Source organism: Janthinobacterium sp. SUN211, assembly GCF_030587315.1.
In the GTDB taxonomy this organism is placed as follows: Bacteria; Pseudomonadota; Gammaproteobacteria; order Burkholderiales; family Burkholderiaceae_D; genus Janthinobacterium; species Janthinobacterium kumbetense.
Window position 1 is genome coordinate 801,637 of record NZ_JAPWIC010000001.1, and the last position, 110,775, is coordinate 912,411.

At 63.0% G+C, this 110,775-nt stretch carries 116 protein-coding genes (2 of these 116 cut by a window edge); 62 read left to right on the forward strand and 54 right to left on the reverse strand.

What is annotated here, in order from left to right:
• The 6 genes from O3301_RS03425 to O3301_RS03450 form a co-directional block, all read left to right on the forward strand.
• Positions 1 to 389 carry the final stretch of a LacI family DNA-binding transcriptional regulator gene (locus tag O3301_RS03425; RefSeq protein ID WP_305055548.1) on the forward strand. Its footprint begins 619 nt before the window's first position, so only the last 389 of its 1,008 coding nucleotides appear in the window; its start codon lies beyond the left edge, outside the window; it ends in the stop codon at positions 387 to 389.
• 32 nt (positions 390 to 421) lie between these two features.
• On the forward strand, positions 422 to 1,906 hold the full coding sequence (gene xylB, locus O3301_RS03430; protein ID WP_369812171.1) for a xylulokinase: 1,485 nt from the start codon (positions 422 to 424) through the stop codon (positions 1,904 to 1,906).
• 2 nt (positions 1,907 to 1,908) lie between these two features.
• Positions 1,909 to 2,859 carry a transaldolase gene (gene tal / locus O3301_RS03435; RefSeq protein WP_099667896.1) on the forward strand — a complete coding sequence of 317 codons (951 nt, stop codon included), beginning with the start codon at positions 1,909 to 1,911 and terminating at the stop codon, positions 2,857 to 2,859.
• 63 nt (positions 2,860 to 2,922) lie between these two features.
• Positions 2,923 to 3,858: an ABC transporter substrate-binding protein gene (locus tag O3301_RS03440; RefSeq protein WP_077404737.1), complete on the forward strand. Its 936-nt coding sequence runs from the start codon at positions 2,923 to 2,925 to the stop codon at positions 3,856 to 3,858.
• A 77-nt stretch (positions 3,859 to 3,935) separates the two neighbouring features.
• Positions 3,936 to 5,435, forward strand: a complete 1,500-nt coding sequence (locus O3301_RS03445) for a sugar ABC transporter ATP-binding protein (RefSeq protein WP_305052049.1) — start codon at positions 3,936 to 3,938, stop codon at positions 5,433 to 5,435.
• 160 nt (positions 5,436 to 5,595) lie between these two features.
• A complete protein-coding gene (locus O3301_RS03450) occupies positions 5,596 to 6,606 on the forward strand; it encodes a ribose ABC transporter permease (RefSeq protein WP_305055837.1) in 1,011 nt (336 codons plus the stop codon).
• A gap of 59 nt (positions 6,607 to 6,665) precedes the next feature.
• Here O3301_RS03450 and O3301_RS03455 read toward each other — a convergent pair whose 3' ends face one another.
• The 4 genes from O3301_RS03455 to O3301_RS03470 all read right to left on the reverse strand — a co-directional run bounded on the left by O3301_RS03455 (position 6,666) and on the right by O3301_RS03470 (position 9,827).
• On the reverse strand, positions 6,666 to 7,094 hold the full coding sequence (locus O3301_RS03455; RefSeq protein WP_305055550.1) for a GNAT family N-acetyltransferase: 429 nt from the start codon (positions 7,092 to 7,094) through the stop codon (positions 6,666 to 6,668).
• A 60-nt stretch (positions 7,095 to 7,154) separates the two neighbouring features.
• On the reverse strand, positions 7,155 to 8,156 hold the full coding sequence (locus O3301_RS03460; protein ID WP_369812166.1) for an NADP-dependent oxidoreductase: 1,002 nt from the start codon (positions 8,154 to 8,156) through the stop codon (positions 7,155 to 7,157).
• Positions 8,157 to 8,220: 64 nt separating this feature from the next.
• Positions 8,221 to 8,523, reverse strand: a complete 303-nt coding sequence (locus O3301_RS03465; protein WP_289897829.1) for a Dabb family protein — start codon at positions 8,521 to 8,523, stop codon at positions 8,221 to 8,223.
• 125 nt (positions 8,524 to 8,648) lie between these two features.
• Entirely contained in the window at positions 8,649 to 9,827 is a 1,179-nt protein-coding gene (locus O3301_RS03470) for an acetyl-CoA C-acyltransferase (RefSeq protein ID WP_289914701.1), read from the reverse strand.
• Positions 9,828 to 10,060: 233 nt separating this feature from the next.
• Here O3301_RS03470 and O3301_RS03475 point away from each other — a divergent pair, with 233 nt between their 5' ends.
• Positions 10,061 to 11,761 carry an MFS transporter gene (locus tag O3301_RS03475; protein WP_289904891.1) on the forward strand — a complete coding sequence of 567 codons (1,701 nt, stop codon included), beginning with the start codon at positions 10,061 to 10,063 and terminating at the stop codon, positions 11,759 to 11,761.
• A 96-nt stretch (positions 11,762 to 11,857) separates the two neighbouring features.
• Here O3301_RS03475 and O3301_RS03480 read toward each other — a convergent pair whose 3' ends face one another.
• Complete coding sequence (locus tag O3301_RS03480) at positions 11,858 to 12,058, reverse strand: hypothetical protein (protein WP_077404762.1); 201 nt, start codon at positions 12,056 to 12,058, stop codon at positions 11,858 to 11,860.
• A 193-nt stretch (positions 12,059 to 12,251) separates the two neighbouring features.
• Here O3301_RS03480 and O3301_RS03485 point away from each other — a divergent pair, with 193 nt between their 5' ends.
• A complete protein-coding gene (locus O3301_RS03485) occupies positions 12,252 to 13,001 on the forward strand; it encodes a nucleotidyltransferase domain-containing protein (protein WP_305055551.1) in 750 nt (249 codons plus the stop codon).
• Here O3301_RS03485 and O3301_RS03490 read toward each other — a convergent pair.
• A complete protein-coding gene (locus O3301_RS03490) occupies positions 12,998 to 13,903 on the reverse strand; it encodes a LysR family transcriptional regulator (RefSeq protein ID WP_305055552.1) in 906 nt (301 codons plus the stop codon). The genes O3301_RS03485 and O3301_RS03490 overlap by 4 nt on opposite strands.
• A 97-nt stretch (positions 13,904 to 14,000) precedes the next feature.
• On the opposite strand from O3301_RS03490, the gene O3301_RS03495 reads away from it, so the two are divergent.
• From O3301_RS03495 to O3301_RS03505, 3 genes are all read left to right on the forward strand, one after another.
• The gene (locus O3301_RS03495; RefSeq protein ID WP_305055553.1) at positions 14,001 to 14,294 is read left to right on the forward strand and encodes a DUF2798 domain-containing protein; all 294 of its coding nucleotides are present in this window, start codon (positions 14,001 to 14,003) and stop codon (positions 14,292 to 14,294) included.
• A 101-nt stretch (positions 14,295 to 14,395) separates the two neighbouring features.
• Complete coding sequence (locus O3301_RS03500) at positions 14,396 to 14,794, forward strand: VOC family protein (protein WP_099667886.1); 399 nt, start codon at positions 14,396 to 14,398, stop codon at positions 14,792 to 14,794.
• 107 nt (positions 14,795 to 14,901) lie between these two features.
• On the forward strand, positions 14,902 to 15,750 hold the full coding sequence (locus O3301_RS03505; protein ID WP_305055554.1) for an alpha/beta fold hydrolase: 849 nt from the start codon (positions 14,902 to 14,904) through the stop codon (positions 15,748 to 15,750).
• Between the two features lie 45 nt (positions 15,751 to 15,795).
• On the opposite strand, the gene O3301_RS03510 is transcribed toward O3301_RS03505, so the two are convergent.
• Positions 15,796 to 17,883 (reverse strand): 3-hydroxyacyl-CoA dehydrogenase NAD-binding domain-containing protein, encoded by a 2,088-nt coding sequence (locus O3301_RS03510; protein WP_305055555.1) that lies wholly within the window; start codon positions 17,881 to 17,883, stop codon positions 15,796 to 15,798.
• A gap of 627 nt (positions 17,884 to 18,510) precedes the next feature.
• Between O3301_RS03510 and O3301_RS03515 the strand changes: the two genes are divergently transcribed.
• Genes O3301_RS03515 through O3301_RS03530 form a run of 4 tightly spaced genes read left to right on the forward strand, consistent with a single transcriptional unit; the run spans position 18,511 to position 23,373 of the window.
• Positions 18,511 to 20,511 carry a PAS domain-containing methyl-accepting chemotaxis protein gene (locus O3301_RS03515; protein ID WP_251348618.1) on the forward strand — a complete coding sequence of 667 codons (2,001 nt, stop codon included), beginning with the start codon at positions 18,511 to 18,513 and terminating at the stop codon, positions 20,509 to 20,511.
• 3 nt (positions 20,512 to 20,514) lie between these two features.
• Positions 20,515 to 21,339, forward strand: coding sequence for a protein-glutamate O-methyltransferase CheR (locus tag O3301_RS03520; RefSeq protein WP_305055556.1), 825 nt, complete (start codon positions 20,515 to 20,517; stop codon positions 21,337 to 21,339).
• A complete protein-coding gene (locus O3301_RS03525) occupies positions 21,336 to 21,860 on the forward strand; it encodes a chemotaxis protein CheD (protein WP_305055557.1) in 525 nt (174 codons plus the stop codon). Before O3301_RS03520 ends, O3301_RS03525 begins: the two co-directional genes overlap by 4 nt.
• On the forward strand, positions 21,847 to 23,373 hold the full coding sequence (locus O3301_RS03530; RefSeq protein ID WP_305055558.1) for a chemotaxis protein CheW: 1,527 nt from the start codon (positions 21,847 to 21,849) through the stop codon (positions 23,371 to 23,373). The genes O3301_RS03525 and O3301_RS03530 overlap by 14 nt, the downstream gene beginning before the upstream one ends.
• 6 nt (positions 23,374 to 23,379) lie before the next feature.
• Here O3301_RS03530 and O3301_RS03535 read toward each other — a convergent pair whose 3' ends face one another.
• Positions 23,380 to 25,032 (reverse strand): 3-(methylthio)propionyl-CoA ligase, encoded by a 1,653-nt coding sequence (locus tag O3301_RS03535; RefSeq protein WP_285817010.1) that lies wholly within the window; start codon positions 25,030 to 25,032, stop codon positions 23,380 to 23,382.
• Between the two features lie 225 nt (positions 25,033 to 25,257).
• On the opposite strand from O3301_RS03535, the gene O3301_RS03540 reads away from it, so the two are divergent.
• From O3301_RS03540 to O3301_RS03570, 7 genes are all read left to right on the forward strand, one after another.
• Positions 25,258 to 26,736 carry a YdiU family protein gene (locus tag O3301_RS03540; protein WP_369812172.1) on the forward strand — a complete coding sequence of 493 codons (1,479 nt, stop codon included), beginning with the start codon at positions 25,258 to 25,260 and terminating at the stop codon, positions 26,734 to 26,736.
• 9 nt (positions 26,737 to 26,745) lie between these two features.
• Positions 26,746 to 27,147: a peptide-methionine (R)-S-oxide reductase MsrB gene (gene msrB, locus O3301_RS03545; RefSeq protein ID WP_034756083.1), complete on the forward strand. Its 402-nt coding sequence runs from the start codon at positions 26,746 to 26,748 to the stop codon at positions 27,145 to 27,147.
• Positions 27,148 to 27,222: 75 nt separating this feature from the next.
• A complete protein-coding gene (locus tag O3301_RS03550; RefSeq protein WP_099411909.1) occupies positions 27,223 to 27,852 on the forward strand; it encodes a septation protein A in 630 nt (209 codons plus the stop codon).
• Positions 27,849 to 28,151 (forward strand): BolA family transcriptional regulator, encoded by a 303-nt coding sequence (locus O3301_RS03555; protein ID WP_251348613.1) that lies wholly within the window; start codon positions 27,849 to 27,851, stop codon positions 28,149 to 28,151. Before O3301_RS03550 ends, O3301_RS03555 begins: the two co-directional genes overlap by 4 nt.
• A 112-nt stretch (positions 28,152 to 28,263) precedes the next feature.
• Positions 28,264 to 29,043, forward strand: a complete 780-nt coding sequence (locus O3301_RS03560) for a peptidyl-prolyl cis-trans isomerase (protein ID WP_077404793.1) — start codon at positions 28,264 to 28,266, stop codon at positions 29,041 to 29,043.
• A gap of 116 nt (positions 29,044 to 29,159) precedes the next feature.
• The gene (locus O3301_RS03565) at positions 29,160 to 29,936 is read left to right on the forward strand and encodes a peptidylprolyl isomerase (protein WP_070218375.1); all 777 of its coding nucleotides are present in this window, start codon (positions 29,160 to 29,162) and stop codon (positions 29,934 to 29,936) included.
• A gap of 184 nt (positions 29,937 to 30,120) precedes the next feature.
• On the forward strand, positions 30,121 to 30,801 hold the full coding sequence (locus tag O3301_RS03570) for a DNA alkylation repair protein (protein WP_305055559.1): 681 nt from the start codon (positions 30,121 to 30,123) through the stop codon (positions 30,799 to 30,801).
• Here the strand turns inward: O3301_RS03570 and O3301_RS03575 are convergent.
• Positions 30,764 to 31,438 (reverse strand): TetR/AcrR family transcriptional regulator, encoded by a 675-nt coding sequence (locus O3301_RS03575; protein ID WP_289914685.1) that lies wholly within the window; start codon positions 31,436 to 31,438, stop codon positions 30,764 to 30,766. The genes O3301_RS03570 and O3301_RS03575 overlap by 38 nt on opposite strands.
• Positions 31,439 to 31,545: 107 nt before the next feature.
• Between O3301_RS03575 and O3301_RS03580 the strand changes: the two genes are divergently transcribed.
• Positions 31,546 to 32,244, forward strand: a complete 699-nt coding sequence (locus O3301_RS03580; protein WP_180278785.1) for a DAPG hydrolase family protein — start codon at positions 31,546 to 31,548, stop codon at positions 32,242 to 32,244.
• A 4-nt stretch (positions 32,245 to 32,248) separates the two neighbouring features.
• On the opposite strand, the gene O3301_RS03585 is transcribed toward O3301_RS03580, so the two are convergent.
• On the reverse strand, positions 32,249 to 33,142 hold the full coding sequence (locus O3301_RS03585; RefSeq protein WP_305055560.1) for a GNAT family N-acetyltransferase: 894 nt from the start codon (positions 33,140 to 33,142) through the stop codon (positions 32,249 to 32,251).
• Positions 33,143 to 33,307: 165 nt separating this feature from the next.
• On the opposite strand from O3301_RS03585, the gene O3301_RS03590 reads away from it, so the two are divergent.
• The gene (locus tag O3301_RS03590) at positions 33,308 to 34,201 is read left to right on the forward strand and encodes a neutral zinc metallopeptidase (protein ID WP_099667876.1); all 894 of its coding nucleotides are present in this window, start codon (positions 33,308 to 33,310) and stop codon (positions 34,199 to 34,201) included.
• A gap of 55 nt (positions 34,202 to 34,256) precedes the next feature.
• Here O3301_RS03590 and O3301_RS03595 read toward each other — a convergent pair whose 3' ends face one another.
• The 5 genes from O3301_RS03595 to O3301_RS03615 all read right to left on the reverse strand — a co-directional run bounded on the left by O3301_RS03595 (position 34,257) and on the right by O3301_RS03615 (position 39,942).
• On the reverse strand, positions 34,257 to 35,336 hold the full coding sequence (locus O3301_RS03595; protein ID WP_305055561.1) for a TIGR03118 family protein: 1,080 nt from the start codon (positions 35,334 to 35,336) through the stop codon (positions 34,257 to 34,259).
• 115 nt (positions 35,337 to 35,451) lie between these two features.
• Entirely contained in the window at positions 35,452 to 36,210 is a 759-nt protein-coding gene (locus O3301_RS03600) for an ABC transporter substrate-binding protein (RefSeq protein ID WP_289897814.1), read from the reverse strand.
• Positions 36,210 to 37,076 carry a carboxylating nicotinate-nucleotide diphosphorylase gene (gene nadC, locus O3301_RS03605; protein WP_289910075.1) on the reverse strand — a complete coding sequence of 289 codons (867 nt, stop codon included), beginning with the start codon at positions 37,074 to 37,076 and terminating at the stop codon, positions 36,210 to 36,212. Before nadC ends, O3301_RS03600 begins: the two co-directional genes overlap by 1 nt.
• Positions 37,073 to 38,206, reverse strand: a complete 1,134-nt coding sequence (gene nadA, locus O3301_RS03610; RefSeq protein WP_289904874.1) for a quinolinate synthase NadA — start codon at positions 38,204 to 38,206, stop codon at positions 37,073 to 37,075. Before nadA ends, nadC begins: the two co-directional genes overlap by 4 nt.
• A gap of 137 nt (positions 38,207 to 38,343) precedes the next feature.
• On the reverse strand, positions 38,344 to 39,942 hold the full coding sequence (locus O3301_RS03615; RefSeq protein WP_034756044.1) for an ABC-F family ATPase: 1,599 nt from the start codon (positions 39,940 to 39,942) through the stop codon (positions 38,344 to 38,346).
• A gap of 223 nt (positions 39,943 to 40,165) precedes the next feature.
• Here O3301_RS03615 and O3301_RS03620 point away from each other — a divergent pair, with 223 nt between their 5' ends.
• The 3 genes from O3301_RS03620 to O3301_RS03630 all read left to right on the forward strand — a co-directional run bounded on the left by O3301_RS03620 (position 40,166) and on the right by O3301_RS03630 (position 41,950).
• The gene (locus O3301_RS03620; RefSeq protein WP_305055562.1) at positions 40,166 to 40,708 is read left to right on the forward strand and encodes a DUF2939 domain-containing protein; all 543 of its coding nucleotides are present in this window, start codon (positions 40,166 to 40,168) and stop codon (positions 40,706 to 40,708) included.
• Positions 40,709 to 40,777: 69 nt separating this feature from the next.
• Positions 40,778 to 41,440, forward strand: coding sequence for a hypothetical protein (locus tag O3301_RS03625; RefSeq protein WP_305055563.1), 663 nt, complete (start codon positions 40,778 to 40,780; stop codon positions 41,438 to 41,440).
• Between the two features lie 63 nt (positions 41,441 to 41,503).
• Positions 41,504 to 41,950, forward strand: coding sequence for a GNAT family N-acetyltransferase (locus O3301_RS03630; RefSeq protein ID WP_305055564.1), 447 nt, complete (start codon positions 41,504 to 41,506; stop codon positions 41,948 to 41,950).
• Between the two features lie 59 nt (positions 41,951 to 42,009).
• Here O3301_RS03630 and O3301_RS03635 read toward each other — a convergent pair whose 3' ends face one another.
• Positions 42,010 to 42,702, reverse strand: a complete 693-nt coding sequence (locus tag O3301_RS03635) for a DUF3334 family protein (protein WP_305055565.1) — start codon at positions 42,700 to 42,702, stop codon at positions 42,010 to 42,012.
• A gap of 397 nt (positions 42,703 to 43,099) precedes the next feature.
• On the opposite strand from O3301_RS03635, the gene O3301_RS03640 reads away from it, so the two are divergent.
• The 3 genes from O3301_RS03640 to O3301_RS03650 all read left to right on the forward strand — a co-directional run bounded on the left by O3301_RS03640 (position 43,100) and on the right by O3301_RS03650 (position 45,914).
• Entirely contained in the window at positions 43,100 to 44,770 is a 1,671-nt protein-coding gene (locus O3301_RS03640) for a DUF6138 family protein (RefSeq protein WP_305055566.1), read from the forward strand.
• 98 nt (positions 44,771 to 44,868) lie between these two features.
• A complete protein-coding gene (locus O3301_RS03645; RefSeq protein ID WP_305055567.1) occupies positions 44,869 to 45,555 on the forward strand; it encodes a hypothetical protein in 687 nt (228 codons plus the stop codon).
• A gap of 26 nt (positions 45,556 to 45,581) precedes the next feature.
• The gene (locus O3301_RS03650) at positions 45,582 to 45,914 is read left to right on the forward strand and encodes a hypothetical protein (RefSeq protein ID WP_305055568.1); all 333 of its coding nucleotides are present in this window, start codon (positions 45,582 to 45,584) and stop codon (positions 45,912 to 45,914) included.
• Here O3301_RS03650 and O3301_RS03655 read toward each other — a convergent pair.
• Positions 45,911 to 46,339: an SMI1/KNR4 family protein gene (locus tag O3301_RS03655; RefSeq protein WP_289914669.1), complete on the reverse strand. Its 429-nt coding sequence runs from the start codon at positions 46,337 to 46,339 to the stop codon at positions 45,911 to 45,913. The genes O3301_RS03650 and O3301_RS03655 overlap by 4 nt on opposite strands.
• 162 nt (positions 46,340 to 46,501) lie before the next feature.
• On the opposite strand from O3301_RS03655, the gene O3301_RS03660 reads away from it, so the two are divergent.
• Positions 46,502 to 47,143: a hypothetical protein gene (locus tag O3301_RS03660; protein WP_251348597.1), complete on the forward strand. Its 642-nt coding sequence runs from the start codon at positions 46,502 to 46,504 to the stop codon at positions 47,141 to 47,143.
• 97 nt (positions 47,144 to 47,240) lie between these two features.
• Positions 47,241 to 48,104, forward strand: a complete 864-nt coding sequence (locus O3301_RS03665) for an alpha/beta hydrolase (protein WP_305055569.1) — start codon at positions 47,241 to 47,243, stop codon at positions 48,102 to 48,104.
• A gap of 9 nt (positions 48,105 to 48,113) precedes the next feature.
• Here the strand turns inward: O3301_RS03665 and O3301_RS03670 are convergent, their stop codons facing one another.
• Positions 48,114 to 49,001 carry a LysR substrate-binding domain-containing protein gene (locus tag O3301_RS03670; protein WP_305055570.1) on the reverse strand — a complete coding sequence of 296 codons (888 nt, stop codon included), beginning with the start codon at positions 48,999 to 49,001 and terminating at the stop codon, positions 48,114 to 48,116.
• Positions 49,002 to 49,173: 172 nt separating this feature from the next.
• Here O3301_RS03670 and O3301_RS03675 point away from each other — a divergent pair, with 172 nt between their 5' ends.
• From O3301_RS03675 to O3301_RS03700, 6 genes are all read left to right on the forward strand, one after another.
• Entirely contained in the window at positions 49,174 to 49,794 is a 621-nt protein-coding gene (locus O3301_RS03675; protein ID WP_305055571.1) for a LysE family translocator, read from the forward strand.
• Positions 49,795 to 49,872: 78 nt separating this feature from the next.
• Positions 49,873 to 50,727: an undecaprenyl-diphosphate phosphatase gene (locus tag O3301_RS03680; RefSeq protein WP_099667861.1), complete on the forward strand. Its 855-nt coding sequence runs from the start codon at positions 49,873 to 49,875 to the stop codon at positions 50,725 to 50,727.
• Positions 50,728 to 50,906: 179 nt separating this feature from the next.
• Positions 50,907 to 51,476, forward strand: a complete 570-nt coding sequence (gene mntP / locus O3301_RS03685) for a manganese efflux pump MntP (protein WP_070218395.1) — start codon at positions 50,907 to 50,909, stop codon at positions 51,474 to 51,476.
• 101 nt (positions 51,477 to 51,577) lie between these two features.
• Complete coding sequence (locus O3301_RS03690) at positions 51,578 to 51,784, forward strand: hypothetical protein (RefSeq protein WP_251348592.1); 207 nt, start codon at positions 51,578 to 51,580, stop codon at positions 51,782 to 51,784.
• A 236-nt stretch (positions 51,785 to 52,020) separates the two neighbouring features.
• Positions 52,021 to 52,350, forward strand: coding sequence for a hypothetical protein (locus O3301_RS03695; RefSeq protein ID WP_251348591.1), 330 nt, complete (start codon positions 52,021 to 52,023; stop codon positions 52,348 to 52,350).
• Between the two features lie 72 nt (positions 52,351 to 52,422).
• Positions 52,423 to 52,668 (forward strand): hypothetical protein, encoded by a 246-nt coding sequence (locus O3301_RS03700; protein WP_099667858.1) that lies wholly within the window; start codon positions 52,423 to 52,425, stop codon positions 52,666 to 52,668.
• A 13-nt stretch (positions 52,669 to 52,681) separates the two neighbouring features.
• Here O3301_RS03700 and O3301_RS03705 read toward each other — a convergent pair whose 3' ends face one another.
• On the reverse strand, positions 52,682 to 52,903 hold the full coding sequence (locus tag O3301_RS03705; protein ID WP_099667857.1) for a hypothetical protein: 222 nt from the start codon (positions 52,901 to 52,903) through the stop codon (positions 52,682 to 52,684).
• Between the two features lie 144 nt (positions 52,904 to 53,047).
• Between O3301_RS03705 and O3301_RS03710 the strand changes: the two genes are divergently transcribed.
• Positions 53,048 to 53,761: an SOS response-associated peptidase gene (locus tag O3301_RS03710; protein WP_305055572.1), complete on the forward strand. Its 714-nt coding sequence runs from the start codon at positions 53,048 to 53,050 to the stop codon at positions 53,759 to 53,761.
• Here O3301_RS03710 and O3301_RS03715 read toward each other — a convergent pair.
• The 8 genes from O3301_RS03715 to queE form a co-directional block, all read right to left on the reverse strand.
• Entirely contained in the window at positions 53,758 to 54,936 is a 1,179-nt protein-coding gene (locus O3301_RS03715) for a DUF418 domain-containing protein (RefSeq protein WP_305055573.1), read from the reverse strand. The two genes, O3301_RS03710 and O3301_RS03715, sit on opposite strands and share 4 nt — an antisense overlap.
• Positions 54,937 to 54,950: 14 nt before the next feature.
• Complete coding sequence (gene ldcA, locus O3301_RS03720; RefSeq protein WP_305055574.1) at positions 54,951 to 55,868, reverse strand: muramoyltetrapeptide carboxypeptidase; 918 nt, start codon at positions 55,866 to 55,868, stop codon at positions 54,951 to 54,953.
• A gap of 37 nt (positions 55,869 to 55,905) precedes the next feature.
• Positions 55,906 to 56,823, reverse strand: coding sequence for an alpha/beta fold hydrolase (locus O3301_RS03725; RefSeq protein WP_251348585.1), 918 nt, complete (start codon positions 56,821 to 56,823; stop codon positions 55,906 to 55,908).
• A 163-nt stretch (positions 56,824 to 56,986) separates the two neighbouring features.
• Positions 56,987 to 58,141, reverse strand: a complete 1,155-nt coding sequence (locus tag O3301_RS03730; protein ID WP_289914645.1) for a hemin-degrading factor — start codon at positions 58,139 to 58,141, stop codon at positions 56,987 to 56,989.
• Positions 58,142 to 58,202: 61 nt separating this feature from the next.
• Positions 58,203 to 60,566, reverse strand: a complete 2,364-nt coding sequence (locus tag O3301_RS03735) for a TonB-dependent hemoglobin/transferrin/lactoferrin family receptor (protein ID WP_305055575.1) — start codon at positions 60,564 to 60,566, stop codon at positions 58,203 to 58,205.
• Between the two features lie 245 nt (positions 60,567 to 60,811).
• Positions 60,812 to 61,321 carry a tRNA adenosine(34) deaminase TadA gene (gene tadA / locus O3301_RS03740; protein WP_251348582.1) on the reverse strand — a complete coding sequence of 170 codons (510 nt, stop codon included), beginning with the start codon at positions 61,319 to 61,321 and terminating at the stop codon, positions 60,812 to 60,814.
• Positions 61,314 to 61,760 carry a 6-carboxytetrahydropterin synthase QueD gene (gene queD / locus O3301_RS03745; protein ID WP_034755997.1) on the reverse strand — a complete coding sequence of 149 codons (447 nt, stop codon included), beginning with the start codon at positions 61,758 to 61,760 and terminating at the stop codon, positions 61,314 to 61,316. Before queD ends, tadA begins: the two co-directional genes overlap by 8 nt.
• A 10-nt stretch (positions 61,761 to 61,770) precedes the next feature.
• Complete coding sequence (gene queE, locus O3301_RS03750) at positions 61,771 to 62,406, reverse strand: 7-carboxy-7-deazaguanine synthase (protein ID WP_099667849.1); 636 nt, start codon at positions 62,404 to 62,406, stop codon at positions 61,771 to 61,773.
• A gap of 283 nt (positions 62,407 to 62,689) precedes the next feature.
• Here queE and O3301_RS03755 point away from each other — a divergent pair, with 283 nt between their 5' ends.
• The 6 genes from O3301_RS03755 (at position 62,690) to O3301_RS03780 (ending at position 71,867) form a co-directional block, all read left to right on the forward strand.
• Positions 62,690 to 63,595 (forward strand): sensor histidine kinase, encoded by a 906-nt coding sequence (locus tag O3301_RS03755; protein WP_305055576.1) that lies wholly within the window; start codon positions 62,690 to 62,692, stop codon positions 63,593 to 63,595.
• A 101-nt stretch (positions 63,596 to 63,696) separates the two neighbouring features.
• Positions 63,697 to 64,683, forward strand: a complete 987-nt coding sequence (locus O3301_RS03760; RefSeq protein WP_099667847.1) for a diguanylate cyclase — start codon at positions 63,697 to 63,699, stop codon at positions 64,681 to 64,683.
• 70 nt (positions 64,684 to 64,753) lie between these two features.
• Positions 64,754 to 65,041, forward strand: coding sequence for a type II toxin-antitoxin system Phd/YefM family antitoxin (locus tag O3301_RS03765; RefSeq protein ID WP_289904851.1), 288 nt, complete (start codon positions 64,754 to 64,756; stop codon positions 65,039 to 65,041).
• Position 65,042: 1 nt separating this feature from the next.
• Positions 65,043 to 65,375, forward strand: coding sequence for a type II toxin-antitoxin system RelE/ParE family toxin (locus tag O3301_RS03770; RefSeq protein WP_305055577.1), 333 nt, complete (start codon positions 65,043 to 65,045; stop codon positions 65,373 to 65,375).
• A gap of 110 nt (positions 65,376 to 65,485) precedes the next feature.
• Positions 65,486 to 68,362: a pitrilysin family protein gene (locus tag O3301_RS03775; RefSeq protein ID WP_305055578.1), complete on the forward strand. Its 2,877-nt coding sequence runs from the start codon at positions 65,486 to 65,488 to the stop codon at positions 68,360 to 68,362.
• A gap of 670 nt (positions 68,363 to 69,032) precedes the next feature.
• Positions 69,033 to 71,867, forward strand: a complete 2,835-nt coding sequence (locus tag O3301_RS03780; protein ID WP_305055579.1) for a TonB-dependent receptor — start codon at positions 69,033 to 69,035, stop codon at positions 71,865 to 71,867.
• A gap of 98 nt (positions 71,868 to 71,965) precedes the next feature.
• Here O3301_RS03780 and O3301_RS03785 read toward each other — a convergent pair whose 3' ends face one another.
• Together O3301_RS03785 and O3301_RS03790 are read right to left on the reverse strand one after the other, a co-directional pair.
• The gene (locus O3301_RS03785; RefSeq protein WP_289914631.1) at positions 71,966 to 72,220 is read right to left on the reverse strand and encodes a hypothetical protein; all 255 of its coding nucleotides are present in this window, start codon (positions 72,218 to 72,220) and stop codon (positions 71,966 to 71,968) included.
• A 20-nt stretch (positions 72,221 to 72,240) separates the two neighbouring features.
• Entirely contained in the window at positions 72,241 to 73,026 is a 786-nt protein-coding gene (locus O3301_RS03790; protein ID WP_305055580.1) for a DNA/RNA non-specific endonuclease, read from the reverse strand.
• A 227-nt stretch (positions 73,027 to 73,253) separates the two neighbouring features.
• On the opposite strand from O3301_RS03790, the gene O3301_RS03795 reads away from it, so the two are divergent.
• Complete coding sequence (locus tag O3301_RS03795; protein WP_305055581.1) at positions 73,254 to 73,781, forward strand: SRPBCC family protein; 528 nt, start codon at positions 73,254 to 73,256, stop codon at positions 73,779 to 73,781.
• A 76-nt stretch (positions 73,782 to 73,857) separates the two neighbouring features.
• On the opposite strand, the gene O3301_RS03800 is transcribed toward O3301_RS03795, so the two are convergent.
• The 6 genes from O3301_RS03800 to O3301_RS03825 form a co-directional block, all read right to left on the reverse strand.
• Positions 73,858 to 74,871: a response regulator gene (locus O3301_RS03800; RefSeq protein ID WP_251348576.1), complete on the reverse strand. Its 1,014-nt coding sequence runs from the start codon at positions 74,869 to 74,871 to the stop codon at positions 73,858 to 73,860.
• Positions 74,864 to 75,961, reverse strand: a complete 1,098-nt coding sequence (locus O3301_RS03805; protein ID WP_305055582.1) for a hybrid sensor histidine kinase/response regulator — start codon at positions 75,959 to 75,961, stop codon at positions 74,864 to 74,866. The genes O3301_RS03800 and O3301_RS03805 overlap by 8 nt, the downstream gene beginning before the upstream one ends.
• Position 75,962: 1 nt before the next feature.
• On the reverse strand, positions 75,963 to 77,306 hold the full coding sequence (locus O3301_RS03810; protein ID WP_289904845.1) for a sensor histidine kinase: 1,344 nt from the start codon (positions 77,304 to 77,306) through the stop codon (positions 75,963 to 75,965).
• Entirely contained in the window at positions 77,306 to 78,700 is a 1,395-nt protein-coding gene (locus O3301_RS03815; protein ID WP_099667840.1) for a class I SAM-dependent methyltransferase, read from the reverse strand. Before O3301_RS03815 ends, O3301_RS03810 begins: the two co-directional genes overlap by 1 nt.
• Before the next feature lie 264 nt (positions 78,701 to 78,964).
• Positions 78,965 to 79,990 (reverse strand): AraC family transcriptional regulator, encoded by a 1,026-nt coding sequence (locus O3301_RS03820; RefSeq protein WP_289897776.1) that lies wholly within the window; start codon positions 79,988 to 79,990, stop codon positions 78,965 to 78,967.
• Positions 79,990 to 80,898: a GGDEF domain-containing protein gene (locus O3301_RS03825; protein WP_099667838.1), complete on the reverse strand. Its 909-nt coding sequence runs from the start codon at positions 80,896 to 80,898 to the stop codon at positions 79,990 to 79,992. Before O3301_RS03825 ends, O3301_RS03820 begins: the two co-directional genes overlap by 1 nt.
• A 305-nt stretch (positions 80,899 to 81,203) precedes the next feature.
• On the opposite strand from O3301_RS03825, the gene O3301_RS03830 reads away from it, so the two are divergent.
• Together O3301_RS03830 and O3301_RS03835 are read left to right on the forward strand one after the other, a co-directional pair.
• Positions 81,204 to 83,741, forward strand: coding sequence for a TonB-dependent receptor (locus tag O3301_RS03830; RefSeq protein ID WP_305055583.1), 2,538 nt, complete (start codon positions 81,204 to 81,206; stop codon positions 83,739 to 83,741).
• A 17-nt stretch (positions 83,742 to 83,758) separates the two neighbouring features.
• Positions 83,759 to 85,618, forward strand: a complete 1,860-nt coding sequence (locus tag O3301_RS03835; RefSeq protein ID WP_305055584.1) for a phytase — start codon at positions 83,759 to 83,761, stop codon at positions 85,616 to 85,618.
• A 54-nt stretch (positions 85,619 to 85,672) separates the two neighbouring features.
• Here the strand turns inward: O3301_RS03835 and O3301_RS03840 are convergent, their stop codons facing one another.
• The 4 genes from O3301_RS03840 to O3301_RS03855 form a co-directional block, all read right to left on the reverse strand.
• Positions 85,673 to 86,089 carry a hypothetical protein gene (locus O3301_RS03840; protein ID WP_305055585.1) on the reverse strand — a complete coding sequence of 139 codons (417 nt, stop codon included), beginning with the start codon at positions 86,087 to 86,089 and terminating at the stop codon, positions 85,673 to 85,675.
• A 24-nt stretch (positions 86,090 to 86,113) separates the two neighbouring features.
• Positions 86,114 to 86,674: a hypothetical protein gene (locus tag O3301_RS03845; protein ID WP_289910124.1), complete on the reverse strand. Its 561-nt coding sequence runs from the start codon at positions 86,672 to 86,674 to the stop codon at positions 86,114 to 86,116.
• 20 nt (positions 86,675 to 86,694) lie between these two features.
• Positions 86,695 to 87,177, reverse strand: a complete 483-nt coding sequence (locus tag O3301_RS03850; protein WP_289910125.1) for a hypothetical protein — start codon at positions 87,175 to 87,177, stop codon at positions 86,695 to 86,697.
• Positions 87,178 to 87,257: 80 nt separating this feature from the next.
• A complete protein-coding gene (locus O3301_RS03855; RefSeq protein ID WP_305055586.1) occupies positions 87,258 to 87,743 on the reverse strand; it encodes a hypothetical protein in 486 nt (161 codons plus the stop codon).
• Positions 87,744 to 87,957: 214 nt separating this feature from the next.
• Here O3301_RS03855 and O3301_RS03860 point away from each other — a divergent pair, with 214 nt between their 5' ends.
• Both O3301_RS03860 and O3301_RS03865 read left to right on the forward strand, forming a co-directional pair.
• The gene (locus O3301_RS03860) at positions 87,958 to 88,836 is read left to right on the forward strand and encodes an EamA family transporter (RefSeq protein ID WP_289897765.1); all 879 of its coding nucleotides are present in this window, start codon (positions 87,958 to 87,960) and stop codon (positions 88,834 to 88,836) included.
• Positions 88,837 to 89,002: 166 nt separating this feature from the next.
• Entirely contained in the window at positions 89,003 to 89,410 is a 408-nt protein-coding gene (locus tag O3301_RS03865; RefSeq protein ID WP_305055587.1) for a cytochrome c family protein, read from the forward strand.
• 175 nt (positions 89,411 to 89,585) lie between these two features.
• Here O3301_RS03865 and O3301_RS03870 read toward each other — a convergent pair whose 3' ends face one another.
• Positions 89,586 to 89,849, reverse strand: a complete 264-nt coding sequence (locus tag O3301_RS03870) for a DUF378 domain-containing protein (RefSeq protein ID WP_218965320.1) — start codon at positions 89,847 to 89,849, stop codon at positions 89,586 to 89,588.
• 321 nt (positions 89,850 to 90,170) lie between these two features.
• On the opposite strand from O3301_RS03870, the gene O3301_RS03875 reads away from it, so the two are divergent.
• Positions 90,171 to 91,559, forward strand: coding sequence for a methyl-accepting chemotaxis protein (locus O3301_RS03875; protein WP_305055588.1), 1,389 nt, complete (start codon positions 90,171 to 90,173; stop codon positions 91,557 to 91,559).
• A 35-nt stretch (positions 91,560 to 91,594) separates the two neighbouring features.
• On the opposite strand, the gene O3301_RS03880 is transcribed toward O3301_RS03875, so the two are convergent.
• Genes O3301_RS03880 through O3301_RS03890 form a run of 3 tightly spaced genes read right to left on the reverse strand, consistent with a single transcriptional unit; the run spans position 91,595 to position 93,652 of the window.
• Positions 91,595 to 92,119 (reverse strand): GNAT family N-acetyltransferase, encoded by a 525-nt coding sequence (locus O3301_RS03880; protein WP_289907216.1) that lies wholly within the window; start codon positions 92,117 to 92,119, stop codon positions 91,595 to 91,597.
• Positions 92,120 to 92,126: 7 nt separating this feature from the next.
• Entirely contained in the window at positions 92,127 to 92,699 is a 573-nt protein-coding gene (locus tag O3301_RS03885) for a helix-turn-helix domain-containing protein (protein WP_305055589.1), read from the reverse strand.
• Positions 92,700 to 92,749: 50 nt separating this feature from the next.
• Positions 92,750 to 93,652 carry a LysR family transcriptional regulator gene (locus O3301_RS03890; RefSeq protein ID WP_305055590.1) on the reverse strand — a complete coding sequence of 301 codons (903 nt, stop codon included), beginning with the start codon at positions 93,650 to 93,652 and terminating at the stop codon, positions 92,750 to 92,752.
• Between the two features lie 105 nt (positions 93,653 to 93,757).
• Between O3301_RS03890 and O3301_RS03895 the strand changes: the two genes are divergently transcribed.
• Together O3301_RS03895 and O3301_RS03900 are read left to right on the forward strand one after the other, a co-directional pair.
• Positions 93,758 to 94,840: a YeiH family protein gene (locus O3301_RS03895; RefSeq protein ID WP_305055591.1), complete on the forward strand. Its 1,083-nt coding sequence runs from the start codon at positions 93,758 to 93,760 to the stop codon at positions 94,838 to 94,840.
• 105 nt (positions 94,841 to 94,945) lie between these two features.
• Positions 94,946 to 95,587 carry a LysE family translocator gene (locus O3301_RS03900; RefSeq protein WP_099667826.1) on the forward strand — a complete coding sequence of 214 codons (642 nt, stop codon included), beginning with the start codon at positions 94,946 to 94,948 and terminating at the stop codon, positions 95,585 to 95,587.
• Here the strand turns inward: O3301_RS03900 and O3301_RS03905 are convergent, their stop codons facing one another.
• A complete protein-coding gene (locus tag O3301_RS03905) occupies positions 95,588 to 96,355 on the reverse strand; it encodes an alpha/beta fold hydrolase (protein WP_305055592.1) in 768 nt (255 codons plus the stop codon).
• Positions 96,356 to 96,440: 85 nt separating this feature from the next.
• On the opposite strand from O3301_RS03905, the gene O3301_RS03910 reads away from it, so the two are divergent.
• Positions 96,441 to 97,199 carry a helix-turn-helix domain-containing protein gene (locus O3301_RS03910; RefSeq protein ID WP_305055593.1) on the forward strand — a complete coding sequence of 253 codons (759 nt, stop codon included), beginning with the start codon at positions 96,441 to 96,443 and terminating at the stop codon, positions 97,197 to 97,199.
• Here the strand turns inward: O3301_RS03910 and O3301_RS03915 are convergent.
• The 10 genes from O3301_RS03915 to O3301_RS03960 all read right to left on the reverse strand — a co-directional run bounded on the left by O3301_RS03915 (position 97,196) and on the right by O3301_RS03960 (position 104,356).
• Positions 97,196 to 97,837: a CatA-like O-acetyltransferase gene (locus tag O3301_RS03915; RefSeq protein ID WP_289897755.1), complete on the reverse strand. Its 642-nt coding sequence runs from the start codon at positions 97,835 to 97,837 to the stop codon at positions 97,196 to 97,198. The two genes, O3301_RS03910 and O3301_RS03915, sit on opposite strands and share 4 nt — an antisense overlap.
• 98 nt (positions 97,838 to 97,935) lie before the next feature.
• Positions 97,936 to 98,262, reverse strand: coding sequence for a hypothetical protein (locus O3301_RS03920; RefSeq protein WP_305055594.1), 327 nt, complete (start codon positions 98,260 to 98,262; stop codon positions 97,936 to 97,938).
• Positions 98,263 to 98,341: 79 nt separating this feature from the next.
• Positions 98,342 to 99,214, reverse strand: a complete 873-nt coding sequence (locus tag O3301_RS03925; RefSeq protein ID WP_305055595.1) for a hypothetical protein — start codon at positions 99,212 to 99,214, stop codon at positions 98,342 to 98,344.
• Between the two features lie 143 nt (positions 99,215 to 99,357).
• Entirely contained in the window at positions 99,358 to 99,750 is a 393-nt protein-coding gene (locus O3301_RS03930) for a DUF5071 domain-containing protein (protein ID WP_305055596.1), read from the reverse strand.
• A gap of 13 nt (positions 99,751 to 99,763) precedes the next feature.
• Positions 99,764 to 100,978, reverse strand: coding sequence for an MFS transporter (locus tag O3301_RS03935; RefSeq protein WP_305055597.1), 1,215 nt, complete (start codon positions 100,976 to 100,978; stop codon positions 99,764 to 99,766).
• A 38-nt stretch (positions 100,979 to 101,016) separates the two neighbouring features.
• The gene (locus tag O3301_RS03940; protein ID WP_305055598.1) at positions 101,017 to 101,643 is read right to left on the reverse strand and encodes an energy transducer TonB; all 627 of its coding nucleotides are present in this window, start codon (positions 101,641 to 101,643) and stop codon (positions 101,017 to 101,019) included.
• A gap of 142 nt (positions 101,644 to 101,785) precedes the next feature.
• Positions 101,786 to 102,088: a pentapeptide MXKDX repeat protein gene (locus tag O3301_RS03945; protein WP_305055599.1), complete on the reverse strand. Its 303-nt coding sequence runs from the start codon at positions 102,086 to 102,088 to the stop codon at positions 101,786 to 101,788.
• An 83-nt stretch (positions 102,089 to 102,171) separates the two neighbouring features.
• Positions 102,172 to 102,903 (reverse strand): molybdopterin-dependent oxidoreductase, encoded by a 732-nt coding sequence (locus tag O3301_RS03950; protein WP_369812173.1) that lies wholly within the window; start codon positions 102,901 to 102,903, stop codon positions 102,172 to 102,174.
• 50 nt (positions 102,904 to 102,953) lie between these two features.
• Complete coding sequence (locus O3301_RS03955) at positions 102,954 to 103,550, reverse strand: cytochrome b/b6 domain-containing protein (RefSeq protein WP_305055601.1); 597 nt, start codon at positions 103,548 to 103,550, stop codon at positions 102,954 to 102,956.
• Positions 103,550 to 104,356 (reverse strand): DUF1223 domain-containing protein, encoded by an 807-nt coding sequence (locus O3301_RS03960; RefSeq protein WP_305055602.1) that lies wholly within the window; start codon positions 104,354 to 104,356, stop codon positions 103,550 to 103,552. The genes O3301_RS03955 and O3301_RS03960 overlap by 1 nt, the downstream gene beginning before the upstream one ends.
• A 130-nt stretch (positions 104,357 to 104,486) precedes the next feature.
• Between O3301_RS03960 and O3301_RS03965 the strand changes: the two genes are divergently transcribed.
• The 8 genes from O3301_RS03965 to O3301_RS04000 all read left to right on the forward strand — a co-directional run.
• The gene (locus tag O3301_RS03965; protein ID WP_251348553.1) at positions 104,487 to 105,071 is read left to right on the forward strand and encodes a sigma-70 family RNA polymerase sigma factor; all 585 of its coding nucleotides are present in this window, start codon (positions 104,487 to 104,489) and stop codon (positions 105,069 to 105,071) included.
• Positions 105,068 to 105,715, forward strand: coding sequence for a DUF1109 domain-containing protein (locus O3301_RS03970; protein ID WP_305055603.1), 648 nt, complete (start codon positions 105,068 to 105,070; stop codon positions 105,713 to 105,715). Before O3301_RS03965 ends, O3301_RS03970 begins: the two co-directional genes overlap by 4 nt.
• Before the next feature lie 118 nt (positions 105,716 to 105,833).
• The gene (locus O3301_RS03975; protein ID WP_305055604.1) at positions 105,834 to 107,345 is read left to right on the forward strand and encodes a DUF4331 domain-containing protein; all 1,512 of its coding nucleotides are present in this window, start codon (positions 105,834 to 105,836) and stop codon (positions 107,343 to 107,345) included.
• A gap of 18 nt (positions 107,346 to 107,363) precedes the next feature.
• A complete protein-coding gene (locus O3301_RS03980; protein ID WP_099667811.1) occupies positions 107,364 to 107,612 on the forward strand; it encodes a hypothetical protein in 249 nt (82 codons plus the stop codon).
• 86 nt (positions 107,613 to 107,698) lie between these two features.
• A complete protein-coding gene (locus O3301_RS03985) occupies positions 107,699 to 108,910 on the forward strand; it encodes a hypothetical protein (protein ID WP_305055605.1) in 1,212 nt (403 codons plus the stop codon).
• 8 nt (positions 108,911 to 108,918) lie between these two features.
• Positions 108,919 to 110,034, forward strand: coding sequence for a HupE/UreJ family protein (locus tag O3301_RS03990; RefSeq protein ID WP_305055840.1), 1,116 nt, complete (start codon positions 108,919 to 108,921; stop codon positions 110,032 to 110,034).
• A gap of 129 nt (positions 110,035 to 110,163) precedes the next feature.
• On the forward strand, positions 110,164 to 110,673 hold the full coding sequence (locus tag O3301_RS03995; RefSeq protein ID WP_305055606.1) for a sigma-70 family RNA polymerase sigma factor: 510 nt from the start codon (positions 110,164 to 110,166) through the stop codon (positions 110,671 to 110,673).
• On the forward strand, positions 110,670 to 110,775 hold the start of the coding sequence (locus O3301_RS04000; protein WP_305055607.1) for a FecR domain-containing protein. Its footprint extends 890 nt past the window's final position; the window shows 106 of its 996 coding nt (coding positions 1-106); it begins with the start codon at positions 110,670 to 110,672; its stop codon lies beyond the right edge, outside the window. Before O3301_RS03995 ends, O3301_RS04000 begins: the two co-directional genes overlap by 4 nt.

Here is a 110,775-nt window from a genome sequence, read left to right on the forward strand (position 1 = left end):
ATATCGCCTTTGATCCCGAGCTGCTGCGCTCGGGCGACTCCAACCTGGAGCGCAGCGGCGCGGCCACGCGCGAATTGCTGGCCCTGCCCGCCGCACAGCGTCCCACGGCCATCGTCGCCGGCAATAACCTGATGACCATCGGCACCATGCATGCCTTGCGCGACGCGCACATTGCGGTACCTCAAGACGTCGCGCTGGCCGGCTTCGATGATTTCGACTGGGCCGATTATTTCAGCCCCCGCCTGACCGTGATGGCGCAGCCGCTCGAAGAGCTGGGCGCCATGGCCGTCGACCTGTTGATCGACCGCATCGCCAATCCGGGCCGCGCCCAGCACGTGCAGCGCCTGTCGCCAACCTTGCGCGTACGCAACTCCTGCGGCTGCCCCTGACCTTTACATATAGACACACCATGCATCCAGCGATTTCCCTCGGTATCGACCTCGGTACCTCCGAACTGAAAACCGTGCTGATGGACAGCGCAGGCAGCGTGCGCGGCCAGGCGTCCGTGCGCATCGATACCAGCCGCCCGCAAGCAGGCTGGTCCGAACAAGCGCCGCAGGACTGGTGGGCCGCCTGCGTTCAGGCGCTGGCCCAGCTGCGCGCCGGCTGGCCGCAGGACTATGCCCGCATCGCCTGCATCGGCCTGTCGGGCCAGATGCACGGTGCCGTGCTGCTCGATGCCAACGATACCGTGATCCGTCCCGCCATCCTGTGGAACGATGCGCGCGCCGAGGCCGAAGCGGCTAGCCTAGCGCGCGACTATCCCGCGTATGCGGATGTGACGGGCAGCCTGCCCATGGCCGGCCTGACGGCACCGAAACTGCTGTGGCTGCAAACGCACGAGCCTGACGCCTTTGCCGCCATCGCCTGCCTGCTGTCGCCAAAGGACTATCTGCGCCTGCAATTGACGGGAATCAAACTCACGGACATGTCCGACGCGGCCGGCACCCTGTGGCTGGACGAGGCCCAACGCGCCTGGTTCGCGCCCATGGTCACGGCCTGCGGTTTGCGCCTGGATCAAATGCCGGCCCTGGCGGAAGGCGACGCCGCCACCGGTACCGTGCCGGACGCCGTCGCCGACCAGCTGGGCTTGCCCGCCAACGTGGTGGTGGCGGGCGGCGGCGGCGACAATCCTGTCTCGGCCGTGGGCATCGGCGCCGTCAACGGCGGCGACAGTTTTATCTCGCTGGGCACCAGCGCCGCCATCGTGTCCGTGACCGAAACGCCCCTGGGCAACCCGGCCGGCGGCGTGCACAGCTTTTGCCACGCCTTGCCCGGCCGCTGGTATGCGATGGGCGCGATCTTGTCCGGCGCCAGCTGTTTGCGCTGGGCCACCGGCGTGCTGGGCCAGCCGGACGAAGCGGCCCTGCTGGCGCTGGTGGAAGCGGGTTTGCCGCTCGACGCCACCATCGCCCCGTCCGCGCCCCTGTTCCTGCCGTATCTGTCGGGCGAGCGCACGCCGCATAACGACCCGCAAGTGCGCGGCGCCTTTTTGCAACTGGGCCACGACAGCACGCCGGCGCAGCTCGGCTATGCCGTGCTCGAAGGCGTGGCCTTTGCCTTGCGCGACGCCATGGCGGCCGTCACGTCGACGGGCGCCGTCATGCCCCACTGCATGCTGGTGGGCGGCGGCGCGCGCAGCCAGTACTGGGCGCAATTGCTGGCCAATGTGCTGGGACGCGAAATGCGCACCCTGCACAACAGCGAACTGTCGGCCAGCCTGGGCGCGGCCAAGCTGGGCTTTGCCGCCATCGGCCAGCGCCAGCTGCTGTCCACCGGCTTGCCCATCAAAAACACTTTCCTGCCCGATGCCGCGCACAGCGCAGCCTTGAGCATCCGCTACGGCCGCTACCGTAGCCTGTTTCCCGCCGTGCAAGCCTTGCACCAACTCAGTGATAAGGAATAGTAATGAATCAGCTGCAACAATTGAAGCAACACAGCACCGTCGTCGCCGACACGGGCGACTTCCTGCAACTGGCGCGCTTCGCGCCGCAGGACGCGACCACCAACCCGTCGCTGATCTTGAAGGCCGTGCTGCAGCCCGATTACGCGCCCTTGCTGGAAAGCACGGTCGCCGCGCATCAATCCGCCAGCCTGGACGATATCGTCGACCAGGTGCTGGTGCGCTTCGGCCTGGAAATTTTGAAGGTCGTGCCGGGCCGCGTGTCGACGGAAGTCGATGCCCGTTTGAGCTTTGACCGCGACGCCACCGTCGCCCGCGGTCGCCGCCTGATCGCCCTGTACGAGCAAGCCGGCGTGGCCCGCGAACGCGTGCTGATCAAGGTCGCCGCCACCTGGGAAGGCATCCAGGCCGCGCGCGAGCTGGAAAAAGACGGCATCTTTTGCAACCTGACCTTGCTGTTCGCATTTTGCCAGGCCGTCGCCTGCGCCGATGCGAACGTGCGCCTGATTTCGCCGTTCGTGGGCCGCATCTACGACTGGCACAAGAAGTCGCAAGGTGCGGCATGGGACGAAGCGGCGCGCAGCCTGTCCAACGATCCGGGCGTGCAATCGGTCACGCGCATCTTCAATTACTACAAGCAACACGGCATCGCCACCCAGGTGATGGGCGCCAGCTTCCGCAACGTGGGCCAGATCACGGCCCTGTCCGGCTGCGACTTGCTGACCATCAGCCCGGATTTGCTGGCCAAGCTCGAAGCGGCGGATGCGCCATTCGAGCGCGCGCTGGGCGGCGACCTGGGCGCGCCGCAGCCGGCCGTCACCTACGACGAAGCGGCTTTCCGCTATGCCTTGAACGACGACGCGATGGCGACCGAAAAACTGGCCGAAGGCATCCGCGGCTTCGCCGTCGATGCGGGCAAGCTGGACGCCATGATCGAGAAATTGCGCACTCGCTAAGTTTTTACCCAGTTTTTACCGTAGCACCGTTTGTTTTTACAATAAAAACCCTTGGAGATCCTCATGAAAAAAGTCATTACCGCCTCCCTGCTGCTGTCCGCCGCCTGCGGCGCCTTCGCCGCCGACAAACCGCTGAAATCCATCGGCGTGAGCGTGGGCGACCTGGCCAACCCGTTTTTTGTCGCCATCGGCCGCGGCGCGGAAGAAAGCGCGAAAAAACTGGGCGGCCCTGGCGTGAAAGTCACGACTGTTTCCAGCAAGTATGACCTGAACACCCAGGTGGACCAGATCGAGAACTTCATCGCCAACAAGACCGACATCATCATCCTGAACGCCGTCGATTCCAAGGGCATCGCGCCAGCCATCAAGAAAGCGCGCAATGCGGGCGTGGTCGTGATCGCCGTCGACGTGGGCGCCGTGGGCGCTTCGGCCACCGTGATGTCCGACAACACCATGGCGGGCGACGTGTCGTGCGCCTACCTGGCCAAGCAGATCGGCGGCAAGGGCAATGTGGTGATCCTGAACGGCCCGCCCGTGACGTCCGTGATCGACCGCGTGAATGGCTGCAAGAAGACCCTGGCCGCGTTCAAGGATATCAAGATCCTGTCCGACAACCAGAATGCGGGCGGCAGCCGCGACGGCGGCATGACCGTGATGTCGAACCTGCTGACGGCCCATCCGAAGATCGACGGCGTGTTCGCCATCAACGACCCGACGGGCATCGGCGCGGAACTGGCGATCAAGCAATCGAAGCGCACGGACGTGAAACTGATCACGGCCGTCGACGGCGCGCCCGATGGCCAGAACGCCCTGAAAAACAAGGCCGGCCTGTTTGCCGCCACCTCGGCGCAAAACCCGTACCGCATGGCCACGGACGCCGTGCAGATGGGCTACGACATCATGAACGGCCGCACGCCGAAACAGACCATGGTGCTGTTGCCGACCCCGGCCATCACCAAGGAAAACGTCGCCACCTACACGGGCTGGGTAAAGAACTGATCTGCCTGACCTGAACCACGCGGCGCCGCCGGCCAGTTACCAGGCGGCGCCAGTTTCACCAGCAAGGAAGGACAGTCATGAGCGACGATATTATTTTTGAAATGCGCGGCATCGAGAAGCGCTTTGGCGCCACGCGCGCGCTGCGCGGCGTGCACCTGACGGTGCGCAGCGGCGAAATCCATGCCGTGATGGGCGAAAACGGCGCCGGCAAGAGCACCCTGATGAAGATTCTGTCGGGCGTGTACACGCCGGACGCGGGCGAAATCATTCTCGACGGCAAGCCGATCCGCATCCGCAACCCCGGCGAGGCCCGCGCGCTGGGCATCAACCTGATCTACCAGGAATTGAGCGTGGCCAAGAACATGACGGTGGCGCAGAACGTCTTCATGGGCAGCGAACCGCAAGGACCGTTCTGGACCGTCAAGGGCGGCGAAATGCGCGCGCGCACGAACGCCATCCTGGCCGACCTCGGCTCCCGCTTCGACGCGGACACCATGGTGTCCACCCTGTCGATCGCCGAGCAGCAGCAGGTGGAAATCGCCCGCGCCCTCGTGCACGAAAGCCGCATCCTGATCATGGACGAGCCCACTGCCGCCCTGTCCGACCGGGAAACAGAACAATTGTTCCGCATCATCGAAGAACAGCGCGACAAGGGCCTGGCCGTGCTGTACATCAGCCACCGCATGGCCGAGGTGGAACGCCTGGCGCGCCGCATCACCGTGCTGCGCGACGGCGCCTATGTGGGCGAGCTGGGCAAGGATGAGCTGGATCAAAAGAAAGTCGTGCAAATGATGGTGGGCCGCCCCGCCGACGACTTTTATGCGCACCAGCGGCGCACCACGCGGGGCGCCGAGCGCTTGCGCGTGGAAAACGTGGGCGGCGGCAAGGTCAAGCCCGCCTCGTTCGCCCTGCATGCGGGCGAAGTCACGGGCCTGGCAGGCCTCGTCGGCGCGGGACGCACGGAACTGGCGCGCCTGATCTTTGGCGCCGACAAGAAACAAACGGGGCAAGTGTGGCTCGACGGCCAGGAAGTGCATATCCAGCGCCCGCTGGCGGCCATCCGCCACGGCATCGGCTACCTGCCCGAGGACCGCAAGAGCCTGGGGCTGTTCATGCAATTGTCGGCCATGGAAAACATGTCGATGAATATCCTGTCCAAGCATGCGACGGCGGGCGTCGTCAACCGTGGCGCCCTGACGCAGCTCACGCGCGAGGCGATCAGCAACCTGAACGTCAAGGTGTCGGGGCCGGACGGCATCGTCGGCGGATTGTCTGGCGGCAACCAGCAGAAAGTCTTGCTGGCGCGCTGGCTGGCCATCGCGCCGAAAGTGCTGATCCTCGACGAACCGACGCGGGGCGTGGACGTGGGCGCGAAGAGCGAAATCTACAAGATCATCCACCAGCTGGCCGATGCGGGCACGGCCGTGCTGTGCATTTCCAGCGAACTGGCCGAGCTGGTCGGCATCTGCGACCGCGTGATGGTGATGTGCGAAGGACGCCTGACGGGCGAAGTGACGGGCGACGACATTACGCAGGAAAACATCCTCGCCTATGCCACCCAGCTGGAAGCGGCATAAAAACACCTGTCAAAACCTACTGCGCGTCGCGGGTTGCGGTTTCCGATGCTCACTGTGCATTCGCACAGTTCCGCGTCTCAACCACACCCCACATCCGCTCGCTACGGTTTTGTCAGGCGTTTTAAGAATACGTCTTAAATAATCATTCAGGAGACTCATGATGACAACTAGCACCACCCGCGGCGCCGCGCGCGCCGGCGAACCCTTCAATGCCTCGAACCTGATGCGCCGCCTGGGCATGCTGCCCGTGCTGGTGGTGCTCTACCTGGCCATGTATGGCTTGACCGTGTATTTCTCGGCCGACGGCACGTCCACGTTCATGACCAGCAATAACACCATGAACATCTTCCGCCAGGTGTCGATCAACATCGTGCTGGCGTCCGGCATGACCTTCGTCATTTTGACCAGCGGCATCGACCTGTCCGTCGGCTCCGTGCTGGCCGTCTCGGCCGTGGCAGGCATGCTGATGTCGCTGTCGGCCCAGTTCGCCGGCTTCTCGATTCCCGCCTTCCTCATCGTCGGCCTGCTGCTGGGCGCACTCAATGGTGTGCTGGTGGCCCTCGTCGGCCTGAACCCCTTCGTCGTGACCCTCGGCACCATGACGGCCCTGCGCGGCGCCGCCTACCTGCTGGCGGACGGCACCAGCGTGCTGAACACGGAAATCCCCAGCTTCGAATGGATGGGCAACGGCAGCTTCCTGGCCGTGCCCTGGCTGATCTGGCTGGCGGCGGCCGTTGTCGTACTGACGTGGTTCATCTTGCGCAAGACCACCCTGGGCCTGCATATCTATGCCGTCGGCGGCAATATCCAAGCAGCCCGTTTGACGGGGATCAAGGTCGGTCTCGTCTTGATGTTTGTCTACACGATCAGCGGCCTGTTCTCGGGCCTGGGCGGCGCCATGTCGGCCAGCCGCCTGTATGCGGCCAACGGCAACTGGGGTACCGGTTATGAACTCGATGCCATCGCGGCCGTCGTGCTGGGCGGCACCAGCCTGATGGGCGGCGTGGGTTCCGTCTGGGGCACAGTCATCGGCGCGCTGATCATCGGCGTGATGAACAATGGCTTGACGATCCTGGGCCTGTCGTCGTTCTGGCAGTATGTGGCGAAAGGTGTCGTGATCGTGCTGGCCGTGATTCTGGACAAATGGCGCCAGAGCCACGCGCAAAATTAAGCGTAGCCGCGCGGCGTCCGTATTCGCGGACGTCGTGCGAACCACGCCTGCTTGATTAATCAGGCAAACTGCAGGCGCATTTCCACATGCGCAATCCCCGCCTCTTCAAATTGTTCCCCCTGCTGCACGAAACCGTGGCGCGCATAGAATGGCGCGGCCACGGTTTGCGCGTTCAGCACCACGGCGGCATCGCCCCGTTCGCGGGCTTTCTCCATCAGCAAGGTCAGAATGGCGCCGCCCACGCCCGTGCCGCGGCCCGGCTGGCGCACGGCCATGCGGCCGATGTGGCCGTCAGGCAATAAGCGGCCCGTGCCGATGGCATTGCCGGCATCGTCGTAGGCCACGGCGTGCAGGCAGACGGCGTCCATGTCGTCGAGTTCGATCTCGGCCGGCACTTTTTGTTCATCGACGAAAACTTCAAAACGGATGGCGGTGGCGTCAGGGCCCAGGGTGGCCCAGTCGCCGAGGCGGATGGTGTGCTTGGTCATGGTGTAATGTAGAAAGAGACAGGCCGCAATTGTCGCACGACCTGCCTTTTCAAAGACAGATCAGCTGAGCTTGACCAGCTGCTTGCCGAAGTTGCGCCCTTTTAAGAGGCCGATGAACGCTTCCGGCGCGCTGGCCAGGCCGTCAGCCACGGATTCGCGGAATTTCAGCTTGCCCGTCGCCACCAGCGTGCCCAGTTCACTCAAGCCTTGCGGCCAGAATTCCGGCTGCTCGGAAACGATGAAGCCGCGCACGGTGAGGCGGTTGGTGAGGATCAGGCGCGCATTGTCGAGCGGCGTCGGTTCGCCGTTGTAGCCGGCGATCCAGCCGCACACGGCGATCCGGCCAAACGCGTTGGTGCGCGCCAGGGCCGCATCGAAGATGGCGCCGCCGACGTTTTCAAAGATGGCGTCGATGCCGTCCGGCGTGGCCGCAGCCAGGTCGGCCTCCAAGTTGCCCGCCTTGTAGTCGACGCAGGCGTCGAAACCCAGCTCATTCACCACATACGCGCACTTGTCCGCGCCGCCGGCGATGCCGACCACGCGGCAGCCTTTCAGTTTCGCCAACTGACCCACGACGCTGCCCACGGCGCCGCTGGCCGCCGACACGACCACCGTTTCGCCCGCTTTCGGCGCCATGATCTGGTTCAAGCCATACCACGCCGTCATGCCCGGCATGCCGACGGAACCCAGGTAGGCGGAAGCGGGAATGTGCGTCGTGTCGACCTTGCGCAGCATGGTGCCGTCCGATACGGCCACTTCCGTCCAGCCCAGAGTGCCCACGACGGTGTCGCCTGCGGCAAACTTCGGATGCTTCGATTCCAGCACCACGCCCACCGTGCCGCCTATCATGGTTTCATCGAGCGCCTGCGGCGCCGCATAGCTTTTATTGCCGCTCATGCGTCCGCGCATATAGGGGTCGAGCGACAGGTACTGGTTGCGCACCAGCAATTGACCATCCTGGATGGCGGGAATGTCTTTAGTTTCCAGGCGGAAATGTGCCGTCTGCACTTCCTCATTGGAGGCGGGGCGCGAGGCGAGGACGATGCGTTGGTAGGTGGTCATGATGCTCCTGTCAATAAAGTGAGAGAGTTACATGCTGATGAACAAGGTGTCTGCTGCGTAAAGACTAGATCTCATAATCCATACATTGTCTGGCTTCCCGCACGGCGCCAAAGAATGGCTTGATTTTCACGTGCTCGGGGTGGTTCTGGTAAGCGTCGAGCGCCTCGCGGCTGGCAAATTCGCTGTACAGCACGATGTCGTAGGTCGCTTCCAGGCCAGGCTGGGCCACGGCTGCCTCGAATTTCAAGATGCCCGGCACCAGGTCCGAGCAGGAATCGAGCAGGGCTTTCAGTTTCAATGCATTGGTGGCGCGGTCGGCGCCTTCGGCGTGGTCTTTGAGTTTCCAGAAAACGATGTGCTTGATCATGGCGGCAGGCTGCTTGTTTATTAATGAAGCATTACTGTAACCGCTATCGGCGCGTCTTGCAGGAACAGGGCGCGAAATGCAAACGGGCGGCCCTGGAAGCCGCCCGCAGACTAGGTTTACCTATATCACAGCACTTCGAACAGCCCGGCCGCGCCCTGCCCGCCGCCGATGCACATGGTCACCACCACGTATTTGACGCCACGGCGCTTGCCTTCGATCAAGGCGTGGCCCGTCAGGCGGGCGCCCGACACGCCGTACGGGTGGCCGACGGCAATCGCGCCGCCGTTCACGTTCAGGCGGTCCATGGGAATGCCCAGGGTGTCGGCGCAGTACAGCACTTGCACGGCGAACGCTTCATTAAGTTCCCACAAGCCGATGTCAGCTACAGTCAAGCCCGCCTTTTTCAGCAGTTTCGGGATGGCAAACACGGGGCCGATGCCCATTTCATCGGGTTCGCAGCCGGCCACGGCAAAGCCGCGGAAGATGCCCAGCGGCTGCAAGCCTTTCGCTTCGGCCACTTTCGCATTCATGACGATGGCCATCGAGGCGCCATCGGAAAACTGGCTGGCGTTGCCGGCGCTGATGACGCCGCCCGGAATGGCCGGGCGGATCTTCGCCACGCCATCGTACGTCGTGTCCGCGCGGATGCCTTCGTCTGCCGAGATCGTCACTTCGCGCGACACCAGCATGCCGCTGGCCTTGTCGGCCACGCCCATGATGGTGGTCATCGGCACGATTTCCGCATCGAACAGGCCGGCAGCCAGGGCCGCGGCGGCGCGCTGCTGGCTTTGCGCGCCGTAGGCATCCTGGCGTTCGCGCGAAATCTGGTAGCGCTTGGCCACGGTCTCGGCCGTCTGCAGCATGGGCCAATACACTTCCGGCTTGTGCTGCTGCAGCCAGACGTCGCGGTACATATGCGTATTCATCTCGTTTTGCACACAGGAAATCGATTCCACGCCGCCCGCCGCATAGATATCGCCTTCGCCGGCGATGATGCGCTGCGCCGCCAGGGCGATGGCCTGCAAGCCCGAGGAACAAAAACGGTTGACGGTCATGCCGGCCGTCGTGACGGGGCAGCCGCCGCGCAAGGCCACCTGGCGCGCGATGTTGCCGCCCGTGGCGCCTTCGGGAAAGGCGCAGCCGACCAGCACGTCTTCCACTTCCTCCGCCTCGATGCGCGCGCGCTCGACGGCGGCCGCCAGCACATGGCCGCCCAGGGTGGCGCCATGCGTCATGTTGAACGCGCCCTTCCAGGACTTGGCCAGGCCCGTGCGGGCGGTCGATACGATGACGGCTTCATTCATGCTGTGTCTCCTTGTGGGAATGTTATATGGTCGGGTGGTATATCTGCGGAATCAGAATAGCACATTTAAGTACGGTCGTTCGCAAAGTTGAAAGGAATGGCAATTTGTAAGCTTGCTGTAAGTTTCAAGCAAGCATGACGTAAGGTTCGGAGAACACACTCGCCTCCAGCTGTTGCAAGAATGGTCAAAAAGACCGCGGCAATGGTTCACTATAAAACATAGGGAGACAAACCATGGCATCACCATCCGGCTCTGCCGACGTACGGAAAATTTCCACCAAAGGAACGCCGATTACGCCAGAGGAACGCAAGGTCATCTTTGCATCCTCCTTGGGCACCGTCTTTGAATGGTACGATTTTTACCTGTACGGTTCGCTGGCATCGATCATCGCCAAGCAATTCTTCATCGGCGACCCCACCACCACCTTCATCTTCGCGCTGCTGGCCTTTGCCGCCGGCTTCATCGTGCGTCCGTTCGGCGCGCTGGTCTTCGGCCGCCTGGGCGACATGATCGGCCGCAAGTACACTTTCCTGATCACCATTCTGATCATGGGCGGCTCCACCTTCATCGTCGGCTTGCTGCCGGGCCATGCGTCCATCGGCATCGCCGCACCGATCATCCTCGTCATCCTGCGCATCCTGCAAGGCCTGGCGCTGGGCGGCGAATACGGCGGCGCAGCCACCTACGTGGCCGAGCATGCGCCTGAAGGCAAGCGCGGCGCGTTCACGGCGTGGATACAGACGACGGCAACCCTGGGCTTCTTCCTGTCGCTGATGGTCATCCTGGGCACCCGCCTGGCCACCGGCGAGAAGGATTTCGAGGCGTGGGGCTGGCGCATTCCCTTCCTCGTCTCCGTCATCCTGCTGGGTATTTCCGTATGGATCCGCCTGGCCATGAATGAATCGCCGGCGTTTGCCAAGATGAAGGCCGAGGGCAAGACCTCGAAAGCCCCGCTGACGGAAGCGTTCGGCAAGTGGAAGAACCTGAAGATCGTCATCCTGGCCCTGATCGGCTTGACCGCCGGCCAGGCAGTCGTGTGGTACACGGGCCAGTTCTACGCCCTGTTCTTCATGATCCAGACCCTGAAGGTGGACCTGGCAACGGCCAACGTGCTCGTCGCCGTCGCCCTGCTGCTGGCCACGCCGTTCTTCCTGTTCTTCGGCAGCCTGTCCGACCGCATCGGCCGCAAGTACATCATCCTCGGCGGCTGCCTGATCGCCGCGGCCACCTACTTCCCGATCTTCAACGGCCTGACCCACTTCGCCAACCCGCAGCTGGAAGCGGCACTGAAGAACTCGCCAGTGGTGGTGGTCGCCGATCCGGCTTCCTGCCACTTCCAGTTCAACATGACGGGTACCAAGAAGTTCCCATCGTCGTGCGACATCGCCACGGGCTTCCTGTCGAACAGCTCGGTGAATTACACGAAGGAAGACGCGCCGGCCGGCAGCATCGCCAAGGTGCGCATCGGTACGAAGGAATTTAGCTCGTTCAACGCCGTCATGACGGCCGACGGCCTGAACTTCGATGCGGACAGCAAGGCCCACGAAGCGGCGCTGAAGAAAGAACTGGGCGCCGGCATCAAGGAAGCGGGCTACCCTGCGAAAGCGGATCCGGACCAGATCAACAAGCCGATGGTCGTCTTGCTGCTGTTCATCCTGGTGCTGTACGTGACCATGGTGTATGGCCCGATCGCCGCCATGCTGGTGGAAATGTTCCCGACGCGTATACGTTACACCTCGATGTCCCTGCCCTACCATATCGGTAACGGCTGGTTCGGCGGCTTGCTGCCGACCACGGCCTTCGCGCTGGTGGCCTTCAAGGGCGACATTTATTATGGCCTGTGGTATCCGATCGTCGTCGCCCTGGCGACTGTCGTGATCGGCACCCTGTTCGTCAAGGAAACCAAGGACAACAATATCTACGCCGACGATTAAATGGATGCCAGCCCCGGCCGCAAGACCGGGGTCTGCAAAGCAAAACGCCGCTGACTGGTCAGCGGCGTTTTTTATGTGGCGTATATGGCGGCAGGCTTACTTGTCGTTTTTCTTTTTCAGCTGGTCGCGCTGCTGCACGTATTCTTGGTAGCTGGTCTGGTTGCGCTTGCGGCAGGCGTTGCGGTCGTCAAAATTATTGAGGCTGTTGCAATACTCGCCGATCTTGTCCCGGTTTGCGTCATACAGTACTTCACAGCCAGTAATGGCCAGCAAGAAGGGAATGATCAGATATTTCATTGCTACTCTCATGGATAGGGACGGGATTGCGCGAAAAACACCAGATTGCCCACTGGATAAGCGGGCAGCTTTATCTTAACGCGATCCTGGCGAAAAGTACAAGCGCTCGGTATTACTTATTAGAAAGGATTACCTGTCCGCGCGCCACTGCATGCTATGGTGGAAGTTTCTCCCACCGGACTCGTCCCCAGGCATGCCGACCATCGCCCCCGCCCCCTGCGGCCCGCTGCAGCAGCATTTCGACGCCTTGCTGCAAGACGTCTGCGCCAGCCTGGCTGCGCACGCCGGTTACTTGCTGGACGGCATATACCTGTACGGCAGCATCGCCCGCGGCGATGCCACGCCAAGCGTGTCCGACCTCGACCTGACCCTGGTGCTGCGCCAGCCGCCCACGCCGCCGCAAGCCGACGGGCTGGAAGCGCTGCGCCTGGCCCTGCAGGCACGCCACCGGGAAGTACTGAAAATCGATTTCGATATCGGCCACCGGGCCCAGGTGCTGGCGCCGGAGCACCTGTACAGCTGGGGCTACTGGCTCAAGCACCAGTGCCGCTGCCTGTGGGGCGAGGACCTGGCGCCGCACTTTGCGCCGTTCGCACCCTCGCGCGCCATCGCCCTGGCCGTGAATGGCGACTTTGCCCGCGTGCTGGACGATTATGCGCGGCGCCTCGATGACGAGCGCGACCCTGCCGCCATCGCCCGCCTGCAGCGCGAAGCGTCGCGCAAGCTGATCCGTTCCTGCAACCTGCTGCGCCAGGATGGCGATCCCGGCTGGCCCGCCAGCCTGGACGAGCATGTCGCGCTGTTGCTGCGCCGCTATCCCGCCATGCAGGCGCAAACGGCCTATTTTCTTGCCCAGGCGAGGCCCGGCGCCGCGCCGGCCAGCGGCTTTGCGTCGGCGCTGCGCCAGTTCACGCAGTGGCTGGCGCAGCAACAGGCGGACTAGACGCCGGCCTCGTCGTTCAACAGCGGATTGCCGGCCGCAAACGACGCCAGGTGTTCGAGCAACACGCGCACGCGGGCCGGCAGGTAGCGCCGCTGCGTCCACACGGCGTACACGTGGCGCGGCTGCGGCATCCAGTCGGGCAGCACGCGCACCAGGCTGCCACTGGCCACTTCATCGCGGCATTGCAGAAGCGGACACAGCAGGATGCCGATGCCCGCGTCGGCCATTTCCACGGCCAGGCGCATCTCGTTCACGCGCAGGCGCGCCTGCGGTTCGATCACCATTTCGGCGCCGTTGCCGGGCCGCCGCAAGCGCCAGGTGCGCAGCGGTTCGGCCACGATCAGCTCATGCTTTTCCAGTTCCTGCAAATCGCGCGGCACGCCGGCGCGCGCCAGGTAGCCGGGCGCGGCCACCATCACCAGCGCGGCGCTGCCCAGGCGGCGCTGCATCAGCGAGGAATCGTCGAGCGAGCCCACGCGGATGGCCAGGTCGGCGCCGCTGCCCACCAGGTCTTGCAGCAGGTTCGACAGTTCCAGCTCCAGGCGGATGTCCGGGTACTTCTGCATGAAGCTGACCCAGGCCGGCGTCAGCAAACCGCTGGCGAAGTTGACGGGCGCCAGCACGCGGATGCTGCCCGAGACGGCCGACAGGCTGGCGTCGAGCTGCTGCGTGGCTTGCCTCAGGGCATGGACCAGGGGACGGCACTGCTCGTAGTATTGCCAGCCTTCCGCCGTCGGCTGCAGGCGGCGCGCGCTGCGGTTGAGCAAGCGGTAACCGAGCTGGCTTTCCAGCTTTTGCAGCCGGCGCGTGACGGTGGCGGCGGGCAAGTCTTCCTTGACGGCCGCCGCATGCAGGCTGCCCGCCTCGACAATGGAAACAAACAGGGCTAAATCATCGAGCATGATTGCATTTTCGGAATTTGAAATTAAAAATATGGCTCTAGTATAGATTGCTGCAAGTTGTTACGCTGCCCTTTCCTTACCATTTTGAAAGTGTCCCATGTCCGAAGCCCTGCGTTTGCGTTGCGTATTTGCCTTCCTGATGTCGCTGGTCATGACCCTGCTGATGAGCGCCTGGGTCACCTGGCTCAATATCGGCCTGCAGGCGGACTTCCTACCCCGCTGGCGCCACGCGTTCTTTGCCGCCTGGCCCGTGGCCTTCTGCGCCGTGATGCTGTTCGCGCCCCGCGTGCAAGTCATCAGCCGCAATATCGTCACCCGGCTGGCGCGCCCGGCGCCGACCTGCCCCGCCTGCGCGGCCGATGGGCCATGTGCGTGCGCCCGCCGCCCTTAACCGGCAGTCGGCCACCGGCAGTATCACTCGGTCACTCCCGCCCACGGCCGCCCTGATCCGGGCTATGCTATGGCCGTCCTTGTTTTTACTGCGGAGTGACCATGCTCGACCACGTTTCCCTCACCGTCAGCGACCTGGAACGCGCCGAGCGCTTCTACGACGCCATCTTCGCCGCGCTCGGCGTGCCCAAGGTGGGCAGCGACCATGCCAATGCGTGGATAGGCTATGGCGAGCGCAGCGATGCCGAACACCCCGAACGCAGCTATTTTTCCGTGCGGCTGGGCCCCGCGCCCGGCGACGCGCCGCGCCGCCATTGCTGCTTCAAGGCCCCCTCGCGCGCGGCCGTGGAAGCGTTCTGGCACGCGGGGCTGGCGCAGGGCGGCATCGACCTGGGCGCGCCCGGCTTGCGCCACTATCACGCCAGCTATTACGCGGCCTTTTTGTTCGATCCTGACGGCAACCGCATCGAAGCCGTCTGCCACCGCGCCGACGCCGGCTGACAGGACGGGAAATCCACCTCTGTTCGGCATTTCCACTTCGTGACGATTTGCCTATAATGGCTGGCACGCCATACCGGTCCCCGGTCCCTGCACCAAGAAGGAGATTCATGCATCATCTATTCGTCGGCCGCCCCGCGCGCACCATGCTCCTCTCCAGCGCCGGCTTGCTGCTGGCAGGCTGTTTTTCCGGCTGCTCTCTGTTGCCATCGACCCCGGTCATGCCCGGCGTGCCGGCTACCGCCGCCCTGCCCGACGCCAGCATCGCCTACACCGTGAGCGGCCAGGGCGGCGTGCCCGTCGTGTTCCAGTCGGCCATGGGCGACGGCAAGGATGTGTGGGCCAAGGTGGCGCCCGAAGTGGCCAGACAGCACCGCGTGCTCGTGTACGACCGTCCCGGCTACGGCGACAGCAAGAAAACCACCACGCCGCGCGACCCGTGCACCATCGCTGCCCAGCAGCGCGCCCTGCTGGCGCAAGCTGGCCTGAAACCGCCGTATGTGCTGGTCGGCCATGGCTTGGGCGGGCTGTACCAGTATGTGTATGCGAAGCTGTACCCGCAGGACGTGGCCGGCCTGGTCTTGCTCGATCCCACGCACCCGCAGCAATGGAACCGCCTGCAGACGGACGCATCCACCTACGCCATGCTCGTCAAGACGCGGCGCAAGCTGATGTTCAACAGTACGGAATCGGCCGAATTTGATGCCCAGACGCAATGTCTGCAGCACGTCGACATGGGCAGCCCGCTGCGCGTGCCCGCCATGCTGCTGGTGCGCGACAAGTTCGGCATCGAGGAAATGGGCTCGTTTGAAAACGTGGTGCGGGCCCAGGAAAAGGATTGGCAGCGCCTGTCCGGCGCGCCGGCCATCGAGCGCATCACGGGCGCCGGCTACTACATCCAGAAGGACAACCCCGTCATCGTCAACGAGGCGGTCAAGATGGTGGCGAAGAAGAAATAAAAAAAGGGCAGAGAAATCTGCCCTTTGTCATTCAACAACCCAACATCAACTATTGAAGCCCTTGCCTTCGCCCGCCAGCTTCACCAGCAGGGGCGCCGGCGTCCACGCTTCGCCGTGGCGGCCTTTCGCATAGCCGGCGATCGTGTCGAGCACGTTCGGCAAGCCGACCGTGTCCGCGTAGAACATCGGGCCGCCGCGGAACAGCGGGAAGCCGTAGCCCGTCAGATACACCATGTCGATGTCCGAGGCGCGCAGGGCGATGCCCTCTTCCAGGATGCGCGCGCCTTCGTTGACGAGCGCATACACGAGGCGCTCGACGATTTCCTGGTCGCTGATCTTGCGCCGCGCCACGCCGATGTCGGCGGAATGCTGGACTATCATGGCGTTGACCTGTTCCGAGGCGTAAGCCTTGCGGTCGCCCGGCTTGTAGTCGTACCAGCCGGCGCCCGTCTTCTGACCATAGCGCCCCAGTTCGCACAGCAGATCGGCCGTCTTCGAATACGTCACTTCCGGTTTTTCCACATAGCGGCGCTTGCGGATGGCCCAGCCGATGTCGTTGCCGGCCAGGTCGCCCATGCGGAACGGACCCATGGCAAAGCCGAATTTCTCGACGGCCTTGTCGACCTGCTCCGGCAGGCAGCCTTCTTCCAGCAGGAAACCGGCTTGGCGGCTGTATTGCTCGATCATGCGGTTGCCGATGAAACCGTCGCACACGCCGGAAACGACGCCCGTCTTTTTCAGCTTTTTCGACAGCGCCAGCGCCGTGGCCAGCACATCCTTGCCCGTTTCCTTGCCGCGGACGATTTCCAGCAGCTTCATGACGTTCGCCGGGCTGAAGAAATGCGTGCCGACCACGTCTTGCGGGCGTTGGGTGAACGCGGCGATCTTGTCCAGGTCCAGGGTCGAGGTGTTCGAGGCGAGGATGGCGCCCGGCTTCATGACGGCGTCGAGCTGCCTGAACACGGTTTCCTTGACGCCCAGTTCCTCGAAGACGGCTTCGATGACGATGTCCGCCTGCGCGATATCGGCATACGCCAACGTACCGCTGACCAAGGCGATGCGCTGCTCGGCCTTGTCCTGCGTCAATTTGCCCTTCTTGACCGTGTTTTCATAATTCTTGCGGATGGTGGCCAGGCCCTTGTCCAGCGCTTCCTGCTTCGTTTCCAGCAAGGTCACGGGGATGCCCGCGTTGGCGAAATTCATGGCGATGCCGCCGCCCATGGTGCCGGCGCCGACAATCGCCGCGCTGGCGATGGCGCGCACGGGCGTGTCGGCCGGCACGTCGGGCACCTTACTGGCGACCCGCTCGGCAAAGAAGGCGTGGCGCAGGGCTTTCGACTCGGGCGACTGCACCAGCTGCATGAACAGTTCGCGCTCGTACTTCAAGCCCTCGTCGAATTTCATCGTCACGGCGGCCGCCACGGCATCGACGCATTTCAGCGGTGCGGGGAACGGGCCGGACATGGCTTTCACGGTATTGCGCGAAAATTGCAGGAACGCTTCGTGGTTCGGGTAGTCAACCTTGCGCTCGCGCACTTTCGGCAGCGGGCGCACGTCACCCACTTTCGTGGCAAAGGCCACGGCGGCGGCCAGCAAGTCCGCGCCGGGCGCGATGACTTCGTCGAACAGGGCCGTGCCGGCCAGTTTTTCGGACGCTACGGGCGTGCCCGAGACGATCATGTTCAAGGCCATTTCCAGGCCCAGCACGCGCGGCAGGCGCTGCGTGCCGCCCGCGCCCGGCAAGATGCCGAGTTTGACTTCCGGCAAGGCCATCTGCGCGCCAGGCGCGGCCACGCGGTAGTTGCAGCCCAGCGCCAGCTCCAGGCCGCCGCCCATGCAGACGCTGTGGATGGCTGCCACCACGGGCTTGGTCGATTGCTCGACGACGTTGATCAGGGTGTGCAGCGTTGGTTCCGTGAGCGCCTTGGGCGAATTGAATTCCTTGATATCGGCGCCGCCCGAAAAGGCCTTGCCGGCGCCCGTGATGACGATGGCTTTGACGGCGTCGTCCGCCAGCGCCTGGCGGATGCCGGCCACGGCGGCCGTACGCGTCGCCAGGCCCAGGCCGTTGACGGGCGGGTTGGCCAGGGTAATGACGGCAACGGCGCCGTTCACTTGATATTCAGCACTCATGTCTCTTCCTTGTTGGTCTATAGGTTTTTGCTTGGCGATGAGGTGGTTGCAAGGGATGAAGCTGCACTATACCGCATAAAAGAACGCTCGTATTATTTTTGTCGTGCGCGCGCAGGCGCCAGCATGGTACGCCATGGTACAACATCATTTGCGGAAAGATTCTGCTGCATGCAGCAAGTTTCAGTAGAAGCTATCACTTGGATATTCATTTAAATAATAAAAGCACAATAATAATAACGCCGTTTTATTATGTAAGAAAATGCGTTTGTTATATGCCGGCATGGGCCAATTGCGACAGTTTTTACATTATTTATTCCCGCCCCTTGTTTTTCGCCAGATGCTGGGGAATAATAAAATTGTTGATACAAATCAATACTCTACAATTTATCTACAATAAGGCATACCGCAGGAAAAACACTGGCGGCCGTTCTGCGCGCACATTCTCACCGATTATCACCAGATGTCGACCGCGGCAATAACATTGCTGCCTTTTATGGATAGCAGTAAAAGTAATCGCAGCGGCATTATCGTTCCCATTCCTCTTCTCACCCCGAAGGAAATACTATGGACGCAGCCAGCCATGTCAGCCACTCCCAGGATCTGGACTTACAAGCGATAAATACTGCATTGAACCGTGTCCAGGCCGTGATCGAATTCGAACTCGACGGCACCATCCTGCATGCGAACGACAATTTCCTGCGCGTCGTCGGCTATACCCTGGCGGAAGTGCAAGGCAAGCACCATGCCATCTTCTGCGACCCCGAGTATGTCAAGACGGATGAATACAGCAACTTCTGGGCTAAGCTGGGACGTGGCGAGTTCGACCATGGCGAATACAAGCGCCGCGCCAAGGATGGGCGCGAAGTGTGGATCAACGCATCCTACAACCCCATCCTCGACGCGGACGGCAAGCCGTATAAAGTCATCAAGTTTGCCACCGACATCACGGCCACCAAGCGCCGCAACGCCGATTACGAAGGCAAGATCGACGCCATCAGCAAGGCCCAGGCCGTGATCGAATTCCGGCTCGACGGCACCATCCTCGACGCCAACGACAATTTCCTCAAGTCCGTCGGCTACACGCTCGACGAGATCAAGGGCAAGCATCACCGCATGTTTTGCCTGCCCGACTACGCCAACAGCGACGACTATGCGCAGTTCTGGCACAAGCTGGGGCAAGGCCAGTTCGACGCGGGCGAATACAAGCGCGTCACCAAGGACGGCCGCGAAATCTGGCTCAATGCCTCGTACAACCCCATTTTCGATACGGAAGGACGGCCCTTCAAGGTGGTCAAGTTCGCCAGCGACGTCACGGCCCTGAAAAAGCGCAACGCCGAGTACGAAGGCAAGGTCAGCGCCATCGGCAAGGCGCAGGCCGTGATCGAATTCGACATGCAGGGCAATGTGCTCGATGCGAACGACAATTTCCTCGCCGTCATGGACTATGACTTGAGCGATATCAAGGGCGAGCACCACCGCATGTTTTGCGAGCCCGAGTATGCGAGCAGCGCCGAGTACAAGAAATTCTGGCAAAAGCTCAACCGCGGCGAATTCGACGCGGGCCGCTACAAGCGCCTGGGCAACCATGGCAAGGTGGTGTGGATACAAGCCACCTACAACCCCATCCTGGACCTCAACGGCAAGCCGTATAAGGTGGTCAAGTTCGCCATTGACATCAGCGAACAGGTAAACCTGGAAAACAGCATCCAGTCCAAGGCCGCCAACGACAGCCGCAAGGTCAATGCCCTGCTCGAGTCGGTGGCGCGCGCGGCGCAAGGCGACCTGACCTGCAATATCGTGCCCGAGGGCGACGAGCCGATCGACCTGCTGGCCGGCGGCATCAGCAAGATGATCATCGACTTGCGCGGCGTGATCGGCAACGTGGTATCGGCGGCGAACGGCTTTGCCGACGCCTCGCACGCGATCGCCGAACGGGCGACGGGCGTGGCTGTGGGCACGCAGGCGCTGGGCGCCACGGTGGAAGAAATGAACGCCTCCATCGACGGCCTGACCTTTTCCATCAATTCCATCGCGGAAAACACCTCGAACGCCGATTACCTGGCGAAAGCCACGCAGCAGGAAGCGGAAGCGGGCGCGCGCGCCGTCGCCAAGTCGATCGAGGCGATGGACTTGATCAACCGCTCGTCGGAAGACATCGGCGAAATCGTCAAGGTGATCAGCGAAATCGCCAACCAGACCAACATGCTGGCCTTCAATGCGGCCATCGAGGCGGCCCGCGCGGGCGAGCACGGCCTGGGCTTTTCCGTCGTCGCCGACGAGGTGCGCAAGCTGGCCGAGCGCTCTTCGCAGGCGACCAAGGAAATTTCCAAGCTGATCAACGAATCCGTCAAGCGTGTCTCGACGGGCAGCGAAATCTCCCGCCAGGCCAGCGACGCCTTCGACAAGATCGTCTCGGGCGTGGCGAAGACCACCCTGGCCATCTCGGACATCTCGAAGGCGGCCAACGAGCAGCTGCTGACGGCGCGCGAAGTGTCCACGGCGATCCAGTACATTGCCGAGGAAACGGAAAAGTCGGCCGCCAACTGCGACAGCATCGCCCGCTCGACGGATGGCTTGAACGAGCGCGCGGGCAGCCTGAACCAGACTGTCTCCGGCTTCGTGGTGTAGGCCATGAGCCACGCGGCCACCTTGACGCCCGAGGTGCTGACGACCCTGATCGCGCTGGTGCGCCAGCATACGGGCATCGCCATGACGGCGCGCAAGAGCGTCTTGCTGGAACGGCGCTTGCAGCCACGGCTGCAGGCGCTGTCCCTGCACAGCTACCAGGCGTACCTGGACCGCGTGGCCAGCGACCGCGACGAGGTGGCCCATTTCATCGACCTGGTGACCACCAACGACACCCTGTTCTTCCGCACGCCGTCCATCTGGGATTACTTCCGCGACCGCTACCTGCCCGCCTGGGCGCGCGCGCATCCGGACGGCTGCCTCGCCATCTGGTCGGCGGCCGCCGCCAGCGGCGAGGAACTGTATTCGATCGCCATGCTGTGCGAGCAATTCAAGCAGCAGGCGCCCGCCTTCCGCTACCAGATCCTGGCCAGCGACATTTCGCAGCAGATCCTGGGCGCGGCGCGGGCCGGCCAGTACAGCGGCCGCTCCGTCGAGCGCATCCGCCTGTCGCATCCTGACTTGCTGCGCAAATATTTCACGCCCGCGCCGTACGGCGTCAAGGTCAACGAGGAATTGCGCCAGCACGTCAGCTTTGCCCAGCATAATCTGCTGGAAGCGCTGCGCCCGGCCCAGCGCTTCGACCTGGTCTTCCTGCGCAATGTGCTCATTTATTTCGACGCCGAGCACCAGGAAACCGTGCTGCGCCAGGCACGCCTGAGCCTGAAGGACGAGGGCCGGCTGATCCTGGGCGAGTCGGAAACCATCGCCCGCCTCGGCACCGGCTATCAATTCGAGTTTCCCATGATTTATAAGGCGGGTACCGCATGAGCATCATCATCGAGCATAACTTGCCGCTGCAACATGTTGGCATGGGGCAACTCAGCGTGGGCACGCAGGGCGAGCAGCTGCAAGCCTTGCTCGGCTCCTGCATCGGCATCGGCTTCATCTGGAAGAATGGCCCGTGCTGCGGCCTGGCCCACTGCCTGCTGCCGGAAGCGCCCGGCGTCGAGCCGAGCCTGGGCGCGCGCTATGTGAGCCAGGCCGTGCCCTCGCTGCTGCGCCTGATGGGCGTGCGCCAGGCCGATTACGCCGATATCGAAGTGGTGCTGGCGGGCGGCGCCAGCATGTTTGGCCCGCGCAACGGGCGCTTGCAAGTGGGCCGGCAAAACGCGGAAGCGGCGCAAAAATACCTGGACCAGTGCGGCTTGCACGTCAGTTTTTGCGCGCTGGGCGGCCGCCACGGGCGCCAGTTGCTGATCGATTGCGCCCGGCACAGCTATGCCGTCACCGATGTGGTGGCGCAACCCGAATTGATTCCACGCAAGGAAGGCGCATATGGATATGCATGAAGCAACGGGCTTGCAAGCGCAGGGGGCCAGCGACACGGCCACCGAACTGTTCGGTTCCTTCCACCTGGGCGACGATGAATTCGCCCTGCCCGCCAGCTGCATCCGCGAGGTCGTCAATTACCCCGCCAAAGTCACCGCCCTGCCCCTGTCGCCCGCCTACCTGGAAGGCATGTTCACCTTGCGCGGCAGCGTCATTCCGGTGGTCAACCTGGGCCGCTTGTTCCGCGCCGACGCGCCGCGCGCCGTGGCCACGGACAAGATCGCCATCCTCGATTTCCAGCAAGTACTGATCGGCATCGTTTTCCAGGATACGGGCGAAATCCTGCGCGTGCCCGCCAGCGCCCGCAGCGCCCTGCAGTATGCGGCCGGCGACAGCCACGCCGTCATCGCCGGCACGATCCTGCAGGATGGCGGCGCGCGCCTGCTGCAGGTACTCGACCCGCACGCCCTGCTGCGCATCGAAAACGTGCCCCATGTGCTGGCCCTGCAGGCGACAGGTGCCAGGCTCAGCACGTCCCGCTACCACGCGCAAAGCGAACGCCGGCAGTGCGTCAGCTTCCATGCGGCGGGCGCCACGTTTGCCTTCGAAATGCTGGCCATCCAGGAAATCATCCGGGTGCCGGAACTGCACAGTTCCCTGCTGAACAGCGAACTGTGCCTGGGGCGCATGCATTTTCGCGGCAGCCAGGTGGCCGTCGTCGATTTCGGCGCCCTGCTGCAGGCGGGCGAACCGGGCAAGGCAGCCACCGGCGACCAGCGCATCATCGTCGTGCGCCTGGAGGACACGACCGTGGGCTTCCTCGTCGACTCCGTCGACAGCATCGTGCATTTCTTTGGCGACGAAGTGCTGCCGATTCCCCTGCTGAGCAAGGCGCGCGCCGCCATGTTTGCCGGCTGCATCACGAAAGAAGGCCTGGGCGACATCATTTTCCTGGACCATAAGGAAATCCTGTCGCAGGCGGAGATCGTCGAGATGCGCGACGGCCACGCGCGCCTGTACCCCAGCGACCCGGAAACGGCCACCGCCGCCACGCGCAAGGCGCAGCGCCGCGTCTACATCACGTTTACGGTGGAAACCCGCTTCGCCGTGGAAATCGGGCAAGTGCGCGAAATCATCGATTTCAGCGGCGCCATCACCACGCCGCCGGGCATGCCAGCCTGCATGCGCGGCATGCTGAATTTACGCCAGCAAATGATCAGCATCATCGACTTGCGCCAGCTGTATGCGATGCCGGCCTTGCCGGACGCCAGCGCGGGCAAGATTCTGATCGTGGAACGGGGTGACGAGCGCTACGGTTTTCTCGTCGACCATGTCGATAACATCATGACGATATCCGACAGCCAGCGCTTTGCGGCACCGCAAATCATCCGCACGGGAGAGCATGACGACTTGCGCAGCGAAATGGATGAAATGATCGATATCGGCACGGATGCGCAGCGCCAGACCCTGTCCGTCTTCCAGTGCGATCATTTGCTGGAAAAACTGGGGTCGGCGCTGCCGCAGGCGGCCTAGGCTGCTTTACATGCCCGGCAGCTTGTGCCCCTTGAACTGCTCGCGCAGCTTGTTTTTCTGGATCTTGCCCGTGGCGCCCATGGGCAAGGCGTCGATGAACAGCACGTCGTCCGGCGTCCACCACTTGGCGATCTTGCCTTCGAAAAATTGCAGTAACGCATCGCGCGTGACCGTCATGCCGGGACGCAGCACCACCACGAGCACGGGGCGCTCGTCCCATTTCGGGTGGAACACGCCGATGCAGGCCGCCTGCAGCACGGCCGGGTGCGCCATGGCCAGGTTTTCCAGGTCGATGGTGCCGATCCACTCGCCGCCCGACTTGATCACGTCCTTGCTGCGGTCCGTGATCTGCATGTAGCCGTCCCCGTCGATGGTAGCCACGTCGCCCGTGGGGAACCAGCCATCCTGCAGCACCTCGCCGCCCTCGTTCTTGTAGTACGAGGAAATGATCCACGGCCCTTTCACCAGCAAATGCCCGTAGGCCACGCCATCCCACGGCAATTCCTTGCCATCGTCGTCGACGATCTTCATGTCCACGCCATAAATCGCATGGCCCTGCTTTTGCAGGATCTTGCGCTGCTCCTCCTTCGGCAAGTCCAGGTGCTTGGTCTGCAAACCGCCGGCCGTGCCCAGCGGCGACATTTCCGTCATGCCCCAGGCGTGGATGACCTCGATGTCGAACTTGTCGATCAGGGTATCCATCATGGCGGGCGGGCACGCGGCGCCGCCGATCACCGTGCGGCGGAAGGTGGAAAACTGCAAGTTATTCTGCAAGGCGTGATTGAGCAAGCCCAGCCAGACGGTGGGCACGCCGGCCGAGAACGTCACCTTTTCCGCCTCGAACAGTTCGTACAGCGACTTGCCATCGAGCGCCGCGCCGGGAAACACCATGCGCGCGCCGGACAGGGGCACGGAATACGGCAAACCCCACGCGTTCACGTGGAACATGGGCACGACGGGCAACACGGTGTCCGAAGCGCGCACGTTCAGGGCGCTGGGCATGGCCGACGCATACGCGTGCAGCACGGTCGAGCGGTGCGAATACAGGGCGCCCTTGGGGTTGCCCGTCGTGCCCGACGTGTAGCACAGGGTGGCGGCTGCATTTTCGTCGAACAGGGGCCAGGCGTAATCGTCGGAATGCGTGGCGATCAAATCTTCATAGCACAGCAGGTCGGGAATCGTGCTGCTGGCGGGCATGCGGTCGCGGTCGCACATCAGCACGAAGTGACGGACAAAGGTGCAGTCGGCGGCGATTTTCTCCACCACGGGCAAGAAGGTCAAATCGAACAGCAAGACCTGGTCTTCGGCATGGTTCGAGATGTAGGCGATCTGGTCGGGGAACAGGCGCGGATTGATGGTGTGCAGCACGGCGCCCGAGCCGGACACGGCATAATAGGCTTCCAAGTGGCGGTAGCCATTCCAGGCCAGGGTGGCGACCCGGTCGCCCATGCCGACGCCGAGGCCATGCAAGGCGTTCGCCAGGCGCCGCGCGCGCTGGTGGCAATCGCGGTAGGTGTAGCGGTGCATATCGCCCTCCACCCGCCGCGAAATGATTTCGCTGCCTCCATAATGACGCGCTGCAAACTCGATAATGCTGGAAATCAGCAGGGGCTGATTCATCATCTGGCCCATCACTGGGCTCAAGGGAAATGCCGACATCGTGTCTCCTGGGTGGATACTCGGTTATTGTTGGAATTTAAAGATTTTCCTTAGTTTCGTACGGTCGTGCGGAAATCGTCAACGCATTTCGATATTGCATTGCAGCATGGAATTTTCGATTCCGTTTTTTGCCGCATTGGCCCCCATTTCCGCGCCCGCCACGCGGCTTGGCGCCGTGCGGTAAAATCGCCTTCCAGGCTGGCGCACCTTGCCGGTCCCTCTTATCTGACTGGAATTGCCATCACCGCTCATACCTTACCACTGGATAACGCCTTTGCGGCCTTGCCGCCCGCGTTCTATACGCGCTTGATGCCCACGCCCCTGCCCGCCCCGTATTTCGTGGCCGCCAGCGCGCCGGCCGCCAGCCTGGTCGGCCTCGATGCCGCGCGCCTGGCCGGGCCCGATTACGTGGAGCTGCTGAGCGGCAACACGGTTGCCGAGCGCTCGATTCCCCTGTCGGCCGTGTATTCGGGCCACCAGTTCGGCGTCTGGGCCGGCCAACTGGGCGACGGCCGCGCCATCTTGCTGGGCGATATCGCCACCGAACACGGCCCGATGGAGTTGCAGCTGAAAGGCGCGGGCGCCACGCCGTATTCGCGCATGGGCGACGGGCGCGCCGTGCTGCGCTCATCCATCCGCGAATTCCTGTGCTCGGAAGCCATGGCGGCGCTGGGCATTCCCACCTCGCGCGCGCTGTCCATCATGGGTTCGCAGCAAGGCATCATGCGCGAAACGGTGGAAACGGCCGCCGTCGTGACGCGCATGGCGCCCAGTTTCGTGCGCTTCGGCTCGTTCGAACACTGGTTTTACCGCAAGAAGCCGGACGAGCTGAAAATCCTGGCCGATTACGTCATCGACGGTTTTTATCCCCATTTGCGCGCCGCATCAAATCCATATCAAGCCTTGCTGGCCGAAGTGTGCGTGCGCACGGCGCACATGATTGCGCACTGGCAAGCCGTGGGCTTCATGCATGGCGTCATGAACACGGACAATATGTCCATCCTGGGCTTGACGCTCGATTACGGCCCCTTCGGCTTCATGGAAGCGTTTGACGCCGAGCACATCTGCAACCATACGGACCAGCAAGGCCGCTATTCCTACGCCAACCAGCCGCAAGTGGGCCACTGGAACTGCTATGCGCTGGGCCAGGCCCTGCTGCCGCTGATTGGCGAAGTGGAGCTGGCGCAGGCGGCGCTGGACAGCTACCAGCCCGCGTTTGCGGACAAGATGAATGCCTTGCTGCGCGCCAAGCTGGGTTTGCGCACGACGCAGGAAGACGACACGGCCCTGTTCGACAGCATGTTTGCGCTGATGCAAGCCAACCACGTGGATTTCACCAACTTCTTCCGCGCGCTGGCGACCTTGCAGGTGGCGGCTCCCGAACACGACACCGCGCTGCGCGACATGTTCATCGACCGCCCCTCCTTCGATGCGTGGGCGACGACCTACCGCGCGCGCCTGCTGCAGGAAAACAGTATCGATGCCGAGCGCAGTGCAGCCATGAACCAGGTCAACCCGAAATACGTGCTGCGCAACTACCTGGCGCAAGTGGCCATCGAGAAAGCCCAGCAGCACGATTACACGGAAGTGGCGAAATTGCTGGAAGTTTTGCAAAAGCCATTTGACGAACAGCCCGAACACCAGCACTATGCGGCCCTGCCGCCCGACTGGGCCAGCCACCTTGAAGTCAGCTGCTCATCCTAAGGAGTCCTTATGACCACGAATAAAGTCAAGAAAACCGACGCCGAATGGCGCGCCATGCTCGACTCGATGCAATACGAAGTCACGCGCCACGCGGCCACGGAACGGGCCTTCACGGGCAAGTTCTGGGACCACCATGAACACGGCGTCTACACCTGCGTCTGCTGCAACACGCCATTGTTTGCTTCGGACACGAAATTCGACTCCGGCTGCGGCTGGCCCAGCTATTTCCAGGCGCTCGACCCGGCGAATGTCACGGAAATCGTCGACCGCAGCCACGGCATGGTGCGCACGGAAATCGTCTGCGCCGTCTGCGACGCCCACCTGGGCCACGTGTTCCCGGACGGCCCGCCGCCGACCGGCTTGCGCTATTGCATCAATTCGGCTTCCCTGCGCTTCGATCCGCAGCCGTGATGCTGGCAATGGCTTGGGCCTTGCTCCTAAGCCATTCCTAAGATGATTTTAATAAGACCAGTGTAAAGTCTCGCCATGAAATTTCTATTCGACCTCTTCCCCCTGATCGCCTTCTTCACCGCCTTCAAACTGGGCGGCATGTATGAAGCGGCCACGCACGATTTCGTGCAGCAATATCTGTCCGGCTTCGTGTCCGGCGGCCTGATCAAGGCCGACCAGGCGCCGTGGATACTTGCCACCCTCGTCGGCATCGTCGCCACGGCTTGCCAGGTCAGCTATCTGCTGCTGCGCGGGCGCAAGGTGGACGGCATGCTGTGGCTGTCGCTGTTCATCTTTGTCGTGTTCGGCGGCGCCAGCATTTACCTGCATGACGATTTCTTCCTGAAATGGAAGCCGACCCTGATCTACTGGCTGTCCGGCCTGGCCCTCTTGATCGCCCACGTGGGTTTCAAGAAAAACCTGATCCGCAAGACCATGGAAGCGCAAGTGCAATTGCCGGATGCCGTCTGGAACCAGCTGCTGGCCGCCTGGATCATTTTCTTTGGCGCCATCGGCGCACTGAACCTGTTCGTCGCCTTCGTGCTGTACAAGGGCGACATGGCTGCCTGGGTCAGCTTCAAGGCGTTTGGCGCGACGGGCATTTTCTTTGCCTTCATCGTGGCGCAAACCCTGTTCCTGGCCAAACATATCAAGGAAGACGCATGATGCACACCACCACCGAGAATACTTCGCCGGAAACGCGCATGCAGCGCATTCGTACCCGCCTGGAAACGGCACTTTCCCCTCTGGAATGCGTGCTGGAAGACGACTCGGCGCGCCACCGGGGCCATGCGGGCGCCGCCTCGGGCGGCGGCCATTACAATCTACGCATTATTTCTAGTCAATTTGAGGGGCTCAGGCTCGTCATGCGCCATCGACTGGTGTATGATTCCGTGCACGATATGATGCATAATGAGATACATGCATTGGCGATTGTGGCATTGGCGCCGTCCGAGGTAGCATAAGGATGGCGTTTTTGGCGTACCCGGATCACTTGGGTATGCCCTTGCTTCTGGCGCCATGCCTGGATTTCTTTCCATGCGTTTTTTACGAAACTTTCCCTAACAGGATTTAATAATGACTTTTAAGCCAGCCCGCTTGCTGATCGCACTACTCGCCGTTGTCGCGGTACCTGTTTTTGCGCAAAATGTTGCCGTTGTTAATGGCAAGCCTATCCCATCGTCGCGCGTTGATGCAGTCGTCAAGCAAGTCGTCGCCCAAGGCCAGCAACCGGATTCGCCGCAATTGCGCGAAATGATCAAGAAGGACTTGATCGGCCGTGAAGTGCTGATGCAAGAAGCGGAAAACAAAGGTTTCGGTAAAGATGCAGCAGTCAAGCAGCAAATCGAGAACGCACGCCAGGCCATCGTCATCAACGCCCTGGTCGGCGACTACCTGAAAAAGAACCCGGTCAACGACGCTGAAATCAAGGCGGAATACGACCGTTTCGTGGCCCAGACCGGCGACAAGGAATACCACGTACGCCACATCCTGGTAGCGACCGAAGCGGAAGCGAAAGACATCATCGCCAAGCTGAAAGGCGGCGCCAAGTTCGAAGACCTGGCCAAGCAATCGAAAGATGCCGGCTCGGCCGACAACGGCGGCGACCTGGACTGGGCAGCACCATCGTCCTTCCCGAAAGTCTTCTCCGACGCCTTCGTGAAACTGCAAAAAGGCCAGGTCACCGACACCCCGGTGCAAACGCCTAACGGTTTCCACGTGATCAAGCTGGACGACACCCGCGCGGCAAAACTGCCGACCCTGGAAGAAGTCAAGCCACAGATCGCCGAAGCGCTGCAGCAAAAGAAACTGCAAGCGTATCAGGAAGAAATGATCAAAAAAGCGAAAGTTCAGTAAGAACTGACCTCCCCGGCGCCCTTTTCGGCGCCGGTCGTGTATTCTGCGCCTGAATGCGTACTGCACGGCAGTCGCGATCTTTTGTATCGGTTTTTGTATACTTATTAGGAATGAACATGATTTTGAAGCCAGCCCGCCTGATCTTAGCCCTGGTCGCCGTTGTAGCGATCCCTGCATTCGCGCAAAACGTGGCCACCGTGAACGGCAAGGCCATCCCTTCGTCGCGCGTCGACCAGGTCGTCAAGCAAGTCGTCGCCCAAGGCAAACAAGCGGATTCGCCGCAATTGCGCGAAGCCATCAAAAAAGACCTGATCGGCCGTGAAGTGCTGATCCAGGAAGCCGACAAGCAAGGCTACGGCACGCGTCCGGAAGTCAAGTCGCAGATCGACAATGCCCGTCAAAGCATCATCATCAACGCCCTGCTGGCCGACTACGTGAAGAAAAACCCTGTCAAGGACGCTGAAATCAAGGCCGAATACGACAAGTTCAAGGCACAAGCGGGCGACAAGGAATACCATGCACGCCACATCCTGGTCGCCACCGAAGCGGAAGCGAAAGACATCATCGCCAAGCTGAAAGGCGGCGCCAAGTTCGAAGAACTGGCGAAAGTATCGAAAGACGGTTCCGCAGCCAATGGCGGCGACCTGGACTGGGCTAGCCCAGCTTCGTACGTGAAGCCATTCTCCGACGCCATGGTCGCCCTGAAACCAGGCCAGATCACGCAAACGCCAGTGCAATCGCAATTCGGCTTCCACGTGATCAAGCTGGAAGAAACCCGTCCGACGAAGTTGCCGGCACTGGAAGAAGTCAAGGGCCAGGTGGCCGAGTCGCTGCAACAGAAGAAACTCGCCGCCTACCGCGACGAACTGATGAAGAAGGCAAAAATCCAGTAAAAACGCCTGATATAAGCTACTGCGCGTCGCGCTTTGCGGCCTGCGATGCTCACCGTACCTTCGTACGGTTGCGCGTCTCGGCCACAAATCGCTGCCGCTCGCTACGCTTCTATCAGCCGTTTGGATGGCTGGACAAGAGCGCTCTTCGGGGCGCTTTTTTTACGCCTGAAAAAAGCGAGATGCGATGGATTTACATGCAGAACTGAAGGCGGCGCTGGAAGCGGTTACCGAACCGGGCCGCGCGGGCCCCATGCAGGCCTACATGCGCGACCAGTTCGTTTTCCTGGGCGTGGCGGCGCCGCAGCGGCGGCTGGCCGCCAGGGGCTTGCTGGCGGGTTTGAAGGGCATCGGTGCCGATGCCTTGCTGGAACATGCGCAACTGCTGTGGCAACAGCCGGAACGCGAATACCAGCACGTGGCGCTCGACATGCTGGCCCTGCACCGGCGCCAGCTGGGCATCGAACACCTCCCCGCCCTGCTGGCACTGGCGCGCCAGCGCGCGTGGTGGGACAGCGTCGACGGCATGGTAGGCATCGTCGGCGAGGTGCTGCAGACGGAACGGCAGCGCGGCGGCAACGGCCATGCGCACATGGAGGGCGCCTTGCGCCATGAGGACTTCTGGCTGCGCCGCATCGCCATGCTGCACCAGCTGGGCTGGCGGACCGACACGGATGCGGCCTGGCTGTTCGGCGCGGCGCTGGCGCTGGCCCACGAAGACGAGTTTTTTATCCGCAAGGCCATCGGCTGGGCCTTGCGCGATTACGCGCGCCACGCGCCCGAGGCCGTGTCGACATTTGCCGACGCGCACCGCCAGCAACTGTCGGCGCTCAGCTACCGCGAAGCGCTGAAGCACCAGCCACGCTGAAGGCCGAGCCGCCCAGCAGGCGCAGCGCGGCATCGATGCGCGGCGCGGCATCCCAGGCCGGCGCGGGCGCCAGCAAGCCCAGCGCCATCTGCCGCAGGGGCTCGGCAATCACCATGGCCAGCAGCAAGCCGGCCAGCTCCCGCCCATCCTGCAGCGCCAGATGGCCGCGCGCGGCCTGGCGCTGCAGCCAGTCGGCCAGCAGGGCCGTGCCCCGCTCGATGCCGTTGCGCTGATACACGGCAAGTAAATCCGCGCGAGCGGGAAACTCCGTGCACAGCAGGCGGAACAGTCCGACGGCGTCCGCCGTCAGCACGCGCGCCGCCATCGCCTGCAATATCTCTTTTAACAGCGGCAACACCTCGCCAGGCCCTGCCGCATCGTGCGCCATGGCCGGCAGGAAAGCATCCGTCCAGCCGCGCACCACCAGGGCGACCAGTTCCTCGCGGTTGGCCGCGTATTGATACAGCGATTTCTTTGCCATGCCCGCGTGGCGCGCCACCGCTTCCATGGTCGTGGCCGCATAGCCTTCGTTCAGCAGCAGCCAGGTAGCCGCCTGCACGGCCGCCTCGCGCGCTTCCTCGGGCGGCCGCGCCGGACGGCCCCGCCCGCGCAAAGCCTTGCTCTCTTCTTCCTGCATGCCAGCTCCAAGCTTGATCGATGAGCAATTTTACACTGAAACATATTTAGGAAACGTTAGACGTTTCTTTAATATATAATTGGCTCACCCCAACAAAGGAGAACGACATGACGCAGCATATTGAATTCCCATGGAGCATTACCAGCACGGGCGACTTGCTCGACCCATTCCCCCTGCACCTGGAAACGGGCGTCACGCGCCTGGAAAACGGTTGCCTGCTGGTGGCGGCGCGCACGGAACTGCACGGCTGCAGCGGGCGCATGCTGGACTGGTGGTTTACGTTTTTCGAGACGACGCAGCACATCAAATGGTGGCACCCGCACGATCACGTGGCCCATCATGGCTGGAACAGCGCGTGGAAAAAGGGAGAAAGTTACTACGGCGCCTCGATCGAGGCAGTGGAATCGCTGGGCGACATTCCGCCCGTGAAAGCCAAGCTGAAGTTCCATGATCCGAAGGATGTATTTGATACGGCGCAACTGCAACAGGCCAGGGACAGCGGCGCCCTGTCGGCCGCCATCTGCGCGCGCATCGGCTTCGGCGACCATGTGGTGCTCGATCCCCAGGGCGACCCGCTCGATGGCGAAATGCTGCACCTGACGCGCGACACCCCCACGGGCTGCGTGCTGCGCAGCCGCTTCTTGCTAGGCCGCAATAGCCTGAACCCCGTGCGCGACGTGCCCGACGTGCTGGGCCTGAACTTGCTGCGCCATTGCTACAGCGAATTTACCTATCTGTCGCGCTTCTTGCCATCGCTGTATTACGGCGAGCACGCGAATGGAGAGCAAGCCCCGTTGCCCTGGTAAAACATTACAGCCGCTTGTGCATGCGCGCCAGCGGCAGCTTGACGCCATCGGGCAAGTCCAGGTAAAAATCTTCCGTCACGGCAAAGCCGCTGGCCAGGTACAGCGGCACACCAGGCAAGGTGGCGGCCAGTTCCAGGGCGGTAAAACCGGCGGCCAGCGCCTGGCGTTCGCAATGGCGCATCAGCATGCTGCCCAGGCCCTGACGCGCGGCGCCTGGCTCCACAAAGAAGGCGCGGATGCGGCCCGGCTGGCTGGCCGGATCGAGCAGCGGGTCCGGGCCGCTCTTGGCGCGGTCGGCGCCATACAGGGTGGCGCGTCGGCTCCAGCCGCCGCAAGCCAGCATGGCGCCCTCCCGTTCGATGACGAAATACGTCTGGTCGGCCACGAGCTGCGTATCGACGCCGAACACGTGGCGCGTCACGGACTCGGCCTGTTCCTGCGTATAGAACCCCGCGCTCAGCGCCACGCCGGAACGGGCGATCAGCGCGTTCATGGCTGGCACGTCGGCCGGCAGCGCCACGCGCAAGCTGCTCAAAGCGCCAAAGCTGAACCAGGCGCGGCTGATGCGTCCCTGCTCCACTTCATACGTCGCCACCAGTTCCTGCGCCGACCCGCCATCGTCCGTGTCGCCATGGACGATTTCATGGTCGATCACCAGCTTGCCGCAGGCGATGCGGTTGAGTAACTGCGCGTGCGGTTTGCTGGCGGCGAAGCGGGCCGTGAAACGGGGGCCGATTTGCCCGCTGCCCGTGGCCAGCAAGGTATCGGGATGCTGGAATTGCTGTGCGTCATCGGCATAGATGGCCAGCAAGGCCGGCACGTCGTGCGCGTTGTAGGCGTCCAGTTGGGCCTGGACCACCGCGACGGGAGAAATGCGTGTATCGTTGGCAAGCGCCATGCGTGTACCTGTTGTGATGTGGGTGGAAAGTTGCAAAGCGTAACACTGTCGCTCCTGTCGCGGCGCGGTTTGCTGCGATAATTATAAGATTCGTCATAAGATTCGTCGCCAGACGCATCTTGCGACGTCACCAATCAATCGCAAATCGCAGCAGGAGTAGATATCATGAAATGGGAAGGCAATCGCGAAAGCGACAATGTGGAAGATCGCCGTGGCGAAGACGGCGGTGGGGGCGGCGGCGGTGGCGGCTTTGGTTTTGGCGGGCGCTCGATCGGCATCGGCACCATCGTCATCGCCCTCGTCGGCTCATATGTGCTGGGCGTCAATCCCTTGACCTTGCTCAACCTGCTCAGCGGCGGTGGCGGCCAGATCAGCACCCAGCAAAGCCAGTCGCCCGCGCGCCAGCCACCCGAATCGGACGAGATGGCCCGCTTCGTGAAAACCGTGCTGGCCGATACGGAAGACACCTGGGGCGCCCTGTTCAAGGCGGAAGGCGGCAGCTATGTGAAACCCAAGCTGGTGCTGTTTTCCGGCAGCACGCCGACGGCTTGCGGCACGGGCCAGAGCGCCAGCGGCCCTTTCTATTGCCCCGGCGACCAGAAAGTCTACTTGGACCTCGATTTCTTCAACCTGATGCAGCAGCGCTTCAAGGTCTCGGGCGAATTTGCCGAGGCCTACGTGATCGCGCATGAAGTGGGCCACCACGTGCAAAACCTGATGGGCTTGTCCGAGAAGGTCGACAATGCGCGCCGCACGCAGTCGGAGCGCCAGGCCAACGCCATGTCCGTGCGCCTGGAATTGCAGGCCGACTGCTTTGCCGGCGTGTGGGCGTATCACGCGAACGCCGACCGCAAGATCCTGGAACAGGGTGACGTGGAAGCGGCCCTGAAAGCGGCCACGGCCATCGGCGACGATGCGCTGCAGCGCCAGTCGCAAGGCCATGTCGTGCCGGACTCGTTTACGCACGGCACCTCGGAGCAGCGCGTGCGCTGGTTCAGCAAGGGCATCGAGAGCGGCCAGATTTCCCAGTGCAACACCTTCGAGGCACGCCAGTTGTAGGCCCTTGCCGGCCGGTTGCAGGCGCACTGGGCACGGCGCGCCTGCCCGTGCCACGCTACTTCACGTCGATGCGCCCATATTGTCCGTGCGCCTCGTCAGCCGGCCCTGCCGCATAGAACAGGGTATTGACGGGCTGGCTGTTGAGACCATTGCCGAAGGCGATGCCCCACAAGCCATCGATCACCAGCGGCGTGCCGTCGGGCTTGAGCAGCGGCCCGCCAGCCTTGCCCGTGACGCTGTCATAGGCGTTGATCCTGCCATCGCCAAAATTCCCGATCAACAGCATATTGCTGGCAGAGCCGAAGTCGGCCGGCGCCAGCGCCATGCCCCATGGCGCATTCAAGGCCCCGCCGCTCACCAGCCGCTTGATGAGCGTGCCGCCGGTGTCGTACACATTGACGATGCCCAGGCCCGCGCCAGCCTCCTCGTCGTCGCCGCTGGCCTCGCGCTTGGCATAGGCGACATAGATGCGCTCGCCGATGGCCTGGATGCCGAACGGTGCATAGCCGGCCGGCAAGCCGGGATCGCTGAACGCGCCAGGCCAGCTGGCCCTGGCAAAGTTGGCATCGAAGACGTCGACGCGCCCGTTATGGAAATCGGCTGCATACAGGTAGTTGGCGCCCGCACGGGCGGCAATCGCCAGGCCCTTGTAGACGCTGCCGCCGGCGCTGCCGTCATACACGACCAGGGCCGTGACGGGACTGACCGTGGGCGACCAGGCCGAGATGCTGCCGCTTTCGCTGGCGAAGATGAAGGGGCTGGGCGCCGTCACGCCATTCTGGCTCAGCTTGAAATCCTGCGTGCCGTTAAAGACGATGCCCGTCGGCCCTGCCGGCGTGCTGACCACCAGCGATTGCGGCACGCCATTGCCATCGTATAAGGTCGACTTCGCCGTGCCATTCGCCGCCACCCAGACGAAGCCGCGCGGATTGAACGCCACGCCCCAGGCATTGACGAGGTTGGGGTCCGTGTGCGCGGCCGGCAGCGCGGCCGTATCGGACACGAGGCTGGTCGCCGCATATGCGTTCAGGGCTGGCGGCTTGTGATGGTGGTGGCCGCCGCAGGCAAACAGCGCGCTGGCCAGCGCGGCGGCGAGACAGGCGCAAACAATCTGCCTGGTGGTATGCGTTTTCATGGCGTTCCCCTTCTGCGAGATGGGCAGAATTGCGCTGCCTGCCATCAGGGTATAAGCGGACCGTGCCGGGCGCTTGAGCCGCGTCAAGCGCAGCGCAGATAGGGCTTGCGCCCCGTCAGGGTATGCCGACGTCGTAGCGCTTGCCCAGCTTTTTCAGTTCGCCTGTCTCGATCAGGCTATTCAATTCCTGGTCGAACTGCAGGCGCAGCTTGTCGAAGGCGGGCGAGCGGGGAAAGGCAAAATAGCCATTCTGCACTTCTATGACTTTGGGCAAGGGTTTCACCTGGCGCCCATAGCCGAGGCGGGCGATCACGGGGTCGGTATTGCGGCGGTTGCTGACGAACACGTCGACGTGGTTGTGTACCAGCATCTTCAAGCCGTTTTCCACGTTATTCGCCACGCTGACCTGCAAGCCGGGCCGCACGCGCTCCCAGTCCGCGCCATAGGCCCAGCCGTTGAGCAGCACCACCCGGCGGCTCTTCAGCACCGCGTAATCGCCATCCCAGCCGAAGCTGGCGTCCTGGCGCGTATAAAAGACCATCTGGTCCTGGTAAAACGGCTTGTCGGAAAACGCCATGCCGGCGATACGCTCGGGCGTCTTGTAGGGCCCGATCAAGATATCGGCCTGGCCCTGCACCAGCATGGCTTGCGCGCGCGCCCACGGCACCATGCGAAAACGCACGGTATTGCCCGTGCGCGCCGCCATCAGGCGCAGCAGTTCCGCGCCCAGGCCGCCATACTCGCCGCTGTCCTGGTACTCGAAGACGCGCTCGAACTGCGCGCCCACGGCCAGCAGCTCGCGCGCCTGCAGCGGCGCGGCAAATGCCGGCCACAGCAGCGCCAAGGCCAGCAGGCGCCGCCCTGCTCCGCTCATCAGCCGACGATGCGCAAGGAGTAATCGGTGGCCCGCACGTCCTTGGTCAGGCTGCCGATCGAGATGCGGTCCACGCCCGTTTCGGCAATCGCGCGCACGGTGTCGAAATTGATGCCGCCGGACGCTTCCAGCAAGGCGCGGCCATGCGTCAAGGCCACGGCGTCGCGCATCATGTCGTTGCTGAAGTTATCGAGCAAGACGGAGACGGCGCCCGCGTCCAGCGCTTCCTGCAATTGCGCCAGGGTTTCCACCTCGATTTGCACGGGCACGCCCGCGTCGAGGTTGCGCGCGTTTTCCAGGGCCTGGCTGACGCCGCCCGCGGCAGCGATATGGTTTTCCTTGATCAGGATGCCGTCATACAGGGCCAGGCGCTGGTTCTTGCCGCCGCCCACGCGCACCGCATACTTTTGCGCCAGGCGCAGGCCCGGCAGGGTCTTGCGCGTGTCCAGGATGGACGCCTTGGTACCGGCGACCACGTCCACATACTGGCGCGTGGCCGTGGCGACCGCCGACAGCAATTGCAGGAAATTGAGGGCGCTGCGCTCGGCCGTGAGCAAGGCGCGGGCCGGTGCTTCGATCGTGCAGACAACGCTGTCGGCCTTCATCATGTCGCCTTCGGCGTAATGCCAAACGATGTCGATGCTGCGGTCCAGGCTTTTCATGATGCCTTCGAACCATGGCGCGCCGCACAGCACGGCTGCTTCGCGCACGATGACACGGGCCGTGACGATATGGTCTGGCGGCACCAGTTCACCCGTCAGGTCGCACTGGCCCACGTCTTCCAGCAAGGCGGCCAGCAAATTGCCTTCGAATGCGCGCGCCAGGGCGGGATCGAAAGGAGCGAAAGAATTAACGAGGGTACTCATGCTGGACCGATTCCTTGGAACAATTTAGTTTCTTTTGCCAGGTCCGCGCCCGGCTTGAGGCCCGCCTTCTTGGCGGCGGCGAAGTCGAGCATGCGGTTGATCGAACGCACGGCCAGCTGGCCAACGGCGGGGTCGACGTGGATTTCGTTGTGCATGTTTTCCAGCGTTTCAGCCAGGTTCAGCAAGCCATTCATGGCCATCCACGGGCAGTGCGCGCAGCTCTTGCACGTGGCGCTGTTGCCGGCCGTGGGCGCTTCGATGAAACGCTTGCCCGGCGCGGCCGCGCGCATCTTGTGCAGGATGCCGTTGTCGGTGGCGACAATGAAAGTGTCCGTATCCATGGTTTGCGCTGCCGCAATCATTTGCGACGTGGAACCGACCATGTCGGCCAGCGCCACCACGTTGGCGGGCGACTCCGGATGCACGAGCACCTTGGCTTGCGGATACTCTTCCTTGAGCAAATCGAGTTCGATGCCCTTGAATTCATCGTGCACGAGGCAGCTGCCCTGCCACAGCAGCATGTCGGCGCCCGTTTCCTTCTGGATATACGAACCCAGGTGCTTGTCCGGTGCCCACAGGATTTTCTTGCCCTGCGCATGCAAATGGGCAACGATGTCGAGGCCGATGGACGACGTCACCATCCAGTCCGCGCGCGCCTTGACTGCGGCGCTGGTGTTGGCGTAGACGACGACGGTGCGGTCCGGATGGGCGTCGCAAAAGGCCGTGAATTCATCCACCGGGCAGCCCAGGTCGAGCGAACAGGTGGCGTCGAGGTCGGGCATCAATACCGTTTTTTCGGGGCTGAGGATCTTCGCCGTTTCGCCCATGAAGCGCACGCCGGCCACGACCAGGGTCTTGGCCGGATGGTCGCGCCCGAAGCGGGCCATTTCCAGGGAATCGGAGACGCAGCCGCCCGTGGCTTCCGCCAGGTCTTGCAGGTCAGCATCAACGTAGTAGTGGGCAACGAGCACGGCTTCGCGCTCGATCAGCAAGCGCTTGATGCGCGTGATCAGTTCGGCTTTTTCGGCCGGGGAAGGCGTCGCTGGCGTGCGTGCCCAGGCGTGGGCAGTGCAGCTGGCTCCGTCTTGTGGATGTTCATACTCGACGGATTTGATGGCTAAAGTTTGCATGGCTGTGTCAAACAAAAACGGGATAGACCGGCACGATTGCAATAAAGCAGGTGCGCCGGAACGAAAGGACCGCGGCGCGTCGGTGTGGTGCTGCCGGATGGGCGACTGGCGCGCCATCCGGCATCTTGCCTCAGAGTTTAGTCAATACCTTGGCTCTTGAGATAATCTTCGTAGTTGCCGCGGTAATCGACCACTTCATCTTCCTTGATCTCGATGATGCGGTTGGCCAGCGAGGAGACGAATTCGCGGTCATGCGACACGAAGATCAGGGTGCCCGCGTATTTTTCCAGCGCGATGTTCAGCGATTCGATCGATTCCATGTCCATGTGGTTGGTCGGCTCATCGAGCATCAGCACGTTGTGGCGACCCAGCATCAGCTTGCCGTACATCATGCGACCCTTTTCGCCACCGGACAGTACCTTGACGGCCTTCTTGACGTCGTCGCCGCCGAACAGCAAACGGCCCAGGATGGAACGCACGGCCTGGTCGTCGTCGCCCTCTTTCGTCCACTGGCCGATCCAGTCGGTCAGGTTCGTGTCCTTGGCGAAATCTTCCGTCGGATCTTGCGGCATGTAGCCCACGTTGGCGTTTTCCGCCCACTTCACGCGGCCCTGGTCCGGCTGCAAGCCGGCGATGTCGCCCGCGATGCAGCGCAGCATGGTGGTCTTGCCGGCGCCGTTGGCGCCGATGATGGCGATGCGTTCACCCGCCTCGACCATGATGCTGAAGTTCTTGAACAGCTGGCGATCGAAGCCTTTCGAGATATTCTCGACTTCCACGGCCAGGCGGTGCAATTTCTTTTCGCCGTCGAAACGCACGAACGGATAGGCGCGCGACGATGGCTTGATGTCGTCGACCTTGATCTTTTCGATCTGCTTGGCGCGTGACGTCGCCTGGCGGGCCTTGGACTTGTTCGCGGCGAAGCGGCGCACGAATTCCTGCAGCTCGGCAACCTTGTCTTTCGCTTTCGCGTTGTTGGCCAGTTGCTGGTTACGCGCCTGGGTCGAGGCGAACATGTATTCGTCGTAGTTGCCTGGATAAATCTTCAGCGTGCCGTAGTCCATGTCGGCCACGTGGGTGCACACCTGGTTCAGGAAGTGGCGATCATGGGAAATGATGATCATGGTGGAATTGCGCTCGTTGAGCACGTCTTCCAGCCAGCGAATCGTGTTGATGTCCAGGTTATTCGTCGGCTCGTCGAGCAGCAGGATGTCCGGGTTCGAGAACAGCGCCTGCGCCAGCAGCACGCGCAGCTTCCAGCCTGGCGAGACATTGCTCATCGGGCCTTGATGCAGGTCAATGGCGACGCCGGCGCCCAGCAGCAGTTCGCCCGCGCGCGATTCGGCCGTGTAGCCGTCGTATTCGGAAACTTTGCCTTCCAGCTCGGCGGCCTGCATGTAGTCGTCGTCCGTCGCTTCCGGGTTCGCGTAGATCGCGTCGCGTTGCTGGATGGCGGCCCACATTTCCGTGTGGCCCATCATGACGACGTCGAGGACGCGCATGTCTTCAAACGCAAACTGATCCTGGCGCAGCTTGCCCAGGCGCTCGTTGGTATCGAGCATGACGTTGCCGCCCGACGGGTCCAGGTCGCCGCCCAGGATCTTCATGAACGTCGACTTGCCGCAGCCGTTCGCGCCGATCAAACCATAGCGGTTGCCGTCGCCGAACTTGACGGAGATATTCTCAAACAATGGCTTGGCGCCAAACTGCATCGTAATATTTGCGGTTGAAAGCATGTGATATTAGGTCTTTATTCAGTTAAAACAGCTAGTTAAGTACTTTTCCTCCATTATACAGCACCCACCCTCTTCCACTCTATAGTGGCCCGGCAAGCGCAGCCGGAGCCTATGCGCAGGCATACGGCGCAGAAATAATGGCAAGAAAATATGATTGCCGTATTCCCATTTAGCAGCTACGCTGCGTGGCATTGTTTTCCACCCTTTACCTCACAGGCATCACTTGAAAAAAATCACCATCGCCGCCGCCGTGGCCGTCATTGCCGTCGCTGTCACCGCCTACGCTTCGCCGTACTACGCCTTGCACCAGATCAAGACCGCGCTGGCCGAGCGCAACGCCGATGCCCTGGCCGCACACGTGGACTTCCCCGCCCTGCGCGCCAGCGTCAAGACGCAGCTGGAAGCGAGCATGGCGCGCAGCATCGAGGCGACCGCCGGCAGCGGCAACCCGCTGGCCGCGCTGGGCCAGTCGATCGCCAGCGCCATGCTGGGCAAGATGGTCGACACCATGGTCTCGCCCGCCGGCGTGGTGGCGCTGGTCAACAAGAGCGCCGTCAGCCCGCAGGCAAGTGACACGGCAGATGCGCCCGCCGATGGCGCGCGCAAGAAGGCCGACTATTCTGCCGGCTATGCCGGCCTGAACACCTTCATCGTGCGCGCAAAGGATGGCAATGCGCAGGAAGGCGCGCTGGTCCTGCTGCGCCATGGCGTGTGGGGCTGGAAGCTGAGTTCGATCGAGATTGCGTCGGCGATGGCCGCACGCTAGAAGAAGCGCGCATGCGCAGGCAATCTGATACACAATGCAGGCCACTTGTATCCGATTGCAGGAGTTTTCATGCTGAAACACACGACCCTGGCGCTGGCCATGGCCTTTGCCGGCGCCGCACCATCCGCCCATGCCCACGATGGGATCGCCGCCGCCGAGCGCAGCCACTCCGTTGCCGCGCGCATGCAGGCGGAAACGTCCAGGGCCGCCGATCCGGACGCCCCGGCACTGCTGCCCGTGCCCAGCGACATTTCGCTGGCCGAATTGGAACGCCGCCTGGCGCTGGGACAGGCGCAGGCCGCTGAAAAACACCTTAGCAGCGCGCTCGATCCGGCCGTGCTGAGCAGCCTGGCGCAGCAGATGGGCTGCGAGGATATCGTCGGCATGCAGCCGTTCGGTTTCCCGCTGGAACAAGCGCAAGCGACCGTCCTGAGCGGCGCGCACCTGCTGGCGCGGTGCCCGGACAGGGCCTATGTGACGATCACGGCCATGTCGATGGCCGGCAAGACGGGCAAGCGCGCCCACATTTCGCCGCAATCGTTCAAACAGCAGGTCGATGGCAGGCCCGCGCGGCGCCTGTACTACAAGGCGCCCAACGGCCGCCAGAAGGAGTCGCTGACCATCATCGACGGCAGTTATGCGTACGCGCTCGAGTACTGGTCGCTCGATGACAGCCAGCAACGCGGCATGGTCGGCATTCGCAGGATGGAAACATTGACGTTGCCACAATAAAACAGGCAAGAACAGGCGAAATACTGTATATTCATACAGTTATCTACTATTCCCCTTTCGAGCATGCCTGCACACCCGCCCATCCAATTACCGTACACCATCTGCGTCAGCGCCACGATCGACGCGGAGGTCGAGCAAACCATCCTCGAGGGCTTGAATGCCTACAACGATGCCATCACCGGCTATAGCGACAGACAGGTATTGAGCGTCGTCGTGCGCGACCGCGACAGCCAGCGGGTGCTGGGCGGCGCCATGGGCCGGACTTCGCTGGGCCTGCTGTTTCTCGATTTGTTTTATTTGCCCGCCACCTTGCGGGGACTGGGACTGGGCAGCCAGATACTGGCGCAGTTCGAAGAAGAAGGACGCCGGCGCGGCTGCGCCTCGGCGTTGCTGTACACCATCACTTTCCAGGCGCCCGAGTTTTACGAGCGGCGCGGCTGGCGCCGCTTCGGCGAGATTGCCTGCAGTCCCGAGGGGACGAGCCGGGTATTCATGAGCAAGCCCCTGTAGGCGGCATGCGACCAGGGCTGGCGGCAAACCTGCCGCCAGCCCTGGTCAGCGACCTTTGCTTACATGCCCAGGGACTTGAGCAGGTCAGCGTTGTCGTCGTCTTCCGGTTCCACGGCAGGCGCCGGGGCGGCATTCCGTTCGCGGTTCGCGAATTCGCCATCCATCAGCGAGTCGGCGTCGACTTCGCGGGAATCGAAATCGTGCAACTTGATGAACTCGGTACGGTCGATCGCCAGTTCCAGGTAGAAAATATTGTTCTTTTCCGTGTAGAAAGTGACGCGGCGCATTTCCGGGCGGTCCAGCGGCGTGTCGACGCTGAGCATCACCTGCTTGTTCAGCACCAGCATCTTCGGCTGGCTCTGGGTGATATTCGTTTGCAACTCGCGCCGTACCTTGCCCGTGAAGTCGCCCACGATCTGGTTCATCAGCTCGCCCATGATGTTCGACACTTCGTCCGACGTGTAGAAGCTGGCCAGCTCCGACTTCGGCATACCCATGTGCAACATGTAGCGCTCGTAGATTTCCATCGCCGTATCGGCGGCAAAATTGAGCACCACCAGGCCCGTGAAACCACCATCGAACATCACGAAACAGCCGATATCCGGCTTCAGGCCCGTCTTGGTGATGCGCTGCACCATGCCTGAATAATTGACCTTGCTTTGCGTTGCAACGTTGAGCACCCGAACCACCGAGTTGCACAAACTCATCAACAAATCTTCTGTACCGTACACAACATCCTTTTCTGCATCCATGAGCAACCTCTCCTACTATTTTAAAGATGACAGCACTGTTCCCTGCCCGCCGCGAGCCGAAACCTGACAGTTTCGCTCAGCTGGCGGACGACTTCACCTTTGCATGCCTGACCTTGCGTGGCGGCGCGCGCCGCGTTGCCGCCGCCCCGAACCGCCCTCTTACCTTTTTCTGTATAGAAATAAGTATCATGCGCAGAATACCCAGATGTAACATTTCCGTCCAGCCATACCTGCATTTACTTGACGATCTGTGCGGAAATACCAATACACTGCAATGCAACATTATGCGGAAGATAAGCATGCAGGAAGATTCAGGCTGGCACGGTTGAAACCATGGCGAAAAGGCAGCATCACGTATACTGCCCCGCGGGACGCAACTACCGAAAGGCATGAGAGGATGAGTACACTGCAGGAACAGGCAACGGCGGAAATGATGGAGGCCGTGGAGGCGTGGTTTGTCGAGCGCCTGAAGCGCACCGACCTGGACAGCGCCGTGAATCGGACCACCTTGCAAATGGGTATCTTTAACGATCTCTTGCTCGACTACAAACCCGGCCGCACCACGGCCGACGATTACCATCTGGCCAATGCCGGGGATTTCACGCAGAGGACGCCATCGCGCCTCGATGAAGCCGTCGTGCGCGACAGCATCGCGCCCCAGCTGGTTGCCATGGTGCAAGCGAAGCTGGCAACGCTGGCCGACACGCCCCTGATCGACTACCGCTTCAGCTTTCGCGGCAAATTCCAGACGGCACAGGGCACGCTGCACCTGAATCTGCTCGATCATGTCAACGAAGGCAAGCGCAGCGCCCTGCTCGCGCGCATCCACAGCTACGTCGAGCAAAAACTCGAGCGCGGCAACCGGCCGACGAAAAAGCTGGAAACCTTCTTCCTGGCGCGCCACCTGCTCGATCCCCAGTTGTTTCCGCAGCCCGATATCGCCTGGACCATCGCGCAATTCGAACGCATCGAGCAACTGAACAAGTCGCGGCCGCAAGCGCTGGCCGAACATCGCAGCGACATCATCCAGGCCGTGTCGGCCTGGGCGGAAAAACAGTTCTTGCCGCAGTTCTATGACGTGCAAACCTCAAGCTACAGCGGCACGGAATACACCTTGAAAGCGGGCGCGGCACCCGATGCCCAGGCGCTGGCGCCGATCGACCTGCTGCTGTACGGGGCCGTGATGATCTTGCGCCACGAACCGAGCTACGCCAAGTCGACGGGCCTGAAATTCCTGGAAATCGCGCGTGAACTGGGCAGCGAACGGGCCGTGCGCATGCTCAAGGAAGGCAGCGGCACCTTCCCCGACGGCGACATCCACGTGAAAAATGCGCTGCTGGAATGCCGCGCCAACGACGTGTTTGCCACGATCAGCATCACGATTGCCCAGGAAGAAGAAGGCGCGTATGCGCAGGCGCTCGCGTTCATCACGCACCTGCTGAACAACGGCTTCCCGAAAAGCTACCAGATCAAGCTCAAATCGAAGGTCAAGGAATATCTGCCCTTGAAAGGCCTGGCCCGCTCCGACACGCACCGCTTCTTTGCCAACGCCCTCGCCCATGCATCGCTGCAGCCGCAACTGGAAGCGTATGCGCGCGCCGCCATCGAGCAATACGAGTTCTATGCCGACACGGAAGGCGAAAAGAATTGCATGCCCGGCAGTTACGCCACGTTTGGCCTGGGCTTGCTCGACGCACGCCATTTCCCGCTGGTGCAGCACTACATGGCCAACGTCGACGAGGAACACCAGTCCGTGCAGGATCAGTTCACGGCCGCCTTCGCCGAACGGCATGGCGTGACGACGGAGTCCATCCCCGTGCTGGCGGCCTGCCTGCGCGCGTGCACGGATAACGCCAAAGTCAAAATCCAGGCGGAACTGGAAGAGGTGGAGAAACTGGAGCTGTTCTGCCAGCAACTGCAAGGGCTGGAAGGCTATCTGGTCGAGCACATGCTGTATCCCATCTGGGGCAAGCTGGAAAAACTGGCGGCCCTGGCGCGCAAGGCGCAAGGCCGGCGCAGGGAGCTGCTGCAGGCCTTGCTCGAAGCGGCCAGCAAGACAGGCGCCTAATGTGCGCAACGTTATGACTTTCACCATATATAATGCGCGGCGCCAGAGTTGCCTTGAGGCATCTTTTGGCGCCTGACATTGAATCGTGGAGAAAATACATGCATCAAACACAACAAACATCGCGCACCTTCCTGCTGGCAGCAAGCTTTGCCGCCGCCGTGGCGCTGGCCCAGCCCGCCATCGCCGCCGACGCCGCGGAACTGGCCCCGCTCGATGCGGCCAACCTGTACATCAAGACCATCATCAACCAGGATGAAGCCAGCGTCGCCAAGCTCAACGCCTACCTGCGCCCCACCCGCCTGGCCGGCCACCAGAGCGCCGAATACGCGTCGTACAGCGACATGAAGGAAGCGGACGCCAAGTTTCCAACGGAAACGGGCAAGCTGATCGCCGACCTGTTCCCCGCAACCATGCGCGCGGCCGTGACGCCGGCCGCCGAATTGCTGGCGACGAACGTCATCGCCGCCAAGAAGGGCGCCGTGTGCCAGGCCACCAAGGCGGACCCGGTGACGGTGGAAAACGGCATCCAGACGGCCGCCGTCAGCTTCGAATGCCAGATCGTCAAGGTACCGCTGGCATGGGCGCCTGCCGCCCAGCAACTGGCGAAGAGCGGTTGCAAGGTCGAGCAATGCAAGGCCGGCCTGCAAAAGATCGCCGCGACCTACACGAGCTCGCCGAAACAGGCGTGGCGCGCCGTGTTTGCCGTCAGTCGCGAAAAGAACTCGGAAGCCTGGCGCAACGATTTCGCGCGCGAAACCTTCGATGAAATCTGGGAATACCTGTAATCCTTCACTCATCCCTAAGGCTGCCGGTGGATAAACCCAAACTGACACCCGTCGCCCAGCCGGCAGGCCTGGCCCTGCTGCGCCTGCTCGATCCCGATCACGTGGACGGTGCGCTGAGCAAGCAGGTATTGGCGCAAGACTTGGCCAGCCTGCACGGCAAGCAATTGCTGGCGCTGCTGCGCCGGCTGCGTGCCGCGCAATCCAACCAGCAGGATTATGCAGGCGCCACCCCAGAGCAGGCCGAGCAGCAGTTCGGCGCCGCCATCGCCGCCGTCAAGGCGGTGCTGGCCACGCGCCCGCACATCCCCAACAAGCAGGAAGCGAAGGCCTTGCGCCAGGCGGCGGCCAGGAAGCGTTAATCGAGGCGCAAGCCGGCCGCCAGCAAGGCCATGCCCTCGCCGAACGCGGGGGCGATGACGCGTACCTCGGCCGGATCGAGGTCGCCGAAGTTGACGTACGCCAGGGCCGGCGCCGCGCCCGCGCGATAATCGAGCAGCAGGCATAGCGGCCCGCCATCGGAACCGATCCCCAGGCACTGGCCGCCCAGGTAGCGCTGCAGTTGATACGCGCCATTCAGCGCCACCAGCTCGCGCGCGGGCCACAGCGACAGCGATTGCCCATCGACATCCCCTGCGCCGCCATCGGACCAGCACAGGAAGTCGTGTAAATCCGGCGGCAACGGCAGGCCCATGGCCTGTTCGATGGCAGCCAGGGATGCCGGCGTGGCGCCAGGACTGGCGCGCCAGTACGGCGCGACGGCGGCGATGACTGGGGCAAGACGCATAGAGATGGGTTTCCTTTGAATGGGCGCGCGGCGGGCTGCCTCAGCGCGCCATCATCGGCGAGCGGACGCCGGGCGTCAAGCGGCCATCCAGCCGTGCGCGCAAGCTCGTCGGCCCCCTCCTATAATCTGAGGCTCTATTGTTTCCGCTACAGAAAGTTCCCCATGTTCATACAATTTCCCCGCCATGTCATCGGTTGCGCCGTATTGGCCTTTTCCGCTTTGGTCGCCATGCAGGCCGCCCATGCCGAAGAGACGGGGCCCATCGATGCGCGTGCCGTCTGGCAGGAACGCTCGCTGTCGGCCTGCCGCACCGGGCAATCGCACTCCGCGCCCGACGTCTGCCTGCTGCGCACCATGAAGCGTACCGGTGCGCCCCCGCAAGCCATCGCCGCCGCCAGGATGCTGGTCGGGGCAAACATGCCAGGCTACATCTCTGCCTGGCGCCCGCTGGGCAAGGTGGCGCTGGCCACCGTCACCTATCCGTTTCGCGCCAACACGAATGAAAGCACCTTGCTGATCGGCAGCGATGGCGCGGCCATCGATGTCGACGAGCACTCCGTGCGCGAGGAAGACCGGGCCACGCCTGCCTGGCAAGCGTTTACCGCCGCCCACCCGGACGCCATGCCGTTCGCGCCCGCCGAGTTCGTCGGCAGCACGGCCACCGGCGATGGCGGCCAGAGCGTGCTGTTTTCCACGCCCCTGATCACCTGCCACGCCTGTGCCGACGATGGCGCCCTGCTGGTCGCCTACACGATCGACAAGGCCGGTATCGTGCGCGAGCGAAAACTATTGACGATCAAGTAAGGCTGCATCAAAGACAAGAAAGATGAGATAGAATTGCTTGGTGGCATGTCTATACGAGTACATGCCATCGATCCAAACTTACTTATCACAGGAAACCATGCGCCGCTCTTGCCTTGCACTGCACCTCACCGCCGCCCTGCTGCTGTCCAGCCCCTTCCACCTCGCCACTGCCGCGCCCGCCGCTGCCGCTTCCTCCAGCGCAGCCACGCCGCTCGTCATCGGCGAAAGTTTCAGCATCGATTCACAGGCGCTGAAAGAAAAACGCCACATCAATGTGTACATGGCGCGCGCCTGGGATACGCCGCCCGACGCCCCGCTGCCCGTGCTGTACATGCCGGACGGCGGCGTGGCCGAAGACTTTTTGCACGTGGCCGGCTTGCTGCAAGTGTCCGTGGCGAATGGCACGATGCGCCCCTTCATGCTGGTCGGCATGCAAAACACGCAGCGCCGGCGCGACCTGACGGGGCCGACCGGAAATGCGGAAGACCGCAAGATCGCCCCCGTCGTGGGCGGCGCGGCCGCTTACCGGACCTTTATCCGCGATGAGCTGATGCCGGAAATCAAGCGCCGCTACCGCACGACGGGCGAGACGGCCATCGTCGGCGAATCGCTGGGGGGCCTGTTCGTGGTGGAAACCTATCTGCTGGAACCGCAACTGTTCGACCATTACGTGGCGTTCGACCCCAGCCTGTGGTGGAATCATGGCGCCCTGCCGCGCCAGGCGGCAGCCCTGCTGGCGAAAGGCACGCCGGGCAAGCACAGCCTGTACCTGGCGTCCAGCAGCGAGGCAGGCATCGCCGTGGAAGTGCAGCGCCTGGCCGACGTGCTGGAAAAACAGGCGCCGCGCGACTTGCAATGGCATGTGGAAAAGATGCCGGAAGAAACCCACGGCACGATCTATCACCCTGCCGCCCTGAAAGCGTTTCGCAGCGTCTTCAAGCCGGCCACGCCGCCGCAATAAGCAAGACGGCTACGGCGCCGGCAACGCCTGCCCCATCTGCTCGCGCAGCCAGTGCAGCAAGGTGGTGCGGCGCGCGTCGCCATCGAATGGCAGCGGCGACAGCAGGAAATAGGCGCTGCCGTCGCGCCGGAAACCGAAGGGCGCGACCAGGCGCCCGCTGTCGAGGTCTTCGCGCGCCATGAAGACAGAGCCGATGGCCACGCCGAGGCCGGCGCAAGCCGCTTGCAGGCTCAGATAGAAGTGCTCGTAGGTCTGGCTGCCGCCCCGGCCGCCGCCGTCGGCATCCTTGCCGGCGGCGCGCCAGTGGGCCCAGGCGGCCGGGCGCGACGCCGTGTGCAGCAGGCGCTGCGCGGGCAGGTCCAGCCGGCCTTGCCGCAGCAGGGCCGGCGCGCACACGGGCGCGATCCATTCATCGCACACCTTTTCCGCATGCAAGCCCGCATCCCACAGAAAATCGTTGCGGCGCAGCGCCACGTCCACCGCGTCGCGCTGGAACGCCACCGGCCCGCCCGAGGCGAACAGGTGCAGCGGCACCTCGGGATGGCGCTGGTAAAAGTCGCCGAGGCGCGGTATCAGCCATTTCATCGCGATCGTCGGCTCGCACGACACCACCAGCGGCCCCTGGCGCACCGGCTGGCGCACGGCGTCGAGGGCGGCGTCGAGCCGCTCGAATGCTTGCTGGACGGCATCGCGCAGCTGCGCGCCCGCCGGCAGGAGGAACACGCCGCGGTTGCGGCGTTCGAACAGGGGCGTGCCCAGCGACGTTTCCAGCAGGCGGATTTGCCGGCTGACGGCCCCGTGCGTCACGTGCAGTTCCGCAGCCGCCTGGACGAAACTGCCCAGCCTGGCCGCAGCCTCGAAGAACCGCAAGGTGCCCAGCGCCGTCTGTCTAGTCATGATCTGTCACTTTTTCTCACACATATCCGCAAGATATCATCGTTTTTCATGGAAGGCCATTATAGGGATAATTTGTCTTCCGGCAGCCCGCATGCGCGCCGCGCCCTTGCCCAACAGGCGAGAAATAGTCACCGATGGCCGTGCGGGCGCCACCACTGCCCAAGGAAGACACATGATTGCATTGCTTGCCGTTGCCCTGATTACCCTGCTGGCCTCCATCGTTCCGGGCCCCGATTTCGCGATGGTCACGCGCAACAGCTATTTGCATGGCCGCCGCGCCGGCCTGCTGGCCGCGCTCGGCATCGCGCTGGGCGTGCAAGTGCACGTGTTCTATACGATGTTTGGCGTAGCGCTGCTCATCGCCGGTTCGCCTGCGCTATTTACGGCGATCAAGCTGGCCGGCGCCCTCTACCTGGCCGTGATCGGCTGGAAAACCTGGACCAACCGCGCCGGACTCGTCATCGACCTGCACGGCGGCAGCAGCGTGCCCCGGCGTCAAATCTTGCTCAACGGCTTACTGACCAATGCGCTGAACCCGAAAACGACCCTGTTTGTCATCAGCACCTACACCCAGGTGGTGCAGCCCGGCACGCCGTTGGCAGTCCAGTTCGGTTACGGGCTGTGCATGTCCGCCATCCACCTGGCCTGGTTCGCCCTGGTGGCCGTCTTTTTCTCGCAAGCGCGCTTCCGCATGCGCATGGTCAGCCACCAGCGGAGCATCGACCGGCTGATCGGCGCGGTCCTGATGGCGCTGGGCGTCGCGCTCGCCTGCGCCAACATGGACAAACTGTAATCTGGCGCGGGACGTACCCGCCACATCCGGCGGGTAAAATCGGCGACCCCTATTCCCCCCCGCCGAGCACCGATATCCATGAGTTTTTTACAACTATTTATTCTTTCCATCGTCCAGGGCTTCGCCGAGCTGCTGCCCGTGTCCAGCTCCGCCCACGTCATCATGGCGGAAAAACTGATGGGCCTGGACCCGACGTCACCGGAGCTGACCATGCTGCTGGTGATGCTGCACACGGGCACCATGTTCGCCGTCATCGTGTATTTCTGGAAATCCTGGCGCGCCACGTATTTCAGCTCGGCCACCGCCTTCCGCAGCAATGCCTTGCTGCTCGTGGCCGCCACGGCCCTGACGGGCATCGTCGGCTTTGGCTTGCTGAAAGGCATTACGCACGTCATGAGCAAGGATGCGCCCGGCTTTGAAATCGAGCACCTGTTCGGCAACGCGAAACTGATGGCCGCCGCCCTGGCCGCCGCAGGCGTGCTGATCATTGTGTCGTCGCGCCTGCAGGCGCGCCAGCATGGCACCTTGTCCATCGGCAAGGCGATGGTGATCGGCGCCGTGCAGGGACTGTGCCTGCCCTTCCGGGGCTTTTCCCGCTCGGGCGCCACCATTTCCGCCGGCATCGCCATGGGCGTGCCGCAGCGCCGCGCCGAAGAATTCAGCTTCGCCCTGGCCGTCGTGCTGACGCCGGCCGTGCTGGTCAAGGAAGGCTGGCGCTTCTACCAGGCCGTGGCAAACGGCAGCCTCGACCATCTGGAACACGGCAACAGCCTGCTGCACCTGCTCGGCCCCAGCCTGCTGGGCATGCTGCTGTCGTTCCTGGCCGGCTTGCTGGCCCTGCGCTGGCTGTCGCGCTGGCTGGAACAGGGGCGCTGGCATTTCTTTGGCGCATATTGCCTGCTGGCCTCCTTGGTGGTGCTGTACGTAGGGTAAAATCGCCGGGTTTGCGTTAAACGCCTATAAAACCTACTGCGCGTCGTGATTTACGGCCTGCGATGCTCACTGTACCTGCGTACAGTTGCGCTTCTCGACCGCAACTCCCTTCCGCTCGCTACGGTTTTCTTCGGCGTTGTTGCTTTATTATCCCAGCCAGGTTTTACTGAAAGCCAACGATGAATTTCGCCGCCACCGCCGCCCTCTCGCTTGCCATGTCCACCGATGCCTTCGCGGCCGCCGTGGGCAAGGGCGCAGCCCTGCACAAGCCGCAATGGCGCGAAGCGCTGCGCACGGGGCTGATCTTTGGCGTCATCGAAGCCATCACGCCCATCATCGGCTGGGCCCTGGGCAGCGTGGCCGCGCCCTACGTGGAGGCGTGGGACCACTGGATCGCCTTCAGCCTGCTGGGCATCATCGGCTTGCTGATGATACGCAATGCCCTTTCCGATGCCGACGAGGAAGAGGCGCCGGCCCAGTCGCACTCGTTCTGGGTACTGGCCGTGACGGGCCTGGCCACCAGCATCGACGCCATGGTGGTGGGCGCGGGCCTGGCTTTGCTCGGCGCCAACATCGTCGTGACGGCCGCCGCCATCGGCTTTTCCACCTTCGTCATGGTCACCCTGGGCGTGATGCTGGGCCGCGTGCTGGGCACGGTGGCGGGCCGGCGCGCCGAGCTGGTGGGCGGCCTGGTGCTGATCGTCATTGGCTGCGTGATCCTGTACGAACATATCGGCCATCCTGCCTGAGGCCGGGCAAGGCCTGCGCACGCCATGGCCGGCTGCGCAGGCGACGCGCCACTTTGTGCTACATTCAAGGCTCTGCATTCCTGTCCCGCAAGGTGACCATCATGGAAACTCTTGAGCTGCTTTTTGCCTCGCTGGTGCGCGAAACGGCCGAATCGATACGCGACCACCACGTACCTTTTGCCATCAAGCACGACGAGCGCGCCTATTTCGAGTGGATGGACGGGCATCCGCTCGATGGCTACATCCAGGAAGCGTATCGGGAAATCGAAGAAACGGCCCAGCAAATCCGTGCCATCCGCGCTGGGTGATGACGGCGGCCGCAAGCTACTGCGCGGGCGGCTTTGCGGCTGGCGATGCTCACCGCACCGAAGTGCAGTTGCGCTTCTCAGCCACAAATCACCGCCGCTCGCTACGCTTGCGACAAGCGTAGCGACGTTCGTTGAATCGTGGCTTGAAATGGCGGTCTTGATTCAGATCAAACACTCTGCTGTTCCTATCGAATTGATGGCCCAATGCCGTGACAATGGACTTGGAGGCGGGAGACATGGATCAGGAACAAAAACACCAGATCAGGGGTTATGAATTTCATGTGACGGGGGCGCTGGAGAAGGATGGGCGCTACCGTGGCATGATCTTGATCAGCAAGCGCGGCGATACCTTGCAGGCGTATGCCAAGCCCGTGCTGATTGAAACGCCGAGCAGTTTCAAATCCGTGCATGCGGCCTTGATCGAGGCCTCGGCGTACGCCCAGGAACTCATCTATAACGGCGCCATCAAGGCGCTGCTGCCGGCCGAGGCGCCGCTCGCGGGTACACAGGCCGATACGCAGGCTGGTACGCAGGCGCCGCAGCCGCCGGATTTCGTCGGCAACTGACGCCGGCAAGCCCGTCCGGCCCGCCCGGGCGCGCGTATAATGACGCGCTTTCCCGGATGAAAACGCAAAACCATGGAATATGTGAACTTGCCGCTGGTCTTCCTCGTCGGCTGCGCCCTGATTGCCTTGCTGGCCAAGAAGAATGGCTATTCGTGGTACCTGTTTTTCTTCGCCATCGCCGTGCCCACGCCCCTGTTGCTGCTGGCCTTGCCCCATGTGGTGGGCGTGGAGGCCGCTTCCTTGACCTCCGTCCGGCTGGGTACCGCCCTGTTCTTCCCCGTGGCCGGCTTGCTGCTGGCCCTGCGGCGAAAACACTGACCCAAAAGCGGTCTCAACGTGCAGGCACGCCATCGGCCAGGCGCCAGCCGACGGACAGCGCCAGTTGCTGCGCCTCTTTTTCATTGCTGCAATCGTCGTAATCGCAGGTGTCCGCATATGCGCCGCAAGCCTGGTTCTGGCTGACATACGAGCCTACCCAGCGGCCATCGCGGCGCTGGCTGGCCGTGGCGCTGATGGTAAAACCCTTGTGGATGGTGGGATTTTCAAAAGGCATAATTCCTCCGATGCAAGAAGCGTCAGGGACCTGACTGGCGTCCACTGTGCGCCTTGCGGCCGCCCACGTCTGTACGTTTGACCACACTCACGAAATAGGCGTGCGCCGCGCTCGCGCCGGCAGGCGATCGGGTATGATTTCCCCATGTGTGGACGATTCGATCAAAATGACACGGCGCGCGTGCTGGCGTCATCCTTCGGCTGGACCGACGCGGTGTTCGACAGCGAGGCGGAAGCGCACCTGAACGTCTCGCCCGGCACCTACCGGCCCATCCTGCACATCCAGGATGGCGTGCACCGGGTCGACGATGTCTTCTGGGGCTACAGGCCCGCCTGGGCCGCTGCGGCCACGCCCGCTCCCGGCAAGAAAAAAATCCCCATCGCCATCAATGCCCGCCTGGAAAAGCTCGCCGGCGCCTACTGGAAACCCTTGCTGCGCGCGGGACGCGGCATCGTCTGCGTTTCCGGCTGGTATGAATGGACGGGCGAGAAAGGCGGCAAGCAGCCGTGGCACATCCACCGCAAGGACCGCGCGCCCCTGTTCCTGCTGGCGCTGGCCCAGTTCGGCCCCTACAAGGTCAATCGGGAAGAAGCGGGCTTCGTACTGGTGACGGCCGACAGTCTGGGCGGTATGGTCGATATCCACGACCGGCGCCCCGTAGCCGTCAGCCGGGAAGACGCGCACCGCTGGCTGGACCCTGCCCTGACGCCCGAGCAGGCGCTGCACCTGGCGCGCACCTGCATGCTCGACGTGGACTTGTTCGAATGGCATGCCGTCGACAATCCGCTGGTACCGTCCGCCAGGGCCAAGCCGCCACCGGCCGCGGAGCAAAGTGCCTTCGACTGGGGTACGGATTAAGGCAGGTGCGCCAGGCGGCACCACAGCGCTTCCATGGGACCTTGCCTGAAATGGCGCAGCCAGTAGCGGCTCAGCAGCACCTGCCCCGCCATCATCACGACCGCCAGGCCCAGCATCTCGACGGGACGCAGTGTTGCGCCCCAGCCCAGGCCCGGCCCCTGCAGCAGCCAGGTGCCGATCAGCGATTGCAGCAGATAATTGCTCAGCGCCATGCGTCCCACGGGCGCCAGCCATGCACCGAGCCAGCGCAGCATGAAGGGGCCGGCCAGCATCAGCGCGGCCACATAGCCGGCCGCCAGCACGGGGCCGCCGGCGAACAGGCCCACTTCGAACAGGGCCGTGTCAAACACGGTTTGATACGGATCGGCCACCTGCCACGCGACGGCCCCCGCCGCCAGCAGGTTGAACGGCAAGCCCGCGCCCAGTCCCACGGCACGCACCCGACGCCACAGGCGCTGGTGGCGCTGCGGCTGCGTCAGCCAGCCGAAACGCACGGACAAGATGCCCAGCAAGAACAGCACGATGATATGCGGCAGCATGACGGCCGAGTACAGCAAGGAGACGAGGAAATCGTTGGCGCGCAGCCTGACGACGGCCCATGCGCCGCCCTGCGTGTAGACCACGTAGCGCTCCGCAAAGGCTTGCAGGTCGCGCGCGATGTCCGGCGCGCCGCCCTGCTGGCCCACAGGAATCAACAGGCACATGAATAATAGAAAACCGGCCGCCACCAGCCAGGCGCGGTTGCGCACGCGGCTGAGCCTGGCGGATAGCAAGGGCAGGATCAGCATGCCGGCGACGGCATACGAGGTCAGCACGTCGCCGCTCCAGATGCAGAAACCGTGCAGCAGGCCGAACACGAGCAGCCAGCGCAAACGGCGCCGGTAAGCCGCTTGCGCCGCCTCCCAGCTCCCCATCTGGCGCCGCAGGGAACGTGTCTGCAGGGCAAAACCGGCGCCGAACAGAAAAGCGAAGATGGGGTAAAACTTGAATTGCGCCAACGCCGCCACGCCAAAAATGACGAGCTGGTCGAGCACGGGCGGCTGCGCGGGCAAGGTGCCGTAGCGCAAGGACAGGCTGCCCCAGGCGAACGACCATATATTCACCAGCAAGATGCCAAACACGGCGATGCCGCGCAGCACATCGAGCTGCAGCAGGCGTCCGGGTTTGACGTGCATGGAACCGACGGCGTTCAGGGGCGCGCCAGGGTCGGGTAATCGCCCACCTGCAGGCTGAAGCCGGACGCATCCGATTGCAGCCGCGCCTGGCCGCCGAACGGCAAGGTGACGCGGCGGCGGATGTGGCCAAATTCCAGTCCCGTCAACACGGGCACGGGCAGGCGCTCGCGCACGTAAGCCAGCATGGCGTCGACATCGTAGCCCTTGTCCATGGGGCTCAGTTTATAGCCGGAAAAGTCACCGAGCACGACCGCTTGCTGGCGCTGGATCACGCCCGCGTGCAGCAGTTGCAGCAGCATGCGCTCGACCCGGTACGGGTGTTCGTTGACATCTTCCAGGAACAGGATGCCGCCATCGATCTGGGGGAAATACGGCGTGCCCAGCAAGTGAACCAGCATGGCCAGGTTGCCGCCCCACAGTTGCCCGCTCACTTCGACCTGCGGATTGCCCGCCGCCGCGCCCGTGACGGTGTGCGTGGGACCGGCCAGGCACGACCACAGTTGATCCAGCGTAAATTGCTCGGGCTCGTCGCGGATAAAATCATCGCAGATCATGGGGCCGGCAAAGCTGGCGCGGCCCGTTTTTGCCAGCAAGCCCATGTGGAAGGCCGTAAAGTCGCTGTAGCCGACAAACAGCTTGCCGCTGTCGGCCATGCGGTCGAAATCGATGTCGGGCAGGATGCGGCTGATGCCGTAGCTGCCGCGCAAGGCGATCACCACTTGCACGGCCGGGTCGGCGGCGGCCGCGTTCAGCTGCGCCAGGCGGCCCGCATCCGTGCCGCCGAAGCGCTGGAATGTGTGGTCGGGGTCGTAGTAATTGTGGACGGTGGCGCCTTGCGCCTGCAAGCGGGCGATGCCGCGCGCCAAAGCCGCCTCGTCGGGCGCACAACCGCCCGGCGCGACGATGGCGATGCCAATCTCAGGTGTCTTCAAAATATGCCTGGCTAGTCAAGTGGTGGGCGCGCCTGGCTCAAGCTGGCTGGGAGCGCATCTGGGGCGCCATCTTACCTTGCAGATGCACATCGATCAAGGCGAGCAGGCGCTCGATCAGCTGGGGCGGCATGTCGTGCCCCATGCCTTCGATCACTTCCAGCCGGGCGCCGGGGATCAGCGCCGCCGTATCGATGCCGCAGGCGACGGGGATCAAGGGGTCGGCCGCGCCATGGATCACCAAGGCCGGACAACTGATGCTCGGCAGCAAGGCTGTACGCTCGCCCGAGGCGGCGATCGCCACCATTTGCCGCGCCACGCCTTCGGGGCAACTGCCCCGCTGCAGCGCCGCTTCGATGCGCTGGTACAGCAGTTTTTCCGACACGGGATAGGCGGGACTGCCGATCACGCGCACGGTGGCGGCCATGTGCGCCATCAGTTCGGCGCGGCTGGCGTTGCGTTTCGGGCGTTGCAACAGCGCATTGCGCGCGGCCCGCGTGGGGCCGGGCAAGCCGCGCCGGCCGCTGCTCGACATGATGGAGGTCAGGCTGAGCACCTGCAGCGGCGCGCGCGCCGCCATCACTTGCGCGATCATGCCGCCCATCGACACGCCGATCACGTGCGCCTGGGCAATCCGCAGGGACGCCAGCAAGCCCAGCGCGTCGTCCGCCATGTCATCGAGGGTGTAGGAAGTCTTGAGGGGCCAGCCCAGCAGGTTTTTCACGTAGGCCAGCGGCAGATACGGCTTGCCCGCCAGCGCCATCTTGCTCGACAGGCCGCTGTCGCGGTTGTCGAAACGCACCACCCGGTAGCCTTGCTCGACGATGCCTTCGACGAAGTCCGCCGGCCAGGCAATCAGTTGCATGCCCAGGCCCATGACCAGCAGCACGCACGGGTCATCGGGGTTGCCGTGGCTCTCATAAGCTATGTTGAGGCCGTTCGCCATGATGGTTGCCATGATTGCCTCTCTTCAGGAACCAGCACGCAGGCACGATCGCTGCGGCCTTGCAATCAGCATACCACTATTGTGCTTCAGACATGAGACCGGCACGCGGTACACAAGCTGAAGTGTTGCCGCGCCGGTACGGCGCGCGGCAACCGTGCAGAATCATCGCTACTGCTTACTTGGCCTTCGGCAAGGAATCGGCCAGATCCACCCAGCTTTGCGGCTGCGGTTTGCCGCGCTCGCGCACGCCGAAGAAGGAGACCACTTGCGTGCCGTCGTTGTCGAAGAACTCGACGGAAGTGACGCCGCCGCGCTTGACGATCCAGCCGCTGCGCAGGGCCGTGTCGCGGATGTGCAGGTTGAAGTCCGGGTCCAGCACGTTGAAGAAGCCGCCGGCGGCCATGGTTTTCTCGATCTTGCCGCTGTAGATCTGCGTCAAGCCTTCATTGCCCAGGAACACCATGATGGCGACCTTGTCCTTGGCCGCGTTTTCCAGCAGGGTGCGCAGCGCCGCTGGCGTCACGCGCTCGACCACGCCGGCCGGCGCCAGGCGCAGGGCCTGTTCGCGCGACAGGTGGAATTCGCGCATGATTTGCGCAAACTGGTGCACGTCCGTCATGTCTTTCCAGGCCAGCTGGAATTCCTTGACGTCGATCTCGGCATCCGGCTTTTCCGCCGCTTTCGGCGCCACGGCCAGCACGTTCAGCTCCGCGCTTTGCTGGGGCATGCGGAAGGTCGCCACCAATTTATCGTAGACGGCCACACCCGGCTCGTTACGCAGGTAGATCTTGTGCACGGCCGTGCCGTTGGCGTCGAAGAATTGCAGGCTGCGCGTCGGCTTACCATCGCGGCCCGCTTGTTCTACCGCAAATGCGTATTTCCAGTTTTCAAAGTGGAAACGCAGGTCAATCTGGCCGCCCAGGTAACCGCCCGCGATATTGCGCTGGCGCGCTTCCGTTTCCGGGTCCTTGGCGTCGGCCTGCTCGGACTTGTCGCCCGCCTGCTTGAATTTGCTGGCGACGCCCGTCGTTTCGATGACGCCGTTTTCATTGCGCGTGATCGCTTGCACGATGCCCAGGTCCAGCGCGGCGCGCATGATTTCGCGCGGCTGGTTGCCGTCGGCCTGCAGGCGAGTGACGCCCTTGCCGATGTTGGTTGCCAGCAATTGCGCTTCGGATACACCCAGCGCGCGCGCCGCGTCGCGGATCTGCAGCTTCGGCTGCTCCGTGCGCAAGGTGGACCAGCGTTCCGCCAAAGTGGCTGGGGCCGCGTATGCGTTTGCGATCAGCAGGCTGCCTAGCAGGGATAGAACGAGTTTGGATAACTTCATAGAGAGACCATTCAATCAAACATGGAAAAAAAGAGGGGCAAGCACCCCTCCCCGGTAGAAATCAATAGTTGACGCTGAGGCTGGCGGCGACGTTGCGGCCCGGCTTGGCGTAGCGCTCGATCTCCAGGCGGCTGGCAGCCGTGGTGCCGGCGGCCAGGCTGCGCGCGGCGGCGTAATCCCAGTACTTGCGATCCGTCAAGTTGTACACGCCGACGATGATCTTGGCGTTCTTATGCACGTTCCAGTAGGTCGACAGGTCGAAGATGGTGTACGACGGCACCTTGAAGAGCGGCGCGGTCCCGCCCATCAGCAAATCGTTCGGCGCCTGTTTCTCGCCGGCATGCAGCGCCGTCAGTTCCAGGCCGAACAACTTGTTCGTATGGTCATAGCCGAAGGTCAGCGCCGTCTTGGCCGGCGCCACCGAGGCCAGGCCGCCGCTCTCGCCCGTCAGGGTATTGAAGGAGCGGCCCTTGGCCACGCCCGTGGCCAGGTCGACGCGGTAGCCCTGCATGGCCGGCAACCAGGTTCCCAGCTCCGCGCGCAGGCTCAGCTCGGCGCCCCAGGTGCGCGCATTGCCGATGTTTTCCGGACGGAACAGGCCCAGGGTGAGGGTCGGGTAATTCACCGGATCCAGCTCTTGCGCCACGTACTCGATCATGTTCTTGTACTCCGTCTGGTAGACGGACGCCTGCATGCTCAAGCCCCTGGTCACGTCGCCTTTGAGCCCCAGTTCATATGCCTTGCTGGTTTCCTTGCCCAGATTCGGATTGCCCAGCACGGCATAGCCATTCCCCGTGCCCGTATAGCTGATGGAATCATAGGTACCCGTGCGTTCGATCGCCGTCGGCAGGCGCGTGCCGCGCGTGAACGTGGCGTAGGCTTGCATTTCCGGCAGCACTTCCACGGACAGGCTCAGGCTCGGCGTGAAGTAGGAATCGCTCTCCTTGCGCACTTCCTTGGCCGCATTCGGCACGCCGATCAGGTAGTTCTGCAGGTTTTTCGGCTCCAGCTTGCGGTAGTCGGCACGCAGGCCCGGCGTCAGCACGGCTTTCTTGCCGCCCAGGTCGAAACTGAGGTCGTCGCGCACGTACAGGGCCAGCTTGGTGGCATCCATGTCGGCCATGCGGTTCTTGCGCGTGATCTGGTGCTCGCCCGTGGCGATGAGGGTGCGGTCTTCCATCCAGGGCCGGCGCGATTTGGCCTGTTCCAGCTGCACGCCGTACAGCAGCGCGTTGTCGGCGTTGAGCTGCTTGAACGCTTCCGAGGTCAGGCCGATGCTGTCATTCTTGAAGCTGGTGTCGATGGCGCGCAGGGAGTTGCCGCGGTAGACATAGCGGCCTTTGCTCTTGTCCTCGATCTTCGCGTTCTGCAGGTAGACTTTCGAGGTCAGGCGGTCGAACAGGGCGAAATCCTTCAGCACCACCTCGTGGCCCAGGCTGACGCGGGTGCGCTTGGTGGTGGAATCCTGCTGCACGCCGTCCGGGTACATGGCGCTGACTTTATTGTTGAGGTCGCGCTTGTTCTTGCGTTCGAACATGTCGACCGTCAAGTCCAGCTTTTGTTCGCCCGGCAAGGCCCACACCAGCTTCGACAGCAGGGCGTTCGAATGCCAGTCATCCGGGTTGACGGTGGCGCTGCCACGGCTGTCCAGCTGCTCGCCATCGCGGTGCACGTACACGGCCAGGCCTTGCAGACTGGCGCCGATCTTGGCGGCGCCCGTCAGGGTGTGCGCATTGCTGCGGTCCACCGTGGCGCGGCCGTATTTATACGCCACGTAATGGTCCACCCCTTCGCCCAGGTAATCTTCGGGCGACTTGGTGATGAAGGCCACGCCGCCGCCCAGGCCGGGATTGGCGCCGCTGACGGCCGTCGTGCCCGAATCGATGCGCACTTCGCGGAAAGTTTCCGGATCAAAATAATCGCGGCCCATGCCGAAGGCGTTCATGTTAGTGCTGTCCGGCTTGGGTGCCGCGTCGGGCAGGGAAATGCCGTCGAGTTCCAGGCTGACCCGGTTGCCTTCCAGGCCGCGGATGTTGTAACCGGTATTGCCCGCGCCATCCCACATGCCGCCGCCGCCCGAGGCCGCCATTGACGTGCTGATCAGCGGCTGATAGCGCACCACGCCGGCCATGTCCGTCACGTTGCGGCGCTCCAGGTCATCGCTGCGGATCACCGTCTTGGTGCCCGCGCGGCGCTCGTAATCCTGTTTGGCGTTCACGACGATTTCCGGGAAGATAGGCAGCTTGGCCGGTTCCTGCGCGGCCGTGCCTGCATTGACGGCGGCGTTTTGCGCGGCCACGGGCAGCAGCGGCGCGGCGAACAGGCCCAGCAAAGCGGCGCGCAGCACCAGGTTATGGCGGCGGACAGGCAGGTGAGCTGGGGATACGACGGGTGCAGCGAGGCGCTGCGTAGGCACAGTAGTCATGATGATCCGGTGGAAGAGTAAAGGCTGGCTCTTGAACCCGGATCGATAACGAAAGTGTTAACGATGTATAAGGAAAGTTTGCTGGCGAAAACAATACTGTAACACGAATCATTCTCATTTGAGAATGGCAAAGTGGTCTAGACAGATGTTATTTCGCAACAGTTATAAAAAATGCCAGCCTGGGTGGCTGGCATGGCTGACGCGCGGGACAAGGCCGTGGCGGCCCCGCCCTGTCTGGGGCGAAATCAGGCCGGCGGATGGGCCAGCTTGCGCGCTTCCGCCTGCGCACGGCGGCGCTCGGCAAAGAAACGCTTGAGGAAAGCGCCGCACTCGTCGGCCAGCACGCCGCCAGCGATGGCCGTCTGGTGGTTCAGCGCCGGCTGCTCGAACAGGTTCAGCACGGAACCGCAGGCGCCCGTCTTCGGGTCGCCCGCGCCGTACACGACGCGCGCCAGGCGCGCATGCAGCATGGCGCCCGAGCACATCACGCACGGCTCCAGGGTCACGTACAGCTCGCAGCCGGGCAAACGGTAGTTGCCCAGCTTTTCGGCGGCCGCGCGCAAGGCCATGACTTCCGCATGCGCCGTGGGGTCGTGGCGGCCGATGGGCTGGTTGTAGCCGACGGCAATGACCACCCCATCCTTGACGACGACGGCGCCGACGGGCACTTCGCCCAGATCCCATGCGTGCTGGGCCTGTTCCAGGGCCAGCTGCATGTAGCGCGCGTCCTGCGCGCTAGCGTGCGTTTCAGTCATCGGTCACTTCTGCCCAGCAATTCGGCGTTTCATGCAGCACCAGCTTATGCAGGTGCAAGCCCGTGCCGAAATGGTCGGTAAATGCGGCCTTGAGGATGTCGAAGGCGATGCGCGCCAGGTTTTCCACGGTCGGGATGCGGTCGATGACGACGGTTTTATGGTCGGGCAGGCTGGCCAGGAAGTCGCGCACGGCCGTATCTTTTTCGTACACGAGGAAGGCGTGGTCCCACACATCGACCAGGTGCTGCTTGGCCAGGGTTTTCACGTCGGAAAAGTCCATGATCATGCCATTGTCGGAATTGCCTTCCGCTTCGATGACCTTGCCGACCAGGGTGATTTCCACCGTGTAGCGGTGGCCGTGCAGGTTGCGGCACTGGCTTTTGTGGTCGGGAATGCGGTGGCCCGCGTCGAATTCGAGCTTGCGTGTGATAGTCAGCATATTATTTGTTTTAAGGGATTTGCAGGAGTTTATGGGTTTGCAGGCTCAGCTTCCACTTCGGGTTGCTTTTGCATGTTTCGATGGCCAGCTTCATGTTGTGCGCGGCCAGGGGGCCGTCCATCGCCTGCACGAAGAAGTTCTCGAAGTCCAGTTGTTCGTAGGCGGCCAGGTCTTGCTGGAACTGGGGGATGACCACCTTGATTTCATTGCCTTTGTGCACCACCAGGGTGGAACCCATCTTCGGGCTGACGCAGATCCAGTCCACGCCGGCCGGCACGGGCAAGGTGCCATTGGTTTCGATGGCGATGGTAAAGCCGACCGCGTGCATGGCGTCGATCAGCGCCGTGTCCAGCTGCAGCAGCGGTTCGCCGCCCGTAAACACCACGTATTTGCTGGGCGCGTAGCTGGCGGGCCACAGGCTGTCGATCAGCGCGGCCAGTTCGGCCGGCGTCTTGAACTTGCCGCCCAGTTCGCCGTCCGTGCCGACGAAATCCGTATCGCAGAACTGGCACACGGCCGTGGCGCGGTCGCTTTCGCGGCCCGTCCACAGGTTGCAGCCGGAAAAGCGGCAAAACACGGCCGGACGGCCCGCGTGCGCACCTTCGCCCTGCAGGGTATAAAAAATCTCTTTGATGCTATAAGTCACTGTATTTCCTAAGAGCTGGCTGGCGTCATCGCGCAGGGCGAACGCATCGGGGCCGGCGCGTGGCGCCGTTACCGCAAAAGCCGATTGACAACCCTCTATTATATGCCGCCGCGACACTTCCCGTGCAAATGCCGTGCCCGCCGCCTGCCGCTGCGGCATCCGGGGGCCGGAAATCGACACGGGCAGGCATAACTGCGCGGCTTTTGCGTTTAGACAATGTAAATGATCCCAAGTTAATATATTTTCTGTAAGAACATTGCCTGATGGAAAACATTGAGGGAGCATGAACATGCTGCGACGCTGGCTACGCCCGCCGTACCGCCTGAGTATTCTGGCCTGCCTGGCGGCGGCCGCACTCGCGGCCCTGCACGCCGGCCAAGCCGCCGGGCCGATGCAGCCGGCCGGCACGCCCTCCCCCTTGATGCCGGCCTGTGCCATCCTGCTCGGCGCGCTGGCGTTGCTGCTGTGGCGCCAGCGCCGCCTGGCGCTGCGCCTGCAGGCACTGGAACAGTTGCGCGCGGAGGCGGAACAGGCGCGCCTGGCCGGCGAACAGCACAAGGCGCGCGCGCAGGAACGCCTGCGCATCGGGCGCGACATCCACGACGACCTGGGCCAGCATCTGCTGACCCTGAAAATCGACCTGGCCATGCTGCAGACCAGCACGCATGACGCCGCCCCCTTGCTGGCGCGCCAACTGGATATGATGGCGCGCAATATCGACCTCAGCATCGCGGCGCTGCGCTGCGTCATCCACGACCTGCGCCCGCCCGCCCTCGACGCGGGCCTGCAAGCGGCGTGCGACGGCTTGCTGGCCGATTTCAAGCGCACCACGGGCATCGCTTGCAGCTGCGACTACCGGCTCGACGCCGCCGCCGGCAGCGCGCACGGCCCCCTGCTGTATCACGTGCTGCAGGAAGCGCTGGCGAACATCGCCCGCCATGCGCGCGCCACGCATGTCCAGCTGAGCCTGCAGCAAGCGGGGGCCACCCTGGCATGCCGCATCAGCGATGACGGCGTCGGGCTGTCGGGCTCGCCACCGCGCCTCGGTTGCGGCCTGTCCGGCATGCATGAGCGCGTGGCCGCCGCCGGCGGCAGCCTGCACATCGAAAGCCGCAGCGGCGCCGGCACCACCTTGCGCCTGTCCCTGCCGCTGGCCGCCTGCGAGGAGGCGCCCCTGCTGCACGACTGATCGTGGCGCCATAAATATTGCTCAATATCAACACCTCCCGTCCCGCTGCGCTGCATCATGGCCAACGAGCCAGCCCCATTCACCCCAAGAAGGATGCTTACATGCCGGATAGCCATGCTCATGCCAGCGCATCGCCCTGCGATGAAGCCCAGGGTTTCGCCGTCAAGATGATGGAATTGCTGGTGGTGCCCACCTTTGTCCTCGACGTGCATGGCCAGGTGATGATCTGGAACCGCGCCTGCGAGCAGCTGACGGGCGTGCCGGCGGCCGAAGTGCTGCGCACGCGCGAGCCGGGCCGCTGCTTCTACAACGACGAGCGCCCCACCCTGGCCGACCTGCTGCTGGCCGGGCGCGGCGGCGACATGCGCGCGCTGCACGCCCAGCAGCAATACCGCAGCAGCACGGGCGGCAATCTGTGCGCGGAAAACTGGTGCGACATGCCGCGCACGGGGCGGCGGCGCTACCTGGCCGTCGATGCCAGTCCCATCTATGGCAATCACGACGAGCTGATCGCCGTCGTCGAAACCCTGCGCGACATGACGGATGAAAAACGCGCGCACGTGGAACTGGAACGCCTGGCCACGCGCGACGGCCTGACGGGCCTGGCAAACCGGCGCTGCTTCGACGACACCATCCTGGCCGAGTGGCAACGTGCCCAGCGGCAGGGCCAGCCCCTGTCGCTGCTGATGGTCGACGTCGACAATTTCAAGGAATACAACGACAGCCATGGCCACCAGGGCGGCGACCTGTGCCTGCGCAAGGTGGCCGGCGCCGTGGCCAGCGAAATGCGCACGAACGACCTGGTGGCCCGCTATGGCGGCGAAGAATTTGCCGTCATCCTGCCGAACCAGTCGCTCAAGGGCGCGGCCATCGTGGCCGAACGCATCCGCCAGCGCGTGGAACGGCTGCAACTGCCGCGCAAGCGTCCCGACGGCGCCTGCGTCACCGTCAGCATCGGCGCCGCCACGGCCCTGCCCGGCCCCGGCACGGAACTGGGACAGCTGATCCACACGGCCGACTGCGCCCTGTACCGCGCCAAGCACCTGGGCCGCAACCGCATCAGCCTGCCGGAAACGACGCTCACGTAGGCAACAGGGAAGCACGACCAAATTTGGTGTATATTCAGTCCTATCACAGTTTTTCGCATTCGGAGCCGCCATGGACCTCAAGGAACGCATCAAGCCGATTTCCTATCTCAAGGCCAATACGACGGACATCGTCAACAGCTTCGACGCGGGCCAGGACGAGCCCATCATCATCACGCAAAATGGCGAAGCGAAGATGGTCGTGCTGTCCATGCACGCGTATCAGGAAGGCAAGCGGCAAGCGCGGCAGATGCAGGAGCAGCATGCATTCATGAAACTGATCGCCATGGGCAACCAGGACATCGCGCGCGGCGACGTGGTGTCCGAAGAAGACTTCCTGGCCAGCCTCGATCAGGACTGACATGGCGCGCATCGTCGTGCTGAAAAGCGCGCAAGCCGATTTCAATGAACTGCGCAGCGACTGCAAGGCGCGCCACACGGCGGTAGCGTACGCGCAGTTCATCGCAGCTTTCCGACAATTATTCGCCGATCTCAAGACCTTCCCCGACAGCGGCACGCCCGTCGAAGCCGCCCGCGAAGTCGGCATGGATGTGCGGCAACGCCTGTGCGAAGAGATCCGCGTCATCTACCACCATGACCGGGCGCACGACACCGTGTACATCCGCATGTTCCTGCCCACCAAACGCGACTTCCTCGCCCACTTGACGGCGCGCATCCTGCGGCCAGACTTTTAATCTCCCCCCAGCGCAGCGTTCCGACAGCGCCTTGCCCCTATGCACGGCGGCACGAATATTCTAAGCTGCGGCGTTGCACTTTCCACATTCCAGAAAAAGAAGGAGCCTTCGTGTCAAGAATCATGCCCGCTTTATTACCCGCTTTCGCCCTGGCCCTGTCGGCCATGGCCTCGTCGAACCTGGGCGCCGCGCCTGTCAAACCGGCCGCCGCCCATGGCGCCGCGGCCAGCAAGGCCGATCTGCTGCCATTCAAGGCAACGGAAAAGACCTTGCCCAACGGCTTGAAAATCATCATCGTGCCGACCGGCTTCCCGAACCTCGTCTCGCTGCAAATTCCCGTGCAGACGGGCTCGCGCAATGAAGTCGAGCCGGGCAAGTCCGGTTTCGCCCACTTCTTCGAACACATGATGTTCCGCGGCACCAAGGCTTATCCGCCCGAGAAATACCAGGAAGTCATCACCCGCGCCGGCGCGCGCCAAAACGCGTATACGAGCGACGACTTGACCAATTACCACACGACGTTTGCCAAGCAAGACCTGGAAACCGTGCTGAAGGTGGAAGCGGACCGCTTCCAGCACCTCGACTATGCGGAAGACGCGTTCAAGACGGAATCGCGGGCCGTGCTGGGCGAATACAACAAGAACAGCGCCAATCCCGTGTCGAAACTGTTCGAAGTGATGCGCGACAGCGCCTACACGACGCATACCTACAAGCACACGACGATGGGTTTTATCCAGGACATCGAAGACATGCCGAACCAGTACGCGTATTCGAAGCTCTTCTTCGACCGCTGGTACCGTCCCGAGCGCACCACCATCATCATCGCCGGCGACGTGGAACCGCAGCAAGCGATCGCGCTGGTGGAAAAATACTGGAGCAGCTGGCAGCGCGGCAAGCAGCAGGCGGCCGTGCCCGTGGAACCAAAGCCGCGCGGCCCCGTCTACAAGCATGTGGTCTGGCCCACGCCGACCCTGCCGTGGGTGGCCGTGGGCTTCCACGCGCCCGCGTTTTCCGTGAAGGACAAGGACCAGGCCGCGCTGGCCACCCTGCTGTCGCTGTCGTTCGGCCGCACCTCGCCCCTGTATAAACGCCTGGTGCAGAACGAGCAAAAGGTCGACCAGTTGTTCGACATGACGCCGGACCGGGTCGATCCGACCCTGGCCGTGCTGGGCGCGCGCGTGAAAAACATCGATGACGCCGTCTACGTGCGCGACGCCATCCTGGCCACCGTGGCGCGGCTGCGCGACACGCTAGTGAGCGACAAAGACCTGGCGGACGCCAAGTCGGCGGAAAAATACGGCTTGATCCGCTCGCTCGACAACACGGAACAGATCGCCGGCACCCTGGCTTCCTTCGTGCATTTCGACCGTTCCTACGCCACCATCAACCAGTACTACCGCCTGATCGATACGCTCACGCCGGCCGACCTGCAGGCGGCCGCGCGCAAATACCTGACGGACGAGGGCCTGGTGGTGACGACCCTGTCGCACCAGCCGATGGCCGCCGCCATCGCCGCCACGCCAAAGCTGGCCAGCCTGCTGCCGGCCGCCCCGACCGCGAAGTTCGACGTGCTGGTGCAAAAGTCGGCGCTGCCGCAGATCCGCTACAAGCTGCTGTTCATGGCCGGTTCCGCGCAAGACCCGCAAGGCAAGGAAGGCCTGGCCGCGCTGACGGCCGCCATGGTGGCGTCCGGCGGTTCGTCCGAGCGCAAGATCGACGAAGTCAACCAGGCCCTGTTCCCGCTGGCCGGCAGTTTCAGCCAGCAGACGGACAAGGAAATGACGACGTTTACGGGTTCCATCCACAAGGATAACTGGACCCAGTTCAACGCCATCGCCCTGCCGCTGCTGCTCTCGCCCGGTTTCCGCGAAGACGACTTCCGCCGCCTGAAGGATGCGCAAAAGAACGCGCTGCTGCTGGACCTGAAGGACAATAACGAAGAGGAATTCGCCAAGGAACGCCTGCAAACGAATGTGTATGCGGGCACGCCGTACGGCCACCCCGTGCTGGGCACGGTCGCCGGCATCGACGCCATCACCCTCGACGACGTGAAACAGTTCTGGAAGAGCGCGTATGCGCAAGGCGCCGTCAAGGTCGGCATTTCCGGCGACGTGTCGGACGCCATGACGGCCTCGCTGACGCAGGCGCTGGCAAGCTTGCCGGCCGGCCCGGGCTTGCCCGCCACCGTGAAACCCGCGGGCCGCAAGGCGCAGGGCCTGGAAGTGGAAATCATCGAGAAAAACACGCGCGCCACGGCCATTTCCTTCGGCTTGCCGCTGGACGTGACGCGCACGCACCCGGACTTCCCCGCCCTGTGGCTGGCGAAGACGTGGCTGGGCGAGCACCGCGCCTCGAATTCCTACCTGTACCAGCGCATCCGTGAAATCCGCGGCATGAACTATGGCGATTACGCGTACATCGAAGCCTTCCCGCGCGGCATGTACCAGTTCTTCCCGAACCCGAACCTGGGCCGCAAGGCACAGCTGTTCGAAATCTGGATCCGCCCCGTGGCGCCGGACAACGCCCATTTCGCCCTGCGCGTGGCACTGACGGAATTGGGCAAGCTGGTCGACAACGGCTTGACGCAGGACGATTTCGCCACCACGCGCGACTACCTGATGAAGAACGTCTTCGTCATGACGTCGACGCAAGACCAGCAACTCGGTTATGCGCTCGATTCGCAATGGTATGGCACGCCGGAATTTACCAAGTTGATGCGTGATGGCTTGTCGAAACTGACGCTGGCCGACGTCAACCGCGCCATCCAGCAGCACCTGTCGGCGAAGAACCTGTCCGTGGTGATCGTTGCCAAGGATGCGGCCGGCTTGAAGGAGAAGCTCGTCAGCGACGCGTTCTCTCCCATCAAGTACGACGGCAACAAGCCGCAGGCGCTGCTCGATGAAGACAAGGTCATCGGTGCGATGAAGCTGGACATCAAGCCGGCGGCCGTCACCGTCACGCCGGCGGCACAGGCCTTCGCCAAATAGCCGCGGCAACGCACCAGATAAATGCAGTTATGGCCGCCAGCATAATGCTGGCGGCTTTTTTTATGCACGAAAATGATGCATCGCAGCACCAGGCTCTAATTATGTTCCGACATTATTTGATTATCTCCCGGCATTATCTCGCCCTCCCCAGTAGGGCCAGCGATAATCGCCGACGCACCAAAATTGTGCATCTGCAAAATATCACAAATGTAAAAATTTGCAACATTCCTGGACATATGAAAAAATGACAATTTATCACAACGCGGATTAAATTTAAAATAAACACATATAAAACAAATACTTACATGATTTATGGAAAATATTTTTATTACATAAAATATAATAATTTGAAATTTATTAGCACAGTTTCTTTTTAACACCATCAATTTTTTATCAAATATGTAAGCGCAAAAATATTCTAGATTAACTGTTGTGTCAACGTGACAATATTAAAAAAAAACATAGCGCGGCGTTTCCGAAGATGTTTTGATAAAGGTCTAGGCAATACTGTTTATACGGTTTTGCAACAAAAATCGCTCAAGCGATTCACTAGACCGGGAAAGCCGGACATTGCACAACGATGGTCGGCCATGTGTTCAGCAGTTGAAAATTGATGGAGAATATTTTGCTCAAAAAAATAGTCTTAAAACAAAGCGTCATCGCAGTCGCATTGACCCTGTCTTCTTCGCAACTGGTCTATGCCCAGCTGGCTCCGCAGGAGCCGGCACTGCAAAAAATCCTGATCACCGGCTCCAATCTGAAGCGCGCCGACAAGGAAGGCACCTCGCCTGTCGACGTGATTACCGCCAAGGACATCAAGGACAGCGGCGCGTCGACGGTGGCCGAACTGATGAAGCTGATTCCATCGATGGGCACCGATACCAATCAGGATCAGGCCAGCGGCAGCGGCTTCGCCAAGGGCGTGGCCACGGCATCATTGCGCGGCCTGGGATCAAGCTCCACCCTGATCCTGCTGAACGGGCGGCGCATGACGCCATCCGCGTACGCCGATCCGAACAATGGCAATTCGACCCTGTATGACTTGAACAGCATCCCCCTGTCCGCCCTCGACCGCGTGGAAATCCTCAAGGATGGCGCATCGGCCGTCTACGGCTCGGACGCCATCGGCGGCGTCATCAACTTCATCACCAAATCGAACTACCGAGGCGGCCAGTTATCCGCCAATGCGAGCGCCAACGACGACAACCGTTTCCGCCGCAAGAACGTCAATGGCTTTTTCGGCACCGGCGACTTCGATACCGACGGCTATAACGTCTTTGTCGCCGTCGATTACTCCGAACGCGATCGCGTGGCGCGCCGCGATGTCAATGACATCGCCTATTCCACCTACCAGGACCTGAACGGCCGTTTCCGCTCGAACTATTCGAGCGCCGTGTCGAAATATGCAACGATTTTCCGCGAGTCCGCACCCGGATCGAAAAGCTTTGGCGTCACCCAGGCCAATGGCCCGGCCCGCATGACCTTCAACCTGGGCTGCGATCCCAGCGAGCGCATTACGGGCGGCACAAAGGACGGCCTGCTGCCAACCAGCGTGCTGATCGGCCGCACCTTCTGCAACTACAACGGTGACCAGTTCCTCGAAGGCACGGGCGCCGGCAAGGATGCCAGTGTCCTGACACGCGGCACGCTGAAGATCAACAGCAAGGTGACAGGTTTCGCCGAAGGGGCCTACACGCGTTCGAGCCGCAGCTACACGGGATTGCCTATTACCTTGGGCAATGCCCAGGTTACCAACTTTACCGCCACGGGAACGGGCGAACCTTTCCAGGTCATCCTGCCCATCGGCCACCCGGACAATCCGCTCAGCAATGCACGCGCCTCGGTCAACTACCGTTTCGAAAACCTGCGGGGCGGCTCGCAAACCGTGAATGAAAACTCGCGCCTGCTGGCTGGCTTGCAAGGCGACCATTTCGGCTGGAACTGGGAAAGCGGCGTGCTGTGGAATCGTTCTGAGCGCGAAGAAACAACATATGGCCAACTGTACCTGCCAACCTTGCGCAAGCTCAACACAGGTACATCGCTGGCGCAACTGGTGGCCGATCCCACGCTTGGCCACGATGTCACAGACCGCGGCATAGCTGAAATTCTCCAGTGGGATGGCAAGGCCAGCACGGAATTTGGCCAACTCGGCGGCGGCGCCATGGGACTGGCGGTGGGCTTTGAACTGCGGCGCGAAAAAATCCGCATCGATCCTGACAGCCTGACGGCCAGCGGGCAAATCCTGGGGGTCGCCAATACCGCCATTGACGGCCAGCGCAATGTCAAGTCGGCTTTCGTTGAACTGCGCACGCCATTCACGAAAAGCTTCGAAATGGATTTCGCCGGACGCGTTGACAAATATCCTGGCATCAAGACCAACTTCGTGCCGAAGGTGGGTGCCAAATGGACAGTCACCGATACGCTGGCGCTGCGCGGCACCTACGCCGAAGGCTTCCGCGCGCCGGCACTGTCGCAAGTGACGCCCGGCGGTGCGCAATATTTCCTGCGCGGCGTGTATGACCCGAAACGCTGCGAGGAGGATGAAGAGACGCCGCGTCCGAATGGCGTCGCTTCCGACTGCAACAAGACGACTTCGGGCGTCGGTAACGCCAATCCCGACCTGAAACCGGAAACCTCGAAGAGCTACTCGCTGGGCCTGATCTACTCCCCGGCAAACTGGCTGGACTTCGTGGTCGACGTGTACAAGGTGCGCAAGGAGAAGGAAGTGGCGCTGGGTACGGCCAGCGACGCCTTGAAAAACGAAGACCGGATGCCTGAAAACGTCATCCGCGACCAGAATCCGGTCAACTTCATCACCGACGCGAATGGCAATCCGATTCCAGGCACGGGCCCGCTGCTGGGGGTCAAGACGCCATGGACCAACCAAGGTGCCACCGAGTTGAAGGGCATCGACCTGGAAGCGCGCATGCGCAACAAGCTCGGCGAATGGGGTTCGCTGAGCTCGGCCTTCCGCGCCACCTATGTCTACAGCTACAAGATGGCGCAGGTGGCAGGCGACGTGGAAAACAACGTCACCGGCAGCCGTCCTGGCTTGTCCGACTGGCAATTGGGCGTGGGCACGGACATGCCGCGCGTAAAAGCCTCGCTGACCACGTCGTGGACCAAGGGCGATCACAACGTGAATGCCTCGCTCAATTTCGTCGACAGCATTTCGCTCAAGCGCTTCCGCGATGGCGCTACCGTCTACGACCAGCCTTTCTGTGCCTATGGCACGAAGAAGCCGACCGATGCGGCGCCGGATCGCAATACCTCGATTCCCGGCTATGAAACTGCCTTCCCGGATTGCAAGGTCGCCAGCTGGACCACGGTCGGTCTCGGCTATACCTACACGGGTTTCAAGAACGTGAGTCTGAGCATCAACATCCAGAACTTGTTCGACCGTGCCGCGCCTTACGATCCAGGCTACCCAACTACGGGCTACAACGAGGGCTTGCATAACAACTATGGCCGCTACTTCACCTTCAACGGACGTTATACGTTCTAATTAGCTGCAGGCACGCTCTTGACGCCTCCTTCGGGAGGCGTTTTTTTTGCCGTGCCGGCATCAGATGCGGAAACGCTCCCGGTGTTGCCTTCAGCAATCTACTCGAAGGGATTGGCCACCGACGTCACTTCGGGCGGCGGCAGCTGGTCGGGCAAGTCCTGCTTTTCCAGTTGCGCCACCACGTCGCCCAGCAGTTTTTGCAACTGTTTCGCCAGCGCCAGGCCCGGCTTGTCCAGGGTCAGGTCGATGTCGCCGCTGATGCTGATGCGGTCGACACGGTTTTCGATGCTCAGGCCGCCGATCTCCAGCACATCGCTTTCATTGGCGTACGGGACGAATTTCTTTGCGCACATGGGATTTCCTTTCAAAGGGATTATTTTTTCGACTTGCTATTGATCTTGGGCAAACTCAGCATGCGCAACTTTTGCTGGCGCGTCAGCGACGGTAACAGATCGATGCCTATCCTGTCTTCCAGTTGCGCAATGCTCAGCACTTCATACGCCTTGGTATCGATGTTTTCAATGAAGTAGGCGGCGCCGGCGCGCTGGCGCGGGCTGTACACGGCCTTGTACAGATGGCTGGGCACAATCACTCTTCCCACCTTGCGCAGGTTGCCGCCAATGAAAGCCGGCCCCGTGATCACGTACAGGTCGCCCTCTTTCTTCGCCATCTTGCGCACGGCGCCCTCGATGCCGGCCCACACATAGCGGTTGTTACGCGCATCCTGCGGCACCATGTTGGCCAGGGTAAAGCTGTCGCGCTGGCTCTGGCGGTCCGGCATGTCGCCGTTCGGCGCCATGTGGCCACGGTCGAAGCCGCTGCGCGCATAATCGGCCAGCTCGGCGCGCTGGGCGGCGGGCAGCTTGCGTTCGGCGTGGAAGGAATTTTCGCGCGACAAGTCCTGCGCCGCTTCCAGGTTGTTCGCCGTCAAGTGTTCAGCCGACCACAGCGGCGTGCGCGTAATCCCCGAATGCATCACGCCAAACACGTTGTAGCACAGCTCCCTGGTTGCCACGTCCAGCTTGGGGTTGGTGATTTCCGGCTTGCGGCCATCGACGTAGTGGGCGGGACAGGCATCGGCATGCGCCAGGTTCGCGGCAAAGGCGGAAGCCAGCAGGCCGCACGCCAGGGTCAGCCTGGCGATCGATCGTTGAAACATATTTCCCTCTGAAATCTTTGCAGGCCAGCATTCTAGCGGACGGCGGCCCTCGCCACAAACCGGCACCAACCTGGCGTGCGCGGCGGCGAACGGGCGTGCAGGCGGGCGTGCGGGCGGCCCTGTGCAGAGCTGGCGCAAATAAAGGCCAACAGGCCGCGCACAGCCATTCATATCTGCTAAGATTGCCTTGATTCGTTCGCATCGACCATTCAAGATTTGGAGAGCATATGATCAAAAAAACCCTGCTGCTGATCGTTGTCGTCGTCGCCGCCATCCTCGGCTATGCCACCACCAAACCCGACACTTTCAGTGTCCAGCGCGAAATCACCATCAAGGCACCGCCCGAGAAAATCGCCTCCCTGATCACGGACTTCCACTACTGGGCCGCCTGGTCGCCGTGGGAAAAGCTCGATCCGGCCATGCGCCGCACGTTTACGGGCCCCGCCAATGGCCTGGGCGCGCAATATGCGTGGACGGGCAATGACAAGGTGGGCGCCGGCCGCATGGAAATCACGGAAGCGGCCCAGCCCGAACGCACCGTCATCAAGCTGGACTTCCTCAAGCCGTTCGAAAGCCACAACACCACCACGTTTGCCATGACACCCGAGGGCGACAGCACAAAGGTGAACTGGACCATGACGGGTCCCAGCCCTTACGTGAGCAAGGTCATGACGGTCTTCGTCAGCATGGATACCATGATCGGCAAAGATTTCGAGAAGGGCTTGAACAACCTGAAGGCGGCGGCAGAGCGCTAAGCCTTTCCCGTCGCGATGAAAAACAGGGCCGCGCGGCCCTGTTGTCGTCGGCGCCGCCCCTTGCGGGGCAGCCGGCTCAGAACTGCTCGATCCAGGCTGCCAGGTGGTCCGGCGTGAGCGCCGGTTCAGCCTGCACCACCTTGCCCTGCAAGCCCATTTCCGTTTTACTCAGCTGCAAGGACCAGCCGCGCCGCGCCAGCCACAGCAAGCTGGCCAGCCAGAACGAGTGAATCGCCGAAACGGGCGTGGTGGTGGGCGTTTCCAGGAATTCCGTCAGCAGGCGGCCATCGAGGAACAGCGCCGTGCCGCCCTGGTTTTGCAGCGCCGCGCCGAACACGGGCAGCAACATGTCGATCGCCTGTTCCACGCCGCGCCCCGGATGCTCGCGCTCGAGCGTGTCGAGCTGCTGGCGCACGGCGGCGGCAAAGGCCGTGCCGCGGAAGGCTTCTGAACTGACCAGGTCGGCATAATCCATCAACAGCCAGTCAGGCTCGGGCGGCGTGACGCCGGCCGTCAGGGCCGCCGACAAATACGCTTCCACGGGCAGCTGCTGTTCCGGACCTGCCAGGCTGGCGCACAGCGCGTACAGGCTGCCGATGCGGTTGGCGACGGCTTGCCGCTGGCGCACCATCAGCTTTTCGCGCAGCAATTGGGCGTGCTCGTTGCGCAAGCGCGCCAGCTCCAGCGCCTGCTTGAGTTCCATGCGCAGGGCCGCGATATCCCACGGTTTCTGGATGTAGCGGTGGATCTGCCCCTGGTTGACGGCTTCCACCGTGTGCTCGAGCTCGGAATACGCGGTGGTCAGGATGCGCACGATGTGCGGATGGCGGTCCCAGGCGTACGACAGCAGCTCGTTGCCATAGGCGCCCGGCATGCGCTGGTCCGACACCAGCACGGCGATGCGGTCGGCCTGCTCGTCCAGGATGCGCTTGCCCTCCTCGACCGAGGTCGCCGTCAGCACGTCGGCCAGCGGCGCGATGGCGCGCTGGAAGTATTTGAGGGCGTTGGCCTCGTCATCGACATAGAGTATCGTCGGCAAGCCTTGCGCCGGCTCACGCTGAGCCGGTAAACGCAGATTGGCGTCAATCATGCTCGTTCCTTATATGTACTGGAAAATTCAGGGTTACCGTGGTGGAAGTGCCAAACTCGGTGGCGATGTCGAGGTTGCCGCCGAACGACTGCATCATGCGGTGGCAAAACACCATGCCCCAGCCCTTGCCTTCGTCGCCGTTGGCACTGACGGGGTCGATCAACAGCTGTTCGACTATCTCGGGGGCGATGCCGGCGCCATTGTCGCGCACCTTGATGCGGCCGGCGTCGATGCGGATGCCGATCGCCGGATGAGCCTGCTCACCGGCCGAGCGCAAGGCATTCGCCAGCACGGACGATAAAATCAGCGCGACGCAATTGGGTGACTCGGCAATGGAGAAATCGTCGCCCACGTCCACCGTGATGGCGGCGCGCTGGGCCGTGCTCAAGGGATAGCTGTCGAGCAAGGCGGCCAGCAGCTGGCGCGCGCTGCCGGCGCGGCGTCCGCCCTGCATGCCGGGCCCGGCGCTGGCCAGGCGCACCGTGTCGACAAAGCTGGCCAGCACCGACAGGCAATAGCGCGCATTGTCGTGCATCAAGGCGGCCGCTTCGCCGATCTCGGCCTGCGGCGCGGATTCCGCCTGCGCGCGCCGGGCGATGCCGCGCGCAAAATTGGCGATGGCCGCCAGCGGCGTGTTCAATTCATGCGCCAGAAACGCCAGCGATTCCTCCATCGCCACCAGGCCCTGGCGGCGCGCGGCGCGCTCGCGTCCCGTCTGCACGGCCAGTTGCAGCGCCGTCTGCATGGCGACCAGGTCGAGCGGCTTTTCCAGCAGGCGGAACACCGCGCCGCCGTTGATCAGTTCGAGCAGCACATCCTTGTCCGCATACGCGGTGACGAGCATGCAGACGATGTGCGGATAGCGCTGCGCCACTTCCTGCAGCAATTCGCTGCCCAGGCGGTCCGGCATGCGGTAATCGGTGACGAGCACGTCGATCTGGCCGGCCTCGTCTGCCAGCAAGGCGAGCGCCGCATCGACGCTGAGCGCCGTCAGCACACGGTAGCGGGCCCCGGCGGCGCGTTCGAAATACTTGCAGGCGAGCGCTTCATCGTCCACGTACAGCACGCTGGCGCGGCTATCGTTATCCATGCTAACGGCCCTCCCAATCGGAGCGCTGCAAGTCGAAATTCATGCTGGCCCACGCGCCCAGCTCGCTTTCGGCCGTGAGGGTGCCGCCGTGGCGCTCGATCACGCCATAGCTGATGCTCAGACCGAGGCCCAGGCCCTGCCCCACTTCGCGCGTGGTAAAGAACGGCTCGAACACGCGCGCCAGGTTTTCCGGGGCGATGCCGGGGCCGTTGTCGCGCACGCTGATGCGCAGGCGGTTCTCGTCCCAGTGGGCCGTGATGCGGATCTCGAACGGCGGCGCATTGCCCTTGCGCATGGACAGCACGGCATTGCCCAGCAAGTTGATCAGCACGCCCACGATGGCCGCTTCGTCGCCGCGCACCAGGGTGTCGACCGGCAAGTCGTGGCTGATGCTGACATTCTTCGTTTCATGGCCCACCAGGCGGATGGCCGCGTCGAGCGCGCTGCGGAACTGGAAGTGCCCCGTTTCCAGCTGGTTGCCGCTCTTGCGGTAGGCAAAGGTCTTCAAGTCGGACACGATGTGCTGCACGCGCAGCATGCCCTGCTTGGCGTCGGCCAGGCATTCGCTGACGAGCGCGCTTTGCTTGGCGGCCGGGTCTTCGATGGCCACCTCGATGGCCATCATGCAGAAATTCACGGGGTTATTGACTTCATGCAGCATGCCGGCGGCCAGGGTGCCGATGGCAGCCATTTTCTCCTGCTGCAGCATCTGCCCCTTGATATCGGCCAGACTTTTGTTGGTTTCTTCCAGTTGCGTGTTCTTTTGCGCCACTTCCGCCTTCAGCTGGAACAGCATGAAGCGGGCGCGCTCATTGAAATAGGTAAACACGGCACTGATGCTGGCCGACATGATAAGGAACAAACAGTTGACGACAAACGTACCCGCCAGGTCGAAGCCGCCCGCATGCCAGGCACAGGCGCCCACATACAGCAGGCAGGAGATGGCGCCGAAAACCATATTCTGCCACAAGCCGAAGGCCAGCACGATGCCCGACGAATAGATGGCCAGGGTCATGCCCACGTAATAGATCGAGGTGGCGCCTTCCGTGACGGCGATCATCCAGGCGATCATGATCTGCGGCAAGATCAGCCAGACAAAGGTCAAGCCCTGGATGCGGTCTTGCGCCCAGCGCGTGCGCATGGCCAGCACGACGCAAAAGATCAGCACGGACACGAGGATGCGCGCAGTGGTGAACGCCGACTGCTTGTCCGGATACAGGGCCGAATCGAGGCCCATGCCCAGCAGGATCAGCACGATGCCCGTGTACGCCCCGCCGCGGCTGAATTCCAGGCGGAAGTCGCGCAAAACGGCCGTGTAGCCGGCGTGCAGGCCTGGAGTATCCATCAAGGAATGCTCACTTCCGCGAACACATTCACGCCCGTGGCATCGACATAGATCAGCGGGTCCGTCGCGTGCTCGGGCAGCAAGGCCGACAAGCCCTCTTCATTGCGATAGATCAAATGCCATTCCAGCAAATGCTCCATGCCGAACTTGCCCGGGTTATTCGCGTGCACATTGGTGACGAGCAAACGTCCGCCCGGCCCCACGCGCGAGGCGAAATGCATCAGCAGACGCGCGCACACCTTGTCGGACAGATAGTCGAACAGGCCGGCGCAATACACGGCGTCGAAACTGCCGGGCAAGCCCGTGATACCGGCGCCATGGCGGCGCTTGAGCAAGTTGTGCACGGAATCGTGCACATAATCGATCTCGACCACGCGCCCCGTGCGCTGCATGATGGTGGTCAGGCGCGCGCGCGTCCAGTCCAGGGTCTCGCTGCTGAAGTCGACCAGTTCGAAGGCCAGCCACTGCGCGTCCGGGCACGTTTCCAGGAAACGCTGCACCTCGATGGCCGGGCCGCAGCCCACGTTGAGCACTTTATACACGCGCCCGGCAGCGCGCGCCGCGGCCGCCTTCTGCGACAGGAATTCCGTCAGGATATCGATACGGTTGCGGTGCGCCGTGGCCACGGCCGCCTGCAGGAAGGCCGCATTGACGATCTGAAAGTACGTGCTCGGCCCCTGGCGCGGGTCGTCCAGCAGCTGGTTGACCATCTGGTAATCGCCCGCGTAACCGAGCGGCTTGGTAAACGTGCGGAAGACGAACGGCGCGCGCAGGATCAAGGGATGCAGCGCCGCCTGGGCGAAGGCGCGGTGCGCGGGCGCCCGCTCTTCCTCGACGAGCGACGCTTCCACTTCGAGCTGGCGCAGGTACAGCTGGGTCTGCTCCATCAGCGGCAAGGCCAGCTCGTCGAAGATATCGGGGCGCAGCCGGCCGTTTTCCTTGGGCAGCGAGTCGGACAAGTCGACTTGCTCGACCCAGCGCGACACTTCCGACAGGAAGGCGCGCATTTCGTTGACGACGATCTGGTAATCGCGGCGGATGCGGAAACGCTCGCCCCAGCCGGCGACAAAGGCGCTGGACTCTTTCTGCACGGCGCCCTTGACCACCACCACGTCGCTCAGCTCGCGCCACTCGTCGATCAGGGTCACGGAAACGATGGCGGTCAGGCCCGTGTTGACGCTGCTGATGACGACGGCCTTGCCCACGTAGGCGTTCTTCGCCCCCATGCGCACCGTCACGTCATTGAGCACCTCGCTGACCTGCACAATCGAGTATGGATTATAGATTTCCATGACCAGCGAATTGCGCTGCAAGTTGAAAATCGTGCCGCGCACCGCCTCACCCTGGGTGTTGCGGAAACTGACGACTGGATCGATCTGCGATTGTGAATACACGATTGAGCATTATCAAGTTGCCCGGTTTCCGGCGCACCCCACGGGTGACGCCAGTTTCCAGGCTGGGTTAAGGCACGGCACACCGGTCGTCTGCCGCCGGCACCGCCATCAAGATGACGGAATTGCGGCGTCGTTTGACGCCGTGCCGGAGCGCCTCAAAGCGCGTCTGTTCGCTCTCTGATCGAGTGTACTATGGATGTAGCAGAACGGGCAATTGTTCCCTCAGGAACGACTGTCCGTGGCGCTGGCGCGCAACGCCGGCGGTCAACCTGCCACAAAAAGGGCCAAAGCATGGCGCAGCAACTGCGGCGTTTGGCCCGTCCAGCGCTTGAACGAGCGGCGGAAGTTGGTGGCATCATGAAAGCCAAGATAGGCGGCCACGGCGTCGTTGTCGTAGCCATGCGCCTGGAACAGATAGATCGCCTTGTGCGCGCGCACCTGGTCCAGCTCGGCCTGGAAATGCGTGCCATGGCGCGCCAGGTGGCGTTTCAGGGTGGCGGGACTGACGCCGAACTCCTGCGCCGTGCGTTCCAGGGTGGGCGCGCAACGGATGTTCGCCAGCAGGTAGTCGTACAGCGCGCCCAGCAGGCTCGCCGCCGGCACGGGCGCCACGGCGGCCGCGCGCAAGGCCAGCGCCGCCGCCGTGGCATTGCCGCGCGGCCAGGGTTTATCCAGCCAGCTGGAATCGATGAGCATGGCGTCGACCTGGCAATCGAAGCGCAGCGCCTGGCCCAGGTGCACCTCGTGCTGCTCGACGTGGCGGGGCCGCGCCCGGTTGAAGCAAAAACGCCACGGCAGCGCTTCGCCCGCCAGCCAGCGGCACATGGCCGCCAGCGCCGTCATGTGCATCTCCACCAGAAAAGGCAGCTGGCTGGGCGCGCCGAACGCATCGACCCAGTACAGCACATGCATGTCGCCCGCCTCGCGCAAGCGCGGCTGCAACAGCGGACACAGCAAGGTGTGGAATTCGCACAGGATGCCAAGCGCCTGGCGCAGATTCTGCGCCTGCAGCAAGGCGTGGCTGGCCGCGCCGTAATGGCCGGGCAGCATTTGCTGGCCCAGCATGAAGCTGGTATCGGCACTGTCCAGGCCCCGCGCCACGTTGGCCAGCAATTGCAGGTATTGCGCGGCGCTGACCTGGCTTTCCGCGGACGGCAGCGCGCCGCCATCGAGGCCCGTGCCCTTCAGCAGCGGCGCCACGGCCAGTTCGCGGCTGCGCGCATAATCGAGCACCAGCGCCGGCTGGTGATGGGCCGCGATGCTGGGGTCGCCCTGCTGGTTCAGCGGCATCAGGCAGGCGCGGCGGAACTGGCCCTGGGGCCGGCGCTGCGGCCGGGCGTTTCCACGGCACGGCTCAGCTCGGCCAACACCACTTCCGGCACGCCATCGGTGAGCGCGCACGCATGCCGCAGGCTCAAGCGGATTTCGCGGTTGTCGTTGGCGTGGTGGCGCATCTGTCCCACCATGGCGCACAGGTGGCGCGCCTTCGCGGCCGCATCCTCGCGCGACACGCCCGGCATCAGCACGGCGAAGCGGTCGCCCGCATAGCGGCACAGCAAGTCGTCATTGCGCAAGTTCAACAGCAGCATGTGGCCCACGGCTTGCAGCACGCGGTCGCCTTCGCGGTGGCCGTATTCGCGGTTAATCAAGTGAAAGCTGTCGATGTCGAGCAAGACCAGCGCGCAATCGAGGCCGGGCCGGCGCTCCTGTTCCAGGCGCATCTGCGTGCGCAGGTAGCTGGCGTCGGCCAGCTGCGTGATGCGGTCGAAGGCGCGGTGGTCGCGGAACAGGCGCTCGCGCTTTTGCAGGTGCTCGTTCAGGCGGAACTGTTCCTGGCGCCAGTAATACATGCCGATCGTCAGCACCAGCATGCCGAACGGAATCAAGGCTTCCAGCCAGTTATCCCACACGGCGCTCTTATCGACGGCAAAGAATTCGTCCAGGCAATCGGCCCAGGAGCCCAGCATGATGGCGCACAGGCCGCCGGCGATCAGGCGCGTCACCCGCCCGCGGGGACGGCTGCTGAGGGTAAACAAGAACCAGATGCCCGCCATGACGGCCGTGCCGCCTTCGCAGACGATATCCATCCACTTCCAGATGGCAAACGGTTTAAGGTGCCCCAGTGTGGCGTACAGGAACAAGAACAAGGGCAACGCGAGCGCTGCGGCAATCAGGCTGTTACGGTGCAACGGCAGCATGTGGGAAACCTTTAAAAGTGGTGCTGTCGCCACGATAGCGCCCGCCCATGACGGCACGATGACATGCCCCACGCCCGTGCGGCAGGTGCAAACGGCTCATCATTAACAGCGCAGCCGATGCAAATCCGGCAAGCCGCATCCCATGCGCCCTGCGCTGGCAGGTCATTTCAGCTCACCATGATTCATTTCCAGCTGGAAAGCGCTCACAGGCCGTTGTTTTCAAGGTGGCAAGCCCTTGCCTGTCACGCAACCGTCATATTTGCTGCCTAGAATCCGCCCGGTTCCTTCCCCTAACCGAGCTCTTCATGAAAACCATGCACACATCGTTCCCCTCCCCGCTGCGTCTGACGGCCGTGGCCCTCGGCATCATGGCCGTCTTCAGCGGCCAAAGCCATGCGCAAGCGCAAGATGCGGATGGCCAGCCGGCCGCCACCGTGGTCGTCAGCGGCCAGCGCGCCAGCCTGCGCAACGCCATCGCCGCGCAAGAGAAAGCGGACAATATCATCAGCGTCATCAGCAGCGACGATATCGGCGGCTTGCCGGACAAAAACGCGGCCGAGGCGCTTGCCCGCTTGCCGGGCGTATCCGTGCAGCGCGACCAGGGCGAAGGTCGCTACATCACGGTGCGCGGCCTGGGCCCGGACTTGAACGCCGTCACCATCAATGGCGCGCTGGTGCCGTCGCCGGAAGCGGGCCGCCGCGCCGTGGCGCTGGACATCCTGCCTGCCGGCCTGATCCGCACGCTGGAAGTCTCGAAGACTTTACTTCCTGAAATGGACGCCAACTCGCTGGGCGCCACCGTCGAAGTCAAGTCGCTGTCCGCCTTCGACTTGCCGGGCAAGCTGCTGTCGGCCAACGTGGGCGCCAGCTATGATGAAAAGACGGGCAAGACCAGCCCCAGCGGCGGCGCCCTGTGGGCCCAGCGCTTCCTCGACGGCAAGCTGGGCGTTGCAGCCGGCCTGAGCGCGGAAAAGCGCTCGTTCGGCTCGGATGACGTGGAAACGGGCGGCGCCTGGAGCAAGGGTAAATTGTCGGGCCTGGAATTGCGCGACTACCTGCCCGTGCGCAAGCGCGGCGCCCTGGCCGTCAACCTCGATTACCGTCCCGAGGCGGGCAACAGCTGGTTCTTGCGCTCGTTCCTCAGCGAATTTTCCGACAATGAAGTGCGCGACCGCCTGACCATCAGCAATATCGCGGGCGGCAGCCTGGCGGAAGGCCAGACGGCCAGCGCGCGCGCCGAGCGCCGCATCCGCCAGCGCAAGTACACGCAGCAAGTGCGTTCCTTGGTGCTGGGCACGCAGCAGAAATCGGGCGACTGGACCCTGGACGTGAAAGGCGGCCTGAGCCGAGCCACGGAAGACACGCCGGAATCCTTGAACGACGGCCGTTTCCGCGGCACCAGCAATTTCGCCGGCATCAGTTTCACGGATACGCAGGAACCGAAATTGAGCGGCCCCGCCTCGCTGTACGACCCGGCCAGCTACGCACTCAACGCCATCACCCTGCAAAAGCGCTACTCGAAGGACAATGAACACCACGCGCGCATCGACCTGGCCCGCAAGTTCGACATCGCCACCCTGAAGTTCGGCGCAAAAGTCAGCCGCCGCGAAAAAACCAATGACACGGATCAATGGGCATATAACAGCAGCAAGGCTTCCAGCGGCAATTACTGGGGCGCCGGTTCCACGTCGATGAGCAATTTCGTGCAAGGCCACAATCTCGACTATGACCTGGGCAACATCGGCGTGGCCCTGGACCCGACCCTCATCCGCGCCCGCGTGGCGGGACTGGACCGCGCCAAGGCGCGCCTGGCCACGGAATCCGTCATCAACGACTACCGCATGCATGAAGACATCAACGCCATGTATGTGCAAAACAGCTATGACTTCGACGCCTGGCACATCCTGGGCGGCGTGCGCGCCGAGCGCACCAGTTTCGAAGCAAACGGCTCGCAAGTGGACAGCGCCGGCGTCGCCACGGCCTTGACGCGCGAACGCTCGTACACCAACTGGCTGCCAAACCTGCAAACCCGTTATGACCTGGATCAACATACCAGCGTGCGGGCCGCCTGGACGCAAGCCGTGGTGCGCGCCAACTTCAGCCAGCTGGCGCCCGGCATCAGCCTGGCCAGCAACACGGAAGCCGTGATCGGCAACCCGGACTTGAAGCCGCTGAAGGCCAACAACCTGGACCTGGGCATCGAAAGGGTACTGGGCAATGACGGCGTGATGTCGGCGTATGGTTTCTACAAGGATATCAAGAATTTTACGTACACGACGAACCTGGCCGGCACGGGACAGTGGGCCGGCTACACGACGGCCACCTCGTATGCGAATGGCGACGCGGCAAAAGTAAAGGGCATCGAACTTGCCTACATGCAGCCGCTGCGCATGCTGCCGGCGCCGTTCAATCGTTTCCTCGTCGGCGTGAACGGCACCCTGAGCACCTCAAGCGCGCAAATCGGCCGCTTCGACAAAGCCAGCAACAAACAGCTGAACCGCGACATCCGCCTGCCGGGCCAGTCGAACCAGGTGATGAACTTGATGCTGGGCTATGAAACGGGGCCGGTCAGCGCCCGCCTGGCCCTCAACTACAAGTCGCCTTACCTGCTGGAAATGGGCAACGACATCCTCGACCAAAGCCAGGACCATATCGTCGCCGGCCAGAAGCAGCTCGATTTCTCGCTGTCGTACCAGATCAACAAGCAATTCCAGCTGATGTTCGAGGCGGCCAACTTGAACAACGAAAAATACTATGTTTACCAGGGCACGAAGCAATACAACGTGCAAAACGAACAATATGGCCGCACCTTTAAAGTGAGCCTGAAAGCCAGCGCCTTCTGATGATGATTTCCAATACTATGAAAAAAACCGTACTCTGCAGCGCCCTGCTGGCTGCCTTTTACCTCGCGGGCACGGCGCAAGCCGCGCCTGCCAACACTGTGCCTTCCTTCACGCAGGAAGCGGAAGAACTGTCGCGCCTGCCCGGCGGCGGCTGGCTGCTACTCGACAAGCACGGCTTGCGCCTGTTCAACGCAGCCGGCCAGGAACAGGACCGCATCGCCGTGCGCGCCAAGCAACTGGACACGCGCATCGATGGCGGCAAGGTGCTGGCCGTGTTCCTCGAGGCGGACACGCAGCGCCCGCAGCCCGTCTCCGTGGATGTGCAGGCCGGCAAGCTGGTCAAACTGGCGCCGTTTCCCGTGCCGACGTTTTCCGTGGAAGCGTCGTGCCTGTACCGCGACGCCCAGCAGCTGGCCCATCTGTTCTTGATCGGCAAGGATGGGCAAGCGGAACAGTGGGTGATGCAGGGCGAACAGCGCAGCCTGGTGCGCAAACTGGCCTTGCCGCCGCACGCCAAGCATTGCCGGGTCGACGATGGCGCCCAGCGCCTGCTGGTGAGCGAGTCCAACATGGGCGTGTGGGCGTATGACGCCGAGTCCGAAGGCATGGGCAAGCGGGAAGTGGTGGCCCTGCGCAAGCCGTATGGCCAGCTGGACGGTGGCGCCGGCGCGCTGGCCGTGCTGCCGGGCGGCGTTGCCGTGCTCGATGGCAAGGCGGACAAGCTGCACCTGCTGGCACACCAGGGCGGCAAGTGGACGGCGCAGCCAGCCCAAGCCGTCGCCTTGAGCGTGCGCAAGGGCGACAGCCAGCTGGCGCTGGACAAGGACTCCTTGCTGCTGCGCGGCAAGAACGGTTGGCAAACGCGACCCTTGAAATGGGCTGGCAAGGCGGAAACGCAGCCTGCGGTAGCCATCATCGCCCCACAGGCGCAGACGGAGCCGATGGCGCGCCAGGGCGACGCGGCCGACGATCCGGCCATCTGGCTGTCCAGCAACCCGGCCGACGCGCGCATCCTCGGCACCAACAAGAAGCAAGGCTTATTGGTCTACGACCTGCAAGGCAAACAGACCCAGCTGCTGGAAGTGGGCCGCCTGAACAACGTCGACGTGCGGCAGAATATCCAGTTGGGCAGCAGCAAGGTCGACCTGGCCGTCGCCACCCAGCGCGACGACAACAGCATGATGTTGTTCACCATCAATGCCAGCGGCGACGTGGCGGAAGCGGGCCGCTTCCCTACCGGCCTGAAAAGCATCTACGGCATGTGTCTGTACCAACCAGCCAGCGGCGGCGTGGAAGCGTTCATCAACGACAAGGACGGCACCTTCCAGCAATACAGCATCGGCCTGGAAGGCAACAAGTTCAGCGCCACCCTCTTGCGCAGCTTCAAGGTCGCCACCCAACCGGAAGGCTGCGTGGCCGACGACGCCAACGCCCGCTTGTTCCTGGGCGAGGAAACGCGCGGCATCTGGACCACCTCGGCCGACGCCGCCAAACCGGACGCCCTCACCATGGTCTTGCCCGTGGGCGCGAACCTGACGGCCGACGTGGAAGGCATGGCCATCTACCGCCAGCCAGATGCCAAGCCGGACACCGGCTACCTGATCGTATCCAGCCAGGGCGACAGCAGCTACGTGGTGCTCGACGCGCAAGCGCCATATGCAGTGCGCGGGCGCTTCAAGGTGGGATTCAACCTGCCCGCCGGCATCGACGGCACCTCGGAAACGGATGGTCTGGACGTCACCTCCGCCAACCTGGGCGGCGCGTACGCGCAAGGCATGCTGGTAATCCAGGACGGCTACAAGCGCCTGCCCGATGGGCCGCAGAACTTCAAGTATGTGGCGTGGGGGGATGTGGCGAAGGCGTTGAAGCTGGACTAGCGACACAGGGGCGGCCCGCACAGGCCGCCCTTGCCACCGCGCGAAAGACAGGCGCTAAGCCGCGCGCGGCAGATCGATGACCAAGGGCAGGCTTTCGCCAAAAAAATCCACCTTGCCCGTCAGAGCCAACCGTTGCGCGGACAGTTCCACCAGGCACAGGTCCGCCACATCGCGGTATTCCATCATGTAGAGACTATATTCACAGTCCGTATTGCTGGCATCGACGGCCAGCCCATGCAGGGGCGATGCATCCGTTCCCGCGACGAGCAAGCCCTGCAAAATGAAGGACGGCGGATACAGCGCCCATGACCAGGGGGCATCGTCATCTTCCGTCAGCCGCATGAACTCCTCGTCGTCGGCCTCGATCTTGATATTGATTTCCCGCATACCATTGGCAAGTGCCGCCACGCTGATCCGGGATTTCGCGGCATCCACTGCAAAATTGGTGTCGCCGATACTAAATACATGCATTCAACACTTCTCCATCGTAACAAGTCAAGGCACGGCGGCACGCACGGAAAGCGTTCCCGTCGCGCCCGGCTGGGTCAAGGACATGCGCAGCACCCAGCTGTACTTGAGCCGCCCCTCGCGCAAAATGGCGTAAGACGAGGTAGCCATATCGCCCTGCCGGTCCTCGGCTTTCTGCATCACGGTATAACCGGTGCTCGCAGGAGGAAGCCACCGTTCAAACTCGCGCTTCAAGTCGGCTGGAGCTATCTGTTTCACCACAACGGAGCAGGTTTGCGGCTGCGTGGCAACTACTGTAAAGCGGCCGCCTGTTTCCCTCGTGGACCAGGACTTGCCAGGCACATTATCCGGCAGTGCCCGCGCCTCTTTTGACGTCACCTCGACCAGTTTCACTCGCCTGACTGCCGTTTCGATCTGATGCACATCCCCCTGGGAAGGCATGCAAACGCCGAGAAATAGCTGCATCGCCCATTGTTCAGCGGTTTCAGGCTCTGCCGCGCGAACGCCGCAACTGGCCCCCAAGACGAACGCCAGGATCGTGCATCCGACGAGTTTCTTCCCGTATTGCCCCTTAACTGCTTCTCTCATTTGCTCCCTCATTAACATCATCATGCCGCACCGGCAAGCAGGCAGGCAAAGCGCTGTGCCAGCATGCTCCATCGTTTCCGGAGACCGGCCTCGGCGTTGAATGCCGATGCCTTGCAATAGGCAAGCAGCTCTTCGCAACGCGTCTTGCTTAGCGAAATATTCCCCGATTCCATACAGGCATCCATGCCGCAGCATGCGCCGGCAAGGTACACATCGAGATAAGCGACGCCACCGCGCTGCAGCAGTTCCTGCGCCAATTCAGCCACCACGCTCCTGACGCACCAGGCTTCCTTCGCCCCCTGCGTCTCCGCGCGGTACAGGGCGGCAATCAGCGGCAAGGAGCATGCCTGCGCATGCTCTTCGAAATAATTGCCTATCACGGTGCGAAACTCCATGTTGGCATCGTCGAAATCGGCCCCATGCCTGCCATTCCAAGCAAAGGCAATTTTCGCTTCGGATGAGGGGGTATAGGATGCAACGAAATCCACTGCCAGTGCTGTCATATTCTCAATTCATGCCGATTCAGGCTATTGCCCATTCCCGTGGACTGCTTGTCAGCCAGCGGACATGCGCGGGCAATCCATCAATCGCCCTGCTGTTGCCAAAACGCCTTGCCGCCCTTGATATAGATCAAGGCACTGGCAGAACCCTCTTTCGCCACCACGATTCCATCCGTTTTCAGCTTGAGGGATTTTTCATGATAGCTGTGCTGCAACGATCCCTTGTCTTCCACCTGCCATACTTCCAGCCAGGCGAAATCGTCGCCGCCGCTGGACAAGGCATGTCCGGCACCGACGATGAGGGGCGACGTCTTTTGCCTGAACAGGAAGGCGATGCCCTCCTTCTTGCTGTCCTTGTTCCTGACAAGCACGGCCAGATCACCCTTGCCATCGCCATCGAAATCGCCGCGCAGGACAAACGGGTTCATGCGCGCGCTCACTTCGACCGCTTCGCGTTTGGCCAGACTATCGAGCTGTTGCGTTGCCCAGGCCGGCAATTGCGCCTGCGGCGGCAAGGCCTGTGCTCCAGCCGAGCCGGCGGCAAACACCAAAGCGACGGTCACTGCCATGCTTTTGCAATTCATAGAGCGGCTCCATAGAGACAAAGAATCGGTGGCGGCACCCCACTGATCAGTGGTGTACTGCCAGAATAGCATTATCAGAAAATACTTGCACTATTACAACAGTGCCCGGTCCGCTTTGCAGCCAGTACGGGAGGATAAATGCCATCCGTTGCAGATCTGCCAGCGACTAGCGGCCTGTTGCGTATTAAAATGGCGCCCCATGACCTCCCCCGCCTCGACCTCCTCCCTCCCCGACAGCATCTTGCTCCCGTCCCTGGCCGTCCTGGGAGGGCAGATTTCCGTCAATCTGGGGGCGGCGATTGCGAAGAATCTGTTTCCTGTTATCGGGGTCGAAGGGATTACGGCGTATCGCGTGGGGTTTTCGGCGCTGATACTGCTGGCCATCTTCCGGCCCTGGCGCTATCGCCTGACGCGCAAGGATGTGCTGAATTTGCTGGTCTATGGTTCCGTGCTGGGGCTGATGAACTTGCTGATTTACCGGGCGTTTGCGCTGATACCGATCGGTATCGCGGTCGCCATCGAGGTAACGGGGCCGCTGGCCGTGGCCATGCTGTCGTCGCGGCGGCCGCGCGATTTGCTGGCCGTCGCGTGTGCCGTGTTCGGCTTGTATCTGCTGCTGCCCCTGCAAGGCAGCCCGGGCAGCCTGGACCCGGTCGGTGTAGCGTATGCGCTGGGGGCGGCGTTGTGCTGGGCGCTGTATATCATCTTCGGCAAGCGGGCCTCGACCTTGCAAGGTGGGCAAGCCGTAGCCTGGGGCATGACGGTGGCGGCCATGGTGACGGTGCCCATCGGCATCACCTACTCAGGCACGGCCCTGCTGGCGCCGTCGATTGCCTTGATGGGCCTGGCCATTGCCATGCTGTCCAGCGCCCTGCCGTACTCTCTGGAAATCTTTGCCTTACGCCGCTTGCCGCAAGGCGTGTTCGGCATGTTCAGCAGCGCGGCGCCCGCCGTCAGCGCGCTGGCCGCCATGGCAGTGCTGGGAGAACTGCTGAGCCTGACCCAATGGCTGGCCATCGCCTGCATCGTGTTCGCGTCGGCCATGGCGGCGCTGGGTGCACAGGGTGGCAAGCGCTAGCGGCATTCAGCCATCCGGCATCGAGTCCTGCGCGCTTCCCTTCCTGCCGCCATTCCCGCAGCCATTCCTGCGCCGCCGGGCATCGCTGCGCCGCTGACGGACAGGTTTTGATGCCCGCCTGTAAAATACGTCATTGCTTGCCATATCGTGCACTTCCGCCTCACCGATGACATATCCATTTCTTTTTCGCTTGTTTTCCCCTCTCGCCGCCGCAGCCTTGCTGCTGGCGCCAGTCGCCGCCGCACAGGCGGCCGCTCCTGCCACTCTCACGGGCAATGCCGAAGCGGGCAAGGCGGCCTTTCGCAAGTGCGCCTCTTGCCACCAGGTGGGGCCATCGGCGCGCGGCGGCTTCGGCCCCAAGCTGACGGGCGTGATCGGTCGCAAGGCCGGTGCCACCACCGACTATAAATACTCGGCGGCCATGAAAAACGCGAATATCGTCTGGACCGAGCAAAACCTGGCCGGCTTCCTGAAAGCACCGAGCGATTTCATTCCTGGCAACAACATGCGCTTCTGGGGCATCGGCAACGCCCAGCAAGTGGCCGATTTGCTGGCCTATCTGCGCACGCAGTAAGCGCATGCAATAAGCTAACGTCAGCGTCCAAGCTGGCCGAGTGCCAGCCTGCACGCATGCAGGCACATGCACGCGCACAAGGCGGCATCAGGCCCGTGACGCCAGATCCAATTCCCGGCGCTTGCAGCACGCCCCTGCGCTTCTTGTGCGCCGCCTCATAGTCGCGCAGACGACTCTAGGGCTTGGCCGGCAGCTTGCGCACGCACAGATAGATGGAATACAGCGCCGCCAGCCCTACCAGCACGTACACGCCGCGCGACGCCGTCGACATGGCGCCCAGGATGCGGGCCACGATATCGATATCGAACAAGCCCACCAGCGCCCAGTTCAAACCGCCCACGATCAGCAGGATCATCGAGATCCAGTCGACCACGTTCAGGCGCTTGGCCGACATTTCCTCATTTGCCGCACCGTCCGATCCTGCCTGGATATTCGCCATCTCAGCCTCCTGTGAATAAGAAGAAAGACCCGCCGTCGGGTCTGTGCAAGGAACAGTGTAGGCGCTGCACCGGCATGCGCCAGTCGGACGATACCGGGTATCGAGGTAGGACGCGTCTGTAATACGACGAGTGATTTTATCTGGCAACAAACCATGCCGCTGTTGCTAAACAGGCAGTGACTAATTCCAATATGGAAATATTTATAGATTACTTAGTACCGCGCTGCTACACTCATTTCACCCCAGCAACTTCAGGGGACAAGCGCCACGCCATGCCGCAGGCATGGGAGACGGCCACCATGGGACAACAGCTGAGGGGACATGAATATTTCAAACATACGTATCGGTGTGCGCCTGACCACAGGCTTTTTGCTCACTTCGCTTTTACTGGCCGTGGTGGTGGTCATCAGCACGTGGCAGTTGTCGACCGTGAGCGGGGAAATCGATAGCAGCGTGAACCAGCGCTATGCGCGCATCGCGCAATTGCAGGCCACGCGCAACAGTACGCAAGAACAAGCTGCCCTGCGTGAACTCGACCAGCAGATCGCCACGCAATCGGCGCAGATGCGCACGGCGGCCGAGGCGGCCATGGCCCGTGCGCACGATACCAGCGTGCTGATCATTGCGCTGGGCCTGGTCGGCGGCGTGTTGAGCCTGGCGACGGCCTGGCTCATCAGCAGCGGCATCGTGCGGCCCTTGCGGCATGCCGTCAAAGTGGCGCGCAAGGTGGCTGGCGGCGACTTGAGCGAACATATCCGCGTCGATTCCCGCGATGAAGTGGGGCAACTGCTGCAAGCCCTGAAAGACATGAATGCCAGCTTGATCACGATCGTGGGCGAGGTGCGCGGCGGCACGCACGACATCGCGGGCGCCTCGGGCGAAATCGCCGCCGGCAACCTGGACTTGTCGCAGCGCACGCAGGCGCAAGCCAGTTCGCTGGAACGCACGGCCGCCTCGATGGACGAGCTGACGGGCACCGTCAAGCAAAATGCCGATAACGCGCGGCAAGCCAATCAGCTGGCGCAATCGGCCGCCGCAGTGGCAGGCAAAGGGGGCACGGTGGTGGCGCAAGTGGTCGATACCATGAGCTCGATCAACGCTTCGTCGAAAAAGATCGTTGACATCATCGGCGTCATCGACGCCATCGCCTTCCAGACAAATATCCTGGCCTTGAACGCGGCCGTGGAAGCGGCGCGGGCCGGAGAGCAAGGGCGCGGTTTTGCCGTCGTGGCCGCTGAAGTCCGCACGCTGGCGCAACGCTCGGCCGGCGCGGCCAGGGAAATCAAGCAACTGATCGGCGACTCCGTCGAGCGGGTCGATGCAGGGGCGCGCCTGGTCGACACGGCCGGCGCCACCATGCGCGAAATCGTGGCCAGCGTGCACCGCGTAACGGACATCATGGGCGAAATCAGCATGGCCAGCGGCGAGCAATTGTCCGGCATCGAACAAGTCAATGCCGCCATCGTGCAAATGGAACAGGTGACGCAGCAAAATGCGGCCCTGGTGGAACAGGCATCGTCCGCGGCGGCCAGCATGCAGCAGCGCGCCACGCTGCTGTCAGGCACGGTTGGCATCTTCAAGCTGAGCCGTGACCAAGTGTCAGCCCAAGCCGCGCACGGCATCAGCCTGGTAGCCGCACAGGCCACGCACGCCGTCACCGCGCCGGCAAACCTGTCTGCCGCAAGCGTTAGAGCGCGGCTGAAAGCCTGAGTTCCCCAGCTCATCGCCGCGCCGCGACAAAATCGCTATAGCTGCTTGTACATGACCGTGGTGGCGTCCAGCCGGTCGCCGGCCGGCGCCAGCGCATAGCCGGGGATGCTGCCCGCCGCCACGTAGCCGAGCGACAAATACAACGGTTCGGCATGGTCGCTGCTGCGCGTGTCCAGGGTCAGCAGGCTGCGCGGCAAGAGGCGCGCCTGCTCTTCCAGCGCCTGCATCAGCTGGCGCGCGAGGCCGCGCCGGCGAAAAGCGGGTGCGACCAGCAGCTTGCGCACTTCGGCCCGGTGCGCCTGGTTGGGATTGGTATCCCAGTCCAGCTGCACGGCGCCCGCCACCGTCCCTTCCACCTCGGCCACCAGCAACAGGCGCACGCCGCGCGTGACGGCCGGCAAGACGTTATCCGTCCAGAACGCCTGGCTGGCCGCCGTGTCGAACGGCAAGATAAAACCGATGCTGGCGCCGTCGTGCACGCATGCCTGCAGCAGCGCGCCCAGCTCCGGCAAGCGTTCGAGAATGTCGGCGGATGAAAAATGGCGTAGCGATGCGGGCATGGCGACCTCAGACAAGAAAGAGAAAATAGCGGGCGCCGCTGTCCGGCGGCGTCATGAAGGCGCTGGCGCCATGCAGCTGATAACGCAGGCAGTCGCCGGCCAGCAAGTCGTGCGAGCGGCCGTCGACGGTCACGTTCAGCTTGCCTTCCTGCAGCAACAGATGGTGTTCCATGCCGGGCCGGGGCGAGGCGGCGTAGGCGATCGTCACGCCCGCGCCCAGCTCGCATTCGAGCGCTTCGCCGGCCAGCGCCCGCGCCGGGGGCGAGACGGAGCGGCGGATAAAACCGGTGTCCGGGTCCGTCCACACGCTTTGCTGAGCCCGCCGCAGCAGGGGTGGGAAATCCTCTTCCACCATGCGCAGCAGGCGCGACATGGCCAAGCCAAACGCGGCGCACAGCTTGCCCAGCACGTTTGTCGTCGGGCTGACTTCGCCATTTTCCAGGCGCGATAATGTCGCGCGGCTGACCTGGCTGGCACTGGCCAGCTGGTCCAGCGACCAGCCCCGCTCCACGCGCAACTGTTTTAAACGGGCCGCCAGCCGCTGTTCCGTATCGTTCTCTGCGAGTGCTAAATTTTCCATATATGGGAATTTATCCCTCATATGAAAAACAGTCAAGCTGTTTGAGCGCGCTAGCCCGCCATGCGCGACGCGTGGCGACACAATTCCAGGAAACCCGTCAAACGGGGCGAAAGGATCTTTTTGGATTGGCGAATCAGGTAAAAGTTGCGCTCCAATGGCGGCAGCATGGTTTCCAGTTCCACCAATTGCCCGCTGGCCAGCAAATCGGCCACCACCACCCGCGACAGGCAAGCGATGCCCAGCCCGGCCGCCGCGCCATACTTGATCGCTTCCGAGTTGCTGAACTCGCCCGCGGCGCGCAGATAATGCAGATACGGCACCAACGCCTGCTCCACGGCTTCACGCGTGCCCGAACCCGCTTCGCGCAGCAGCCAGCCCGCCTGGTTCAGTTCCGTAAAACTGAGCAGATGGCGCAGTTGCGCCAGCGGATGCGTGGGCGCGGCCACGATCAGCATCTGGTCCGTCAGCCACGGCTCCACCAGCAAGCCCGCTTCGTGGCACGGCCCTTCGATCAGGCCGATATCGACACGGAATTCCGCCACGGCGGCCGCGATGTCGGCCGTGTTGGCAATCGTCACTTGCGGGATGCTGCGACCGTACTGCTGCGCCGCCTGCGCCAGGATCTGCGGCAGCAGATAAATGCCGATGGTGGTGCTGGCGCCGATTTGCAGGCTGACGGGCACGGACGGGTCGGCGCCCGCGAACTGGCGCTCGATGCTGGCGGCCCCGTCGCGCATCTGCCGCGCCTGCGGCAACAGCAAGCGGCCATTGTCGTTGAGCAGCAATCGCTTGCCCACCCGGTCGAACAGTTGCGCGCCCAGCAGCGCTTCCAGTTCATTCAGGGCCGCGCTGGTGGCCGATTGCGACAGCGAAATGTGTTCAGCCGCCGCGCTCGTGCTGCCCGTGTCCGCCACGGCCAGGAAAATCTGTAGTTGCCGCAAGGTCAACGCCATTTTATCTACCTATTTTATCGGTCAAACATACAAAAACAATCCGTTTTACCATTTAATCGACGAACTGTACAGTCATGCTATACGCATAAAAACATGGAGTACGGCATGTCTTCCCTCTCAAGCACCAATACAACAAGTTTCAGCGACCGCTACGGCCGTTTGCTGCCCGGCCTGCTGCTCAGCGGCGTGATCGCCTATGGCGCCATTGCGCTGGGCAAGCTGGAATGGATGCAAAGCCACGGCATGAGCGCGCTCACCCTGGCCATCATGCTCGGCATCGTGCTGGGCAACAGCGTGTATGGCCGCCTGGCGCCCACCTGCGGCGCGGGCGTGACCTTTTCCAAGCAGACATTATTGCGACTAGGCATCATCCTCTACGGCTTCCGCTTGACGTTTCAGGATATCGGCCAGGTGGGCCTGGCCGGCATCGCCATCGACGCGCTGGTGCTGGCGTCCACATTTGGCCTGGCCATGTTCCTCGGCACCACCGTATTCAAACTGGAACGCAACAGCGCCATCTTGATCGGCGCGGGCAGCTCCATCTGCGGCGCGGCGGCCGTGATGGCGACCGAGCCCGTCGTCAAGGGGCGCAGCGAGGATGTCACCGTGGCTGTCTCCACCGTTGTTGTGTTCGGCACCATCGCCATCTTCCTGTATCCCTTGCTGTACCGGTGGAACCTGGGCTGGCAGGTGCTGGGCGCCACGCCCACCGCGTTCGGCGTGTACATCGGTTCGACCGTGCATGAGGTGGCGCAAGTGGTGGCGGCCGGCAAGTCCATCGGGCAAGAGGCGGCGAATGCGGCCGTGATCGCCAAGATGGTGCGCGTGATGATGCTGGCGCCGTTTCTCGTCATCCTGTCGGCGGTCCTGGCGCGCAGCAAGGCCAGGAGTGGCAACGGCAGCCACGACAAGGCGGCCAAGCTGGCCATCCCCTGGTTCGCCTTCATCTTCATCGGCGTGGTCGCCTTCAATTCGCTGGGCCTGCTGCCAGCAAGCATGGTAGCCACCATCACCGATATCGATACGGCCCTGCTGGCCATGGCCATGGCGGCCCTGGGCTTGACGACGCACATGTCGGCCATCCGCCGCGCCGGCATCAAGCCCCTGCTGCTGGCCGGCCTGCTGTTCTGCTGGCTGATCGCCGGTGGCGCCGCCATCAACCATGTGGTCGCCAGCCTGTTTGCATGACACTCGCCGGTGTCGGGCCGGGGTAGCCGACACGGGAGTCGAAAACTTCGTACAATAAGCGTGTTTTGACTCTCAATCCGGCTCCGGCCCCACCCAGGAACACCCATGCATCTCTCGAACTGGCTGCTTTTCTGCAGCGTCGCCCTGCTCGTCACGTTTTCTCCCGGCCCGGCCGTCCTGCTGGCCATCTCGAATGCCATCGCCGTCGGCCCGCGCCGCGCCATGATCAGCAGCATGGGCAATGGTTTCGGCTTGTTCATCATTTCCGGCGTGGCCATGGCCGGCATGGGCGTAGTGCTGGCCACCTCGGCCACGGCCTTCATGCTGCTGAAACTGGCTGGCGCCCTGTACCTGGTGTTCCTGGGCATCAAGCAATGGCGCAGCAAGACCAGCGTCGTGGCCGATGCGCCCGTGGCACCCGGCGCGGCGAATCCCAACACGTTCTGGAAACTGTTCCGCCAGGGCTTGACGGTGGCGCTGACGAATCCGAAAGCCATCCTGTTCTTTTCGGCATTGTTTCCACAATTCATCACGCCGGGCGAACCGGTGGCCATCCAGTTCACCGTGCTGACGACCTCGTTTGTCGCCTGCGCCATGCTGGCCCACTTGTTCTACGCCAACCTGGCGCGCCTGCTGAAAACCCAGCTGGCCACGCCGGGCCGCGCCAAGCTGTTCAACCGCATCTGCGGCGGCGCCTTCGTCTTGCTGGGCCTGAGCCTGCTGCGTCTGCGCAGCAAAGCCGCGTAACTAGTCTTTTTCCGTCAAGAACGCCTCGATGCTGGCCGCCAGGGCCAGCGGCGTTTCATTCATCGGATAGTGTCCCGCATTGCCCAGCACCTCGAGCCGGGCTTGCGGGTACCACGCCAGATACGTGCGGCGCATCAGGGCCGCGTCAAAACGGGGGTCGTGCTCCCCCACCAGCGCCAGCAACGGCAGTGCCACGCGCGCCGCCTTGATTTCTTCGCTGAAATCCGTCCCGCTCCACGCGAGGAAGTAGCGTGCAAACGCGGCCCGATCCGCACTCTCCCACGAATATTGCGCCTTCCAGTCCAGCCAGGCGGCAGGCAAGCGCCCGCCCGTGCTGCGGTCGATGATGGCGCGCCGCGCCTGCTGGTTGCCGCTGGCGTCGAGAAACAATTGCCGGGCCGCCCCGTCGAACGCCACGCCGCAGCTGGGCACGGGCGCCACGGCCACCAGTTTGCGCAAGCGCAAGGGCGCCATCAAGGCCAGCCGTTCCAGCGCCATGCCGCCCATCGAGTGGCCCACCACGCTGAAGGTGGCAAAACCGAGCGCATCGGCCAAGGCCAGCGCGTCGCGGGCGACCTCTTCCATCGAATACTCACCCGCCACGCCGCGCATGCCGCCATAGCCGCGATTGTCCATGAAGACATAGCTGAAAGCGCCGCCGTCGAGGGCCGCTTCCATCGGAGAAAAAGCGTGGGCGTCGCCAAACCAGCCGTGCAGGACGATGACGGCGTGCGGGCCATGGCCCACGCGATGATAGGTATTGTGCATGTTCACTCCTGAAAAGAGTGTGATGGTAAGCGGCCGGCAAGCGGCCCGCCTTCGATGACAGGTCAAATACTGTAGAGTATGGGCCATGGATGATTTTTATACGGAAGTGCCCCGCCCCTTGATCGCCACGGCGCGCGACCATGCCGCCGATGCCGTCTTTCCCAGCCATAGCCATGCGCGCGGGCAATTCGCCTATGCGGCGCGCGGGGTCATCAGCGTGTACACACCGCAAGGCAACTGGCTGGTGCCGCCGCAACGGGCTTGCTGGGTACCGGCCCGGCTTTCGCACGGCATGCGCATGCATGGCGCCGTGACCATGCACAATGTGTTTATCGACGCACCGGCCATCGCCGGGATGGGCTTGCCGCCCCATTGCCAGGTGCTGGACGCCTCGCCGCTGCTGCGCCAGTTGCTGGCCGAGGCCGTGACCGTGGATGCCTTGTATGCGGAAGCATCGCGCGCCGGACGGCTGATGGCCTTGCTGCTCGACGAGATTGCCGCCGCTAGGCCCCTGCCCCTGAGCGCCCCGCTGCCGCAGGAACCCCGGCTGGCGCGCCTGTGCATGGACATGCTGCGGCAGCCGAGCCTGGACAGCAGCCTGGATGCGATGGCGGCGCAGGCCGGCATGAGCCGGCGCACCTTTACACGGCAATTCCGCGCCCAGACGGGGCTGGCCTTTGCCCAATGGCGCCAGCAAGCGTGCCTGCTGGCGGCCATCACGCGGCTGGCGGACGGGCAAGCCGTCACCCGTGTCGCGCTCGACCTCGGCTATGCCAGCCCCAGCGCCTTCACGGCCGCCTTCCGCCGCGTGCTGGGCCAGGCGCCCAGCGACTATCTGGCCTAGGCAATAATGGCGGCGATGCGCTGCGACAATGCCTGCGCCAGTTTCTGCACGTGGTAGCCATCGACAAAGCCATGGTGGGCTTGCGCGGAAAACGGCACCCGCATGCGGCCATCCTCTTGCGCGGGGCCAAACTTGCCCCAGGTAAAGGTCGGGATATCGGCGTCGCGGTGGCGGTGGATCGGGTGTTCGATGGCCGCCAGCTCCAGCCACGGCAGGCAGGTGATGAAGATATTGTTGCGCTGCTCGCGCTCGGTTTCCCCCTCGCCCGTATTGATCAGCGCGGAGCTGGCTTCCGCGAAACGCTTGGCTGCCAGGCTGCGTTCGATGAACAGGTCGAGCTGGTCCGTCATCGTGAAACGCGTGTAATTGAGGTTATCGTCGCCATTGATGACGGTATAGGAAGCGGGAAAATCGTCGATCCTGATCACTTCGCCCTGGTAGATGCGGTACATGAACTGATCGATATCCCTGACCGTATTGAGCAGGCAAAACAGGAAAAAGTGAAACACGGGGATTTTCCGTTCCTTGCACCAGGGCCGGAAGTCCGGCACGTCGAGCTGGAAGTTGATGTTGACGAGGGGATTGTCGAATGCCCGGAACAAGTCGTAGCGGTCGCGCCGCTTTTCAAAATTTTTCATGCGGCGAGTGTAGACGATGGGGGGACTGGCGGGCAAGTCATGCCGTATCGGCTTGCCAATAACTTATCAATGCGACATGGAGCACGAATCGCTCCCTGTTATTCCTCACTGCAGCTTGACTGCCTGGCGCGCAAATCAAGAAAAACATGCCCCAGGATTTTTCTGCCGTGTATATCGACGATCACAGTCAGATAAGTATCATCGCGGGGAACGGGAATGCCGATGTGCTGAAACTTTCCATCTGACGACTCATAAATATGCGCGACCTGCCAATTCCAGTCCGCGGCGTCGCCAAAGTCACTCCCGATGACCAGATCGGCATATGCCCAAAGATCGACGACTTCCCTGGCGGTCTCGGTCACCTTCAGCATAGGCGCATGGAAGGTTTTTTGATATTCGTCATTCGACAGTAACTGTGTTTTCATTTTTTATCTGTATTTGGCCGCCGACCGGGATAAGCCGGTCGCAAGCCTCCCCGTATCGGGAGGCTTATTTCCGCCGGAATTACGACGCTTGATTAATCTCGTCGTCTATCATATTGGCAAACAGGTCGAAACTCAGAATACCCGTGCCGATGCATGAAAAGACTGTCGTACCCGCCGCATCCTTGATCGTCAATCTCTCGGTCCAGTCGTTCTGATTCATGCACTTCAGGCTGGCGCCAGGCCAGGTGACGCCGTCCACATGCAAGCCCTGCGCCGAGAAGGCCAGTTCCTGTGTCTTGACATTCAGGAAATTGCCGAACAAGCGTTTCTTGTATACCTCGCCGCTGCTGATGTAGCGGAAAGTCACGCGCTCGCCGTCCGCCAGCTTTTGCTTCAAGACGGGCATGCGGTATTCCAGATAACGGGAGCGAAATTCGTCCATGAATTCGTCAAAGCGCTTGAGTTCTCCGGTAGCCCATATCCAGGGCTGGTCGGCGCTCGTGCGGTAGGCAAAGTTATTGATCATGCCTGTCATGGCGGTGGAGCCGCCGGCAAACAGATACAGGTCCTCGATATCGGCAAAGGCGGCGTAACTGCGAATGCCGTTCAATTCATGCACCACACCGTCTTCATGCAATTCAAAACGGCTTTTCTGCCGCTTGAGCATTACCGCGCGCATGACCAGCACCAGCACGGCGAGCAACAATAGAAAAGCCGCCGAGCCGTACAGAATAGTCAAATTGCTGTGCGTGCCCAGCTTGGCGCCATTACGCAAGGTCATGGCCTGCGTATCGGTCAGTGTTTTCTGAGGGATGGTCGTGCTCAGGTACAAGACAAAACCTGCCACTGCCGCCAGGATCGCCGCAAATACCGCAAACAGCCTAGGCACCATCTTGCCGTGAAAATACACGGCGAGTGCTTTATTGGTGTGCGGGATACTAAAATTACCCATGTAATCTTCCTGTTAAATGATAGGGAGGGTTTTACAACCCGGAGGTCGAAATATATTCGGCCCGGATTGTCTCCTATCTATTACAGGAATGGCCACACGCATGCGCACTCAATACTGATTTCTTACAATAATGCCCCTGATTACTAGCCGGCCGCAGTTATTATCTGGCATTGCAGAATTTCCCGGGCCACCTCGGCCACGCCGTCTTCCCGTTCTTCCATTGTCGGTGCATGGGCGAAGCGTTGCAATTCCCCGTGCAATTCGAATGCCAGCTCCCGTGAATGGCGCACGATGCCTTGCAACACAAAGTACTTCCATTGTTCGTCATTACCGGCCAGCACCGTTTTTATATAGGGCGCAAGGCGCACACCGATGCCGGCCAGATACGGCAGGAGCACGGCGGCCACGGGCCAGTTCACATCCTGCACCCATTCCAGGATCTGCGGCATGGCTGGATGGACTTCCTCCCAGCTCAAGGCGATCAGGGCTTGCGCGTTGCGCGTATCGTGTTTATCGCGCGGCAATGGCAGGCTCATACGAAGCGTCCCCTCATGCGGTGCCGCCGTGCGCCAGGCCCCGCTGCACCTTCCACGCCAGCGGCAAGGTCAGCAGCAATACGGCCGCCAGCGCCAGCAGGGCCGTGTGCACGCTCGTATGGTCGCCCAGCGCGCCGAACAGCACGGGCGACAGCGCCCCGCCGCCGATGCTGCCCGTGTAGAAAAGGGCAAACGCATGCTCTCGCTTGCCGGGTTCGGCCAGTTCCGGCACCACGCCATACAGCACGGATGAAGTGCCATTGAGCGCCAGCCCCAGCAGGGGCAGCATGGCCATGACGCCGGCCAGCGGCAGCCACAGGGCCAGCACGATCAGCAGCGAGGTCATCGATTCCGTCAGCCACACGGTCTTCATCATGCCGATGCGCGCGCCCAGGTAGCCGCACAGCAACTTGCCGAAGGCGCCGCCCACGAACAGCAGGGACAAGGCCACGCCGATGCCGGCCGTGCCCGCTCCCTTGCTTTTCAGCAAGAATGGCAAAAAGGTGAGAAAACCCATGCGCACGGCGCTGTCCAGGGTGCCCGTGGCCAGCAAGGCGCGAAAGCTCGCCTTCGAGCCGCTGCCGGCGATGGTCTTGCCCGCCTTCTTCGCGCCCGCCTGCAGCTCGCCCGGTTTCGGCAGCAGCCACCACAGCAAGCCGGCCGCCGCCAGGCCCAGCAAGCCCAGCAAGGAGACGCTGGCTTGCCAGCTGCACACCAATAACAGCAAGCCCACCAATGCGGGAATCAGGGTCTTGCCGATATCGCCGGCAAAGTTGTAGTGCGACAGCGCTTCCTTCACGCCGCCGCCCGCCTCGTGCGTGTCGGTGACGATGGAAGACGCCAGCGGGTGCTGCGTGCTGGCGCCCAGGCCGCCCAGCAGCAAGGCGATCAGCAAGACGGCCAGGCCGCCCGCCTGCCCCGCGATCAGGTAGGCGACGCCGGCCAGCGCCGTGCCGCCCACCAGCATGCGTTCGCGGCCCCAGCGCTTCGCCAGGCGGCTGGCCAGCAACTGGAATCCGGCCATCATGCCCGAGTAGGAACCGCGCAACAGGCCCACCATGGCGTAACTGATGGCAAACTGCGCCTGCCAGATGGGCAGGAGCACATAGATCACGTCCGTCAAGCCGTCATGCACGGCATGCGCGCTGCAGGCGGCGAACAGCGAGCGGCGGCGGATCGATTTGTCGGAGGGGGACGATACGGTGGCAGCGGCGGATGGTTCAGTCATGACTTCGGCAGGAAAACGATGTGGACAGTGCAAGCTTACTACAGGGGCTGGAGGCGCAGCAGCACCTTGCCATACGTGCTCCAGCTACGCGTGCCGCCAACTTCAGGGTCGATAGCAAAACGGCAACCCTGCACATAGGTAACCGCCGCCTCGACCAGTTCCGCTGGCAGGCCTGGCGCTTCGGCCACGATGCGTGCAGGGGCTCCTTCGCTGCCGATAAACATGCGCAGCACTATGCCGCTGTCATTGCTGGCCGATTTGTCGAGATTGTTATAGCCCTGGACGCGCTGGGAAGGCTGGCAGCTGCCGGGTACCAGCAAGGGACGCAAGAGCTCGGTATCGTCCAGGTCCCATACATATTGAACACTAAAATTTTCCTTGGCCGCTCTATCAGCAGGGAATACGCACTGCCGCACATTGCTCAGCGCCGCATCGTCCAACACTTTCCACCCCGAACTGCGTGCCACGGATGCCGTTGCCACCTTGCCATCCTGCCCCACGGAAAAGCGCACGCTCGTCTTACCTTCCAGTTCATACAGGCGCGCCTCGCGCGGATACACTTGCGGCGGACAGGTCGCGCCCGGCATCGCCTGGCCAAGCCCGGGCAGGATGGCCAGCACCGCTGCCGCACAGCGTAATGGGAAGCTTGCTTCATGCATCGACATCGTTACTCCAGCAATTGCTATTAAATAAGTTTTCAATTTTAGCAAATTGCCATGAACACCAGCAAGCCGCTGGCCAAACGACGGCAGGCGCGCCACCCGGCGAGGATGGTGCGCCTGCCCATGCAAAACCTTGCTTGCCCGCTTATTTGGCCATCGCATCTTTGGCCATGCCATCCTTTTTCATCTCATCCTTCTTCATGCCGTCTTTTGCCATGGCATCTTTCGCCATGCCATCCTTGGCCATGCCATCCTTGGCCATGTGATCCTTCTTCATGTGCTTCTTCGCCATCGGCTTGTGCATGCCGTCCTTGCCCATGGCGTCCTTGTGCATGGCATCGGCCGAGGCGTCCTTGGCCATGGGGTCTTTCTTCATGGCATCTTGGGCGAACGCGGCGCCCGACATGAGGATGGCGGAAGCGATCAGGGCGGTGATGGTGGTTTTCATGATATGTCCTTGTCTCTGGGTTATATGGGCGAGATTGCCCGGTGGTAAAGCTGTTGCCGTGCTACGGGTACTGCCAAAATTGTTCAAGAGCCGCCGAACCAGTTATAGCCCTGATTCTCCCAATACCCTCCCGGATACGTATTCGTGACGAAAATGGCCTGGATGTGCTTGGGATTCTTGTAGCCCAGCTTGGTCGGCATGCGCAGCTTCATCGGGTAGCCATACTTGGGCGGCAATTCCTGGCCGTCATACGTGAGTGCCATGATGGTTTGCGGATGCAGGGCCGTGGCCATGTCGATGCTGGTGAAATAATCGTCGGCGCACTTGAAGCCGACGTATTTTGCCGTCGTGTCGGCGCCGACCCGCTTCAGGAAGTGGGAAAACGGCACGCCGCCCCACTTGCCGATGGCGCTCCAGCCTTCCACGCAGATGTGGCGCGTGATCTGCGTTTCCTGCGGCAAGGCGCGCAATTGCGGCAGGGTCCACGGCTTCCTGTCGGCGATCAAGCCGCTCAATTCCAGGCGCCAGGCGTCGCCATCGACTTCTTCCACCTCGTCTTCGCCGTAATACGCGTTGAAGGGAAACGGCCGCGTGATCATGGAGTCCGGGTAAGTCGGCGCCAGTTTGGTCGGGTCGAACAGCCAGCCCTGTACCCTGTCGTTGAAGCGCGACACGGCCGTCAGGGCCGTCTCGATGCCGGACGGGTCGCTGACGTTGCAACCAGTCAGCATGGACAGGCCGCCCAGGGTCAGGCTGCGCTGCAGGAACAAACGGCGCGACGGTTGCTTGATCTGGCGCAAGCCGTCGTCCAGCATGGCCTGGCCCTGCTCCTGCACGATGATGGTTTTTTTCATGCTCATCTCCTTCAGCGGCCGCGCAGCATGGCGACCAGTGTGCGCGGCACCAGCGCCACCATCAGCAAGTGCACGCCGACAAAGCCCGTCAGCAACGCCATGGCGATGAAGTGGACCCTGCGCGCGCTCTCGTAGCCGCCGATCAGCTCGCGCAGCAGGGGGAATTGCACGGACTTCCACAGCACCAGGCCGGACAGCACCAGCACGATGCAGTCGAGCATGACGAACAGGTAGGCGGCGCGCTGCACCATGTTGTAGCGGCGCGGGTCCGCGTGGGCCAGCTTTCCTTTCAGCGCGGCAACAAAATCGGCCAGCAACAGGCGCGGCGTCAGGGGAAAGAACTGGCGCCGCAGCCGTCCCGAGACGATATTGATGATCAGATACAGCAAGCCATTGGCCACCAGCAGCCACATGGCGGCAAAATGCCATTGCAGGGCGCCGCCCAGCCAGCCGCCCAGGGTCAGCGCGCGCGGCAACTCGAAGGGGAAAAATGGCGCCGCGTTATAGATGCGCCAGCCGCTGGTGGCCAGCACCACGACGGCCACGGCATTGAGCCAGTGCGTGAGGCGCAGCCAGGCGGGGTGGATCACGTTCGCTTGTCCGTTCATCACATCACTCCCTTCGCGCAGGATGCCGTGCTGACGGCTTGCAGGATGGCGCTGCTGTCGGCCCGCTGCACGAAGGCGACCACTTGCAGCTGCTCCGGGCGCCAGCTGGCGGGCAGGTTGACTTCGCGGCGCAGCCGGGCGTGGCCTTGCGCCAGCGCAACGGGTCCCAGCCACAGGCGCACGGCCGCATCGTGATGCAGGGTGGCGCCGCGGTTTTCGCCGCGTAGCACTTTCGAGACGATGGCGCTTTCGCTGATGGCCACGTACAGCTGGCCGCCCGCCTGCCCATCCGGCGCGCTGGCATTGGCTTCAAGCAATAATTGTCCACCCGCCCCTGGCGTGGCGGACAGGCTGATATTGACGGGCGCGGCGGTCGCGTTGATGCGGCGGATGGCGGCCGGCAGTTGCGTGTCCCAGCCGCGCAATTCCGTGCCGCCTACAAAGAATTGGGGCGTGTACGCCACGTGGCGGGGCTGGTGGCGCAGCAATTCGGCCTGGCGCGCATCGAATTGCGCCTGCGCCAGCGGGTCCGTCCAGCCGATCTGGTCCCAGTACGTGACGTGCAAGGCCAGCGGCACGACCAGGCTGGCCTCCCCCGCTTCCTTGCGCAAGGCGTTCAGGCGCTGGTCGGCGGGCGGGCAGCTGGAACAGCCTTCGCTGCTGTACAGTTCCACCAGCGCCGCCGTCTGCGCCCCGCTTTGCACGGCGCAGCGCTGGCCGGCCGCCAGTTGCGCGTACACGGGTGCCGTCGCGGCCCACAGGCAGAGCGGAACGAGGCTGGCGGCAAGGCGGTGCTTGATATGCATGATGACTACCCGTTATAGTGAATGAAGAAGCGTGCTTGCCTGTCAATTCGCCGCAATGGCCGGATTGGTTACAGCCGCCGGCAAAATTAATGATATTTATTTTTTTCAACGCCTGTCACCAAAGGCCTGCATGCAACGAATACCTGTAAGCGAGCACCTGCATGGAACGGAATTGCGGCTGCATGGCTTGATGCTGCGCGGGCTCGACGGCGATGCGGCGGCGTATCGCAGTTTCTTGCAGGCCAGCAGCAGCCATTTGCGCGCATTCCTGCGGCGCCGCCTGCAGCGCTGGCCGGACGAGGTGGAAGACCTGGTGCAGGAGTGCCTGCTGGCCATCCACAACCAGCGACTGACGTATGACACGGGCGTGCCGCTGACGTCGTGGATCCATGCGATCGCCCGCTATAAATTGATCGACTGGCTGCGCCGGCATGGACGGCGCGAAGCGCAGCACTTGCCGTACGACGAAGAAGATAGCGCGCAGGAACTGTTTTCCAGCGCCGATGCCGAGGCGGCCGAAGCCAGCCGCGACCTGGGCAAATTGCTGGCCAGCTTGCCGGCGCAGCAGCGCGACGCCATCGTGCATACCAAGCTCGACGGCTGGTCCGTGCGCGACACGGCAGCCGCCATGCAGATTTCGGAAGCCAGCGTCAAAGTGGCCGTGCATCGCGGCTTGAAGGCACTGGCAGCCAACTTGAGGATAACGACACCATGAAAACCGATGACTTGATCGCCATGCTGGCCAGCGGCCCCGACGTGGCCGCCGCGCCGCCCCCGGGCGTCCGCTGGCGCGCCGCAGGCACTTTGACCGCCGGCGTACTGGGCAGCGTGGCGCTGATGGCCCTGTTGCTGGGCGTGCGGCCCAACCTGGAACAGCTGGCCCGGCTGCCCGACTTCTGGATCAAGGTGGGCTTTGTCGCCTGCCTCTGCCTGGCGGCCTGGCAAGCCAGCCGCCGCCTGTGCATGCCCGGCGCGCCGACGCGCGCCCTGCCCCTGCTGCTCGCCCTGCCCCTGTTGCTGATGTGGGCGCTGGGCGCCCTCATCCTGCAGGAAGCCCCGGCCGGGCAACGCGCCGAGCTGTTCTGGGGCGCCACCTGGCGCAGCTGCCCTTTGCTGATCGCCACCCTTTCCTTGCCCATCCTGGCCGCCGTGCTGCGCCTGATGCGCCAGCTGGCGCCCACGCGCCTGCGCTTGGCGGGCGCGGCTGCCGGCTTCGCGGCCGGCGCCATGGCGGCGCTCGTGTACTGCCTGCATTGCCCCGAGCTGGCGGCCAGCTTCATCGGTTTCTGGTACGTGCTGGGCATGCTGGTGCCGACCGCCATCGGCGCGGCCCTTGGCCCCAGGGTGCTGGCCTGGTGAGCCAATGACCTCCTTTTCAAAGCAGTGAATCCGTTTTCGTTCCCCGTGCGTATAAGTCAGGCAGCCTGCAGTTTCTTGGACTTGTCTGTCAACGCTAACAAAAATCGGGAGAATCGAAATGTCCTTGTCACACTCGAAAACCGCGCTGGGCGCCGCCCTCATGGGCAACCTGCTCGCCGTATCCTTCACGTTGGCCATCGCGCCAGCGGCCCACGCTTCCAGCCACCGCGAAGCGCCATTCATCACGCAAAACCCCAAAGTCGACGCCACCGACTTCTATATGTTCCGCAGCTATGAAGCGGGCCGCGGCGCCTACACCACCCTGGTGGCCGACTACATTCCCCTGCAGGACGCCTACGGCGGCCCGAATTACTTCGCCATGGACCCCAACGCCCTGTACGAAATCCATATCGACAACAATGGCGACGGCAAGGAAGACCTCACCTTCCAGTTCCGCTTCACCAACACCATCAAGGATGGCCAGTTCACCGTGGGCGGCAAGAAAGTCTCGATTCCGCTCGTCATCAACGGCGGCGCCATCGACAGCGTCAATCCGGCCGGCCTGAACGTGCGCGAAACGTACAGCGTCACCGTGGTGCGGGGCGACCGCCGCACGGGCACCAGGAGCGCCGTCACCAACGCCAGCGGCGGCGGCACGACCTTCGACAAGCCCGTCGACAACATCGGCAACAAGTCCATCCCCAACTACGCCGCGTATGCTGCGCAACATGTGTATGCCGTCAATATTCCCGGCTGCACCACGCCGGCGCGCATGTTCGTCGGCCAGCGCAAGGACCCGTTCGTCGTGAACCTGGGCGAAACGTTCGACTTGATCAACATCAAGGCGCCCGCCACGGAATTCGCCGCGAATGCGGAGTCGGCCGCCAAGGATGACCTGGCCCGGAAAAACGTCACGGCCATCGAGATGGAAGTGCCGACCGCCTGCCTGACGGCTGGCAGCGACCCCGTCATCGGCGGCTGGACCACGGCCAGCCTGCGCCAGGGACGCTTGCTGAACCCGGCGCCGGGCACGGCCACCACGGCCTCGAAGGAAGGCGGCGCATGGGTGCAAGTGTCGCGCCTGGGCATGCCGCTGGTGAATGAACTGGTGATCGGCCTGAAGGACAAGGACCGCTTCAACGCCAGCAAGCCGTCGGGCGATGCGCAGTTTGCCGACTACGTCACCAACCCCACGGCGCCGGCCCTGGTGGAAGTGCTGTTCGGCTCGGCAGGCGCCAAGGCGCCCACCAACTTCCCCCGCAACGACCTGGTGGCGACTTTCCTGACAGGCATCAAGGGCGTGAACCAGCCAGCGACGGTCGTCGCCTCTGAAATGCTGCGCCTGAACACCTCGATCGCCCCCACCGCCGTCGGCGCGCAAAAGCGCCTGGGCGTGATCGATGGCGATAACGCGGGCTTCCCGAACGGCCGCCGCCCCGGCGACGACGTGGTCGACGTGGTGCTGCGCGTGGCCATGGGCAAGCTGTGCACCCTGAACATCGGCTGCGCCCCGGCCGATGCCCCGGCCGGCGGCCTGCACTTCACGGATGGCGCCTTCCTCGATGAAACCTACTTCACGGCAGGCTTTCCCTACCTGAAAAACCCCATCGCCGGTTCGCCGCAACTGTAAGCCTACGAGGAGAATACGATGAAAAAGCTCCATGCATGCGGCGCCCTGGCGCTCACCACCCTGCTGGCCGGCTGCGGTGGCGGCGGCAGCAGCCACGGCGGCGATAACGGCGACGGCGGCGTCACCCCTCCGCCCGTGGTCTTGCTCGACGCCTTCTATGTGGCCGTCAGCAACGTCATCCTGACCACCAGCGATGACAAGGACGGCGTCGCCATCGACGCCATCATGGCGACCTCTCCGGAAAATACGGAGCCGGTACCGCTGTAACGCGCGGTCACCGAGTGCGGGCGCCGGAGACAGCGTTCTCCGGCGCCCGCCCTTGCCGCCCTACTCCACCGTCGATGGCGTCCACGATGAAAACACCGATTTCCCTGCTGTGCGCCTGCCTGCCCGCACTGACGCTGGCCGCGCCCTACACGCCGAAAGACGGCAGCGCCGTCATCGAGCAATTGCCGCGCCGCGCCGACGCCACGCAGCTCGCCTTGCGCGGCCTGCGCCAGCAACTGAATGACACGCCGCAAGACCTTGCCCTGGCCACCAGCCTGGCCCAGCGCTACATTGCCCTGGCGCGCAGCGAAACGGACCCGCGCTACCTGGGTTACGCGCAGGCGGCGCTGGCGCCATGGTGGCGGCAAGCTGCGCCACCCGTCCCCGTGCGCCTGCTGCGCGCCACCATCCTGCAAAGCACCCACCATTTCGGCCCGGCCCTGCAAGACCTCGACGCCGTCATCGCCCAGCAGCCGCAAAACGGCCAGGCCTGGCTGACGCGCGCCACCGTCCTCACCGTGCAGGGCGACTACGCCCAGGCGACAGCCAGCTGCGCCCGGCTGTCGGCCCTGACGACGCAGCTCGTCACCGTCACCTGCCTTGCCAGTATCGCCAGCGTCACGGGCCGGGCCGCCAGCAGCGAGCGCTTGCTGGACCTGACCCTGCAACGCAGCGCCGGCGCGGCGCCGGAGCTCGAAAGCTGGGCCGCAACCCTGCTGGCGGAAATGGCCACGCGGCGCGGAGAGGCAGCGCTGGCCGAGGCGCGCTACACGACGGCGCTGGCGCGGCAGCCGCGCGACAGCTATCTGCTGGGCGCCTACGCGGATTTCCTGCTCGACCGGCAGCGCCCGCAGGAAGTCGTCAAATTGCTGAAAGAGCAGCAGCGCATCGACGCCCTGCTGCTGCGCTACGCGCTGGCCCTGCAGGCGCTGCCCGGCCAGCAGACGGCCTTCCAGGCGGCAAAGGCGGAACTGGCAGCCCGCTTCAATGCCGCCATGCAGCGCGGCGACACCGTGCACCAGCGGGAACAGGCCCGTTTCGCCCTGTTTTTGCAACAGGATGTGCCGGCCGCCCTGCAACTGGCGCAGAAAAACTGGGCCATCCAGAAGGAAGTGCCCGACATGCGCATCTTGCTGGAAGCATCCGTGGCCGCGCGCAACTACGCGGCGGCGCAACCGGTGCTGGCCTGGATCACGGCGCATGGCGTGGAAGACGTGGCCCTGCAGCGGCTCGTCAGGCAGCTGGGGCCGCAGGATGGGCAAAAACTTAGTGCCGCAAAGAAAGCAGGTGCGCTGTGAACGCCCGCATGCTCGCGTTGCTGCTCACCCTGTGCGCCTGGCTGGCCCCCGCGCAGGCGCACAAGCCCAGCGACAGCTACCTGAGCCTGGCCGTGCACGGCCAGCAGATCGACGGGCAATGGGATATCGCCCTGCGCGACCTCGATTTCGCCATCGGCCTCGATGGCAATGGCGACGGCGCGCTGACCTGGGATGAGATCCGCGCGCGCCACGCGGCCATCGCCGCCTACGCGCTGCAGCGCCTGCAGGTGGCCAGCGACCGGGGCGCCTGCCCCTTGAAGGCCGTCGAGCAGCTGATCGACCAGCATACGGACGGCGCCTACAGCGTGCTGCGCTTTGCGGCCACCTGCCCCGGCAACGCCGCGCCAGCCACCTTGAGCATCGGCTACACGCTGTTCGCCGACCTCGACCCACAGCACAAGGGGCTGCTCAAGATCGACAGCGGCGGCGCCACGCAAACGGCCATCTTCGACCCGGACAGCCCCCGCCAGACGCTGTCCCTGGCCGCCCCCGACCGCCTGACGCAGTTCGGCGCGTATGTCAAACACGGCATCTGGCATATCTGGATCGGCTACGACCATATCCTGTTCCTGCTGTCGCTGCTGCTGCCGGCCGTGCTGCTGCCGGGCTTGCGCGAACAGCAGCAAGGCTTGAAAACGGCTTTTTATGACGTGCTGAAGGTCGTCACGGCGTTCACGCTGGCCCATTCCATCACATTGACCCTGGCCAGCCTGTCGCTCGTGTCGCTGCCGTCGCGCTGGGTGGAATCGGCGATTGCCGCTTCCGTGATCCTGGCCGCGCTGAACAACCTGCTGCCCCTGTTCCGCGGCAAGCGCCCCGTGGCCGCCTTCATATTCGGGCTGATCCACGGTTTCGGCTTCGCCAGCGTGCTGCGCGACCTGGGCTTGCCGCAAGGCTCCCTGCTGGCCAGCCTGTTCGGCTTCAACGTGGGCGTGGAAATCGGCCAGCTGGCCATCGTCGCCGCCTTCCTGCCGCTCGCCTGGCTGCTGCGCAAGACGTGGCTGTACCGGCAAGTGCTGACCGTCGGCTCGCTGGCCATCGCCCTGGTCGCTTGCGTGTGGCTGGTGGAGCGGGTGGCCGATATCAAGCTGATTTCAACGTGATGGCCGCCCGATAGCGTTGCTGGACAGCCACTGCCGGGCCACAAGTCCCGGCATTCGGGCTACAATACGAACAATTCTCAATCGCATCAAGGCCTGTCTGTCCTGTGGACCGTGGCATGGAAAGGTTGCATGCTACGCCCCGAACTGGAACTGCATCGGCAAATCGAAGTCCTCTACAGCGACCACCATGGCTGGCTGCAGGGCTGGCTGCGCCGCAAGCTGGGCAACGCCTTCGACGCGGCCGACCTGGCACACGACACGTATCTGCGCATCCTCGCGCGGGGCCGCGCACCCGCTCCCGTGGAATCGCGCCAGCACCTGGCGCAGATCGCCAACGGCCTGGTGGTCGACCTGTTCCGCCGCCGGCATATCGAGTCAGCCTACGCGGACGCCATCGCCGCGCAGCCGGAAGCGCTCGTGCCGACGCCGGAAATGCGCGCACTGATCGTCGAAGCGCTGATGGAAATCGACACCATCCTGGCCAGCCTGCCGAACAAGGTGCGCGACGCCTTTTTGCTGTGCAAGCTCGAAGGCATGGCCTACGCCGACATCGCCGCGCGCCTCGACGTTTCCGTCTCCTCCGTGGAAAAATACATCGCCCGCGCGCTGCTGGCCTGCTGCATGGCGCAATGCGCATGAACGGCATGCACTCGCCGCCTGACGGCGCGCCCATCGCCCCCGCAGTGCTGCAGCGCGCCGCCGAGTGGATGGCGCGGCTGTGGGCGGAAGACGCCAGCGCGG

Bases quoted from the DNA above. Each gene is read 5' to 3' on its own strand.
- tal (WP_099667896.1), top strand. From the start codon at position 1,909: ATGAATCAGCTGCAACAATTGAAGCAACACAGCACCGTCGTCGCCGAC.
- O3301_RS03440 (WP_077404737.1), top strand. From the start codon at position 2,923: ATGAAAAAAGTCATTACCGCCTCCCTGCTGCTGTCCGCCGCCTGCGGC.
- O3301_RS03445 (WP_305052049.1), top strand. From the start codon at position 3,936: ATGAGCGACGATATTATTTTTGAAATGCGCGGCATCGAGAAGCGCTTT.
- O3301_RS03450 (WP_305055837.1), top strand. From the start codon at position 5,596: ATGACAACTAGCACCACCCGCGGCGCCGCGCGCGCCGGCGAACCCTTC.
- O3301_RS03455 (WP_305055550.1), bottom strand. From the start codon at position 7,094: ATGACCAAGCACACCATCCGCCTCGGCGACTGGGCCACCCTGGGCCCT.
- O3301_RS03460 (WP_369812166.1), bottom strand. From the start codon at position 8,156: ATGACCACCTACCAACGCATCGTCCTCGCCTCGCGCCCCGCCTCCAAT.
- O3301_RS03465 (WP_289897829.1), bottom strand. From the start codon at position 8,523: ATGATCAAGCACATCGTTTTCTGGAAACTCAAAGACCACGCCGAAGGC.
- O3301_RS03470 (WP_289914701.1), bottom strand. From the start codon at position 9,827: ATGAATGAAGCCGTCATCGTATCGACCGCCCGCACGGGCCTGGCCAAG.
- O3301_RS03475 (WP_289904891.1), top strand. From the start codon at position 10,061: ATGGCATCACCATCCGGCTCTGCCGACGTACGGAAAATTTCCACCAAA.
- O3301_RS03480 (WP_077404762.1), bottom strand. From the start codon at position 12,058: ATGAAATATCTGATCATTCCCTTCTTGCTGGCCATTACTGGCTGTGAA.
- O3301_RS03485 (WP_305055551.1), top strand. From the start codon at position 12,252: ATGCCGACCATCGCCCCCGCCCCCTGCGGCCCGCTGCAGCAGCATTTC.
- O3301_RS03490 (WP_305055552.1), bottom strand. From the start codon at position 13,903: ATGCTCGATGATTTAGCCCTGTTTGTTTCCATTGTCGAGGCGGGCAGC.
- O3301_RS03495 (WP_305055553.1), top strand. From the start codon at position 14,001: ATGTCCGAAGCCCTGCGTTTGCGTTGCGTATTTGCCTTCCTGATGTCG.
- O3301_RS03500 (WP_099667886.1), top strand. From the start codon at position 14,396: ATGCTCGACCACGTTTCCCTCACCGTCAGCGACCTGGAACGCGCCGAG.
- O3301_RS03505 (WP_305055554.1), top strand. From the start codon at position 14,902: ATGCATCATCTATTCGTCGGCCGCCCCGCGCGCACCATGCTCCTCTCC.
- O3301_RS03510 (WP_305055555.1), bottom strand. From the start codon at position 17,883: ATGAGTGCTGAATATCAAGTGAACGGCGCCGTTGCCGTCATTACCCTG.
- O3301_RS03520 (WP_305055556.1), top strand. From the start codon at position 20,515: ATGAGCCACGCGGCCACCTTGACGCCCGAGGTGCTGACGACCCTGATC.
- O3301_RS03525 (WP_305055557.1), top strand. From the start codon at position 21,336: ATGAGCATCATCATCGAGCATAACTTGCCGCTGCAACATGTTGGCATG.
- O3301_RS03530 (WP_305055558.1), top strand. From the start codon at position 21,847: ATGGATATGCATGAAGCAACGGGCTTGCAAGCGCAGGGGGCCAGCGAC.
- O3301_RS03535 (WP_285817010.1), bottom strand. From the start codon at position 25,032: ATGTCGGCATTTCCCTTGAGCCCAGTGATGGGCCAGATGATGAATCAG.
- msrB (WP_034756083.1), top strand. From the start codon at position 26,746: ATGACCACGAATAAAGTCAAGAAAACCGACGCCGAATGGCGCGCCATG.
- O3301_RS03550 (WP_099411909.1), top strand. From the start codon at position 27,223: ATGAAATTTCTATTCGACCTCTTCCCCCTGATCGCCTTCTTCACCGCC.
- O3301_RS03555 (WP_251348613.1), top strand. From the start codon at position 27,849: ATGATGCACACCACCACCGAGAATACTTCGCCGGAAACGCGCATGCAG.
- O3301_RS03560 (WP_077404793.1), top strand. From the start codon at position 28,264: ATGACTTTTAAGCCAGCCCGCTTGCTGATCGCACTACTCGCCGTTGTC.
- O3301_RS03565 (WP_070218375.1), top strand. From the start codon at position 29,160: ATGATTTTGAAGCCAGCCCGCCTGATCTTAGCCCTGGTCGCCGTTGTA.
- O3301_RS03570 (WP_305055559.1), top strand. From the start codon at position 30,121: ATGGATTTACATGCAGAACTGAAGGCGGCGCTGGAAGCGGTTACCGAA.
- O3301_RS03575 (WP_289914685.1), bottom strand. From the start codon at position 31,438: ATGCAGGAAGAAGAGAGCAAGGCTTTGCGCGGGCGGGGCCGTCCGGCG.
- O3301_RS03580 (WP_180278785.1), top strand. From the start codon at position 31,546: ATGACGCAGCATATTGAATTCCCATGGAGCATTACCAGCACGGGCGAC.
- O3301_RS03585 (WP_305055560.1), bottom strand. From the start codon at position 33,142: ATGGCGCTTGCCAACGATACACGCATTTCTCCCGTCGCGGTGGTCCAG.
- O3301_RS03590 (WP_099667876.1), top strand. From the start codon at position 33,308: ATGAAATGGGAAGGCAATCGCGAAAGCGACAATGTGGAAGATCGCCGT.
- O3301_RS03595 (WP_305055561.1), bottom strand. From the start codon at position 35,336: ATGAAAACGCATACCACCAGGCAGATTGTTTGCGCCTGTCTCGCCGCC.
- O3301_RS03600 (WP_289897814.1), bottom strand. From the start codon at position 36,210: ATGAGCGGAGCAGGGCGGCGCCTGCTGGCCTTGGCGCTGCTGTGGCCG.
- nadC (WP_289910075.1), bottom strand. From the start codon at position 37,076: ATGAGTACCCTCGTTAATTCTTTCGCTCCTTTCGATCCCGCCCTGGCG.
- nadA (WP_289904874.1), bottom strand. From the start codon at position 38,206: ATGCAAACTTTAGCCATCAAATCCGTCGAGTATGAACATCCACAAGAC.
- O3301_RS03615 (WP_034756044.1), bottom strand. From the start codon at position 39,942: ATGCTTTCAACCGCAAATATTACGATGCAGTTTGGCGCCAAGCCATTG.
- O3301_RS03625 (WP_305055563.1), top strand. From the start codon at position 40,778: ATGCTGAAACACACGACCCTGGCGCTGGCCATGGCCTTTGCCGGCGCC.
- O3301_RS03630 (WP_305055564.1), top strand. From the start codon at position 41,504: ATGCCTGCACACCCGCCCATCCAATTACCGTACACCATCTGCGTCAGC.
- O3301_RS03635 (WP_305055565.1), bottom strand. From the start codon at position 42,702: ATGGATGCAGAAAAGGATGTTGTGTACGGTACAGAAGATTTGTTGATG.
- O3301_RS03640 (WP_305055566.1), top strand. From the start codon at position 43,100: ATGAGTACACTGCAGGAACAGGCAACGGCGGAAATGATGGAGGCCGTG.
- O3301_RS03645 (WP_305055567.1), top strand. From the start codon at position 44,869: ATGCATCAAACACAACAAACATCGCGCACCTTCCTGCTGGCAGCAAGC.
- O3301_RS03655 (WP_289914669.1), bottom strand. From the start codon at position 46,339: ATGCGTCTTGCCCCAGTCATCGCCGCCGTCGCGCCGTACTGGCGCGCC.
- O3301_RS03660 (WP_251348597.1), top strand. From the start codon at position 46,502: ATGTTCATACAATTTCCCCGCCATGTCATCGGTTGCGCCGTATTGGCC.
- O3301_RS03665 (WP_305055569.1), top strand. From the start codon at position 47,241: ATGCGCCGCTCTTGCCTTGCACTGCACCTCACCGCCGCCCTGCTGCTG.
- O3301_RS03670 (WP_305055570.1), bottom strand. From the start codon at position 49,001: ATGACTAGACAGACGGCGCTGGGCACCTTGCGGTTCTTCGAGGCTGCG.
- O3301_RS03675 (WP_305055571.1), top strand. From the start codon at position 49,174: ATGATTGCATTGCTTGCCGTTGCCCTGATTACCCTGCTGGCCTCCATC.
- O3301_RS03680 (WP_099667861.1), top strand. From the start codon at position 49,873: ATGAGTTTTTTACAACTATTTATTCTTTCCATCGTCCAGGGCTTCGCC.
- mntP (WP_070218395.1), top strand. From the start codon at position 50,907: ATGAATTTCGCCGCCACCGCCGCCCTCTCGCTTGCCATGTCCACCGAT.
- O3301_RS03690 (WP_251348592.1), top strand. From the start codon at position 51,578: ATGGAAACTCTTGAGCTGCTTTTTGCCTCGCTGGTGCGCGAAACGGCC.
- O3301_RS03695 (WP_251348591.1), top strand. From the start codon at position 52,021: ATGGATCAGGAACAAAAACACCAGATCAGGGGTTATGAATTTCATGTG.
- O3301_RS03700 (WP_099667858.1), top strand. From the start codon at position 52,423: ATGGAATATGTGAACTTGCCGCTGGTCTTCCTCGTCGGCTGCGCCCTG.
- O3301_RS03705 (WP_099667857.1), bottom strand. From the start codon at position 52,903: ATGCCTTTTGAAAATCCCACCATCCACAAGGGTTTTACCATCAGCGCC.
- O3301_RS03710 (WP_305055572.1), top strand. From the start codon at position 53,048: ATGTGTGGACGATTCGATCAAAATGACACGGCGCGCGTGCTGGCGTCA.
- O3301_RS03715 (WP_305055573.1), bottom strand. From the start codon at position 54,936: ATGCACGTCAAACCCGGACGCCTGCTGCAGCTCGATGTGCTGCGCGGC.
- O3301_RS03725 (WP_251348585.1), bottom strand. From the start codon at position 56,823: ATGGCAACCATCATGGCGAACGGCCTCAACATAGCTTATGAGAGCCAC.
- O3301_RS03730 (WP_289914645.1), bottom strand. From the start codon at position 58,141: ATGAAGTTATCCAAACTCGTTCTATCCCTGCTAGGCAGCCTGCTGATC.
- O3301_RS03735 (WP_305055575.1), bottom strand. From the start codon at position 60,566: ATGACTACTGTGCCTACGCAGCGCCTCGCTGCACCCGTCGTATCCCCA.
- tadA (WP_251348582.1), bottom strand. From the start codon at position 61,321: ATGACTGAAACGCACGCTAGCGCGCAGGACGCGCGCTACATGCAGCTG.
- queD (WP_034755997.1), bottom strand. From the start codon at position 61,760: ATGCTGACTATCACACGCAAGCTCGAATTCGACGCGGGCCACCGCATT.
- O3301_RS03755 (WP_305055576.1), top strand. From the start codon at position 62,690: ATGAACATGCTGCGACGCTGGCTACGCCCGCCGTACCGCCTGAGTATT.
- O3301_RS03760 (WP_099667847.1), top strand. From the start codon at position 63,697: ATGCCGGATAGCCATGCTCATGCCAGCGCATCGCCCTGCGATGAAGCC.
- O3301_RS03765 (WP_289904851.1), top strand. From the start codon at position 64,754: ATGGACCTCAAGGAACGCATCAAGCCGATTTCCTATCTCAAGGCCAAT.
- O3301_RS03770 (WP_305055577.1), top strand. From the start codon at position 65,043: ATGGCGCGCATCGTCGTGCTGAAAAGCGCGCAAGCCGATTTCAATGAA.
- O3301_RS03785 (WP_289914631.1), bottom strand. From the start codon at position 72,220: ATGTGCGCAAAGAAATTCGTCCCGTACGCCAATGAAAGCGATGTGCTG.
- O3301_RS03790 (WP_305055580.1), bottom strand. From the start codon at position 73,026: ATGTTTCAACGATCGATCGCCAGGCTGACCCTGGCGTGCGGCCTGCTG.
- O3301_RS03795 (WP_305055581.1), top strand. From the start codon at position 73,254: ATGATCAAAAAAACCCTGCTGCTGATCGTTGTCGTCGTCGCCGCCATC.
- O3301_RS03800 (WP_251348576.1), bottom strand. From the start codon at position 74,871: ATGATTGACGCCAATCTGCGTTTACCGGCTCAGCGTGAGCCGGCGCAA.
- O3301_RS03805 (WP_305055582.1), bottom strand. From the start codon at position 75,961: ATGGATAACGATAGCCGCGCCAGCGTGCTGTACGTGGACGATGAAGCG.
- O3301_RS03810 (WP_289904845.1), bottom strand. From the start codon at position 77,306: ATGGATACTCCAGGCCTGCACGCCGGCTACACGGCCGTTTTGCGCGAC.
- O3301_RS03820 (WP_289897776.1), bottom strand. From the start codon at position 79,990: ATGCCGCTGAACCAGCAGGGCGACCCCAGCATCGCGGCCCATCACCAG.
- O3301_RS03825 (WP_099667838.1), bottom strand. From the start codon at position 80,898: ATGCTGCCGTTGCACCGTAACAGCCTGATTGCCGCAGCGCTCGCGTTG.
- O3301_RS03830 (WP_305055583.1), top strand. From the start codon at position 81,204: ATGAAAACCATGCACACATCGTTCCCCTCCCCGCTGCGTCTGACGGCC.
- O3301_RS03835 (WP_305055584.1), top strand. From the start codon at position 83,759: ATGAAAAAAACCGTACTCTGCAGCGCCCTGCTGGCTGCCTTTTACCTC.
- O3301_RS03840 (WP_305055585.1), bottom strand. From the start codon at position 86,089: ATGCATGTATTTAGTATCGGCGACACCAATTTTGCAGTGGATGCCGCG.
- O3301_RS03845 (WP_289910124.1), bottom strand. From the start codon at position 86,674: ATGAGAGAAGCAGTTAAGGGGCAATACGGGAAGAAACTCGTCGGATGC.
- O3301_RS03850 (WP_289910125.1), bottom strand. From the start codon at position 87,177: ATGACAGCACTGGCAGTGGATTTCGTTGCATCCTATACCCCCTCATCC.
- O3301_RS03855 (WP_305055586.1), bottom strand. From the start codon at position 87,743: ATGGCAGTGACCGTCGCTTTGGTGTTTGCCGCCGGCTCGGCTGGAGCA.
- O3301_RS03860 (WP_289897765.1), top strand. From the start codon at position 87,958: ATGACCTCCCCCGCCTCGACCTCCTCCCTCCCCGACAGCATCTTGCTC.
- O3301_RS03865 (WP_305055587.1), top strand. From the start codon at position 89,003: ATGACATATCCATTTCTTTTTCGCTTGTTTTCCCCTCTCGCCGCCGCA.
- O3301_RS03870 (WP_218965320.1), bottom strand. From the start codon at position 89,849: ATGGCGAATATCCAGGCAGGATCGGACGGTGCGGCAAATGAGGAAATG.
- O3301_RS03875 (WP_305055588.1), top strand. From the start codon at position 90,171: ATGAATATTTCAAACATACGTATCGGTGTGCGCCTGACCACAGGCTTT.
- O3301_RS03880 (WP_289907216.1), bottom strand. From the start codon at position 92,119: ATGCCCGCATCGCTACGCCATTTTTCATCCGCCGACATTCTCGAACGC.
- O3301_RS03885 (WP_305055589.1), bottom strand. From the start codon at position 92,699: ATGGAAAATTTAGCACTCGCAGAGAACGATACGGAACAGCGGCTGGCG.
- O3301_RS03890 (WP_305055590.1), bottom strand. From the start codon at position 93,652: ATGGCGTTGACCTTGCGGCAACTACAGATTTTCCTGGCCGTGGCGGAC.
- O3301_RS03895 (WP_305055591.1), top strand. From the start codon at position 93,758: ATGTCTTCCCTCTCAAGCACCAATACAACAAGTTTCAGCGACCGCTAC.
- O3301_RS03900 (WP_099667826.1), top strand. From the start codon at position 94,946: ATGCATCTCTCGAACTGGCTGCTTTTCTGCAGCGTCGCCCTGCTCGTC.
- O3301_RS03905 (WP_305055592.1), bottom strand. From the start codon at position 96,355: ATGCACAATACCTATCATCGCGTGGGCCATGGCCCGCACGCCGTCATC.
- O3301_RS03910 (WP_305055593.1), top strand. From the start codon at position 96,441: ATGGATGATTTTTATACGGAAGTGCCCCGCCCCTTGATCGCCACGGCG.
- O3301_RS03915 (WP_289897755.1), bottom strand. From the start codon at position 97,837: ATGAAAAATTTTGAAAAGCGGCGCGACCGCTACGACTTGTTCCGGGCA.
- O3301_RS03920 (WP_305055594.1), bottom strand. From the start codon at position 98,262: ATGAAAACACAGTTACTGTCGAATGACGAATATCAAAAAACCTTCCAT.
- O3301_RS03925 (WP_305055595.1), bottom strand. From the start codon at position 99,214: ATGGGTAATTTTAGTATCCCGCACACCAATAAAGCACTCGCCGTGTAT.
- O3301_RS03930 (WP_305055596.1), bottom strand. From the start codon at position 99,750: ATGAGCCTGCCATTGCCGCGCGATAAACACGATACGCGCAACGCGCAA.
- O3301_RS03935 (WP_305055597.1), bottom strand. From the start codon at position 100,978: ATGACTGAACCATCCGCCGCTGCCACCGTATCGTCCCCCTCCGACAAA.
- O3301_RS03940 (WP_305055598.1), bottom strand. From the start codon at position 101,643: ATGTCGATGCATGAAGCAAGCTTCCCATTACGCTGTGCGGCAGCGGTG.
- O3301_RS03945 (WP_305055599.1), bottom strand. From the start codon at position 102,088: ATGAAAACCACCATCACCGCCCTGATCGCTTCCGCCATCCTCATGTCG.
- O3301_RS03950 (WP_369812173.1), bottom strand. From the start codon at position 102,903: ATGCTGGACGACGGCTTGCGCCAGATCAAGCAACCGTCGCGCCGTTTG.
- O3301_RS03955 (WP_305055601.1), bottom strand. From the start codon at position 103,550: ATGAACGGACAAGCGAACGTGATCCACCCCGCCTGGCTGCGCCTCACG.
- O3301_RS03960 (WP_305055602.1), bottom strand. From the start codon at position 104,356: ATGCATATCAAGCACCGCCTTGCCGCCAGCCTCGTTCCGCTCTGCCTG.
- O3301_RS03965 (WP_251348553.1), top strand. From the start codon at position 104,487: ATGCAACGAATACCTGTAAGCGAGCACCTGCATGGAACGGAATTGCGG.
- O3301_RS03970 (WP_305055603.1), top strand. From the start codon at position 105,068: ATGAAAACCGATGACTTGATCGCCATGCTGGCCAGCGGCCCCGACGTG.
- O3301_RS03975 (WP_305055604.1), top strand. From the start codon at position 105,834: ATGTCCTTGTCACACTCGAAAACCGCGCTGGGCGCCGCCCTCATGGGC.
- O3301_RS03980 (WP_099667811.1), top strand. From the start codon at position 107,364: ATGAAAAAGCTCCATGCATGCGGCGCCCTGGCGCTCACCACCCTGCTG.
- O3301_RS03985 (WP_305055605.1), top strand. From the start codon at position 107,699: ATGAAAACACCGATTTCCCTGCTGTGCGCCTGCCTGCCCGCACTGACG.
- O3301_RS03990 (WP_305055840.1), top strand. From the start codon at position 108,919: ATGCTCGCGTTGCTGCTCACCCTGTGCGCCTGGCTGGCCCCCGCGCAG.
- O3301_RS03995 (WP_305055606.1), top strand. From the start codon at position 110,164: ATGCTACGCCCCGAACTGGAACTGCATCGGCAAATCGAAGTCCTCTAC.